111 protein-coding genes, 1 other RNA gene and 3 pseudogenes (1 of these 115 cut by a window edge) are annotated in these 110,821 nt (G+C 66.1%); 55 read left to right on the top strand and 60 right to left on the bottom strand.

The features are described from left to right. The 4 genes in view from F7D01_RS02490 to F7D01_RS02475 are tightly spaced (at most 28 nt apart) and all read left to right on the top strand, a layout consistent with a single transcriptional unit that may run on beyond the window. A protein-coding gene (locus F7D01_RS02490; protein WP_215228689.1) for a TonB-dependent receptor crosses the window boundary here: on the top strand, positions 1-1,328 show its 3' portion. 949 nt of this gene lie to the left of the window's left edge; only the last 1,328 of its 2,277 coding nucleotides appear in the window; its start codon lies beyond the left edge, outside the window; it ends in the stop codon at positions 1,326-1,328. 28 nt (positions 1,329-1,356) lie between these two features. Beyond that, the gene (locus F7D01_RS02485) at positions 1,357-2,379 is read left to right on the top strand and encodes a DUF1611 domain-containing protein (protein ID WP_215229624.1); all 1,023 of its coding nucleotides are present in this window, start codon (positions 1,357-1,359) and stop codon (positions 2,377-2,379) included. Further along, the gene (locus tag F7D01_RS02480) at positions 2,376-3,485 is read left to right on the top strand and encodes a hypothetical protein (RefSeq protein WP_215228688.1); all 1,110 of its coding nucleotides are present in this window, start codon (positions 2,376-2,378) and stop codon (positions 3,483-3,485) included. The genes F7D01_RS02485 and F7D01_RS02480 overlap by 4 nt, the downstream gene beginning before the upstream one ends. Beyond that, positions 3,482-5,050, top strand: a complete 1,569-nt coding sequence (locus F7D01_RS02475; RefSeq protein WP_215228687.1) for a serine hydrolase — start codon at positions 3,482-3,484, stop codon at positions 5,048-5,050. The genes F7D01_RS02480 and F7D01_RS02475 overlap by 4 nt, the downstream gene beginning before the upstream one ends. 43 nt (positions 5,051-5,093) lie before the next feature. On the opposite strand, the gene F7D01_RS02470 is transcribed toward F7D01_RS02475, so the two are convergent. The 12 genes and pseudogenes from F7D01_RS02470 to tsaD all read right to left on the bottom strand — a co-directional run bounded on the left by F7D01_RS02470 (position 5,094) and on the right by tsaD (position 15,243). Next, positions 5,094-6,290 (bottom strand): acetyl-CoA C-acetyltransferase, encoded by a 1,197-nt coding sequence (locus tag F7D01_RS02470; protein WP_215228686.1) that lies wholly within the window; start codon positions 6,288-6,290, stop codon positions 5,094-5,096. Next, positions 6,290-6,481 (bottom strand): annotated as a pseudogene (locus F7D01_RS02465) (acyl-CoA dehydrogenase); the annotation flags it as partial. The pseudogene F7D01_RS02465 and the gene F7D01_RS02470, both read right to left, overlap by 1 nt. A 171-nt stretch (positions 6,482-6,652) precedes the next feature. Then, positions 6,653-7,663: a fumarylacetoacetate hydrolase family protein gene (locus F7D01_RS02460; protein WP_215228685.1), complete on the bottom strand. Its 1,011-nt coding sequence runs from the start codon at positions 7,661-7,663 to the stop codon at positions 6,653-6,655. Continuing rightward, a complete protein-coding gene (gene maiA, locus F7D01_RS02455) occupies positions 7,660-8,316 on the bottom strand; it encodes a maleylacetoacetate isomerase (protein WP_215228684.1) in 657 nt (218 codons plus the stop codon). Before maiA ends, F7D01_RS02460 begins: the two co-directional genes overlap by 4 nt. Before the next feature lie 67 nt (positions 8,317-8,383). Further along, complete coding sequence (locus F7D01_RS02450) at positions 8,384-9,565, bottom strand: acyl-CoA dehydrogenase (protein WP_215228683.1); 1,182 nt, start codon at positions 9,563-9,565, stop codon at positions 8,384-8,386. A 103-nt stretch (positions 9,566-9,668) separates the two neighbouring features. Continuing rightward, the gene (locus F7D01_RS02445) at positions 9,669-10,028 is read right to left on the bottom strand and encodes a response regulator (RefSeq protein WP_215228682.1); all 360 of its coding nucleotides are present in this window, start codon (positions 10,026-10,028) and stop codon (positions 9,669-9,671) included. A gap of 69 nt (positions 10,029-10,097) precedes the next feature. Beyond that, the gene (locus F7D01_RS02440; protein ID WP_251567175.1) at positions 10,098-10,742 is read right to left on the bottom strand and encodes a hypothetical protein; all 645 of its coding nucleotides are present in this window, start codon (positions 10,740-10,742) and stop codon (positions 10,098-10,100) included. Between the two features lie 125 nt (positions 10,743-10,867). Beyond that, positions 10,868-11,605 carry an OmpA family protein gene (locus F7D01_RS02435; protein ID WP_215228680.1) on the bottom strand — a complete coding sequence of 246 codons (738 nt, stop codon included), beginning with the start codon at positions 11,603-11,605 and terminating at the stop codon, positions 10,868-10,870. Positions 11,606-11,663: 58 nt separating this feature from the next. Continuing rightward, entirely contained in the window at positions 11,664-12,539 is an 876-nt protein-coding gene (locus tag F7D01_RS15465; protein WP_371819668.1) for a lipopolysaccharide biosynthesis protein, read from the bottom strand. Then, positions 12,536-13,195, bottom strand: coding sequence for a hypothetical protein (locus tag F7D01_RS15460; protein WP_371819667.1), 660 nt, complete (start codon positions 13,193-13,195; stop codon positions 12,536-12,538). Before F7D01_RS15460 ends, F7D01_RS15465 begins: the two co-directional genes overlap by 4 nt. A gap of 9 nt (positions 13,196-13,204) precedes the next feature. Then, on the bottom strand, positions 13,205-14,212 hold the full coding sequence (locus F7D01_RS02425; RefSeq protein ID WP_215228679.1) for an NAD(P)H-dependent glycerol-3-phosphate dehydrogenase: 1,008 nt from the start codon (positions 14,210-14,212) through the stop codon (positions 13,205-13,207). Further along, on the bottom strand, positions 14,209-15,243 hold the full coding sequence (tsaD, locus tag F7D01_RS02420) for a tRNA (adenosine(37)-N6)-threonylcarbamoyltransferase complex transferase subunit TsaD (protein WP_215228678.1): 1,035 nt from the start codon (positions 15,241-15,243) through the stop codon (positions 14,209-14,211). The genes F7D01_RS02425 and tsaD overlap by 4 nt, the downstream gene beginning before the upstream one ends. Positions 15,244-15,287: 44 nt before the next feature. Here tsaD and hemC point away from each other — a divergent pair, with 44 nt between their 5' ends. The 3 genes from hemC to F7D01_RS02405 are packed head-to-tail and all read left to right on the top strand — an operon-like array spanning position 15,288 to position 17,849. Beyond that, on the top strand, positions 15,288-16,217 hold the full coding sequence (hemC, locus tag F7D01_RS02415; RefSeq protein ID WP_215228677.1) for a hydroxymethylbilane synthase: 930 nt from the start codon (positions 15,288-15,290) through the stop codon (positions 16,215-16,217). Further along, a complete protein-coding gene (locus F7D01_RS02410; protein ID WP_251567000.1) occupies positions 16,214-16,897 on the top strand; it encodes a uroporphyrinogen-III synthase in 684 nt (227 codons plus the stop codon). Before hemC ends, F7D01_RS02410 begins: the two co-directional genes overlap by 4 nt. A 43-nt stretch (positions 16,898-16,940) precedes the next feature. Next, the gene (locus F7D01_RS02405; RefSeq protein WP_215228676.1) at positions 16,941-17,849 is read left to right on the top strand and encodes a hypothetical protein; all 909 of its coding nucleotides are present in this window, start codon (positions 16,941-16,943) and stop codon (positions 17,847-17,849) included. Positions 17,850-17,858: 9 nt separating this feature from the next. Here F7D01_RS02405 and F7D01_RS02400 read toward each other — a convergent pair whose 3' ends face one another. Next, positions 17,859-19,073, bottom strand: coding sequence for an FAD-dependent monooxygenase (locus F7D01_RS02400; protein ID WP_215228675.1), 1,215 nt, complete (start codon positions 19,071-19,073; stop codon positions 17,859-17,861). A 28-nt stretch (positions 19,074-19,101) separates the two neighbouring features. Between F7D01_RS02400 and F7D01_RS02395 the strand changes: the two genes are divergently transcribed. Further along, a complete protein-coding gene (locus F7D01_RS02395) occupies positions 19,102-21,186 on the top strand; it encodes a protein-disulfide reductase DsbD (RefSeq protein WP_215228674.1) in 2,085 nt (694 codons plus the stop codon). Here the strand turns inward: F7D01_RS02395 and F7D01_RS02390 are convergent. The 4 genes from F7D01_RS02390 to uvrB form a co-directional block, all read right to left on the bottom strand. Beyond that, complete coding sequence (locus tag F7D01_RS02390; protein WP_215228673.1) at positions 21,116-21,688, bottom strand: hypothetical protein; 573 nt, start codon at positions 21,686-21,688, stop codon at positions 21,116-21,118. The genes F7D01_RS02395 and F7D01_RS02390 overlap by 71 nt on opposite strands. A 79-nt stretch (positions 21,689-21,767) precedes the next feature. Beyond that, entirely contained in the window at positions 21,768-21,989 is a 222-nt protein-coding gene (locus F7D01_RS02385) for a type II toxin-antitoxin system HicB family antitoxin (protein WP_215228672.1), read from the bottom strand. Further along, positions 21,986-22,240, bottom strand: a complete 255-nt coding sequence (locus F7D01_RS02380) for a type II toxin-antitoxin system HicA family toxin (RefSeq protein ID WP_215228671.1) — start codon at positions 22,238-22,240, stop codon at positions 21,986-21,988. Before F7D01_RS02380 ends, F7D01_RS02385 begins: the two co-directional genes overlap by 4 nt. 561 nt (positions 22,241-22,801) lie before the next feature. After that, complete coding sequence (gene uvrB, locus F7D01_RS02375; RefSeq protein WP_215228670.1) at positions 22,802-24,979, bottom strand: excinuclease ABC subunit UvrB; 2,178 nt, start codon at positions 24,977-24,979, stop codon at positions 22,802-22,804. A gap of 147 nt (positions 24,980-25,126) precedes the next feature. On the opposite strand from uvrB, the gene F7D01_RS02370 reads away from it, so the two are divergent. The 6 genes from F7D01_RS02370 (at position 25,127) to F7D01_RS02345 (ending at position 30,806) form a co-directional block, all read left to right on the top strand. Next, positions 25,127-25,903 (top strand): alpha/beta fold hydrolase, encoded by a 777-nt coding sequence (locus F7D01_RS02370; RefSeq protein WP_215228669.1) that lies wholly within the window; start codon positions 25,127-25,129, stop codon positions 25,901-25,903. Between the two features lie 57 nt (positions 25,904-25,960). Further along, a complete protein-coding gene (locus F7D01_RS02365) occupies positions 25,961-27,388 on the top strand; it encodes a circularly permuted type 2 ATP-grasp protein (RefSeq protein WP_215228668.1) in 1,428 nt (475 codons plus the stop codon). 17 nt (positions 27,389-27,405) lie between these two features. Continuing rightward, positions 27,406-28,350: an alpha-E domain-containing protein gene (locus tag F7D01_RS02360; protein ID WP_215229622.1), complete on the top strand. Its 945-nt coding sequence runs from the start codon at positions 27,406-27,408 to the stop codon at positions 28,348-28,350. Next, complete coding sequence (locus tag F7D01_RS02355) at positions 28,350-29,165, top strand: transglutaminase family protein (protein WP_215228667.1); 816 nt, start codon at positions 28,350-28,352, stop codon at positions 29,163-29,165. Before F7D01_RS02360 ends, F7D01_RS02355 begins: the two co-directional genes overlap by 1 nt. 93 nt (positions 29,166-29,258) lie before the next feature. After that, a complete protein-coding gene (locus tag F7D01_RS02350; protein WP_215228666.1) occupies positions 29,259-29,999 on the top strand; it encodes a proteasome-type protease in 741 nt (246 codons plus the stop codon). A gap of 189 nt (positions 30,000-30,188) precedes the next feature. Then, complete coding sequence (locus F7D01_RS02345; RefSeq protein ID WP_215228665.1) at positions 30,189-30,806, top strand: response regulator transcription factor; 618 nt, start codon at positions 30,189-30,191, stop codon at positions 30,804-30,806. A 21-nt stretch (positions 30,807-30,827) separates the two neighbouring features. Here the strand turns inward: F7D01_RS02345 and F7D01_RS02340 are convergent, their stop codons facing one another. Continuing rightward, positions 30,828-31,511 (bottom strand): extensin family protein, encoded by a 684-nt coding sequence (locus F7D01_RS02340; RefSeq protein ID WP_215228664.1) that lies wholly within the window; start codon positions 31,509-31,511, stop codon positions 30,828-30,830. A 47-nt stretch (positions 31,512-31,558) separates the two neighbouring features. Further along, complete coding sequence (gene putP, locus F7D01_RS02335; protein ID WP_215228663.1) at positions 31,559-33,049, bottom strand: sodium/proline symporter PutP; 1,491 nt, start codon at positions 33,047-33,049, stop codon at positions 31,559-31,561. A gap of 596 nt (positions 33,050-33,645) precedes the next feature. On the opposite strand from putP, the gene F7D01_RS02330 reads away from it, so the two are divergent. The 5 genes from F7D01_RS02330 (at position 33,646) to F7D01_RS02310 (ending at position 37,448) form a co-directional block, all read left to right on the top strand. Further along, positions 33,646-34,431 (top strand): SDR family NAD(P)-dependent oxidoreductase, encoded by a 786-nt coding sequence (locus F7D01_RS02330; protein WP_215228662.1) that lies wholly within the window; start codon positions 33,646-33,648, stop codon positions 34,429-34,431. 46 nt (positions 34,432-34,477) lie between these two features. After that, on the top strand, positions 34,478-34,795 hold the full coding sequence (locus F7D01_RS02325) for a metalloregulator ArsR/SmtB family transcription factor (protein WP_371819666.1): 318 nt from the start codon (positions 34,478-34,480) through the stop codon (positions 34,793-34,795). Next, positions 34,792-35,463: an SdpI family protein gene (locus tag F7D01_RS02320; protein WP_215228661.1), complete on the top strand. Its 672-nt coding sequence runs from the start codon at positions 34,792-34,794 to the stop codon at positions 35,461-35,463. Before F7D01_RS02325 ends, F7D01_RS02320 begins: the two co-directional genes overlap by 4 nt. Then, on the top strand, positions 35,460-36,443 hold the full coding sequence (locus F7D01_RS02315; protein WP_251566999.1) for an alpha/beta hydrolase: 984 nt from the start codon (positions 35,460-35,462) through the stop codon (positions 36,441-36,443). The genes F7D01_RS02320 and F7D01_RS02315 overlap by 4 nt, the downstream gene beginning before the upstream one ends. Positions 36,444-36,596: 153 nt before the next feature. Beyond that, positions 36,597-37,448: an outer membrane protein gene (locus F7D01_RS02310; RefSeq protein ID WP_215228660.1), complete on the top strand. Its 852-nt coding sequence runs from the start codon at positions 36,597-36,599 to the stop codon at positions 37,446-37,448. A gap of 101 nt (positions 37,449-37,549) precedes the next feature. Here F7D01_RS02310 and typA read toward each other — a convergent pair whose 3' ends face one another. Next, positions 37,550-39,370 (bottom strand): translational GTPase TypA, encoded by a 1,821-nt coding sequence (gene typA / locus F7D01_RS02305; protein WP_215228659.1) that lies wholly within the window; start codon positions 39,368-39,370, stop codon positions 37,550-37,552. A 232-nt stretch (positions 39,371-39,602) separates the two neighbouring features. Between typA and F7D01_RS02300 the strand changes: the two genes are divergently transcribed. Continuing rightward, positions 39,603-42,302, top strand: a complete 2,700-nt coding sequence (locus tag F7D01_RS02300; RefSeq protein ID WP_215228658.1) for a TonB-dependent receptor — start codon at positions 39,603-39,605, stop codon at positions 42,300-42,302. A 58-nt stretch (positions 42,303-42,360) separates the two neighbouring features. Here the strand turns inward: F7D01_RS02300 and F7D01_RS02295 are convergent, their stop codons facing one another. Beyond that, positions 42,361-44,868 carry an ABC transporter permease gene (locus F7D01_RS02295; protein ID WP_215228657.1) on the bottom strand — a complete coding sequence of 836 codons (2,508 nt, stop codon included), beginning with the start codon at positions 44,866-44,868 and terminating at the stop codon, positions 42,361-42,363. A 7-nt stretch (positions 44,869-44,875) separates the two neighbouring features. Continuing rightward, positions 44,876-45,573: pseudogene (locus tag F7D01_RS02290) on the bottom strand (ABC transporter ATP-binding protein). 26 nt (positions 45,574-45,599) lie between these two features. Between F7D01_RS02290 and F7D01_RS02285 the strand changes: the two are divergent. Continuing rightward, positions 45,600-46,340, top strand: a complete 741-nt coding sequence (locus F7D01_RS02285) for an arylesterase (RefSeq protein WP_215228656.1) — start codon at positions 45,600-45,602, stop codon at positions 46,338-46,340. A 1-nt stretch (position 46,341) separates the two neighbouring features. Here F7D01_RS02285 and recF read toward each other — a convergent pair whose 3' ends face one another. Next, positions 46,342-47,427, bottom strand: a complete 1,086-nt coding sequence (gene recF / locus F7D01_RS02280; protein WP_215228655.1) for a DNA replication/repair protein RecF — start codon at positions 47,425-47,427, stop codon at positions 46,342-46,344. A gap of 226 nt (positions 47,428-47,653) precedes the next feature. Between recF and F7D01_RS15360 the strand changes: the two genes are divergently transcribed. Continuing rightward, a complete protein-coding gene (locus tag F7D01_RS15360) occupies positions 47,654-47,776 on the top strand; it encodes a hypothetical protein (protein ID WP_255750034.1) in 123 nt (40 codons plus the stop codon). After that, positions 47,773-47,985 (top strand): PspC domain-containing protein, encoded by a 213-nt coding sequence (locus F7D01_RS02275; protein ID WP_215228654.1) that lies wholly within the window; start codon positions 47,773-47,775, stop codon positions 47,983-47,985. The genes F7D01_RS15360 and F7D01_RS02275 overlap by 4 nt, the downstream gene beginning before the upstream one ends. A 22-nt stretch (positions 47,986-48,007) precedes the next feature. Here the strand turns inward: F7D01_RS02275 and F7D01_RS02270 are convergent, their stop codons facing one another. Genes F7D01_RS02270 through F7D01_RS02250 form a run of 5 tightly spaced genes read right to left on the bottom strand, consistent with a single transcriptional unit; the run spans position 48,008 to position 51,559 of the window. After that, complete coding sequence (locus F7D01_RS02270) at positions 48,008-48,790, bottom strand: SDR family oxidoreductase (protein WP_215228653.1); 783 nt, start codon at positions 48,788-48,790, stop codon at positions 48,008-48,010. Further along, on the bottom strand, positions 48,787-49,341 hold the full coding sequence (locus F7D01_RS02265) for an NUDIX hydrolase (RefSeq protein WP_215228652.1): 555 nt from the start codon (positions 49,339-49,341) through the stop codon (positions 48,787-48,789). The genes F7D01_RS02270 and F7D01_RS02265 overlap by 4 nt, the downstream gene beginning before the upstream one ends. After that, the gene (locus tag F7D01_RS02260) at positions 49,338-50,012 is read right to left on the bottom strand and encodes a TPM domain-containing protein (protein WP_215228651.1); all 675 of its coding nucleotides are present in this window, start codon (positions 50,010-50,012) and stop codon (positions 49,338-49,340) included. The genes F7D01_RS02265 and F7D01_RS02260 overlap by 4 nt, the downstream gene beginning before the upstream one ends. Before the next feature lie 3 nt (positions 50,013-50,015). Then, complete coding sequence (locus F7D01_RS02255) at positions 50,016-50,858, bottom strand: YgcG family protein (RefSeq protein ID WP_251566998.1); 843 nt, start codon at positions 50,856-50,858, stop codon at positions 50,016-50,018. A gap of 14 nt (positions 50,859-50,872) precedes the next feature. Beyond that, complete coding sequence (locus F7D01_RS02250) at positions 50,873-51,559, bottom strand: LemA family protein (protein ID WP_215228650.1); 687 nt, start codon at positions 51,557-51,559, stop codon at positions 50,873-50,875. Between the two features lie 117 nt (positions 51,560-51,676). Between F7D01_RS02250 and mscL the strand changes: the two genes are divergently transcribed. Both mscL and ssrA read left to right on the top strand, forming a co-directional pair. Beyond that, complete coding sequence (gene mscL / locus F7D01_RS02245; RefSeq protein ID WP_215228649.1) at positions 51,677-52,192, top strand: large conductance mechanosensitive channel protein MscL; 516 nt, start codon at positions 51,677-51,679, stop codon at positions 52,190-52,192. Continuing rightward, positions 52,179-52,523: a transfer-messenger RNA gene (ssrA, locus tag F7D01_RS02240) on the top strand. Before mscL ends, ssrA begins: the two co-directional genes overlap by 14 nt. Positions 52,524-52,603: 80 nt before the next feature. Here ssrA and F7D01_RS02235 read toward each other — a convergent pair. The 8 genes from F7D01_RS02235 to F7D01_RS02200 all read right to left on the bottom strand — a co-directional run bounded on the left by F7D01_RS02235 (position 52,604) and on the right by F7D01_RS02200 (position 62,467). Next, positions 52,604-52,864, bottom strand: a complete 261-nt coding sequence (locus tag F7D01_RS02235; protein WP_215228648.1) for a hypothetical protein — start codon at positions 52,862-52,864, stop codon at positions 52,604-52,606. Positions 52,865-52,984: 120 nt separating this feature from the next. Continuing rightward, a complete protein-coding gene (locus F7D01_RS02230; protein WP_251566997.1) occupies positions 52,985-54,277 on the bottom strand; it encodes an N-succinylarginine dihydrolase in 1,293 nt (430 codons plus the stop codon). A gap of 97 nt (positions 54,278-54,374) precedes the next feature. Then, positions 54,375-55,388, bottom strand: a complete 1,014-nt coding sequence (locus F7D01_RS02225; RefSeq protein WP_215228647.1) for an arginine N-succinyltransferase — start codon at positions 55,386-55,388, stop codon at positions 54,375-54,377. Further along, positions 55,385-56,596 (bottom strand): hydrolase, encoded by a 1,212-nt coding sequence (locus F7D01_RS02220; protein WP_215228646.1) that lies wholly within the window; start codon positions 56,594-56,596, stop codon positions 55,385-55,387. Before F7D01_RS02220 ends, F7D01_RS02225 begins: the two co-directional genes overlap by 4 nt. A 41-nt stretch (positions 56,597-56,637) precedes the next feature. After that, positions 56,638-57,471 (bottom strand): 16S rRNA (adenine(1518)-N(6)/adenine(1519)-N(6))-dimethyltransferase RsmA, encoded by an 834-nt coding sequence (gene rsmA, locus F7D01_RS02215; protein WP_215228645.1) that lies wholly within the window; start codon positions 57,469-57,471, stop codon positions 56,638-56,640. Between the two features lie 91 nt (positions 57,472-57,562). Continuing rightward, positions 57,563-58,549 carry a 4-hydroxythreonine-4-phosphate dehydrogenase PdxA gene (gene pdxA, locus F7D01_RS02210; protein ID WP_215228644.1) on the bottom strand — a complete coding sequence of 329 codons (987 nt, stop codon included), beginning with the start codon at positions 58,547-58,549 and terminating at the stop codon, positions 57,563-57,565. Positions 58,550-58,556: 7 nt separating this feature from the next. Then, entirely contained in the window at positions 58,557-59,909 is a 1,353-nt protein-coding gene (locus F7D01_RS02205) for a peptidylprolyl isomerase (RefSeq protein ID WP_215229617.1), read from the bottom strand. Positions 59,910-60,091: 182 nt separating this feature from the next. Then, on the bottom strand, positions 60,092-62,467 hold the full coding sequence (locus tag F7D01_RS02200) for an LPS-assembly protein LptD (protein WP_251566995.1): 2,376 nt from the start codon (positions 62,465-62,467) through the stop codon (positions 60,092-60,094). A gap of 117 nt (positions 62,468-62,584) precedes the next feature. On the opposite strand from F7D01_RS02200, the gene F7D01_RS02195 reads away from it, so the two are divergent. The 5 genes from F7D01_RS02195 (at position 62,585) to F7D01_RS02175 (ending at position 66,064) form a co-directional block, all read left to right on the top strand. Then, positions 62,585-64,045: a leucyl aminopeptidase gene (locus F7D01_RS02195; protein ID WP_215228643.1), complete on the top strand. Its 1,461-nt coding sequence runs from the start codon at positions 62,585-62,587 to the stop codon at positions 64,043-64,045. A 49-nt stretch (positions 64,046-64,094) separates the two neighbouring features. After that, on the top strand, positions 64,095-64,529 hold the full coding sequence (locus F7D01_RS02190) for a DNA polymerase III subunit chi (protein WP_215228642.1): 435 nt from the start codon (positions 64,095-64,097) through the stop codon (positions 64,527-64,529). Beyond that, entirely contained in the window at positions 64,511-65,005 is a 495-nt protein-coding gene (locus F7D01_RS02185) for a hypothetical protein (protein WP_215228641.1), read from the top strand. Before F7D01_RS02190 ends, F7D01_RS02185 begins: the two co-directional genes overlap by 19 nt. An 85-nt stretch (positions 65,006-65,090) precedes the next feature. Continuing rightward, a complete protein-coding gene (ndk, locus tag F7D01_RS02180; RefSeq protein WP_215228640.1) occupies positions 65,091-65,513 on the top strand; it encodes a nucleoside-diphosphate kinase in 423 nt (140 codons plus the stop codon). 107 nt (positions 65,514-65,620) lie between these two features. Further along, positions 65,621-66,064 carry a nuclear transport factor 2 family protein gene (locus tag F7D01_RS02175; protein WP_215228639.1) on the top strand — a complete coding sequence of 148 codons (444 nt, stop codon included), beginning with the start codon at positions 65,621-65,623 and terminating at the stop codon, positions 66,062-66,064. Positions 66,065-66,102: 38 nt separating this feature from the next. Here F7D01_RS02175 and purN read toward each other — a convergent pair. Further along, positions 66,103-66,684: pseudogene (purN, locus tag F7D01_RS02170) on the bottom strand (phosphoribosylglycinamide formyltransferase); the annotation flags it as partial. A 28-nt stretch (positions 66,685-66,712) separates the two neighbouring features. Further along, positions 66,713-67,810, bottom strand: a complete 1,098-nt coding sequence (gene purM / locus F7D01_RS02165) for a phosphoribosylformylglycinamidine cyclo-ligase (protein WP_215229615.1) — start codon at positions 67,808-67,810, stop codon at positions 66,713-66,715. A 70-nt stretch (positions 67,811-67,880) separates the two neighbouring features. Between purM and F7D01_RS02160 the strand changes: the two genes are divergently transcribed. Genes F7D01_RS02160 through F7D01_RS02145 form a run of 4 tightly spaced genes read left to right on the top strand, consistent with a single transcriptional unit; the run spans position 67,881 to position 70,885 of the window. Then, the gene (locus tag F7D01_RS02160) at positions 67,881-69,149 is read left to right on the top strand and encodes a heavy-metal-associated domain-containing protein (RefSeq protein WP_215228637.1); all 1,269 of its coding nucleotides are present in this window, start codon (positions 67,881-67,883) and stop codon (positions 69,147-69,149) included. A gap of 11 nt (positions 69,150-69,160) precedes the next feature. Beyond that, positions 69,161-69,772, top strand: coding sequence for an ATPase (locus F7D01_RS02155; RefSeq protein ID WP_215228636.1), 612 nt, complete (start codon positions 69,161-69,163; stop codon positions 69,770-69,772). Positions 69,773-69,803: 31 nt separating this feature from the next. Further along, a complete protein-coding gene (gene epsC, locus F7D01_RS02150) occupies positions 69,804-70,532 on the top strand; it encodes a serine O-acetyltransferase EpsC (protein ID WP_215229614.1) in 729 nt (242 codons plus the stop codon). Beyond that, positions 70,532-70,885, top strand: coding sequence for a DUF2794 domain-containing protein (locus tag F7D01_RS02145; RefSeq protein WP_215228635.1), 354 nt, complete (start codon positions 70,532-70,534; stop codon positions 70,883-70,885). Before epsC ends, F7D01_RS02145 begins: the two co-directional genes overlap by 1 nt. A gap of 36 nt (positions 70,886-70,921) precedes the next feature. Here F7D01_RS02145 and F7D01_RS02140 read toward each other — a convergent pair whose 3' ends face one another. The 3 genes from F7D01_RS02140 to F7D01_RS02130 form a co-directional block, all read right to left on the bottom strand. Beyond that, complete coding sequence (locus F7D01_RS02140; protein ID WP_215228634.1) at positions 70,922-72,097, bottom strand: LPXTG cell wall anchor domain-containing protein; 1,176 nt, start codon at positions 72,095-72,097, stop codon at positions 70,922-70,924. A 67-nt stretch (positions 72,098-72,164) separates the two neighbouring features. Continuing rightward, positions 72,165-73,094 (bottom strand): SDR family NAD(P)-dependent oxidoreductase, encoded by a 930-nt coding sequence (locus tag F7D01_RS02135; protein ID WP_215228633.1) that lies wholly within the window; start codon positions 73,092-73,094, stop codon positions 72,165-72,167. Positions 73,095-73,215: 121 nt separating this feature from the next. Beyond that, positions 73,216-73,920, bottom strand: a complete 705-nt coding sequence (locus F7D01_RS02130) for an HAD hydrolase-like protein (RefSeq protein WP_215228632.1) — start codon at positions 73,918-73,920, stop codon at positions 73,216-73,218. 61 nt (positions 73,921-73,981) lie between these two features. Here F7D01_RS02130 and glmU point away from each other — a divergent pair, with 61 nt between their 5' ends. From glmU to F7D01_RS15455, 3 genes are read left to right on the top strand one after another with little or no spacing between them, the layout of a single operon-like run. Next, positions 73,982-75,343, top strand: coding sequence for a bifunctional UDP-N-acetylglucosamine diphosphorylase/glucosamine-1-phosphate N-acetyltransferase GlmU (gene glmU, locus F7D01_RS02125; protein ID WP_215228631.1), 1,362 nt, complete (start codon positions 73,982-73,984; stop codon positions 75,341-75,343). Further along, positions 75,340-75,948, top strand: coding sequence for a hypothetical protein (locus tag F7D01_RS02120; RefSeq protein ID WP_215228630.1), 609 nt, complete (start codon positions 75,340-75,342; stop codon positions 75,946-75,948). Before glmU ends, F7D01_RS02120 begins: the two co-directional genes overlap by 4 nt. Further along, positions 75,926-76,108, top strand: a complete 183-nt coding sequence (locus F7D01_RS15455) for a hypothetical protein (protein WP_371819665.1) — start codon at positions 75,926-75,928, stop codon at positions 76,106-76,108. The genes F7D01_RS02120 and F7D01_RS15455 overlap by 23 nt, the downstream gene beginning before the upstream one ends. Positions 76,109-76,342: 234 nt before the next feature. On the opposite strand, the gene F7D01_RS02110 is transcribed toward F7D01_RS15455, so the two are convergent. From F7D01_RS02110 to F7D01_RS02070, 10 genes are all read right to left on the bottom strand, one after another. Next, a complete protein-coding gene (locus F7D01_RS02110; RefSeq protein WP_251566993.1) occupies positions 76,343-78,049 on the bottom strand; it encodes a prolyl oligopeptidase family protein in 1,707 nt (568 codons plus the stop codon). Continuing rightward, the gene (locus F7D01_RS15115; protein ID WP_251566991.1) at positions 78,046-78,531 is read right to left on the bottom strand and encodes a hypothetical protein; all 486 of its coding nucleotides are present in this window, start codon (positions 78,529-78,531) and stop codon (positions 78,046-78,048) included. Before F7D01_RS15115 ends, F7D01_RS02110 begins: the two co-directional genes overlap by 4 nt. Before the next feature lie 64 nt (positions 78,532-78,595). Continuing rightward, positions 78,596-79,057 carry a hypothetical protein gene (locus F7D01_RS02105; protein WP_215228629.1) on the bottom strand — a complete coding sequence of 154 codons (462 nt, stop codon included), beginning with the start codon at positions 79,055-79,057 and terminating at the stop codon, positions 78,596-78,598. Continuing rightward, positions 79,041-79,301 carry an ATP synthase F1 subunit epsilon gene (locus tag F7D01_RS02100; RefSeq protein ID WP_215228628.1) on the bottom strand — a complete coding sequence of 87 codons (261 nt, stop codon included), beginning with the start codon at positions 79,299-79,301 and terminating at the stop codon, positions 79,041-79,043. Before F7D01_RS02100 ends, F7D01_RS02105 begins: the two co-directional genes overlap by 17 nt. Before the next feature lie 44 nt (positions 79,302-79,345). Next, positions 79,346-80,818, bottom strand: a complete 1,473-nt coding sequence (atpD, locus tag F7D01_RS02095) for a F0F1 ATP synthase subunit beta (RefSeq protein WP_215228627.1) — start codon at positions 80,816-80,818, stop codon at positions 79,346-79,348. A gap of 34 nt (positions 80,819-80,852) precedes the next feature. After that, the gene (locus tag F7D01_RS02090) at positions 80,853-81,200 is read right to left on the bottom strand and encodes a hypothetical protein (RefSeq protein WP_251566989.1); all 348 of its coding nucleotides are present in this window, start codon (positions 81,198-81,200) and stop codon (positions 80,853-80,855) included. Between the two features lie 25 nt (positions 81,201-81,225). Beyond that, entirely contained in the window at positions 81,226-82,107 is an 882-nt protein-coding gene (locus F7D01_RS02085) for a F0F1 ATP synthase subunit gamma (RefSeq protein WP_215228626.1), read from the bottom strand. A 118-nt stretch (positions 82,108-82,225) separates the two neighbouring features. After that, entirely contained in the window at positions 82,226-83,755 is a 1,530-nt protein-coding gene (atpA, locus tag F7D01_RS02080) for a F0F1 ATP synthase subunit alpha (protein WP_215228625.1), read from the bottom strand. A gap of 21 nt (positions 83,756-83,776) precedes the next feature. Further along, positions 83,777-84,334 (bottom strand): F0F1 ATP synthase subunit delta, encoded by a 558-nt coding sequence (locus F7D01_RS02075; RefSeq protein ID WP_215228624.1) that lies wholly within the window; start codon positions 84,332-84,334, stop codon positions 83,777-83,779. A 152-nt stretch (positions 84,335-84,486) separates the two neighbouring features. Continuing rightward, the gene (locus F7D01_RS02070; RefSeq protein WP_215228623.1) at positions 84,487-86,148 is read right to left on the bottom strand and encodes a serine protease; all 1,662 of its coding nucleotides are present in this window, start codon (positions 86,146-86,148) and stop codon (positions 84,487-84,489) included. Between the two features lie 82 nt (positions 86,149-86,230). Between F7D01_RS02070 and F7D01_RS02065 the strand changes: the two genes are divergently transcribed. Both F7D01_RS02065 and F7D01_RS02060 read left to right on the top strand, forming a co-directional pair. Beyond that, complete coding sequence (locus F7D01_RS02065) at positions 86,231-87,262, top strand: bifunctional transcriptional activator/DNA repair enzyme AdaA (protein WP_215228622.1); 1,032 nt, start codon at positions 86,231-86,233, stop codon at positions 87,260-87,262. A gap of 70 nt (positions 87,263-87,332) precedes the next feature. Beyond that, positions 87,333-88,259, top strand: coding sequence for a CPBP family intramembrane glutamic endopeptidase (locus F7D01_RS02060; protein WP_215228621.1), 927 nt, complete (start codon positions 87,333-87,335; stop codon positions 88,257-88,259). Positions 88,260-88,518: 259 nt separating this feature from the next. Here the strand turns inward: F7D01_RS02060 and F7D01_RS02055 are convergent, their stop codons facing one another. The 5 genes from F7D01_RS02055 to F7D01_RS02035 form a co-directional block, all read right to left on the bottom strand. Next, a complete protein-coding gene (locus F7D01_RS02055; RefSeq protein WP_215228620.1) occupies positions 88,519-90,078 on the bottom strand; it encodes a cryptochrome/photolyase family protein in 1,560 nt (519 codons plus the stop codon). Between the two features lie 65 nt (positions 90,079-90,143). Then, complete coding sequence (locus F7D01_RS02050; RefSeq protein WP_215228619.1) at positions 90,144-91,691, bottom strand: hypothetical protein; 1,548 nt, start codon at positions 91,689-91,691, stop codon at positions 90,144-90,146. A 171-nt stretch (positions 91,692-91,862) separates the two neighbouring features. Beyond that, positions 91,863-93,230, bottom strand: a complete 1,368-nt coding sequence (locus tag F7D01_RS02045; protein ID WP_215228618.1) for a sorbosone dehydrogenase family protein — start codon at positions 93,228-93,230, stop codon at positions 91,863-91,865. Further along, positions 93,227-93,670 carry a DUF2231 domain-containing protein gene (locus F7D01_RS02040; protein ID WP_215228617.1) on the bottom strand — a complete coding sequence of 148 codons (444 nt, stop codon included), beginning with the start codon at positions 93,668-93,670 and terminating at the stop codon, positions 93,227-93,229. Before F7D01_RS02040 ends, F7D01_RS02045 begins: the two co-directional genes overlap by 4 nt. A gap of 104 nt (positions 93,671-93,774) precedes the next feature. After that, positions 93,775-95,940 carry a primosomal protein N' gene (locus F7D01_RS02035; protein WP_215228616.1) on the bottom strand — a complete coding sequence of 722 codons (2,166 nt, stop codon included), beginning with the start codon at positions 95,938-95,940 and terminating at the stop codon, positions 93,775-93,777. A 56-nt stretch (positions 95,941-95,996) separates the two neighbouring features. On the opposite strand from F7D01_RS02035, the gene F7D01_RS02030 reads away from it, so the two are divergent. The 8 genes from F7D01_RS02030 to F7D01_RS01995 all read left to right on the top strand — a co-directional run bounded on the left by F7D01_RS02030 (position 95,997) and on the right by F7D01_RS01995 (position 103,131). Beyond that, positions 95,997-96,698 (top strand): DUF4197 domain-containing protein, encoded by a 702-nt coding sequence (locus F7D01_RS02030; protein ID WP_215228615.1) that lies wholly within the window; start codon positions 95,997-95,999, stop codon positions 96,696-96,698. Between the two features lie 69 nt (positions 96,699-96,767). After that, positions 96,768-97,421: a fructose-6-phosphate aldolase gene (gene fsa / locus F7D01_RS02025; protein WP_215228614.1), complete on the top strand. Its 654-nt coding sequence runs from the start codon at positions 96,768-96,770 to the stop codon at positions 97,419-97,421. Positions 97,422-97,431: 10 nt separating this feature from the next. Further along, positions 97,432-99,258, top strand: a complete 1,827-nt coding sequence (gene cobT, locus F7D01_RS02020) for a cobaltochelatase subunit CobT (RefSeq protein WP_215228613.1) — start codon at positions 97,432-97,434, stop codon at positions 99,256-99,258. A 2-nt stretch (positions 99,259-99,260) separates the two neighbouring features. After that, the gene (locus F7D01_RS02015) at positions 99,261-99,533 is read left to right on the top strand and encodes a hypothetical protein (RefSeq protein ID WP_215228612.1); all 273 of its coding nucleotides are present in this window, start codon (positions 99,261-99,263) and stop codon (positions 99,531-99,533) included. Continuing rightward, positions 99,530-100,189 carry a nitroreductase gene (locus F7D01_RS02010; protein ID WP_215228611.1) on the top strand — a complete coding sequence of 220 codons (660 nt, stop codon included), beginning with the start codon at positions 99,530-99,532 and terminating at the stop codon, positions 100,187-100,189. Before F7D01_RS02015 ends, F7D01_RS02010 begins: the two co-directional genes overlap by 4 nt. A 59-nt stretch (positions 100,190-100,248) precedes the next feature. Further along, positions 100,249-100,695, top strand: coding sequence for a hypothetical protein (locus F7D01_RS02005; protein WP_215228610.1), 447 nt, complete (start codon positions 100,249-100,251; stop codon positions 100,693-100,695). A 42-nt stretch (positions 100,696-100,737) separates the two neighbouring features. After that, the gene (cysS, locus tag F7D01_RS02000; protein ID WP_215228609.1) at positions 100,738-102,180 is read left to right on the top strand and encodes a cysteine--tRNA ligase; all 1,443 of its coding nucleotides are present in this window, start codon (positions 100,738-100,740) and stop codon (positions 102,178-102,180) included. A gap of 12 nt (positions 102,181-102,192) precedes the next feature. Then, a complete protein-coding gene (locus F7D01_RS01995; protein WP_215228608.1) occupies positions 102,193-103,131 on the top strand; it encodes a D-2-hydroxyacid dehydrogenase in 939 nt (312 codons plus the stop codon). A 3-nt stretch (positions 103,132-103,134) separates the two neighbouring features. On the opposite strand, the gene F7D01_RS01990 is transcribed toward F7D01_RS01995, so the two are convergent. Together F7D01_RS01990 and F7D01_RS01985 are read right to left on the bottom strand one after the other, a co-directional pair. Further along, positions 103,135-103,488 (bottom strand): hypothetical protein, encoded by a 354-nt coding sequence (locus tag F7D01_RS01990; RefSeq protein ID WP_215228607.1) that lies wholly within the window; start codon positions 103,486-103,488, stop codon positions 103,135-103,137. Then, the gene (locus F7D01_RS01985; RefSeq protein ID WP_215228606.1) at positions 103,481-103,666 is read right to left on the bottom strand and encodes a hypothetical protein; all 186 of its coding nucleotides are present in this window, start codon (positions 103,664-103,666) and stop codon (positions 103,481-103,483) included. The genes F7D01_RS01990 and F7D01_RS01985 overlap by 8 nt, the downstream gene beginning before the upstream one ends. A 110-nt stretch (positions 103,667-103,776) precedes the next feature. On the opposite strand from F7D01_RS01985, the gene F7D01_RS01980 reads away from it, so the two are divergent. From F7D01_RS01980 to F7D01_RS01945, 8 genes are all read left to right on the top strand, one after another. After that, positions 103,777-104,433, top strand: a complete 657-nt coding sequence (locus F7D01_RS01980; protein ID WP_215228605.1) for a S24 family peptidase — start codon at positions 103,777-103,779, stop codon at positions 104,431-104,433. 58 nt (positions 104,434-104,491) lie between these two features. Beyond that, entirely contained in the window at positions 104,492-105,097 is a 606-nt protein-coding gene (locus tag F7D01_RS01975; RefSeq protein ID WP_215228604.1) for a cation diffusion facilitator family transporter, read from the top strand. 65 nt (positions 105,098-105,162) lie between these two features. Beyond that, the gene (locus tag F7D01_RS01970; RefSeq protein WP_215229612.1) at positions 105,163-105,807 is read left to right on the top strand and encodes an MBL fold metallo-hydrolase; all 645 of its coding nucleotides are present in this window, start codon (positions 105,163-105,165) and stop codon (positions 105,805-105,807) included. Positions 105,808-105,972: 165 nt separating this feature from the next. Beyond that, positions 105,973-106,152: a 50S ribosomal protein L32 gene (gene rpmF, locus F7D01_RS01965; RefSeq protein WP_215228603.1), complete on the top strand. Its 180-nt coding sequence runs from the start codon at positions 105,973-105,975 to the stop codon at positions 106,150-106,152. 37 nt (positions 106,153-106,189) lie between these two features. Continuing rightward, positions 106,190-107,245, top strand: coding sequence for a phosphate acyltransferase PlsX (gene plsX / locus F7D01_RS01960; protein ID WP_215228602.1), 1,056 nt, complete (start codon positions 106,190-106,192; stop codon positions 107,243-107,245). Continuing rightward, entirely contained in the window at positions 107,242-108,213 is a 972-nt protein-coding gene (locus tag F7D01_RS01955; RefSeq protein WP_215228601.1) for a beta-ketoacyl-ACP synthase III, read from the top strand. Before plsX ends, F7D01_RS01955 begins: the two co-directional genes overlap by 4 nt. A gap of 135 nt (positions 108,214-108,348) precedes the next feature. Further along, positions 108,349-108,648 carry an integration host factor subunit alpha gene (locus tag F7D01_RS01950; RefSeq protein WP_215228600.1) on the top strand — a complete coding sequence of 100 codons (300 nt, stop codon included), beginning with the start codon at positions 108,349-108,351 and terminating at the stop codon, positions 108,646-108,648. Between the two features lie 4 nt (positions 108,649-108,652). Then, complete coding sequence (locus F7D01_RS01945; protein ID WP_215228599.1) at positions 108,653-109,069, top strand: MerR family transcriptional regulator; 417 nt, start codon at positions 108,653-108,655, stop codon at positions 109,067-109,069. A gap of 83 nt (positions 109,070-109,152) precedes the next feature. Here F7D01_RS01945 and F7D01_RS01940 read toward each other — a convergent pair whose 3' ends face one another. After that, positions 109,153-109,503 carry a response regulator gene (locus tag F7D01_RS01940; RefSeq protein ID WP_215228598.1) on the bottom strand — a complete coding sequence of 117 codons (351 nt, stop codon included), beginning with the start codon at positions 109,501-109,503 and terminating at the stop codon, positions 109,153-109,155. Next, positions 109,500-110,819, bottom strand: a complete 1,320-nt coding sequence (locus F7D01_RS01935; RefSeq protein ID WP_251566986.1) for a sensor histidine kinase — start codon at positions 110,817-110,819, stop codon at positions 109,500-109,502. Before F7D01_RS01935 ends, F7D01_RS01940 begins: the two co-directional genes overlap by 4 nt. Positions 110,820-110,821: the final 2 nt, after the last annotated feature.

Below are 110,821 nucleotides of genomic sequence, written 5' to 3'. Positions count from 1 at the left end.
ACGGCACCATCAACGCCGATCTGGGGTTCGCCACGCTGACCAGTTCGACCAGCTATTCGACCCAGCGGCAGCGGTTGCGCGACGATGCCACCTTCAACCTAAGCGGGCTGGTGCAGGCGGCGCTGGGCGCACCCGCCAACGAATTCGTACTCGACCAGCGAACCAACACCCGCAAGTTCACCCAGGAACTGCGCCTCGCAGGCAGCTTGGGTGACAGCTTCGACTGGCTGATCGGCGGCTATTACAATGACGAGAAGGGTGCGTTGCTGCAGGATTACGCAGCCTACAGCCCCGGAACGACGACGCTGCTGACGTTCCCGTTCGTGCTCGGCCAAGTCGACCTGTCTTCGAAGTATCAGGAGTATGCGGGCTTCGCGAACGGCACGCTCCGTCTCGGCAGAATGTTCGAGATCGATCTGGGCGGGCGGTACAGCCACAACAAGCAAACCGCCGCGCAGGATGCGGGCGGCGTTCTGGCGGGCAACGTCCCGGTAAACACCGATCTGAGTTCCGACGACGACGTGTTCACCTATTCGGTCGCGCCCAAGCTCATCCTGAACGACCACGCCACCGTCTACGGCCGGGTCGCCAAGGGGTACCGGCCCGGCGGCCCGAACGTGATCGCGCCGAACGCACCGGCAGGCACGCCCTCCAGCTTCGATCCGGACACCACGCTCAGCTACGAGGTCGGCTTCAAGGGTGAGACCGCTGACCGTAGCTTCGCACTCGACCTCGCCCTGTTCCATATCGACTGGAAGAACATCCAGCTGCTGACGGTTATCAACGGGTTCGGCGTAAACACCAACGGCTCCAGCGCGACCAGTGAGGGCCTCGAGTTCACCGCGACGATGCGGCCGACCGATGGTTTGGCGGTGTCGGTCAACGGTGCCTATACCGACGCCCGGCTGGACGAAGACGCCCCGGCGCTCGTGGGCGGCCTGAAGGGTGACCGTCTGCCGTTCACGCCGAAATACGCGGTTTCGGTGAACGGCGATTACGACTGGGCGATCGGCGCAGAGAGCGAGGCCTTTCTTGGCGGATCGCTGCGTTTCCTGTCGAAGCAGGCAGGCGATTTCGATGCCGACTATCGCGCGGCGAACGGCCGGCAGCGGCAAATCCCCTCCTATGTCACACTGGATCTGCGCGCCGGGATCGATTTCGGGCGGTTCGGGATCGAGGCCTATGTCCACAACCTCACCGATGCCGATGGTAGAACGTCGACCGGCGTGTTGACCGCCAACGGCCTGCCGCTCAATCCTAACGGAGCGATCACCACCGGGGTCATCCGCCCACGAACCATAGGGCTGTCGCTCAGTGCCGAAGACTGAAGCCGCCTTGTTACGCGAACGATCGAAGATGGAGCCCTCGGCCCCGGCGCTGCCCGGCCCGTATCTTATCTTCCTGGGCGACACGACCGAACCCGGCTTCGCGAAGACCGCGTTCGGATTGCGGGACTGGGCGCGGGACCGCTGCATCGGCGAATACGCGCTGGCAGAAGCGACCGTAACGGCCGGTTTGCCCCGGCTCACGCCTGAGCAGGCGGTGGGCAAAGGCGCGCGGGCGCTGGTGATCGGTGTTGCCAATCCGGGCGGCTTCATTCCGGACGCGTGGGTGCCCCCACTGATCGAGGCGATGGCGGCAGGACTGGACCTGATCGGCGGTATGCACAGCCGCCTGGCCGACCTGTCCCCGATCCGCGAGGCCGCGCGCCGCCATGGTCGCGAGCTGTTCGACATTCGCACTCCGCCACCGGACATACCGGTGGCCAGCGGACGCAAGCGAACGGGGCGCCGACTGCTGACGGTCGGCACTGATTGCGCCCTGGGCAAGAAATACACCGCGCTCTCGATCGCGCGCGGACTTGCCGCGCGCGGGCTCGATGCAACGTTCCGGGCCAGCGGACAGACCGGTATCCTGATCGCGGGCGAGGGGATTGCCATCGATTCGGTGGTGTCGGATTTCGCCAGCGGCGCGGCGGAATTGCTCAGCCCGGACGCGGCACCCGACCACATCGACGTGATCGAGGGGCAGGGCTCGCTGTTCCACCCTTCCTATGCCTCGGTCTCGCTTGCCCTTCTTCATGGTAGCCAGCCCGATCTCTTCGTGGTCTGTCACAAGCCGGGCCGAGAGCGCATTCTGGGGCATCCCGGATACATGTTGCCTTCCATCGAAGAGGTGATCGATCTTACCGTTCGTAACGGGCGGCTGACGAACCCCGCGATCCGCTGTGCCGGTGTCAGTCTCGCGACCAACGAATTGGCGGACGGGGAGGCCGCCCGCCTGATCGAGGAAACGGAGGAGCGCCTTTCGCTCCCGGTGGCGGACCCCATCCGCGGCGGCCCCGCCTTCGAACGGCTCCTGGACGCCTGCACCTCGTGAGCGTTGCTGCCGATCGCTTCCGCCGCTTCCTCCTGCCGGGGTTGGCGTTCAAGGCGGTGGTGATCGGCGGCGGCTATGCGACGGGGCGGGAACTGGCGGAATTCTTCCTCCCGTTCGGACCATGGGGCGGCGTGGCGGCGATGGCTTTCGCCATGCTGATCTGGTCCCTCGTCGCCGCTGCGACCTTCGCCGTCGCCTTCCGCACCGGCGCACGCGATTATCGCCACTTCTTCGAAACGCTGCTGGGGCGGGGGTGGTTCGTTTTCGAGATCGCCTATGCGGTCTTTGTCGTCCTCATCCTCGCCGTGTTCGGCGCCGCGGCGGGTGCCATCGCGCACGCGACCCTCGGGCTTCCCACGATGGTGGGCACCATTGCGCTCATGGTCGCGATCATGGGGTGCGTCGCATTCGGCAATGCGGGGGTGGAGCGCTCCTTCATGGCGCTCTCGGTCCTGCTCTACGCGACCTATGCGATATTCCTGGTCCTCTCTCTGACCGGGGTCGGGAGCGAGATCGAGCGCGCGTTCGCCTCCGCTCCCCCACCCGCCGGCGAATGGCCGCTGGGCGGTCTGACCTATGCAGGCTACAACATAATCGGCGCGGTGATGATCCTGCCGGTCACCCGGCATTTCCGCAGCCGCCGCGATGCCATTACCGCCGGGCTCGTGGCAGGTCCGCTGGCCATGCTGCCCGCGCTCCTGTTCTTCGTGAGCATGGTGGCCTTCCTGCCCGACATCGCCGACGCGGTGCTGCCCTCGGACTACATCCTGGGCCGCCTTGGACTTCCTGCCTTCAACCTCGTATTTCAGCTGATGATCTTCGCCGCCTTGCTCGAGAGCGGAATCGGTGCGGTTCACGCGGTTAACGAGCGGATCGACAAGACGCGCGAGGTCGCGATGACGCCTCCGATGCGCGTAGCGCTGGCCTTCGCGATCCTGTTTCCGTGCATGCTGGTGGCCGACCGCGTCGGCCTCGTGGACCTCGTAGCGTCCGGATACCGTGCGCTCGCCTGGGTCATCATCGCCGTCTACGTCCTGCCGCTCTTCGCATACGTCGCCTGGCGACGGGTGAAGCGCACTCCCGTTCCAGCCCCGGAGGCAACATGAGACATCTGTTCGCGTTCTTCACGCTCTGCTCGCTCGTCATAGGTAGCCCCGCTCTTGCCGAGCCGCCCGCCGATATCGACGCACGAATCGAGACCTTGCGGAACCAGTCGGAAACGCCGGGGATGGCGGTCGCTATCGTGGAAGATGGCAAGGTTGTGCTGGCGAAGGGCTACGGCGTCCGCGCGCTCGACGCGCCGCGCAAGGTCGATGCCGATACGCTATTCATGATCGCATCGACGGGGAAGGCGTTCACCAGCGCGGCGCTGGCGACGCTGGTCGACGCGGGGAAGATCTCCTGGGACGACAGGGTGATAGACCATCTGCCCGGCTTCCAGATGTACGATGCCTGGGTCACGCGCGAGATGACGATCCGCGACCTGTTGGTCCACCGCAGCGGATTGGGTCTGGGCGCGGGCGACCTTCTCATCGTTCCACGCGGAAGCCTGTCGCGGCAGGAAATCGTGGAGCGGCTGCGCTACATCGAACCGGCGACAAGCTTCCGCAGTGGCTATGCCTACGACAACATCCTCTACATCGTCGCCGGGAGGCTGATCGAGGTCGTCAGCGGACAGCGCTGGGAAGATTACATGCGCGATCATGTGTTCAAGCCCGCAGGCATGCCCAATGCGACGGCCGACAAAAGCCGCCAGTTGAGCGCTCCCGACCGGGCGAAGCCGCACGGGCGCGTTGGCGGGCCGGTACGCGGCACCGGACCGGTCACGCTGCTGGATGAGACCGACAGGCTGGGACAGGCATCCGCGCCGGCCGGTCTGATCGCCGCAAGCGCGAACGACCTGGCACGGTGGTTGCAGATCCAGCTCGCGCACGGAAAGGTCCCCGGCGACGGGCGGCTGTTCAGCGAGGACGCATCGAAGGAGATGTGGACGCCTGTCACCCCCATTCCGATCAGTGCGTGGCCGGGGGTGCTTGCCGAGACGACACCGACCTATGCGGCCTACGCTCTGGGTTGGGAGGTGCAGGATTACCAAGGGCACCAGATCATCTGGCACGCTGGCGGGTTGTTCGGATTTACCACTGTGGTTGTGATGATCCCGGAGAAGGACGTGGGTTTCGCGATCACGCTCAACAGCGAGGAGATCGAACCGCGCTACGGGCTGATGTACGAATTGCTGGACCATTATCTCGGATTGCCGAAACGCGATTGGGCCACGCCGTTCGGCGCTTTCAAGCGCGATCGGATCGCCGCTGCGGAAGATGCGGTTGCCAGCGCGCAGGCCACACCTGCGCAGGTGGGCCCCTCTCTACCTCTAGAGCGCTATGCGGGGAGGTACCGCGATCGCTGGTACGGAGACATGACGGTGGAGAGCGACGGAGACGGTCTGCGCGTCGATTTCGAGACGACGCCGAATATGCAGGGGCCGCTGGAGCACTATCAGTACGATACCTTCATCGTACGCTTCACCGATCCGGCGATCGAACCGGCCTATCTGACCTTCGCCCTCGACGCCGATGGCAAGGTGCAGCGGATCACCGCCAAGCCGGCTTCGCCGATCGCTGATTTCAGTTTCGATTATCAGGATCTGCTGTTCACGCCGGTGCCTTAAGCGCGGCGGAGGGTGGCAATGTAACCGCCCTCCGCCATTCTCGTCAGGCGCGTTCGAAGATCGCGGCCATGCCCTGGCCGCCGCCGATGCACATCGTTTCGAGACCGTAGCGGCTGCCTCTTCGCTTCATTTCGTGCAGCAAGGTCACCGCGATCCGCACGCCAGTGGCCCCGATCGGATGGCCGAGCGAGATACCCGAACCGTTGACATTGAGCCGGGCCCGATCGTCCCAGTTCCATGCCTTGAGCACGGACAGCACCTGCGCGGCGAACGCCTCGTTGACCTCGACCAGGTCCATATCTGCGAGCGAAAGGCCGGTCTGCCGCATCACCTTCTCGGTCGCGGGGACCGGACCGATGCCCATGCGCGAGGGGTCGCACCCCGCGGCGCTCCAGCCGACCAGGAAGGCGTCGGGTGTGATACCGAGATCGGCGAGCCGGTCCTCGGCCACCACCAGGCACGCCGCCGCCGCGTCGTTCTGCTGCGAGGCGTTACCTGCGGTAACCACGCCATCCTTCATCAGCGGCCGCAGCTTCGCGAGCTTTTCGGGTGAACTATCGGGCCGAATGCCTTCGTCGCGGTCGAACAGGGTGGGATCGCCCTTGCGCTGGGGCACCTCGACCGGAACGATCTCCTCTGCGAATTTGCCGTTTTCCCACGCCTCTGTCGCGCGGCGGTGGCTCTCGACGGCGAAGGCGTCCGCCTCTTCTCGCGAGATGTCGTTGTCGCGCGCGAGGTTCTCCGCCGTCTCGATCATGCCGGAGATATAGCCGAACCGCTCGACCGGTTGCGAGCGTTCGCGCCCGCGATCGAGACGGTCGTAGAGTTGCGTCGTCCCCGCGCGTTTTCCCCACCGCATGTCGGTGGTGTAGTATTCGATCCGGCTCATGCTCTCGACCCCGCCCGCGAGGATCGCGTCGCACACGCCGGTCTGTACCATCATCGCGGCAGTGGCGATCGATTGCAGCCCGCTGCCGCAACGCCGGTCGAGCTGCATGCCCGGCACCTCTATCGGCAGCCCGGCGGACAGCGCTACCCAGCGGCCCACGCACGGCGTTTCGCTATTGGCGTAGGATTGCGCGAACACCACGTCGCCGATCGCCGCCGGATCGATACCCGCCCGCTCGATAGCGGCATTGGCGACCACGCTCCCGAGCGTTTCGACCGGAACGTCCTTCAGGGCACCGCCAAAGGTGCCAACTGGCGTGCGGACGGGGGCGACGATTGCTGCGCGGCGCATCAGTAACTCCTTGGAAGGCCGAGCACATGCTCGGCAAGATAGGCCAGTATCATATTGGTCGAGATCGGCGCGACCTGGTAGAGGCGCGTCTCGCGAAATTTGCGTTCGATATCATATTCTTCGGCGGAGCCGAACCCGCCGTGGGTCTGGATGCAGACATTGGCGGCCTCATCGAACGCGTCCGCCGCCATGCCGGGAAGGAAGGAGCGCTTCTGTTCGTCCGCTTCTTACCGCAGATTAGTGCCCGTTGTGTACATCTGCGTATGGCAGGCGCCGCCCCTGCCGCCTTCCGCCGGACACCCTCGCGGATTGCGGGGTGGTCGGCGGTGTCGAACGGGCTCAGCTGCATCGGCTCGGCAGGGTCAGGCGGAAACCACTTCCTGCTCGATCGCGCCGAAGATCGAGTGACCCTGCGCATCGTCCATCCAGATCTTTACGGTGTCGCCCGGTTCCATGAAGCGGGTGTTCGCCTCGCCATCCGCAATGGTCTCGATCATGCGGATCTCGGCGATGCAGCTATAGCCCGCGCCCCCTTCCGCCACGGGCTTGCCCGGGCCACCGTCGGCCCCCTTGTTCGAGATCGTGCCCGAGCCGATGATCGCGCCCGCGCCCAGATTGCGCGTCTTCGCCGCATGCGAGATGAGATCGGCGAGGCTGAAGGTCGCATCCTGGCCGACCTCCGCCCGGCCGAAGGGCTGGCCGTTGTAATCGACCTTCAGCGGCAACTGGATGACCGCGTCCCTCCAGCTTTCGCCCAATTCGTCGGGCGTGACCGCGACGGGGGAGAAGGCGGTCGCGGGTTTCGACTGGAAGAACCCGAACCCCTTAGCCAGCTCACCCGGGATCAGGCCGCGCAGGGAAACGTCGTTGACCAGCATCAGCAGCTTGATGTGGGCACTTGCGTCTTCCTTCGACACGCCCATCGGCACGTCGTCGGTGATGCAGGCGATCTCGCCTTCCATGTCGCAGCCCCAGCTGGTGTCGCCCAGCGGGATGTTCGCGCGCGGGGGCAGGAAGTCGTCGCTGCCGCCCTGGTACATCAGCGGGTCGTGGTAGAAGCTTTCCGGAACCTCCGCATCGCGCGCCTTCCGCACCAGCTCGACGTGGTTGATATAGGCGCTGCCATCGGCCCATTGATAGGCGCGGGGGAGGGGGGAGAGAGCCTGCCTCTCGTGGAAGCGTTCGCACGGCACCGCCTCGTGCTCCACGTCGCGATAGAGTGCCTCCAGTTTCGGCGCGCAATTCTCCCAGTCGTCGAGCGCCGCCTGCAGCGTGGGTGCGATGTTGTCCGCGGCGCAATAACGGGTGATATCGCGGGAGACGACGACCAGCTGACCGTCGCGCGTCCCGTTGTCGATCGTTGCGAGCTTCATGGCATCTCTTCCTTCTTGTTTTCTGGATTGTCGGGTTGCGCGTCGGGATGGGCGCGCCGGAATTCGGGCAGGGCGAGGCAGGAGCGTTCGATCCGGCGGATGCGGGGCATCTCGCTGAGATCGAACGCGAAGCGCCGCGCGTTGTAGATTTGCGGCACGAGCACGACCTCGAAGAAACCGGGCCGGTCGAAGAGGAAGTCTCCCGTGCCCAGCTGATCGAGTCTGCGCTCGATCGGGCGCAGCGTGCGGCCCAGCCAGTGGCGATACCAGGTGTCGACCGCGTCCTGATCGTGGCCGAGCGGATCCTTCAGATAGTTCAGCACCGGCATGTTCAGCGGAGCGTGCAGCTCCGTCGCGATGGCATAGGCGAGCTCGCGCGCGGTGAAGCGGTCCTCCATCGCGGCTGGCAGCAGCGGGCGCTCGCGATAGGCCTCGTCCAGCCACTCCAGCTGGGCCATGGACTGCGCCCGGTCGCGCCCGTCGGCCACCAGCATGGGTACGCCGGCGAAAGGATTGCGGGAGGAGAAGGCCTCCCCCTTCTGCTCGCCTTCGAGCAGGTTCACCGGTCGGTATTCGTAGTCGATGCCTTTCAGCGCCAGCGCGCACCGCAGGCGATAGCTCGTCGAGCTGCGATAGAACCCGTAGAGTATCATGGGCGCCTCTCCCTGCCGCTCCGGCTGCAGCTGTATCGGTAAACCGGGGCGGAGGGCAGAGGTTTCGTCAGAACGCTGGAATGCCGGTGATCGCGCGCCCCAGGATGAGCGCGTGGACATCGTGCGTGCCCTCGTAGGTGTTGACCGTTTCCAGGTTCACCATGTGGCGGATCACCTGGTATTCCTCGGAAATGCCGTTGCCGCCATGCATGTCGCGCGCTTTGCGTGCGATATCGAGCGCCTTGCCGACATTGTTGCGCTTCACGATCGAGATCATCTCCGGCGCGAACTTGCCTTCGTCCATCAGGCGACCCACCCGCAGCGACGCCTGCAGACCGAGTGCGATCTCGGTCATCATGTCGGCAAGCTTGAGCTGATAGAGCTGCTTACCCGCGAGCGGACCGAACTGCTGGCGGTCGAGCCCGTATTGCCGCGCGGCGTGGAAGCAGAACTCGGCCGCGCCCATCGATCCCCACGAGATGCCGTAGCGCGCGCGGTTGAGGCAGCCGAACGGCCCCTTCAGCCCTTCCACCTCGGGCAGCAGGGCGTCTGCGGGCAGCTTCACCTCGTCCATCATCACCATGCCGGTGGTGCTGGCACGCAGCGAGATCTTACCCTCGATCTTCGGGGCGGACAGGCCCTCCATCCCCTTTTCCAGAACGAAGCCGCGAATCTTGTCGTCATGCGCCTCGCTCTTGGCCCAGATCACGAAGACGTCGGCGAAGGGCGAGTTGGAAATCCAAGTCTTGCTGCCCGAGATCGAGTAGCCGTCCCCGTCCTTTTTGGCATAGGTGCGCATGGAGCCGGGGTCGGAGCCCGCGTCGGGCTCGGTCAGGCCGAAGCACCCGATCAGTTCGCCGCTGGCGAGGCCCGGAAGGTATTTCTTGCGCTGCTCTTCGGAGCCGTAGGCCTGGATGGGATACATCACGAGGCTCGACTGCACGCTCGCCATGGAGCGGTAGCCGGAATCGACCCGTTCGATTTCCCGCGCGATCAGGCCGTAGGAAACGTAGTTCGCACCCGCGCCGCCATATTCCTCCGGCACCGTCGCGCCCAGCAGACCGGCCTGCCCCATCATGGGGAACAGTTCGGGCGCGTCCACTTCGCGGCTGAAGGCATCGATGACGCGCGGTTGGAGCTCGTTCTGCGCGAAGGCGTGCGCGGTATCGCGGATCATCCGCTCTTCTTCGGTCAGCTGTTCGTCGATCCGGAACGGATCGTCCCAGTCGAATTTCACCATTCCGGCCATGTTTTCTCCTGCGTTCTGCAGGTCGCCTTCGCACTCCAGCGCGTCACGGGCAAGTGCCGCTTCCGTTGGGTGCCGCACCCCCCCACTGGAGGTAGCAGCTCGCCTACTTGTGGATCAGGGCCTGCTGCACTCGCTCCAGCATCTGGTCCGGCGGGCAGGGCTTCTCGATCGTGTATTCGCCGGGGAAACGCTCCGCGATCTCATCATGTGTAAACGCGCCCGAATGGAAGATGACCGGCACGTTCTCCGCGATCAACTGCTCCGCGAAGTTGAACACCAGGCCATCGCCCAACTGCACATCGAGAATGGCGACATCGGGCTTTCGCTTCTGGTACGACAACATGGCGGACGACACGTCGTGCATCGGGCCGTCGACCTCGAACCCCGCTTCCTTCACGGTTTCGACCAGATCGCATCCGATGATGTGTTCGTCTTCGGCCACGAGGACATAGGCTCGGTCCATGACTTGCTCCATTTCTGCCGCCCGGAAGAATGATACGCGCAGACAGGAGGAGTCGTTCCGGACGGTGGCCTAGAGCTTCCCGAAGCGATCCTCGTAGGTAGCCATGTCGCCTTCAACCAGCAGGCGCGCCTGCTCACGCCAGTCGTCGCGTTCGATCCGCCCCGCGAACCGGCCGAGCTGCGCGTCGATGCGGGCCACGTCGGTGTCGCTCCAGTTCGCGATCTCGGAGAGGGTGGTGATGCCCATTTCGTGTAACTGCGCGGAAAGCTTCGGCCCCAATCCCTTGATACGGGTGAGGTCGTCTTGCTGCGCAGGCGCTGGGGGAGGTGCAGTAACCGGGGCCGAAGGCGGGGTCGAAACAGGGGCTGGAGCGGCTGGCGGCGGAGGCGCAGCAGGCTCTTCGCTGTTCACTTCTTCTTCGCGGGCAATCTGATCGGCCTCCACCGCGGCGGCAACCGCTGTTCCCGCGCCCGCGACGCCCATCGGCGTGACCGGGGGAATGGGCGGATTGGCTGGGGAATTCCCCGCAGACGCCGCGGGAGGCGCATCGATCAGCGCCTGGTTGCGCTTCGCCCCACCGGCTTCGGTCTCCGTGCCATCGTCGTCCGGCGCGATCCGGGTCTTGCGGTTGCCCGCGAAGATCAGCCATGCCACGGCCAGCCCGATCAGCAGAGCGGCCAGCAACCATGGCCAGTTGGCCTGCACCAGTTCCATCACGCGTCCATTCTCCTTGTCAGTCCCGGTCCGGGCCGGGACGTGCCCATATCGCCCATCCGAGCGCCAAGCCCACGATATAGGTGAAGAGCATCGCTGCCATCAACTCGGCCCAGATCGGCATGTCAGCGCGCGCTCGGCCTGTCGATGGGGGTGGGCCGCAGCGGCACTTTCGCGACCACCGCGAATTCGATCCGGCGATTGGCCGGGTCCGTCGGCTCGAGCCCCTGCACGGGCTGGCGGGAGCCAAGCCCCTCGGTCATCAGGCCCTGACGCGGTATCCCGCGCTCCACCAGCGCTTCGCGCACGGCGATGGCGCGGGCCAGCGACAGCGCGCGATTGACGTCGGGCGGGCCGGAACTGTCGGTATGGCCGGTGATCGCGATTATCGCCCCGACACAGGGCCGCAGGGCAGTCGCGACCTCGTCCAGCAGCTCGGCGGATTCGGGCGATATGGATGCACTCGATTCCTCGAACCGGATCGTCCGCGCCTGCAGCAGCGCCTCGACGTCGTCCTGGCAATGAAGCGGGGCGACGGGGGCCTCTCCGCTTTCGGCGATCATCGTCCCGTCGGTCCAGAACACGCCGCCGACGCCGGGTACCGCCGCCAACGCCTTCGCGATGCGCACCCGCCGCCCCTCGCCGGGGTTGCCCACCGGGGTCAGTATGGCATGCCGGCTGGGGCTGCCCGCGCGGGTCGCAAAGGTCAGGCGCACTTCTTTCATGCCTTTCTCATCCAGCATGACCTGCGCCCGGTCCTGGATCGTCTGCGCGAGCGGTGCCGCGGTGAATCCGGCCGCCAGCAGGGCGAGCCCGGCCGTGGCGACCGCTCCGGCGGCGATGACGAGAGAGGGGTGGCGCATGATCCCGTCCTACCCGTTCACGGGCGCGGTGCAAGGCGTGGGCTGGGATGAACCGGCGCTATCGCATGCGCGTGCTCTCCGGCCCCGGTTCCGGAGGCAGCGGTTCGGTGTCGGAAGCGAGGTTGCGCCGGAACAGCAAGCGGTCCTCCGGGCCGAAGCCGCGCGTCCAGATGATGATGCCGTAGACGAACAGGATCAGGGGGATGCCGAACAACAGCTGCGCCCACTCGACCACATATTGCATCGTTATCCCCACCGCGGTGGCGGGAACGGCTGCCCAGACCAGAACCCAGCGCCAGGTCCTGATGGGCTGGCCCAGGATATGGCCCAGGAGCTTCGCCTTGATCAGCGCTGCCAGGCCGAGGGAAAGCATCAGCGCGATCGCGGCCCCCGCGGCCTTGTACCCGCCAGCCAGCCCCATCCGCTCGACCCCCAACATCGCGCCCACGGTCAGCACCGCCTGCAGACCGATGGTGGCGAGCGAGATCCACAGGTTCTTTATCCGAGCGACGTAGACCAGCGCGGCTTCCGAAACGACGGCCGTCGCAGCCACCACTTCCGCCAGGAGGAGGAAGCCGAGCGCTCCGGTGCCGCCGACGAACTCGCTCCCGACCAGGCCCATCACCCCTTCGCCGGGCAGGCCGAGTGCGAGGCCGATGCCCGCCTGCGCCGCGATGATCCAGAACCCCACTTGCGAAAGCTGGTCGGCGATCGCCGCGTTGTCGCCCTTCTTCAGGTTCTTGGTGATCACCGGGCCGAGGATCGGCTCGAAGCTGGTTTTCATCTTCTGCGGCAGGCTCGCGACCTGCTGCGCCACGTAGTAGATGCCGACCGCATAGGGGGCCGCGAACAGGCCCAGAATGAAGATGTCGAGCCGGCGCGAGCCCCACTCCACCGCGTCGGCCCCGGCGAGCGGCAAGGCGCGCAGCGTCATCGAACCGATATTGCCGGCCGGGGGCGCCAGCCTTGCGGTCTCCCGAACGTCTTGAGGAACGGCCACAGCGCCACAATCAGGGCGGCGTAGATGGACGCGAGATAGGCGAGGGCGAGGCCCGAGGCTGGGGCGACGAAATACAGCACCCCGGCCGCGATGGAGATCGTCCACGGTTCGGCCAGCGAGCGGGCGCGCACGGTCGTCGCGATGTCGAAGCGGTAGGCCTGCGCCGCCAGCGCGACCTCCGTCATGGCGAACCCGGGAATGGCGAAGACCAGCAGCTTGTCGAGCGGGCCGTTCATCCCGTTGGGGAACATCGGATCCGGCACGAACCACAGGAACGTGCCTGCGATCACCGACAGCAGCAGGGCCAGCAGCAGCCCGTCGAGCACGAGGTTCGATTCGGGTTCGTCGCTGTTGGCGAGCCGCTGCGCCAGCCCGCGCTTCTCGCCCATCGAACAGACCAGCGCGAGGAGTTCGACCACGACCAGCGCCGACGCGAAGCGTCCCAGGGCCTGCGCGCCGTAAAGCTGTCCGGCGATGAAGAGGAACGGGATGCGCGCCACCAGCCGCAGCAGGAAGCCGATGAAATTGGTCCGCCCGCCCTTGGCGAGCGCGGCCATGTCGCCGTCCTGCTGCTGCGGGGTTTCGACCATGACGAAACGTCAGTCCTGCGCGCCGGGATGGCGTTCGGAGCGCAGGGGCCGTGCAAGCAGGCGTTCTACCACGCCCGCAGGGGGCGATCCGTTCAGCAGGCTGTGGACCGCGTCGACGATCGGCATGGAGATGGCATGGCGGCTGGCAATCTCCACCAGCACGGGCGCGGTGAAAGCGCCTTCCGCAACGGTGCGCCGGTCAGCCATCAGCGTATCGGCCGATTGCCCTTCGCCCAGCGCTTTGCCGAGCGAATAGTTGCGGCTGGATGTCGAACTGCAAGTCAGCACCAGATCGCCCAGGCCGCACAGGCCCGCCAGAGTTTCCGCCCGCGCACCCATCGCCTCGCCGAACCGCAGCATTTCGGCATAGCCGCGCGCGATCAGCGATGCGCGGGCGTTCTGGCCCAGCGCCATGCCGTCGACCACGCCGCATGCGATCGCGAGCACGTTCTTGACCGCCCCGCCGATCTCCGCCCCGGTGACGTCGTCGCTGTAATAGGGGCGGAACTGGGGACGGCCGATCGCGGGCGCAAGGCGCTCCCACTGTTCCTCCCCACCCGAACAGGCGAGGGTGACGGCGGTGGGCAATCCCGCTGCGACCTCGTGCGCAAAGGTCGGTCCGGACAGCACGGCGACGTTCGAATCGGGGCAGGCCGCACGCGCGACGTGGTTCATCAGATGCCCGGTGCCCTGCTCGATCCCCTTGGAACAAAGCACCAGATCGCGGGGCGTGTGCTCCAGCCCCTTCAGAACCGCGCCCAGATGCTGCGCGGGCGTGACCGCCAGCACGATCTCGCACGCGGTAAGTTCACCAAGGTCCGTGGTCGCGGAAATGCTCGGCGAGAGGGGCGATTCGGGCAGGAACCGATCATTGTGGTGATAGGCGTTGATGTCGGCGACGACCTCTTCCTCGCGCGCCCAGATGAGGACCGGCGCGCCGTCCGCCGCCAGCATCTGCGCCAGCGCCGTGCCCCACGCACCGGCCCCGACCACCGCGATTTCCGCCGCACCGTTCATGCCTTCACCCCCGCGCCGCGCACCGGCTTCGCCTCCGGATCGAGCGGCCACCGCGGCCGCGCGCGAAAATCGAGCGGATCGCTGGTACCCAGCGGCAGGCGCTCGCAGCCGGCCCACGCAATCATGGCCGCATTATCGGTACAAAGGGCCAGCGGGGGAGCCACGAACCGCATCCGGCGATCCGCCGCCAATGTCTCCAACGCGCCGCGCATCGCCTGATTGGCGGCAACGCCTCCAGCCACGACGAGGGCAGGGGCGGGATCGAGCGTGTCGAGGGCGCGCGTGAGCCGGTCGAGCGCACAATCGATCGCCGCTTGCTGAAAGCTCGCGGCGATATCGGCAGGGGAATACTGGCCGGATTCATGCGCGCGCAAAACCGCGCTTTTGAGTCCGGCGAAGCTGAAATGCGGTTCCGCGCTGCCCTTCAGCGGGCGGGGCAGGGGGACAGCCTGCGCATCGCCTTCGCGCGCCAGCCGCTCCACCGCAGGCCCTCCGGGATAGCCGAGGCCAAGGATTTTCGCGGTCTTGTCGAACGCTTCGCCCAGCGCATCGTCGATGGTGGTCGCGTGCCGGCGAAAGCGACCCACACCCTCCACGCGCAGGATTTGGCAGTGCCCTCCTGAGACAAGCAGCAGGATATAGGGGAAGGCGAGGTCGGGATCGGCGAGGCGCGGGCTCAGCGCATGCCCCTCCAGATGGTTGATCGCCAGCAGCGGCACGTCGCTCGCCATGGCCAGCGCCTTGCCGGTGACGAGGCCGACCATGACCCCGCCGATGAGCCCCGGTCCGGCGGTAGCGGCGATGGCATCGAGGTCGCGCAACTCCACGCCGCCTTCGCTCAGAACCGCATCGATCATCGGCGCGAGCCGTTCCGCATGGGCGCGCGCGGCGATTTCGGGCACGACCCCGCCATAGGGCGCATGCTCCGCCTCCTGCGAGGCGATGCGTTGCGCCACGATGCGTCTGTCGGTGGTGACCAACGCCGCTGCCGTTTCGTCGCAGCTCGATTCTATGCCCAGAACGAGGCCCATCCGGCTTCCCCTTAGCCGATGCCCCCGTTAGGGCAAACCTGCCCATGTCCGATAAGCCCATCCTTCGTCTCGGAACCCGCCGCTCGCCACTCGCCATGGCGCAGGCGGAGGAAACCCGATCGCGCCTGTGCGCCGCCCATGGCTGGGCAGAGGACGCGGTCGAACTGGTCCCGGTCGTCGCGAGCGGGGACAAGGTGCAGGACCGCCCGCTGGCCGAGATTGGCGGCAAGGCGCTCTGGACCAAGGAACTCGACGCCTGGCTGGCGGAGGGGCGGATCGACGCCGCGGTCCATTCCATGAAGGATGTGGAGACGATCCGACCCGCGGAAATTTCGATCGCCGCCATCCTGCCGCGCGCCGACCGCCGCGATGCGCTGGTCGGGGCGAGCGATGTCTCGGCCATCCCGCAAGGTGCGACGCTGGGCACCAGTGCGCCGCGCCGCGTCGCGCAGATGCTGCACCTGCGGCCCGATCTCAAGCCGGTGACATTCCGCGGAAACGTGGCCACGCGGCTGTCGAAGCTCGCGGCGGGGGAGGCCGATGTCACGCTGCTCGCCCGTGCCGGGCTCGACCGGCTGGGCGAAACGGGCGTGGGCCATCCACTGCCGCTCGACACGTTCCTGCCCGCGGTCGCGCAAGGGGCGATCGGGATTGAGTGTCGCACCGGTGACGACCGGGCGAAGACCTTGCTGCGTGCGATCGACGACGCATCGAGCCATGCCGAAGTTTTCGCGGAGCGCGCGCTGCTCGCCGGGCTGGGTGGGACATGCCACAGCCCGATCGCCGTGCTCGCGCAGTTCCGTGATGGGGCGATCGAGATGCGTGCGGCGATATTCAGCACGGACGGCGCGGAACGGATCGCGGCCGAGGCACGCTTCGATGCGGATGACGGGCGTACGCCGGGGGACCTCGCGCGCCGGATGCTCGCCGATGCGCCCACGCTGGTGCGCAACCTGTTCGACGGCGCTCGTTGACCCGCCGGATCGTCGCCATTCGGCCCGAACCGGGACTGACAGAAACGCTGGCGCGCGCGCATCGCATGGGGCTGCGGGTCACCGGACTGCCCCTGTCGCAAGCCGAACCGGTGGAGTGGACGGCCCCTGCGGTCGCCTATGACGGCTTGCTGGTGGGGAGTGCCAATGTCTTCCGCCACGGCGGCGCCGAACTCGACAAGCTACGCGATGTGCCGGTGCTGGCGGTCGGCGAACGAACTGCGGACGCCGCGCGCCGGGCCGGTTGGCGGGTGGAGGCAGCCGGCCAAGGCGGCCTGCAGGCGTTGCTCGACGCTTTGTCCCCGCAGCCGCGCCGACTGTTGCGCTTGGCGGGAGAGCAACGTGTCGAACTCGCCGCGCCGGATTCGGTAGAGATCGACACGGTCACGCTCTATCGCGTGCGGCATCACCGGCTCACGCCTGCGCAAGCCGCGCTGTTCAGCCGCGGTTCGGTCGTGCTGCTCCATTCGGGCGAGGCTGCGGCGCATTTTGCGCGCGAATGCGACCGGAGCGGGATTGACCGGAGTGCGCTGTCCGTCGCCGCGCTGGCACCGCGCATAGCCGAAGCGGCTGGACCGGGATGGGGCACGGTAGAGGTGGCGCCTGCGCCGAACGACGCTGCGCTATTGGCTATCGCGGGCGAACTGTGCGAGAGCCCCTGATAAGGCGTGTCGACGGTGGGGTCGGCCTGCGGGACGGGACGGAATGAACGAAACGAGCGTGCAAGGCCCGCGGGGCGTATCTTGGCGGTCCCTGCTGGGGATCGTCCTTCTCCTGCTGCTGATTGCGGCGGCGGTGGCGATCTTCATGTGGTGGCGGCCCGATATCGCCGATCTTCGCCGCGAAGAGGTAGCGCAGGCGGCAAGCGAGAAGGTCATTGCGCCCAGCGCGAGCACCCCTTCGCCCACCGGCGTGACCCAGGCGGCAATGGCGCCACCTTCCAAATCGGCGGCCAGCGTGGCGCGCCAGCAGGGCGGCATCGAACAGCGGCTGGCCGCGGCGGAGCAGCGGCTCAACCAGCTCGACATTCAGGCGCAAGCGGCGGCGGGGAATGCCGCGCGCGCGGAAGGGCTGCTGATCGCTTTCGCTGTGCGTCGCTCGATCGAGCGCGGGGCGCAGCTCGGCTATCTGGCCGACCAGCTGCGCCTGCGGTTCGGCGATGCCTTGCCCAATGCGGTATCGACCATCGTCGAAAACTCGCGCGATCCAGTGACGCTCGACCAGCTATCGGCGCGGCTGGAGCAGTTGGGACCGAAGCTGGAAGCCCGCGATGCCGGACCCAGCCTGAGCATGCTGAAGCGTGAATTGAACCAGCTTTTCATCATCCGGCGCGAAAGCTCGCCCTCTCCCACGCCCGAGCGGCGGCTGGAACGCGCGCGTCTGTTCCTGGAAAGCGGACGCTACGAGGCGGCGATCGACGAGGTAGGGCGGATGCCGGGGGCCGACAAGGCGGAGCGATGGATGGCGGATACGCGGCGCTATGCCGCGGTGCAGCGCGCGCTCGACTTGGTCGAAACTGCGGCGATCTTGGAGCCGCGGCGTTTGCGGGATGGATCGGGCAATCCGGTCAGCCGTTCCAGCGTGGTGACGATGCAGGGCCAGTCCCAGCAGTAGCGGCCAGGCTCAGGCCTCCAGCATGGCGGGACGATCGCCGGAGACACCGCGCGCTTCGTCCATGAACCAGTCCTTCAGCACAGGCAGGCGCTGGACCGCGCCCATGCCGAGACGACGGATGGCCGAAGCGGTACGCCCCGGGACGCCGAACAGCCGCGTGAGGCCGTCCGTGGCGAGGGCAACGGAAAAGGCGTCGAGCCCGCGCCAGGTCTCGTAGCGGGCGAGCAATTGCGTATCGCCGGGATCGAGTCCCAGCCGCCGCCCGTCCTCCAGCACCTGTACCAACGCACCGACGTCGCGCAGGCCCAGATTGAGCCCCTGCCCGGCGATCGGGTGGATGCCGTGCCCGCTATCGCCCACCAGCGCGAGCCGCTGCGCCGTGATCTTCGCGGTGTGATGAAAGCCGAGCGGGAAAGAAGCGCGGGGCCCGGATACGGCGAGCGCCCCGAACAGGCCGCCCATGCGCTTTTCCACCTCGGCCAGGAAGGCGCGGTCGCCCAGTTTCACGACCCCCGCGCCATCGCGCTGCGACACGGTCCAGACCAGCGCGCTGCGATGACGACCCTGTTGATCGTCGAGCAGGGGCAGCAGCGCGAAGGGCCCGGCGGGGTAAAAGATTTCCCACGCCACGTTGCCGTGCGGCTTCTCGTGGAGCAGGCCGGCGATAATCGCGCTATGATCGTATTGCCACTTGGCGACCGGAATCCCGGCTTGCTCGCGGGTGGGCGAACCGCGACCGTCGGCCGCTATCATCAGGCTGGCACCGAGCCGTGTTCCGTCGGCGAGGCGCACCGAGGCTCCGAACTCGTCGCGGGTGCGTTCGACCACCTCCGCGCTGGAATGCCACGCAATGCGCTTTTCCCCACGCGCGGCTTCGAACAGAGAGAGGCGCAACTGCCGGTTGGCGAACATTCGGCCCAGCGAACCCTCGTGCGGTTCGGGGCGGAAATCGATGCGGCCGGGCCGCAGCTGATCGGACACCGCGATGGTGTCGATCGGGCAGCCATGCGGCTCCAACGCTTCGGTCATCCCGATATGGCGGAACAGATTCCAGCTGGCGGTCGAAATTGCCGAAGCGCGTCCGTCGAACCCTTCCGCCGTCAGATCGGCGGGATCGGCGCGATCCACGACATGGCTGGTGAAGCCACGGCTTGCCGCGGTGAGGGCCAGCGTCATGCCCACCAGGCCGCCGCCGAGGATCAGGAGGTCGCGCTTGTCGTCCATGGCCCCCGCTCCTAGAGGGCGAGACACCATGCGCGCAAGTTCGTTGCCCCGCATCGCGGTGCTTTTCCTCGCTGTCCTCGCCTCTCTCCTGGCGCAACCCGTGCAGGCGCAGCGGGCCGAGCCGCCGCATCTGCGGCCCCAATTGCTGCTGGTCGACAGCGCCGATGGCGGGCGAGAGCGCACCTATGCGCTGGTGTTCGATCCAGAGCCCGGCTGGCACGGTTACTGGCGCAACCCGGGCGATGCCGGCCTGCCGATGCATCTGGAATGGAACTGGCCGAGCGACTGGATCGGCGAGCTGCAATATCCCGTCCCGCAACAGCTCGTGATCGGCGGGCTGATGAACCATGTGTACGAGCACGAGTATGCGGTGCTGGTGCCGGTGGAGATGCCGAGAGGGGCGCAGGCCGGGGGCCGTGAGCCGCTGTCGGTGAAAGCCCGCTGGCTCGCCTGCACCGACCGGATCTGCGTTCCCGAAAGCGCGACCTTGGTCGCGCGTGACGCGCGGGGAAGCGGGGCGCGTTTCGCTAGATGGCAGGCCGCGATTCCCCCGCTGCTCGATCGCGCCGCCCGCTTCGATGCGCAGGGCGACGCCCTCGCCCTCGCGATTCCGGTGCCCGCTAGTTTCGATCTCGCCGATCCGCATGTCTTCATCGGTGAGCACGGGGTCGTCGATTACGCCGCCCCGCAAACGTTCTCGCGCGCTGGCGACACACTGGTCGCGCGCTTGCCGCGAACGGAAGACGGACAAACGCCAGAAAAAATCACGGGCATCCTCGCCTATGGCGATGGGCAGGGCTTTCGTTTCGAAGCCGTGCCGGGGTCCGTCCCGGCAACCGGTGAAGCTCTTGGCGCAAGCGGAACAGGCTCGTCGCTCGCCCTCTTGGTGCTCGGCGCGATCCTGGGCGGGCTGATCCTGAACGTAATGCCGTGCGTGTTCCCGATCCTGAGCCTCAAGGCGCTGGCTCTCGCGAAGGCGGGCGGAACGGAGAGCGCGGCGCGGCGCGATGCGCTGGCCTACACCGCGGGCGCGCTGGTCGCTTCCCTCGCGCTCGGTGGCCTGCTGCTGGGCTTGCGCGGTGCCGGGGTACAGGTGGGCTGGGCGTTCCAGTTGCAGCAACCGGTTGTGCTGATCGCGCTGTTCCTGCTCGGCTGCGCGATAACCGCCAATTTCCTGGGCCTGTTCGAGATTCCCGGCATCGCGATTCGCGGCGGCGCTCCCAGCAGCGGCACGGGGGGTTCATTCGCCACCGGTCTGCTCGCGGCGTTCGTCGCGACGCCTTGCACGGGGCCGTTCATGGCGGCGGCGCTGGGCGCGGCGCTGGTCTTGCCGCCGATCGCCGCGCTCGCTCTGTTCGCGGGATTGGGACTGGGGCTCGCGCTTCCGTTCCTTCTTCTCGGTTTCGTGCCCGCACTGCGGTCGCGCCTGCCACGTCCCGGCCCGTGGATGGAGCGGTTTCGCCGCTGGATGGCGCTGCCGATGGGGCTAACCGTCTGCGCACTCGGCTGGCTGCTCTGGCGTGTTGGCGGCACCGGCTGGGCGCTGTCGGTCGGGGCAATCGCGATCGTGATGGTGAGCCTGCTGGTCCAGCTTGGGCGGAGCCAGCGCCGGCTGGACGGGCAGGGCCTGCTGCCTGCCATCGGGGCCTGTGCGGCGGTCGCCTTCGCGCTGGTCGCGCTTCCCGCGCCACCGGCCACGGCGAACGCGGGCGGGGACAGCCTGCTGGCACCGCAGCCCTTCAGCGCCGCAGCGCTGGCCAATGCACGCGCCAGCGGCCAGCCCGTCTTCGTCTGGTTCACCGCCGACTGGTGCCTGACCTGCAAGGTGAACGAGGAGGTCGCGATCGAGCGCGACGCAACCGCCGACGCCTTCGAGCGCGCAGGGGTAAAGACCTTGCGCGGCGACTGGACGCGTCCCGATCCGCAGATCACGCAATTCCTTGCCGAACAGGGCGTGGCGGGCGTGCCGCTCTATCTGTGGTACGATCCCGGCGCAGGCGATCCCGAGCAACTGCCCCAGGTCCTGACCCCGGATATGCTGGTCAGCCGGGCGGAGAGGTCGACGCCTCGGGGCTCTGCACGATCTGGGTCAGATCCGAGCACGCGTCGATAAGCTTTCCCGGCAGCGGGCTGGGGTGCAGCATCAGGCTTCCGGCGCCGGGAATCGTCAGCTCGACATCGTGCGAGCCGGTCAGCACGTCGAGAGCGGCGTTATCGGCGGCTTCTCCGCCCTCCCACAGCCACGCGCGCCCATTGTTGCGCGCGGTGACCTGGATACGTTCGATATGGCCGTTGCCGATCAGCGCCATGATTGCCCGCGCATCGCGATCGGCGGGGGAGAATCGGGTGAAGTCGATCCGTGGCACTTCTGTGGAGGTGTCGCACTGCATGGCCAGGAACGGCATCTTGCCCGGAACCCCGTAGAGGATCCGCAGCGGTTGCGCCCCCGCGGCCCAAACCGCGTCCTTCGCATCGGGCGATGGCAACGGGTCCGAAGCGAAGCGTTCCGCCTCGCTGGTCAATGTCAGGCGCGAGACGTAATCGTCCGATGCCGGCGGCTTGCAGGCGGTACAGACCAGCAGGAAGGCGAGGGCAAGCGGACGGGAGGGCGACATCTAGCGGCGGCTTTAGGCGTGCGGGCGGGGCATCCGCAATAGGGTGGTGTATCGAGACGCCAGATTTCTTGGCGGTTTATTAACTAGCGTAGATAGCCGGGCGGTAGCGAGCCTGCGGAATAGGAAATCCGCGATCACGAGCTGTAGCCAACCAGCCATCGATCGCATCGTTCACATTCGAGATGGCTTCTCTGCGCGTGTCGCCGTGCGCCGAGCAGGGCTTGAGATCGGGAACGTCCGCGATCCAGCACTCGTCTTCGGCGGACCAGAACAGGTTGATATGATAGTGGGGCTCGTTCACGGCTCGACATATAGGCCGTGTTCCTCGACCAGTTCAAGAAATTCGCGGACCTGATAGCGTTTCGCATCCTTGCCGCTTGGCTGGACGGGGAAGGGGCGAGAGAGCTTTGGATGCACATATTGCCGATGGCTGCCGACCGTGCGGGCGTTCTCGAAGCCGAAGGCGGTGAGAAGCTTCTCGAAGTCGCGGAAGCTGATCGCGCCGCGAGGATTGGCCAGCAATTTGGCGTAGAGCTTGTCCGGGCGGGTCATGCGGTCCTTCTGCCAACAATCTTTGGCGTTTTGAATCGCTGCGCAATTTCGCCTATTCGGGCGACCGACCTTGCACAGGCGAGTCTCGGATTACTACCGCAACCCGTCACCCCGGACTTGATCCGGGGTCCAGCTTTCTTCTGGAACGATCGCATCACGTGGAGGGCTGGATGCCGGAAGCGAAGCTGACCGAAGGTCTACCAAGTTCGGCATGACGGTGGAGGGAGGGAGAATCACTTCTTCTCGCCAAGCGACTTGCCGATCTGGATGCCCGCAAAGGTAAAACCGCCAGCGAGCATGATGATGGCGACGATCAGGGAGACGATTTCGAAGGGGGTCATGGCTGCCTCGTTTGAATGCAGCCTCCTACTGATGACTCAATCACGAGCTTTGCAAGATGTCGAAAAGCTTACGCCGAGCTGAAATCAAACGATTATTCTATCAAATTTGGCTGAAATGTTTCCAACGAGGTTCACGCTTCGGAATGGAAACGGCAAGAGAATCATAGCGGTAGGAAGACCAGATCCTTCCAACTTGAGAAATTAAACTTTTCCACATCCGTCACTTCCCCCACTTCTTCTGCGTCCGCCCGTACCGCAGCTTCCGCGTCCCCGGCTTGCCCTCGTTGCTCCGGCCCACGCGCGGCGCTTTCTGTTCGCCCTCGGGCAAGCCAAGCTCGTCATTCTCGAGCTGGCGGATTTCGTCACGCAGGCGACCGGCTTCCTCGAATTCGAGGTTGGCGGCGGCGTCGCGCATCTTCTTTTCGAGGTCCTCGATATAGGCGCGCAGGTTGTGGCCGACGAGGTTCTGCGGTTCCTCCTCGGCCGCGCCGTCCTCGCCCTTGTTCGCATGGGCGACGATATCGGCGATGGCGCGGCGGATGGTGGTCGGGGTGATCCCGTGTTCCTCGTTATACGCGCGCTGTTTCTCGCGGCGGCGCTCGGTCTCCGCCATCGCGCGTTCCATGCTGCCGGTGATGCGGTCGGCGTAGAGGATCACACGGCCATCCACGTTACGCGCGGCACGGCCGATGGTCTGGATTAGCGAAGTCTCCGACCGCAGGAAGCCTTCCTTGTCCGCGTCGAGGATGCACACCAGCCCGCATTCGGGAATGTCGAGCCCCTCGCGTAGTAGATTGATGCCGACCAGCACATCGTACACGCCCAGCCGCAGGTCGCGGATCAGCTCGATACGTTCGAGGGTTTCGACGTCGGAGTGCATGTAGCGCACCTTTACCCCGGCCTCGTGCATGAATTCAGTGAGGTCTTCGGCCATGCGCTTGGTGAATGTCGTGACCAGCGTGCGATAGCCCTTCTTGGCGGTCTCCTTGCACTCGTTGATGCAATCCTGAACCTGGTCCTCGACCGGACGGATATCGACCGGAGGGTCGATGAGGCCGGTGGGGCGGATGACCTGCTCGGCGAAGACGCCGCCGGTCTGCTCCATCTCCCAGCTGCCCGGCGTCGCGCTGACACAAAAGGTCTGCGGGCGCATCGCGTCCCATTCGTTGAAGCGCAACGGACGGTTGTCGATGCAGCTCGGCAGGCGGAAACCGTATTCGGCCAGCGTCAGCTTGCGCCGATGGTCGCCGCGCGCCATCGCGCCGATCTGCGGCACCGTTTGGTGGCTTTCGTCCACGAACAGCAGCGCGTTTTCGGGCAGGTATTCGAACAGCGTCGGCGGCGGTTCGCCTGGCAGGCGGCCGGTGAGGAAGCGGCTGTAGTTCTCGATCCCGTTGCAGCTGCCAGTCGCGGCGATCATCTCGAGGTCGAAATTGGTCCGCTGTTCCAGCCGCTGCGCCTCCAGCAGCATGCCTTCCGCGTGCAGCTCCTTGAGCCGCTCCTCCAGCTCGAACTTGATCGCCTGGGCGGCCTGTTTCATCGTCGGGCCGGGGGTGACGTAGTGCGAATTCGCATAGACGCGCACCTTGTCGAGCCGGGTGCCGGGCTTGCCGGTCAGCGGATCGAATTCCGCGATCTCCTCGATCTCGTCGCCGAAGAAGCTGATCCGCCACGCGGTGTCTTCGTAGTGGCTGGGGAAGATTTCCAGATTGTCGCCGCGCACGCGGAAATTGCCGCGCGCGAAGGCCGCGTCGTTGCGCTTGTATTGCAGCGCCACCAGCTTGCGGATCAGCTCGCGCTGGTCGACGCTCTCGCCCTGCTTGATGTCGAAGATCATAGCCGAGTACGTCTCGACCGAGCCGATACCGTAGAGGCAGGATACCGAAGCCACGATCAGCACGTCGTCGCGCTCCAGCAGCGCGCGCGTGGCAGAGTGGCGCATCCGGTCGATCGCCTCGTTCACCGAGCTTTCCTTCTCGATGTAGGTGTCGCTGCGCGGCACATAGGCCTCGGGCTGGTAATAGTCGTAATAGCTGACGAAATACTCGACCGCGTTGTTGGGGAAGAAGCTGCGGAATTCGCCGTAGAGCTGCGCGGCGAGGATCTTGTTGGGCGCCAGGATCAGCGCCGGCCGCTGCAATTCCTCGATCACCTTGGCCATGGTGAAGGTCTTGCCCGACCCGGTGACCCCGAGCAGGCACTGCGTCTGTTCGCCATCCCGCGCGGCCCCGACCAGTTCGGCGATCGCGGTCGGCTGGTCGCCTGCGGGCTCGTAGTCCGACACCAGTTCGAACCTCTTGCCCGGCATCGACTTCTCGGGCCGGTTCGGCTTGTGCGGGGTGAAGCTGCCGGAGGTATCGGGCTCTTCCAGCCCGCGACGGATAACGAGTTCGGCCATGTCCCGCGATATGGGGCATCGCAGCTGGCGCCGCAATGACAGGTGGCGCACTGGTGCACACACGCGGCACCCGACCTTCGCGACAGCGATCTGACATGGTCCACGCGATACTTGGAACCGCGGAGCATTCCCTTATGTTACGGTTTCATGGCATCGCTCGCTCCTCCGATCGGCTGGACCGCGTCCGCGCAGACGGTGCGCCGACGCGTGTCGCTGGCGCTGGAGAAGGAGGCGCGCAAGGCGCGCCGCCCCTCGCTACGGTTGCTGGTGGCGGAGCTGTCTTATGTCGCCGAACCCGTGTTGCAGCGCGTGCGCGATTTGGCCGATCCCTACGTCCTGCCGAAAACGCACGAACCGCAGACGGTGATGCTGGTGCCCGGCTTCCTCTCGCACCCGGTCCGCATGCGGCGCATGGCGCATAAACTGGAGCAGGCGGGGCACAAGGTGAAGCGCTGGGGGCAGGGCATGAATACCGGCGTTTCGGAAGACCGCCTGCGCCTGGCCGAACAGCGCCTGGTCGATCTCCATCGTCGCTACGGCCGCAAGGTGTGGCTCGTTGGCTGGAGCCTGGGCGGGCTGTACGCGCGCGAGATCGCCAAGTTGCAGCCAGACCTCGTAGCGGGGGTCATCACCATGGGCAGTCCGTTCTCTGGCGATCTGCGCGCGAACAACGCCTGGCGGGTCTATCAGCTGGTCGCCGGGCACCGCGTCGATCAGGTCCCGGTAGAGGCGCGACTGGCCGAGAAGCCCCCGGTCCCCACAATCGCTTTGTGGAGCCCGCGCGACGGGGTGATCGACCCGCGCTGCGCCGCGGGGCGGCCCGGCGAACGCGACCGAGCGGTCGCCTTGCGCTGCTCGCATATGGATTTCGCATTCTCGCGTACCGCCATTCGCGCGGTGGCCCGGGAACTCGATCGCTCCTGAACCTTTCTAGCATGTGAGAGGAGGTGGCGGGCCTTGAGGGTCTAACGAGGGGGATTCATGTCCGAGGGCGACGCCCAATTCGATGAAATGCAGATTGCAGATGGCGGGGTGCGCGAAGCCTATTCGGAATATTCCGAATGGTTCGAAGAGCAGGATATGGCCCTGCTTCGCCGCAAGCATTTCGAGGCGGAAGGACAGTTCCGCCGCACCGGCATAACGTTCAACGTCTATGGCGAGGATGAGGCGGAAGAGCGCCTGATCCCGTTCGACATGGTGCCGCGCATCATCAGCGCAGCCGAGTGGCGCAAGCTGACCCGCGGGATCGAGCAGCGGGTGAGCGCGCTTAATGCGTTCATGCATGATCTCTATCACCGGCAGGAAATCATCCGCGCCGGGCGCATACCGGAACGGCTCTTCCGCCAGAATGAGGCGTGGTTGCCTAATATGGTGGGCTTCACCCCGCCGGGCGGGGTCTATACTCACATTGTCGGGATCGACCTGGTTCGAACGGGGCCGGACGAGTTCTTCGTGCTGGAGGACAACGCGCGCACGCCTAGCGGCGTCTCCTACATGCTGGAAAATCGCGAGACCATGATGGCGATGTTCCCCGATCTGTTCACCCGGATCGGCGTCGAAGCGGTGTCGAACTATCCCCGCCGCCTCGCGCGCAGTCTCGCCGCCTGTGCCCCCGCTTCCACGGTGGGGAAGCCGACAGTGGCGGTGCTCACGCCCGGCATCTACAACAGCGCCTATTTCGAGCACGCCTTCCTCGCCGATCAGATGGGCGCGGAACTGGTCGAGGGGTCCGACCTGCGCGTCATTGATGGGCATGTCCAGATGCGCACGACCCAGGGCTATCAGACGGTCGATGTCCTCTATCGCCGGGTCGACGACGAATTCCTCGATCCGCTGACCTTCAATCCCGACAGCGTGCTGGGCGTGCCGGGCATCATGGACGTCTATCGCGCGGGCAACATTACCATTGCCAATGCGCCGGGCACCGGGGTCGCCGACGACAAGGCGATCTATTCGTTCATGCCCGACATCGTCGAGTTCTACACCGGCGAGAAGCCGCTATTGCCCAATGTCGAGACATGGCGCTGCGCCGACCCCGACAGCCTCAAATACGTTCTCGACAACCTGGCGGAACTGGTGGTGAAGGAGGTTCACGGTTCGGGGGGCTACGGCATGCTGGTCGGCCCTGCCTCGACGCGCAAGCAGATCGCGGAATTCCGGCAGAAGATCGAAGCGCGCCCGGACAATTACATCGCGCAACCGACCCTGTCGCTGTCGACCTGCCCGATCTTCACCCGCAAGGGGCTTGCCCCGCGGCATGTCGACTTGCGTCCCTTCGTGCTCATGTCTCCCAACGGTGTGGACATCACCCCGGGTGGGCTGACCCGGGTGGCGCTGAAGAAGGGCTCGCTGGTGGTTAATTCCAGCCAGGGTGGCGGGACCAAGGATACCTGGGTGCTCAAGGACTGATGGGGGGGACGACACGCATGCTGGGCCGCACCGCCAATGGCCTGTTCTGGATGTTCCGCTATCTCGAGCGGGCGGAGAACACCGCGCGCCTGCTCGATGCCGGGCTGCGCATGGCGCTGACCCGCGACATGGTGACCGCGGAGGAGGAATGGCGCTCCGTCATCCAGACCGCCGGGCGGCGCGAGGCCTACGAGGCGCATCACGCGACCTATACCGGCGTGCAGGCGTGGAATTTCATCCTGCGTGACAAGGCCAATCCGAGCAGTGTCATGGACATGGTCGATGGCGTACGCACCAATGCCCGAGCCGCGCGCAATGCGATCAGCGGCGAGCTGTGGGAAGCGGTCAACGAAATCTGGATGCAGATGAACGACATGCTGGCACGTCCTGTGGGGCAGGGCTCGGTCGGCAATGTCATCACCGCCATTCGCCACGGCGGCACGCTGGCGCACGGGGCGCTGGCCGGCTCGATGTTGCGGGACGAGGGCTATCATTTCGCGCGTGCCGGGACGTTTGTGGAGCGCGGCGACAGCACCGCCCGCATCCTCGACATCAAATATTATCTGCTGTTGCCCTCGCTGTCCTATGTCGGGTCGAGCCTCGATACCGGGCAGTGGGACACGGTCCTGCGTTCCGTATCGGGCGACCGCGCCTATCGCTGGCTGAACGCCGCCAACATCGACGCGCGCGGTATCGTCCAATTCCTCGCGCTCGACGACCGCTTCCCCCGGAGTCTCGCCTTCTGTCACAGCCAGTTGCGCGAGGAACTGGCCGCGTTGGCCCGGCTGCACGGCGTGGAAGGCCAGAGCAACGCGCTGATGCGCGAGGCCGATACGCGGCTCGCCAACCTCTCGGTCGAGGATATCTTCGACCGGGGGCTGCATGAATTCCTGACCGAGTTCATGCAGTCCAACGCCGCCATCGCTCAGGCGATCGGCGAAGATTACAGGTTTCACCTCTGATGCGCCTCTCCGTCCGCCACACCTCCCGTTATCGTTTTTCCGAGCCCGTCGTGCACGCGCTGCAACGCCTGCGGCTTACCCCCAAGAGCACGCAGGGTCAGGAAATCGTCGAATGGTCGATGCATTACGACGGCGCCGAGGAGGAGCTGGAATATGACGACCAGCATCACAACACCACGACGCTGGTCGCTGTCGAACCGGGTGCGCAAGAGGTCGTCATCACTTGCTCCGGAACGGTCGATACTCACGATCATGCGGGAGTGATCGGCAGCCATGCGGGGCATCTGCCCCTGTGGAGTTTCCTGTCGCAGACCAAATTGACGCGACCGGGGCCGAGTGTGCGCAGCCTGATGAAAAAGCTCGATAACAGTCTCGGCCCGCTAGATTATCTTCACGCCTTGTCACAGACAATCCGTGACGAGGTCGAGTATCGCACCGGGGAGACGGGTGTCACCACGACTGCCGAACAGGCTGCCGAGCAGGGCCGCGGGGTGTGTCAGGACCATGCGCACATCTTTATCGGTGTGGCACGGCAGCATGGCATTCCAGCACGCTACGTCAGCGGATATCTGATGATGAACGACCGCATCGATCAGGAGGCCACGCATGCGTGGGCCGAAACGCATGTGGAAGGTCTGGGCTGGGTCGGTTTCGACATCTCCAACGGCATCAGTCCCGACCAGCGCTATATTCGTGTCGCGACCGGCCGCGACTATCGCGACGCCGCACCGATCACGGGCATCAGTTTCGGGACGACGACGGAGGACCTTCGTGTCGACGTCGCAGTCGAGCAGCAGCAGGTCGACCAGCAGTAGATACCTTGCCGTTGGGGTTGATCGCCCCGGCGCGCAATGCCAGCGAGGTGGCGGATCGGCGAGGCCCCGTTCGCGTCCGCCAGGGAGACGAAGATGACTTATTGCGTTGGCATGGTGCTGGAGAAAGGCCTCGTTCTAATGAGCGACACCCGAACCAATTCGGGCGTCGACAACATTTCGACGTTCCGCAAGATGCACCACTGGCGCGTGCCCGGCGAACGCATCATCACCCTGATGACGGCGGGCAATCTGGCAACGACCCAGGCGGTCGTCAGCCAGTTGGAGGAGCGGACCAAGCTGCCCGAGAACCGGGCGAATTCGGTCCTGGAAAGCGCGACGATGTTCAATGTTGCCACCGAGGTGGGGCGACTGCTCCACGAGATCATCGAGGAACGCCAGAAGGCCAATGGCGACCGGGGGAAGGGGCGTTTCACCGCCTCCATCATCCTCGCCGGGCAGATCACGGGCATGGAGCCGCGCCTGTTCCTGATCTATCCGGAAGGCAATTTCATTGAGGCCAGCTTCGACACGCCTTTCTTCCAGATCGGCGAGACCAAGTACGGTCGCCCGATCCTGATCCGTGGTTACGATCCGCAGATGAGTTTCGAAGATGCGGTGAAGCTGTTGATGGTGAGCTTCGATTCGACGCTCAAGGCGAACCTGTCGGTCGGCCTGCCCCTGGACATGATGGTGATCGAGAAGGACGGCTTCGCGCCCGCCCATGCGCGGCGGATCGAGGGCGACGATCCCTACTTCCAGGAGATCTCGTCCAGCTGGAGCGACGCGCTGCGCCACGCCTTCTACTCGCTGCCCGACTACACTTTTCAGACCTAGGGCTTTTACCTAATAGTAAACCTTTGATCAGCGCGGTGCACCGTACAAACGCGGGTGCCGACTACATCCATAATTGACCAAATATTACGGGTACGGGGCGGCTACGGTGCGTCCTTGGTCACGCTACTTGGTCCATATCCGCATTACCCCTGATTGTGTCGTTCACTAGCCAACCGCATCGTTGCTTGCATGGAAGCCACGGTCCTGCATTGCGTCGACGCGGATAGCCGGACACGGGCGGAACTTGCGCGGGCGGCGTTCGCGCTGGGCTATCATGCCGAGGTTTACGGCTCGATCGAAGAGCTCGCCCAGCATGCGCCCGAGGACGGTATCGTAATCGCACGGGACGATCCGAGCAGAGGCGGAATATCCGAAGCGCTGGACGTTCTCGAAAGAAGCGGTGTCTGGCTGTCGGTGATAGCCATGGGGGACGCGCCTTCCGCCGCGCGTATCGTCGCCGCGGTGAAGGCGGGTGCACTCGACTACCTCTCCCTGCCGCTCGATCGGCAACGCTTCGCCGCCACCTTGCGCCGGGTGGGGGAGGAGGCGCGGCGCGCGGCCCAATTGCGCCGACGGATGATCGAAGCGCGCGCGAGGATCGCGGACCTGACGACCCGTGAACGGGAGGTGCTGGACCAGCTGACCGAAGGCGCGAGCAACAAAGCGATCGCGCGCGCGCTGGCGATCAGCCCGCGCACCGTCGAAATCCACCGGGCGAACATGATGGGCAAGCTGGGGGCGCGCCATCCCGCGGACGCGGTGCGGCTGCGGATCGAGGCGCGGCTGGAGCCGCCGATCGCGGGATAGAGCCGCTGTCCGCTCGCAACGCTAACGGCAGAAGCTTCCGTCCCCGCTTTCCAGGTGGAAGTGATCGTGATGCGCGGCATTGTAATCCGGGCCGAGAACCGTCCCGAACCGTTTGCAGGCGCTCGCGTGAACGATGCGCAGGAAGTCTCGCTTCGCCCCGTCCCCGCTGTTCCAGTCGCCGGATACGCTGACGCGGCGCCCGTCCGACAGCACGAAGGCGGCGATATCGACCGCCTCGGCGCGCGAATGGGCCGAGCGGCGCGAGCTGCCCGCGACGTTGCGGCACGAATAGCTGCCGAACGTCTCGATCCGCGCGAGGGGCGCCCCCAGATAGCGGCGCGCGGCGCGATCGACGCCATAGCGCGCCCAACCCTCCAGCGTACTGGCGAGCGGGCACGTGACCGGCCCGATATTGCCCAGCTCCACCGTTCCCACATCCGCCGCGAGGCCAGAGAGTTGCACGGTGCCCAGCGTATGGCAGCCGTCCCCGAAATAGCGATCGGGGAGGGCGGAGAAAGTCGCCCCCTGATCCGCCAGGCGCGCCAGACAGAGCTTGTTGGCAGGGCTGCGCGAGACGGGTTGCGCCACCGCCGGTGCGGGGCGTGCCGTATCACGGCCGCCGCCTTTGTCGCCGGGAAGCAGCGAGCACGCCGACAGGGACACGGCAGCAGTCAGAACCGCGAGAGAGGCGAGACCTCGAGCCATTCGGCCATTCTCGCGCCTCGCGGTTAACGCGATCCGAATAAGGTCGGTCAGGTCGGCACGCTCTGCGAGGCGGCGCGGGTCGCTTCCCCTCGGCGGGTGGCGCCCGACACCAGCCAGATGGCGAGGCAGGCGGCGACGAAGCCCGGGATGATCTCGTAAACCCCCGGGCCGCCCAGAAAGGCGTCGTTCCAGCCAAGCGCAATCCAGCCGACCACCACCGCCGCCCCGGTGACGAGGCCCGCCACCGCGCCCGCGCCCGTCATCCGCTTCCACGTCAGGGCGAACAGGATCAGCGGGCCGAAGGCGGCGCCGAAGCCGGCCCAGGCGTTGGAGACGAGGCCCAGCACCTCGCTGTCCGGGTCCGCAGCGATGGCGATCGCGGCCAGCGCGACCAGCAGCACCGCCAGCCGCCCGACATTCACCGCCTCGCGTTCGCTCGCTTCCTTGCGGAAGAACAGGCGATAGAAATCCTCGACCAGCGAGCTCGAGCTGACCAGCAGCTGCGAGCTGATCGTGCTCATGATCGCGGCCAGCAGCGCGGCCAGCAGGAAGCCGGTGATCAGCGGCTGGAACAGCAGGTCGGCAAGGACGATGAAGATCGTTTCGGGATCCTCGATCGGAATGCCGTTGCGCGACAGATAGGCGCGGCCGGCAAGGCCGATGCCGAGCGAGCCGAGCAGGCAGATCGCCATCCAGCCGAGGCCGATATTGCGGGCGGTGGGCATCGCCTCCACGCTGCGCACCGCCATGAAGCGCACGATGATGTGCGGCTGGCCGAAATAGCCCAGGCCCCACGTTACTGCCGACAGGAAGCCGACGAAGGTCAACCCGTTGGTGATGTCGAGGAAGCCCGGCTGGACATTGGTGAGCGATTCGCCCGCGCTGCCGCCCGGTCCGAACATGATGACCAGCGGCATGATGACCAGTGCCAGCATCATGATGACGCCCTGCACGAAATCGGTCAGGCTGACCGCCAGGAAGCCGCCGACCATGGTGTAGGCGAGCACCACGCCGCAGGTGATCCAGATGCCCAGCATGTAATCGCTCATCGCGACATCGGGCAGCAGCCCGGCGAAACTGGTCGCGAACAGCTTCCCCCCGCCGACGAGGCCGGCGGCGGTATAGACGGTGAAGAACAGCACCACGATGATGGCGGAGATTACGCGCAGCGCCACCGCCTTGTCCGGGAAGCGATTGGCGAGGAATTCTGGAATCGTCAGCGCGTTGCCCAGCTCTTCCGTCTGTTGCCGCAGGCGCGGCGCGACGATCACCCAGTTGGCGATGGCGCCCAGGAACAGGCCGATGCCGATCCACGCTTCCACGAGGCCCGAGGCGTAGAGCGCGCCGGGCAGCCCGAGGAGCAGCCAGCCGGACATATCCGAGGCACCGGCGGGCAGCGCAGCGACCGAGGGGGGCAGGTTGCGCCCGGCGAGGAGATAGCCTTCGCTGGTGTCGGTCGATTTGCGCCACGCATAAAGCCCGATGCCGAGCATCAGGATGAAATAGGCGGCGAGCGAAATGAGTGTTCCCGTCTGCATGCAGCACCTAGTAACAAATGAAACCGGTTTTGGCCACCGAGGGCCGCGAACATCCCCATACCGCGATAAAGCGTAAAGCCCGGAAGGGCAGGAATGCGCCGGGCGAGCGAGTGCCCGAATTGACAAGGAACATGCGGGGGACGCGGATCATTGCAAGGATTAATTTGGAAGTCCGTGTGGTTCCTGCGTGCGCAACTTCGAGCAACCTCCTGTAATTCATCCCGCTTTGCGCTCTACGACCGGCAAGCAAGATTTTTGTTCGGCGGCACCCCCGCGAGGCTCTCTCCCAGCATAGTTCCTCCCCGGCGCGGGTGACGAAGGTGACACCCCGTCACTTTCGCCAGCGATGTGTAAGTCCTGGAATATGAAGCATTTTGCTGGTCCTCGTGTGACCGGACGGACAGGTGCATGGCGAGCGGAGGCCGGTCCTCCTCCTCGTCGGCGATGAAAGTCGGGGGGGAGATACACAGCTTCGAACAGGTAGGAAAATTACCCCCGCTCGTCGGACCCCGGCCCAGTCCCACCCGTTCGACAGGAGAAACGTGGCCTCGCGCCTCATGAAGTGCCTCAGGAAATCCAGACAGCAGGAGATATACATGACCGCCGCATCCGACCGTTTTTCAGGAAAGACCGTCATCGTCACCGGATCCTCGTCCGGCATCGGCCGCGGGATCGCGGAACGGTTCGCGGCGGAGGGGGCGAATGTGGTGCTCAATTCGCGCAGTCGTGAGGATATCGAGAAGGTCGCCGAAGGGCTGGACGAGAAACGCACGCTGCTGGTGGAAGGCGACGTCTCGAAACCCGAATTCGCGAAGGATATCGTCGCCAAGACGGTGGAGCGCTTCGCCGGGCTCGACGTGCTTTGCAACAATGCCGGCGTCGGCGGCAACGGTCCGCTGGCAGAAGCGAGCGACGACGATATCGACCAGATGATCGACATCAACGTGAAGGGCGTCCTCTATCTATGCCGCGCTGCGATCCCCGAACTGGCGAAGAGCGGGGGCAGCATCGTCAACACCTCCAGCGTCTCGGGCACCGGCGGCGACTGGACGATGCCGATCTATTGCGCTTCGAAGGGTGCGGTGACCAATCTGACCCGCGCACTGGCGATGCAGTTGGGCGAGCAGGGCGTGCGGGTGAACGCCGTGTGCCCCAGCTTCACCCGGTCCGAGATGAGCAGCGGGATCGAGGAGAACGATGCGCTGATGACCGCCTTCATGCGCCGCATGCCGCTGGGCCGCCCCGGTGAGCCGGAGGATGTCGCGGCAGTGGTCGCCTTCCTCGCATCGGACGACGCGCGCCATGTGACGGGTGTGAACCTGCCGGTGGACGGCGGCGTCAGCGCATCCAATGGCCAGCCGAATTTCGGGGCGTTCCAGTAGGGCGCGTGGGACGCCCTTGACGTTCGCCGTTTAGCCTATTAGCTAAATGGCTATGACCGGTGTGTTCGATGCTCTGTCCCATCCCATTCGGCGCGAGGTGCTGGAGCTGCTGAAAGGCGGGGGGATGAGCGCCGGCGACCTTGCCGATAATTTCGCGGTCAGCAAGCCGACCATGTCGGGCCATTTCGCGAAGCTGAAGGCAGCGGGGCTGATCCTGGGCGAGAACCGCGGCGGACAAGTGATCTATACGCTCAACATGTCGACGCTGGAGGAGGCGCTGATGGGCTTCATGGGCCGGATGGGGATGGAGCGCCCGGCGAACGGGGCGGCTCTCCCTGCCCCAGCGCAAGGAACCACGCGATGAATACCCGCACGCCGCTGATCGTGTCGCTTGCCCTCGCGGTCGCAATGGCGATGTTCGCGCTCTACGCCGCGTCGCTGTTACCCGACGGCGCGCAATTGCCCACGCACTGGAACGCGGCGGGCGAGGTGGACGATACCAGCCCGGCGCTGTTCGCCCTGCTCATGCCAACGGGTGTGGTTATCTTCCTTGCCGCCCTGTTCGCGATCATCCCCCGGATCGAGCCGCTGCAGAACCAGCTGGAGGCTTCGGGCGACCTGCTGAAGGCGGTGTGGTACGCGATGCTGGCGCTGATGGTGCTGGTGCAGGGCATGATCGCCATGCCGGCATTCGGACGGGAGCCTTCCGCCGATCTCGTGATCGTCGGGGTGGGGGTGCTGTTCATCGTGATCGGCAACATGCTGCCCAAGAGCCGACCCGGTTTCTTCGTCGGCATACGCACGCCCTGGACGCTGACCGATACCGACAACTGGATCGCCACCCACCGGCTGGGCGGCAAGCTGTTCATGGCAGCGGGTGCGGCCATCCTGTTGACGGTGATCCTTCCATTCGCCCCATCGACCCGCGCGGGGATCATGATCGGCGCGACTGTCGCGGCGGCGCTGTTGCCCGCGATATACAGCTGGTTTTTCTGGCACCGGAGCAGGAAAGAAGGGGAGACGGGCCGATGAGCATGGCAATCGGTTTGGCGCTTGCGCTGGGCGGCGTGGCAGCGGCCCCGGCCGCGACAGCACCGGATACGCCTATGGAGCGAGCCATTACCGCGCCGGGGCCGAAGGGCGACCTTGCGGGGACGCTGCGCGAAGCTGCGGGGGATGGCGATGCGCCCGTGGTGCTGATCCTGCCCGGCTCCGGCCCGACGGATCGTGACGGCAACAACCCGATGGGCCTGAAGGCGGAGACTTATCGCTATCTGGCGGACGATCTCGCCGCGCGGGGGATCGCCAGCGTGCGGATCGACAAGCGCGGGATGTTCGGCAGCAGCGCGGCGGGCAGTCCGGAAGATGTGACGATCGGTGCCTACGCCGCGGACACACGCAGCTGGATCGACGCGATCCGCGAGGAGACGGGGGCCGGGTGCGTTTGGCTGCTCGGCCACAGCGAGGGCGGACTGATCGCGCTCTCCAGCGCGGCGCAGAGCGGGGAGGGGGTGTGCGGCCTCATCCTCGTCGCCGCTCCCGGCCGGCCGTTGCAGGACATCATCCGCGAGCAGTTGCGCGCCAATCCGGCCAACGCGTTCCTGCTGAAGGATGCGGACCGGATCATCGACGCGCTGGTCGCGGGCGAAACCGTGCCCGACAGCGAGATACCCGCGCCGCTGCTCCCACTGTTCCGCGAGAGTATCCAGGGTTTCGTGCGCAGCGAATTCGCGCTCGATCCGGCGGAACTGGCGAAGGCGACCGACCTGCCGCTGTTGCTGATCTATGGCGGACGGGACATTCAGGTGGCGCCGACGGACGGAGAGCGGCTGGCCGCCGCGCGTCCTGATGCGACCCTCGCCACGTTTCCCGACATGAGCCATGTGCTCAAGAGCGTGGCGGGCGACGGGATGCAGGCAAACCTGGCCACTTACGCCGATCCCGACCTCCCTCTGACCGACGGTGTGGGAGAGGCGATCGCGGCGTTCGTAAAGGTCGCGCCGAAGCGCTAATCTTTCGCCTCGATGAACGAACCGTTCACCATAATGTCGGGTGTTGCAACATTGCATCTGTTCCCGGCAACAAATGTTCACCTCCTATGGAACGCCCGCGCAACCCGTCCGTTCGGCCCCCACAACAGGGAAATGAATGGATAAGGATTCTACATGTCTAAGCTTCTGACACTCTCGGCGGCCGCGCTTGCGACGGGCGCTTTCGCGGTTCCGGCCATGGCGCAGGAAACCACCCCCGAAGACAATTTCAACGGACCGTATGTTGCCGGCGCAATCAGCCTCGACCAGATCAATTCCGGCCGCGGCGACGGGCTCGCGTTCGATACCGATGGCGATGGCAGCTTCGACAACAATGTGCTGACCACGACCGGCGCCAACGCGTTCTCGCCCGGCTTCTGCAACGGCGGCGCGAACGGCGCGACCACCGGGGCGGGTTGCATGGATGACAAGAACGACCTCGGCTATGCCGGCCGGATCGGTTTCGACAAGCGGCTCAACGGCGGCTCGTTCGTCGTCGGTGCGCTGGTCGAGGGCGCGGGCTCGCAGGCGCGCGACTACTCCACCGGCTTCAGCACGACCCCGGCGAGCTACACCGCCAGCCGCAGCCTCGATTATTCGGCCGCCGCGCGTCTGCGTGCGGGTTGGTCGCCGGGTGACGGCCGTGGCCTGTTCTACGCCACCGGCGGCGTCGCCTACGGCAAGATCGACCACGATTTCACCACTACCAACACGGCCAACAGCTTCACCGAGAACAACGATGGCGACTGGCAGTTCGGCTGGCAGGCCGGCGGCGGCGCGGAGCTGATGGTGACGCGCAACATCAGCATCGGTGCCGAGTACCTGTATTCGCACTACAACGACGGCGACTACAGCGTCGGCGTGACGCAGGGCAGCGCGCCTGCGACCAACCCGTTCCTGCTCGATTCCGGCCAGACCAACCTGCGCCCGAGCGACGACAATCTCAGCTTCCACTCCTTCCGCGCGACGGTCGGCTTCCACTTCTAAAGCCGAGCCGCGAGGCTGCTACGAGAAAGGGCACCGCGAGCGATCGCGGTGCCCTTTTTCATGTGCCCGATCGCCGGCAGCGGCGGCGCGGCGGCAGCGTATCAGTCGGCCGCCTTGCGCTTCGCCTTCTTGCGCTCGTGCGGATCGAGGATCGCCTTGCGCAGGCGGATCGATTCCGGCGTGACCTCCACCATCTCGTCATTGTCGATATAGGCGATCGACTGTTCCAGCGTCATCACGCGCGGCGGCGTCAGCCGGATCGCGTCGTCCTTGCCGGTCGAGCGGAAGTTGGTCAGCTGCTTCGACTTCATCGGATTGACTTCGAGATCGTCGGGCTTGGCGTTCTCGCCGATGATCATGCCTTCGTAGATCTTCGCGCCCGAACCGATGAACAGCTCGCCGCGCTCCTCCAGCGCGTTGAGCGCGTAGCCGACCGCTTCGCCCGAAACCATCGAGATCAGCACGCCGTTCTGGCGACCCTCGATCGGGCCCTTGTAGGCGTCGTACTTCTCGAACAGGCGGTTCATGATTCCCGTGCCGCGCGTGTCGGACAGGAATTCGCCGTGATAGCCGATCAGTCCGCGGCTGGGGGCGGAGAAGGTGATGCGCGTCTTGCCCTGGCCCGATGGGCGCATTTCGGTCAGCTCCGCCTTGCGGCGCTGCATCTTCTCCACAACCGTGCCCGAATGTTCGTCGTCGACGTCGATGACGACCGTTTCGAACGGCTCCTGCCGCTGGCCGTCCTCTTCGCGGAACAGCACGCGGGGGCGGCTGATGCCCAGTTCGAAGCCTTCGCGCCGCATCGTCTCGATGAGCACGCCGAGCTGCAATTCGCCGCGGCCCGCGACTTCGAAGCTATCCTTGTCCTCGCTTTCCGTGATCCGGATCGCGACGTTGGTTTCCGCCTCGCGGTACAACCGGTCGCGGATCATGCGGCTCGTCACCTTGCTGCCCTCGCGGCCCGCGAGCGGGCTGTCGTTGACGGCGAAGCGCATGGCGAGCGTGGGCGGGTCGATCGGCTGCGCCTGGATCGGCTCCGACACGCTCGGATCGGCGATGGTGTTGGCGACGGTCGCCTTCTCCAGGCCCGCCAGCGCGATGATGTCGCCCGCCCGCGCGCTATCGACCGGCACGCGGTCGAGCCCGTCGAAGCTGAGCAACTTGGTCGCGCGACCGACTTCGATCACCTTGCCGTCGGCGTCGATGGCGTGGATCGGATCGTTGACCTTGATGGTACCCGACTGGACCCGTCCGGTCAGCACGCGGCCCATGAAATTGTCGCGGTCGAGCAGCGTCGCGAGAAAGCTGAACGGGCCGCTATCGTCCAGGCCCGGCGCGGGGACGTGGTTGGTGATCAGCTCGAACAGCGGGTTCAGGTCGCCCTCGCGCGCGGTCTCGTCGCTGCTGGCATAGCCGTCTCGACCCGAGGCCCAGAGCGACGGGAAATCGAGCTGCTCGTCGTTCGCGTCGAGGCTGGCGAACAGGTCGAACACCTCGTCCAGCACCTCTTGCGGGCGCGCGTCGGACCGGTCGATCTTGTTCACCACGACGATCGGCCGCAGGCCCAGCGCCAGCGCTTTGCCGGTCACGAACTTGGTCTGCGGCATCGGCCCTTCTGCCGAATCGACCAGCAGGATGACCCCGTCGACCATGCTGAGAATGCGTTCCACCTCGGCACCGAAATCGGCGTGGCCCGGCGTGTCGACGATGTTGATGCGCGTGCCGTTCCATTCGACGCTGGTGCATTTCGCGAGGATGGTGATCCCGCGTTCCTTTTCCAGGTCGTTCGAATCCATCGCGCGTTCCTCGATGCGCTGGTTCTCGCGATAGGTGCCGGATTGGCGGAAAAGCTGGTCGACGAGCGTGGTCTTGCCATGGTCGACGTGGGCGATGATCGCCACGTTGCGTAAGCGGTCTGACATAGGTTTTCTCTGATGAATGGCAGGGGCGGGGCTAGGCCCGACATATTCGGGCGCGCCCCTAGATCAGCCGTGCCCCTACGACAAGTGTGGCACAGGTGCAACGATAAGCCGACTCGCGAATTTCGGGGCAGCGGCGGCGCTTGTGAGGGGGATTCGCGACCGCTAAGTCTGATTTCATAACGGGAGGGGGCATGGTGACTTCACTTCCGAGCAGAGAGGAAGCCAGTCGATCATGAAACAGCGTCCGTCTTTTAACTCGTCGCGCCTGGGTTTGTTCGCCGGTGCCGCGCTGGTCTCCCTGCTTCCCGCCGCCGCGATGGCGCAGGCGATCCCGGACCCGCGCACCAACGATAACGACGCGGAACTGACCGACGACGAGCCGGACGTCTCCCCGCCGACCGACAGCGCGACGATCATCGTCACCGCGACGAAGCGGGCGCAAACCCTGCAGGAGGCCCCCGTTTCCGTCAGCGTGACAACGGGCGAGACGCTGGAACGGGCGGAAATCCGCGACCTGCTCGACCTGCAGACGGTCACCCCATCGCTCCGCGTCAGCCAGCTGCAAAGCTCCGCCAACACCACCTTCATCATTCGCGGCTTCGGCAACGGGGCTAACAATGTCGGTGTAGAGCCCTCCGTCGCGGTCTTCATCGACGGCGTCTTCCGCTCCCGCTCGGCGGCGCAGATCAACGATATCGCCAATGTCGAGCGGGTCGAGGTCCTGCGCGGTCCGCAATCGACGCTGTTCGGGAAGAACGCGAGCGCAGGCGTGATCAACGTCGTGACGCGCGAGCCGCAATTCGATTTCGGCGGCTCGATCAGCGCGACCTACGGCAATTACGATCAGATCGTGGTGAAGGGGGACATCACCGGCCCGCTGACGCAGTCGGTCGCCTTCTCGCTGGAAGGCAATTACAACAAGCGCGACGGTTACGTCGACGTCGTCAATCTGGACGAGAAGATCAACGATCGCGACCGCTGGATGGTGCGCGGCCAGCTGCTGTTCGACAATGGCGGCCCGCTGCGCCTGCGCGCCATCGGCGATTATTCGAAGATCGACGAGCTGTGCTGTTACGCCGGAAACGTACGGGCAGGGCCGACCACCCCGCTCCTGTTCGCGCTGGGTGGCGCGATCGAGCCCGAGAACCTCTATTCCGACCGCACCTATCTCAACAAGCTGCCGGTCAACAAGATCGAGGCTTATGGCGGATCGCTGCAGGGCGACCTCGAGCTGGGACAGCTCACGCTGACCTCGATCACCTCCTATCGCGAGCTGCGCGCCTTCAGCGATCAGGATGTCGATTTCACCAGCGTCGATTTCATCAACGAGTTCCGCGATCAGGCGGTTGATACCTTCACTCAGGAACTGCGGCTGGCGTCCGACTTCGATGGTCCGCTGAACTTCCTGCTCGGCGGTTTCTACTTCAAGGAAAATGTCGAGCAGACCAGCGGGATCACCAACGGCACGCAGACGCGGCCGTTCTTCGACCTGCTGGCGGGCAATGGCGTGCCCGGCACGCTTGCCAATCTAGAGGCGCAGCTGGGCGTCCCCGCCGGGGCGATCTTTGCGCAGGGGCCCTCTACGCGCGAGGCGTTTTCGCTCGACGACGAATCCTATTCGATCTTCGGGACGGTCGATTTCCAGCCGATCGACCGGCTGACCATCACCGGCGGTTTCAACTACACCCACGATGCGAAGGATTTCACGGCGGAGCAGACGTCGTTCGATCCGCTGGCCAACATCAACCTGGCCGATGCCTTCATTACCGCCGCGACCGGCGGTGCGGTTCGCACGCGCGCGCAGTTCCAGGCCCTGCCGGCCGCGGCGCAGGCGCAGCTGGGCGCGCTGGCCCTGCGCCCATGCGGCACCAACGGTGCCCCGCCGCAGTCCCCGGCTTGCAACCCGCTGCTGCCGCTGGCCGCGCTGCAGTTCCTGCCCCCGTTCCTGGCCGTGCCGAACGCGGTCGAGCCCGGGCGGACGCGCGATGGCGACTGGAGCTACACCGGCCGCGTCGCCTTCGACGTCAGCGACCAAATCAATACCTATTTCACCTACGCGACCGGGTTCAAGGCGTCGTCCGTCAACCTGTCGCGCGATTCCCGCCCGGTTCTGGGCGATTTCATGCCGGCGACCCTGCCCAGCGGCGTCAGGCCGATCGTCGGCGGCAGCAATTTCCTCGCCCCGTCCTCCCCGATCCTCGACGCGGGCCTGCCGATCACCAACCTGACGGCGGGCACGCGCTTCGCCGGACCGGAGGAATCGGAGGTTTACGAGTTGGGCATCAAGGCGGCGTTCCCGGGGCTCGCCGTCAACCTCGCGATCTTCGACCAGACACTGAAGGGCTTCCAGTCCAACGCCTTTACCGGCACCGGCTTCGCCCTCGTCAATGCGGGCAAGCAATCGACCCGCGGGTTCGAGCTCGACAGCACGATCACACCGAGCGATCCGCTGGTCTTCACCTTCTCGCTGACCTATCTCGATCCGAAATACGACAGCTTCACCGGATCGGCGGTGGGCGACCTCACCGGCTTCCGCCCGGCGGACATCCCCGCGTGGACGATCGCCACCTCGGCGTCCTATACCCACGAGTTCGGCAATAGCGGCAATCTGCTGATCGGGCGGATCGACTATTATCACGAAAGCAACACGCAGATCGTCGACGGCCTGCCCGATTTCGCCGATTTCAGCGCGCCGGACCCCTATGCCGCCGCGCGCGCGATCGCGGCGAATTACCGGCGCGAGATCAACCAGGTGAACGCTTCGCTGACACTGGCGCTCGAAAACGGGTTCGAGCTGACGGGCTATGTCCGCAACCTGACCAACGATCGCTACACCACGCAGATCTTCCCCTCGGTCGCGCAGCAGGGCTCGATCTCCGGCTATCCCAACGCGCCGCGTACCTACGGCGTGACGGGCCGCTTCCGCTTCTGAGCGGCGAGCCATCGCGAAACGGAGGAGGGGGCCCGTGTGGCCCCCTTTTTCGTAAGGGCTATAGCGTGCGCAAGACCTGGGCGGGGCGGGCGCGGAGCAGCGGCAGCGACCCCGCCACGGCGAAGCCCAGCACGACCGCCAGCCCCGCGCCGAGCACCGCGAATATCGTCGGCCAGTCGGGCAGCCAGTCGAACTCGAACAGTTGCGTCACGATCAGCCAGGCGAGCCCGCTGCCCAGCACCAGCGCCAGCACGGCAAGGACCAGCGCGAGCAGCGAATATTCCGCCAGTTGGGTCAGCAGCACTTGCCGCCGGCTGGCGCCCAGCACCCGCAGGATCACCGTGTCGTAGGTGCGCGCCGCCCGCGCGGCGGCGATCGCGCCCAGCAGCACCGCGAGCCCCGCAAGCACCGCCACCGATGCCGCGGCAAGCGTCGCCAGCCCGACTTGTCGCAACAGATCGCGTGCCTGGGTAAGGATCGGCCCGACCTCGATCACGCTGGTGGAAGGGAAGCTGCGTACCAGGTCGCGCAGCAGCGGCCCCGTGGGGCGACCAGGCGTCAGGTCGATCGTCGCGGCGAGGTTGTGCGGCGCATCCTCCAACGCGTTGGGCGAGAAGACGAGCACGTAGTTGAAGCCCAGGCTTTCCCAGTCGATCCGCCGCAGGTTCGCCACCCGCGCGGTGCGCTCCACGCCCAGCAGCGAGATCGAGAGGTAATCGCCGGGGCTCAGGCCGATGGCCTGCGCGAAATCCTCGTCGACCGAAACCAGCGGTTCGCCCCCGTAATCCTTCGGCCACCATTGCCCGTCGGTGACGACATTGCCCGGCGGCACGGCCTCGGCATAGGTCAGCCCGCGTTCGCCGCGCAGGGGCCAGCCGCCCTCGGGAATTTCCTTCATCTCGGCGACCTGCGTCATCGCGTCCTTCGGGCCGAAAGCGGTGATTGCGCCGCGCAGCGCGGGCAGGGTGCGGATCGCGGCCTGCGGGTCGTAGCGTTGCACGGTCTGCCGGAACTGCTCCTCTTGCGGCGGCGGCACGTCGAGCACGAAATAGTCGGGCGCGCGCTCCGGCACCCGTTTCGCTACATTCCCGTCGATCGCGGTCTGCACCGCGGCGAGCAGTACGAAGGCGGTCAGCCCGAAGCCGAGCGCGGTGACGAGGGCGGGGGTGCCCGAGCCGGGCCGGTGCAGGTTGGCGATCGCCGTGCGCAGCAGCGGGTTGCCGGTCCGCGGCGCGCGTGTCGCCAGCCATTGCGCCACCCAGCCAAGCCCGGCGAGCAACACGATCATCGCCGCCGCCCCGCCCAGGAAACCGGCTGTCAGCCAGGTCGACCGCGCCGTCAGAAGCGCGAGCGCGATGATTGCGACCAGCCCTCCGCCGACCCACAGCCATGCGCCCCGGTCCCGTGCCAAGGGAGCGACGCGCGCGCGCATCAGCGCCATCGCCGGATAGCGGCGCGCGCGCAGCAGGGGCGTGGCAGCGAAGACGAACGCCACCAGCAGGCCGTAGGCCGCTGCGAGGAGCAAGGCCCCCGGCGCGAAGACGAAGCCGCTCTCCACCGGCAGCAGCCCTTGCAGCGCCTGCGCCAGCAGCGGCACGATAGCTACGCCTGCGAGCAATCCCGCCGCACTGCCCGTAAGGGCCGCCGCGCCGATCTGCAGCGCGTAGATACGGGCGATGTCCCGGCTGTCCGCACCCAGTATCTTGAGTGTCGCGATGCTGGCGCGCCGCGCCTCGAGATAGGACGAGACGCCGCCACCGATGCCGATGCCAGCGATCACCAGCGCGGCGAGACCGACCAGCGTCAGGAATTGCCCCATCTGCCCGATGAAGCGATCCGCTCCCGGGCTCGCGCGGTCGCGGGTGCGAAATTCGAAGCCCGCCAGCGGAAACTGCTTGTCCAGCGTGTCGCGCACCGCGCCCGGATCGCGTTCCCGGTCGAAGGCGACGCGCACCTTGGTGCGGTACATCGATCCGGGCGCGAGTAGCCCTGCGCGCTGCGGCTCGCCTTCGTCGACGATCACGGTCGGGCCGAGTTGGAAGCCTTCGCCCAACCGGTCGGGCTCTCGGGCGATGACGCCCGCCGCGCGCAAGCTGCGCGTGCCCACCGTGAAGCTTTGCCCGACCTGAAGACCCAGTCGATCCATCGCCCCCTGCGCCAGCCAGGCCGAACCCGGCGGCGGTGCGCGCGCGGTCCGGCCGTCCTCCAGCTCCAGCGTACCGTAGAGGGGGTAGGCCCCATCCACCGATTTCAGTTCGACCGGCGCGGTGTTCTCGCCATGCTGCGCCACCGCCTGCAACCGCGTGCCGCCCGACAGCCGCCCGTAGCGGGCCAGCGCGGCGCTTTCCTCCTCCGTCAGCCCGCGCTGCCACACCTCGACCTCCAGATCGCCGCCGAGGATCTGGCGTCCGTTCTGTTCGAGCTCCTGCTCGATCGCCGTGGTCAGCGTCCCGATCGCGGCGAGCGCGCCGGTGCCGAGGAACAGGCAGACGAGCAGCAGCCGCAATCCGCGGAAGCGCCAGCCGAGCTCGCGCCGGGCGATGGTCCACGCGGTGCGCCAGCTCATCGGCCGCTCACGGAGCGATATCGCTCGCAATGCGCCCGTCGGCCAGGGTCAGGACACGGTTGCAGCGCCGGGCCAGCGCCTCGTCATGCGTGATCACGATCAGCGTCGCGCCCGTTTCCTCGCGCCGCGCGAACAGCAGGTTCGCGATTTCGTCGCCGGTCGCGGTGTCGAGATTGCCGGTCGGCTCGTCGGCGAAGATCAGGTCGGGGCGCGGCGCGATGGCGCGGGCGATGGCGACGCGCTGCTGCTCGCCGCCGGAAAGCTGGGCGGGATAGTGGTCGATCCGATGGCCGAGCCCGACCGCTTCCAATTCGGCGGCGGCGCGGTCGCGCGCATCGGATGCGCCCGCGAGTTCCATCGGCGTCGCGACATTCTCCAGCGCGGTCATGGTCGGGAGGAGGTGGAAGGCCTGCAGCACGATGCCGATCCGGCCCCGCCGGGCGCGGCCAGCGCGTCCTCGTCCATCCCGGTGAAATCCGCGCCTGCGACCTCCAGCCTGCCCGAAGTCGCGCGCTCCAGCCCCGACAGCACTGCCATTAGCGAGCTTTTGCCCGAGCCAGAAGGGCCGAGCAGGGCAAGCACCTCGCCCCGCGCCACCGTCAGGTCGACGCCATCGAGAATGCGCACCGGGCGGCGCGGATCGCCGAGGGTGAGCGTCAGGTTTTCGGCAAGGATCGCTGGCGGCGTATGGGTACTGGCTGTCACCCCCTTCCACTGGCATAGGGTGAGGGATGGAACAAGCACGACCGGCGCTGCGACGCACTCTGACCTTCATCGCCGCTCTGTCGCTGGCCGCCTGCGGCAGCGAGCAGCCGATCCCCGGCGGCGCGACACAGGCGGCGGCGGATCACGCCGCGGGGCAAGGGGCGGGTCAGGGGGAGGCGACGACGCCCCCCGCCGCGCCGACCGGCCCGGTGCGCCGCATCCTCGCCTTCGGGGACAGCCTGTTCGCCGGGTACAACGTGCCGAAGGATCAGTCCTACCCCGCGGAGCTGGAGCGGGCGTTGCGCGCGGACGGGATAGATGCGCAGGTCACTAATGCGGGCGTTTCCGGCGACACCAGCGCGGCGGGTCGCCAGCGCTTCGCCTTCACGCTGAAGAGCATGGAGCACAAGCCCGACCTCCTGATCCTGGAGCTGGGAGGCAACGATCTGCTGCGCGGTCTTTCGCCGGAGCAGACGCGCGCCAATCTCGCCGCCATCATAGAGGCGGCGCAGGCGCAGGACATTCCGGTGCTGCTGATGGGGCTCGCCGCTCCGGCGAATTTTGGCGGCGAGTATGTGAGCGCCTTCGACGCGGTCTATCCCTCCCTGGCGAAGCAATACGACATCCCGCTGATCGCGAACTGGGTATCGTCGGTGGAGGCGCGGCCGGAGCTACGCCAGCAGGATCGGATTCATCCGACGGAGGAAGGTATCGACCTGCTCGTCGCCTCGACCAGCGAACGGGTCGAGGCCGCGCTGGCGCGCTAGGTCAGAGTCGCTCCAGCGCGCCGCCCGCGACGCGCCAGACCGCCGCTTCGCTCCGGATAGGCTCGAAAGGGGCCAGTTCGGTACCCGTCATCCAGCTTTGCGCGCCGGTGGCCGCCAGCCGCTCGAACAGCGCCGCGCGGCGCCGCGGATCGAGATGGGCCGCGACCTCGTCCAGCAGCAGCACCCCGGCCCGGCCGCGCGCGGCGAGTGTCCCGTGGGCGAGGGTGATCGCGATCAGCATCGCCTTCTGCTCCCCGGTGGAACAACGCGCGGCGGGCGCGTCCTTGCCCGCCATTGTCACGATCAGGTCGGCGCGGTGCGGGCCGGTCAGGGTGCGGCCTGCCTGCCGGTCGCGACCGCGCCCCGCGCGCAGCAGCTCGGCCAGTTTCGCCTCATCCGCCGGGCCACCCGGTTCGAGCGCCAGCAGGGGATGCGCGAAGGGCGCATTGTCCTGCCGCGCTAGCTCGTCGCGCAGCGCCGCCACGACCCGTTCGCGCCCCATCGCCAGCGCGCTGCCATGCGTCGCCATCTGCGCCTCGATCGCGTCGAGCCATTGCGGTTCGGGCGCGCGATCGTCAGAGATCAGCCGGTTACGCTCGCGCAGCGCCGCTTCGTAGCGGGTTGCGTGATGCGCGTGGGTGGGCGCGACGGCCAGCGCCATCCGGTCGACGAAGCGGCGCCGTTCCCCCTTAGGCCCGGTGAAGAGCCCGTCCATCGCCGGGGTCAGCCAACCGACTGCCAACCACTCGCCTAGCGCCACCGCGCTGCCTTGCGCGCCGTTGATCCGCACCAGCCGCCGCCCTGGTCGCTCTGGTTCGACATGGGTGCCGAGCCGCACGGGCTCGCCGCCATCGCGCGGGTGGAGCGTCGCCCCGATGGCGAAGCCCGCCGGTCCGCCCTCGCGCGCCATCTCGGCCAGCGGCGCGCGGCGCAGGCCACGGCCGGGCGCGAGCAGCGACAGCGCCTCCAGCACGTTGGTCTTGCCCGCACCGTTCTCGCCCACCAGCAGGTTGAAACGCGCCGCCCCGTCGAGGGTCGATTCCGAGTGATTTCGGAAGTTGGAAAGGGAGATGCGATCGAGCGCCATGGGTCCGATGGCGGTTAGCGTGTGCGCCGCCTCAGCGCCAAGCAAAAGGCCGCCGCCGAGATATGGGAAAAATCCCCAACAGGTGGGATCGGGTCATATGGGGTTCATCTTCGGTTGAGGGCGAAATGGCGGAATTCTGCGGGTGGCGCAGTTTGGCACGGCCCATGCAATGTATGGGATGTGGCCATGAGGGTCACATCAAAACGCACACAAGGAAGGAAATATCATGTTCGTAAAGAAGTATGGCCAGCAGCTCTTCGCCGCCGTTTTCGCTCTCGCCGGTACCGCTTTCGTTCTCACCATGGCCTATGCGCCCGCCACGATGACCGTTACCCAGGCGGTGGCATGAGCGATCCGATCGACACACGCGGCCCCGGAAACCCCCGCAAATTCCACCTGGATAAGCGCAATGCGAAGCTGGGTGGGGTTTGCGCCGGGATCGCAGATTACTTCGATGTCGACGCGACGATGGTCCGCATCCTCTTCGTCGTCGGCACCCTGATCGGGTTCGGCTCCCTGCTCCTGATCTACCTGGTGATCTGGGCGGTCGCGAATTGACCGCCCCGATCCACTCCTTCGCTCACATTGCGGAGATACCGCCGTCCAGTTTCAGTTCGGCACCGGTCATGAAGCGGCTCTCGTCGCTGGCGAGGTAGAGCACGCCGTTGGCGATTTCCTCTGCCTGGCCGATCCGGCCCAACGGAATCTGGCGCGACAGCTTACCCAGCACCACCTCTTTCTCGATCCCCGCATTCTTCCCGATTCCGTCCAGGATCGGGGTGTCGACGAAGGTCGGATGGATCGAGTTGCAGCGGATGTCCCAGCCGCGCTTCGCACAATAGAGCGCGATCGATTTCGACAGCATCCACACCGCCGCCTTGCTGGCGTTGTAGCCGGGCATGGTATCGCTCGCGATCAGGCCCGCGATGGAGCTGATATTGACGATCGAGCCGGGCTGGTGATCCTTCATCAGCGGCAGCGCCTTCTGGCAGCCGATGAACACGCTATCAACATTGATGGCGAAGCCGCGCCGCCATTCCTCCATGGTGCACGTCTCGATATCGCCGCGCACGCCGACGCCCGCATTGTTGACCAGCACGCTGAGGCCGCCCAGCTTTTCGCGCGCCGTCGCGATCGCCGCGTCCCAGTCTTCCGGACTGGTGACGTCGTGGCGCAGGGCGAAGGCGGTGTCCGCACCGAAATGGTGGTTCACCGATTCGGCGGTCCGCTGCGCCCCTTCCTCATTGATGTCGGTGCACAGGACCCGCGCGCCTTCCTCCGCCAGTCGCTGGCAATGCGCCGCGCCCAGGCCCTGCGCTGCGCCCGTCACCAGAGCCAGTTTGCCCGCCATCCGTCCCGTCATTCTCTCTCTCCCAGCCAATGCGGCATCAGCAGCATGGTGATTCGCGAATCGATCCCGATGCCTTTTGCGCGGCATTCCTCGACGAAGCGCCCCAGGCCGTCCAGCGCCACGCGGTGGACAGTTATGTTCTCATCGTCGGTTCCGCCGCCATCGCCGACCTTCTCCAGCTGCGTGGCCCGGACCAGCGTGTAGCTTTCGCTGACCATGCCGGGGCTCGAATAGAACGTGCCGAGATCCTCCAGCCGACCGGCGCGATAGCCGGTTTCCTCCTCCAGCTCGCGTCCTGCGGCGGCAAGGGGTTCCTCGTCCTCTCCGCCATCATCGTCCCCGATCAGTCCTGCGGGAAATTCGATGCAGGGTCGGCCGAGCGGCACGCGAAACTGCTCGACCAGGATGACGTGCCCGTCCTCGATCGGCAGGATCACCGCCGCGCGAATGCCGCGCGCGCGGCCGACATATTCCCATTTGCCGCGTTTCTTGGCCGCGATGAACTTGCCCTGCCAGACGGTTTCCTCGGGCTCCCGCTCGTCCTGCCCGTGTCCCGGGCTCACAGCTCCACCAGCCGGTCGGGCAATTCGTTCTTGTCATCCTCGGCCCGGGGGAAGTGCTGGGACAGGATCGCGCCCACATCGGCCACCCCGGCGATGATGCCATCGGCCATCCGACCTTCGGCGATCTCGTCGAGCATGTCGGTCATCGCTTCGCCCCAGGTTTCGGGCGGCACCATCTCGTTGATCGCGGCATCGGCGACGATTTCCGCGCGCCGCTCACGCAGGGAAAGATAGATCACCACGCCGGTGCGCCCCACCGTCCGCCGGTCCGCGCCGACCTTGAACAGGTCGACCGCCCGCTCGCGCACACGCGCTGTCTTCACCTTGCCGGGGACCAGCGCGAATTTCACCGGCGACCACAATTGCACCAACCAGACGAGCAGGAAGATCGCGATGGTGAGCGCGGTGAACAGGGCGAGGATGCCGGGGGTGGTCCATTCATGGTTCCACCCGCCCGCGAGCGCATCGAACAGGTCCAGCATCCAGTCCCCGAACCATGCCAGGATCGTCATAACGAGGAAAGCGAGGGCCGCCGCCCAGGCGAGCGCGATGTCGGAATAGCCGTCCGACCGGTCCGCCAGCACGGTCACGATCTCTCCGCTGGTGGTTTCCTCCGCCGCGGCGACCGCGTCGCTGATCCGCCGGTGATCGGCTTCGCTGAGATAGGCCATGCGCTACCAGCCCCCGCTCGCGCCGCCGCCGCCGGAGATACCGCCGCCGAAACCGCCGAAGCCACCGCCACCGCCGCCGCCTCCACCGAAGCCGCCTCCACCGAAACCGCCGCCGTCGTGGCGACCGCCGGACATGTGGCTGAGCGCGGACCAGAGCACCACATCGCGCGCGATTGCACCGGCGGTTCCGCCCCGGCGATAGCGCCGCCCGCGGCCCCCGCGCCCGAACATGAAGACGAAGACCAGGATCATGACGATCCAGAAGATCGCGCTGACGAAGGCGCCGCCCTTGCCACTCTCGCGCTCCTGCGCCTGGGCCTGCTCGGCTGCCTGCGCCACCGCCCTCGCATCTTCCGGCGCACGGCTCAGCTGCGTTATCAGGGCATCGACCCCGGCATTGATACCACCCACGAAGTCACCGGCCTTGAACCGGGGCGATATGTCGTTGCGGATGATCCGACCCGAGAGAATGTCTGTAATGTACGGCGTCAGGCCATAGCCGACCTCGATCCGCATCTTGCGATCGTTCTTCGCGACGAGCAGCAGCACGCCCTGGTCGGTATCGGCCGGACCGATGCCCCATTTCTCGTACAGATTGGCGGCGTACATCTCGATCGTCTCGTCGCCGGTGGTCGGAACCGTGGCCACGACGATCGGACGCCCCGACCTCTCGGTCCAGCTCCGCAACTTCTGGTCGAGCGCGGTCTCGTCCGCGGGTGAGAGAATATCCGCCCCGTCATAGACCGGCCCCGCGGGCCGCGGCGGCAGCTCCTGCGCCGCCGCAGGCAGCGCCAGCGCGGTGAGCGCCAGGCCCAGCAGCGCAAGCAGCGCCGCCGGGCTCAGCAAGCGAGCGAGAGGTCTCAATTCCCGGTGCCGGTCTGTGCCGTGCCCGTTTCCGTGTTGTCGTTTGCGGGCGGCGTGGCTGCGGGATTCTGTGCGCCCGGCTCACCCATGGTGCCGAAATCGACCGTCGGGGCGGACTGCGCGGCCTGGGTCGCCTCGAACGGCTGCATCGGCTTCGCGCCGTGGACGATCTTTGCGCCGATCACGTCAGGGAAGGTGCGGATGGTGGTGTTATAGTCCTGCACTGCCTCGTTGTAGCGCACGCGAGCGACGTTGATCTGGTTCTCGGTGCCTTCCAGCGCGGTCATCAGGTCGGCGAAGCGGCCCTGGCTCTGCAGCTGGGGATAATTCTCCACCACGGTGCGCAGCTGGCCGAGCGCCTGCGTCAGCTGGTTCTGCGCTTCGTTGAAGCGGCGGAAGGTATCGGGATCGGACAGATCGTCGGTGGTGACGTTGATCGAGGTCGCGCGGGCGCGTGCCTCGGTCACGTTCGTGAGGATCTGCGTCTCGGAGCCAGCGGCGGCCTTCACCGTGGCGACGAGGTTGGGGACCAGATCGGCACGGCGCTGCAGCGCGCTCTGCACGTTGCCCCATGCGGCCTTCGCGGCCTCTTCCTTGGTCGGCACCGAATTGATCCCGCAGGCGGTCAGCGAAACGAGGCCGAGCGCCAGGAATAGCGGGCGAAGAAGACGGGCAAGGGTCATTAAATCCTCCGAGGATAACTGTGTTGCTGGTATAGCACACGTACGCGGCCCCGCAAGCGTTTGCCTCGCAAAAGCGGCTGTGCCATCTGGCCCCAGAGACAGCAGGAGCAGAGACGGATGGGCTTTTTCGCCGAGTTCAAGAAATTCATCGCGCGCGGCAATGTGCTGGACCTGGCGGTCGGCGTGGTCATCGGCGCGGCGTTCGGGAAAATCACCACGTCTCTGACCGAAAGCATCCTGATGCCGCTGATCGGCTGGATTTTCGGCGATGTCGATTTCTCGAACTGGTTCATCCGGCTGGGCGCGATTCCCGAAGGTTACACCGGCGCGCGCGACAACTATGCGCAACTGAAGGAAGCGGGAGTCGCCATGGTGGGGTATGGCGATTTCCTGACCCAGGTGGTCAATTTCCTGATCCTCGCCTTCGCGCTGTTCCTGCTGGTGCGCAGCGTGAACAAGGTGCTCGAGGAGATCGAGAACAAGCAGGTCGAAGCGGAGGACACCGCCAAGACGCCCGAGGTGCCGACTGACCCGCAACTCGACGTGCTGAAGAAGATTCTCGCCGAATTGAAGGCGGAGCGGAAGGGCGTCGTGCCGGGCGAGACCGAAAGTGGCCCGTCCACTTCACATTAAGGGGCGCATCGCTATATGGGGTTTGCCGGTTTCGACCGGCTATGGCGATAAAGTGCGGCGTGCAATAGACACAACGGACCCGGGGGCAGTACCCGGCGGCTCCACCAAAAATCGCGGGAAACCGCGCTTTCTGACGGGGCCGAACCAGGATCGACGTGTGTTGAAAGACGCAGTTTTCGCTCGGGCTGAGTATCCCGTAAAAATGTTCACAACACACAAGTGCCAACGACAACGAAGCACTCGCACTCGCTGCGTAATTTGATGGCCTAACGGCCTGAATTTACAAAGCTAAAGCGCGGTTGGGCCCACCGGGCAACAGAAGCGGATTCCGGGCGTCCGGAGGGCACGTAGCAACAGAAGCCCTCCACCTTTCTCTTTCATCGATGAGCGCGCGTAGCTGGAGCCGGGTTTTCACTGCGGTGAAGAGGTAGAAGAAGCAGCCGCCTCTAGCTCCCGCGCCGCTTTCTCGTGCTTCAGGCAGTCGAGGATCTTTGCGCCGGCCATGAACACCGAACCGGTGCAGGCGAGGAACAGCAGCTTGCCACCCCAGCCGGGATATTGCCCGAGATAGACGATCCCGCGCTGACATGCGCCGAGTGCCAGCGCGTAGATGATCAGGAACGCTTCCCAGCGGGTCTTGATGACGAACAGGCGGCTGATCTTCTTGAGCATAAATCCCCGAAATCCTTAACCGTTCGAACAACAAGAGCCGTGCCAGCGGCGGTGCGCCGGGGCTCCGGTGGTTAACATGGTGGGGAGTGTAAGCGCGCGCGACAGCCAGCGGCAAGCGCGTTAACCAAGCTCGCCGAGATCGAGCGTATCGAGCAGCGCGGCGCGCGCTTCCGTCACCTGTTCCGCCAGCGCGGAATCGCCCAAGGCGCCCGGCGCGATCTCGTGCGGCCAGTGCTGTTCGATCACCCGCGCAATCCGCTCAGCCTTGTCGGCATCGAGCAGGAAGCGCGGATCGACCGTCGCCGGGTCCGCGACCACGCGCAGCCGCAGACAGGCGGGGCCGCCGCCATTGGCCATCGACTGGCGCACGTCGACCGGGATCATGCGGCGGATCGGTCCGGCCTTCTGCAGCAGCGAATCGAGATAGGTGCGCACCGCCTCGCTCTCCTGGCATTCGGAGGGGACGATCAGCGCCATTTCCTTGTCGCCGAGCGTCACCAGTTGGGCGTTGAAGAGATAGGTCGCGATCGCCTCGGTCAGCGGGACGTCGTCCTCCGCCACCTCGACCACTTCGAGCGCGGGGAAGGCTTCGCGGATCGCGCGATAAGCGCCCCGTTGGTCGGCGAAGGCGCGGGCGTGGGTGAACAGCACCCGCTCGTTCGCGACCGCGACCACGTCGTTGTGAAACGCGCCCGCCTCGATCGCCTCGGGGTTCTGCTCAACGAAAACGCATTTCTCGGGATCGAGCCCGTGACGGCGCGCAATGGCGCGGCTCGCCTGCTCGTGCTGGCGCGCGGGGAACTTGCCGCCCGGCCGACCATAGACGAATACCTCGACGCCCGGCGCGCCGTGACTGTCGCAAAAGCGCATGTGGTTGGCCGCACCCTCGTCGCCGAAGCTGCCGGGGATGGCGTCGTGGACAGCGAAATTCGCCTCGTCGGCAAAGGCGAGGGCAAGCTGCGCCTTGGTGTCGGGCCATTCCTGGGCGCGGTGCAGCATGGTCGCAAGGTTCGCCGGGGTCAGGTGGCAAAGCCCGTCATTCGTATCGGGGGCCGGGCTGACGGTCGCGGCGTTGGCGGTCCACATGCTGGAGGCGGACCACGCCGCGGCGAGCAGCGCGCGGTCGGCGCTGCGATCGACCGCCAGCGCCTCCAGCAAAGCGGAGTTGGGACGGGGCAGGGGCAGCAGGAAGCCCTGCGGCAAGCCCAGTTCCATGTTCGCGCGCATCTTGGCGAGCCCCTGCAACGCCGCCGCGCGCGGGTAGGACGGGTCGCCGCCATGGCTGGCGCTGGCGATATTGCCTAGGCTGAGCCCTGCGTAATTGTGGCTCGGTCCGACGATCCCGTCGAAATTGATCTCGCGCAGCATTTCCAACCTTTCCCGCTCGTCCCGAGCTTGTCGAAGTCCGCTCATCCTGAGCTTGTCGAAGGATCGTCCTTCACTTGAGGTGAAGCGCTAGATCAGAGAACCGGACTTCGACAAGCTCAGTCCGAGTGGGGTGGGAAATGGGCTACCGCACCACGCTCCACACGGTGTCGCCTTCGCCGACGCCCAGCGTGTGCGCGGCCTCCGCGTCGATCGCCACTCCATCGCCATCGACCGCGCGCCTGCCGTAGCATGAGCGGAAATCGGTCAGCGTGCCCGCCGCCAGCAGCGCGCGTTCACCGTCGGACGCATCGGTCGCCGACACGCTCCCACTATGCGCGCCCGCGACGCTCTTCACCTGGTCGGTCTTCGCCAGCATGGTCGGGCCGCCGTCGAAGATGTCGACATAGCCTTCGTAGGCGAAGCCTTCCTTCTCCAGCATGCGCATCGCCGCGCGCCCGGTGGGGTGCGGCAGGCCGATCACATCGCGCGCATCGTCGTCCAACATGGCGATATAGACCGGGTGCTTGGGCATCAGGTCGGCGATGAACTGGTTGCCGTTGATAGCGTTGAAATAATCCGCCTCCTGAAAGCTCATCCCGAAGAAGCGGCCTGCGACGCCGTCCCAGAACGGCGAGCCACCGCGATCGTCGATAATGCCGCGCAGTTCGGCAAGCACGCGCTCGGCAAACCGCGCGCGGTGCATGGCGATGAACAAATAGCGGCTGCGCGCCAGCAGCAGGCCGAGCCCGCCCGCGCGCTCGTTCGGGTGCAGGAACAGCCCGCCGACTTCGCTGCAACCCTCCAGATCGGTGACGAGGCTCAGCAGTTCTGCCCGCACCGTGCGGTCCAGTTCCTGGCTGTGCTGGGTCAGCGTGGTCAGGCGGTAGGAGTAGAACGGCCATTGCTGCCCGACCTGCGAGAACAGCTGGCACGTCCCGCGCACCGCGCCGGTCTCCGTATTCTCCAGCACCAGCACGAACTGGTCGTCGCCCAGCGTATCCTGCGTGCGCGAGAACGCGTCGCGCGACCGCTCCAGCTTCGCGCCCAGCGCATCGCGATCGGCGGGCAGGTTGGTGAAGCCCCCGCCGGTCAGCTTGGCCATTTCGTAAAGCGGTTCGATATCGTCGGGGCGCGAGGCGCGCAGGCGGAAACTCACAACACGTTCTCCGTCGCCAGTTGATGCAGGACCATGGCCGCGAGCGCGGCACGCTCTTTCAGGCTGGGGGCGATCATGAATTCGTCGGGCGAGTGGATCTTGCCCCCGCGCACCCCCATGGTGTCGACCACCGGCACGCCGGTCGCCGCGATATTGTTGCCGTCGCACACCCCGCCGGTCGGCTGCCAGTCGATCTCCTGGCCCAGCTCCGCACCGCAATCGCGCACCAGGTCGAACAGCTTCTGCGCCTGCCGGTCGACCGGCTTGGGCGGGCGCGAGATGCCGCCATGCACCGCGATATCGACCTCCTGAGCCTGTTTCACCTCGGCGATCAAAGCGTTCATCTCCGCTTCGAAGCGTTCCGCCGCGGCAGGCTCCTTGGGCCGGATGTTGAAGCGCAGCACGGCGTGGTCGGGAACGACGTTGTTGGCGGCGCCGCCGTCGATCTTCGCCGGATTCACGCTGATATCGTCGCGCTGAAGCTCTTTCAGCCGCACCGCGAGGGTGGATGCGGCGACGATGGCATTGCGTCCGTCCTGAGGATTGCGCCCGGCATGGGCGGACTTGCCGGTGACGGTGAGGCTGTAATTGCCGCTGCCGCCGCGCGCGTGGGCGAGCCGCCCCTCCGACGTCGCGGCGGGTTCGAAGGTGAGCGCGGCGTATTTGCCCTGCGCGGTCCGCTCGATCAGCGGGGCGGAGGAGAGCGAGCCGGTTTCCTCGTCCGCATTGATCAGCACGTCGTAGCCGACCTGCTGCCATGCCTCGGTGCCTTCCAGGGCGCGAAGCGAGGCGAGGATGATCGCGAGTCCGCCCTTCATGTCGGCGGTGCCGGGGCCGTTCAGGGTTTCCTCGTCGAGCCAGGTCAGCTGCTGGAATGGGTGATCGGCGGGAAACACGGTGTCCATGTGCCCGGTCAGGATGAAGCGCCGCTCAGCCTCCGGCCGGACCCGCAACAGGAAATGCTTGCCGTTCTCAACCGCCGTCTCCTTGCCAGCGGCATCGACAGCGGTGACGGGGGCGGGCTCCTCCAGCGTGATCTCGCCGGGGAGGACGGAGAAAGCGTCGGACAGTTCCTGTGCCATACGGGCGAGGCCCTCGTGGTTCGACGTGCCGCTGTTGATCTGCGCCCAGCGCTCGACATGGGAAAGCATCTGCGCGCCGTCGATGGTTTCGATCGCGTCTTTCAAGGTTCCGGTAAGTCTGGTCATACCCACCGCCTAGCGACAGGGGCGGCGCGGGCCAAGTGCGCTTACTGGCCCAGCAGGCGTGCGAGCGTGACGAAGTCGGCCACCGAGAGCGTCTCGGCGCGGCGTGTCGGCTCGATCCCGAGCGATTCGAGCGCCGCGACCGCGCCCGGCACGCCCTTCAGGCTCTGGCGCAGCATCTTGCGCCGCTGCCCGAACGCCGCCTCGGTCAGCCGCGAGAGGAGGGCGGGGTCAACGCCCTCGGGCATGGCTGCGGGCTCGACGTGGACGACCGCGCTCATAACCTTGGGCGGGGGGGTGAACGCGCTGCGGTGGACCTTCATCGCCAGCTTCGCCGTGCTGCGCCATTGGGAGAGGACCGCAAGCCGCCCGAAGGCCGAGCCACCCGAGGCGGCAACGATGCGCTGCGCGACCTCCTGCTGGAACATCAGCGTCAGCGAAGTCCAAAGCGGCGGCCAGGCCGGCGCAGACAGCCAGCGCGTGAACAGCGCGGTGCCGACATTGTAGGGCAGGTTTGAGAGGATCGCGTAGGGTTCGCCCATGATCGCATCGTGATCGAGCTTCAGCGCGTCACCCTCTATCACCCGCAACCGGCCCGGAAAGGCGTCGGCCAATTCGGCCAGCGCGGGGAGGCAGCGGCGATCCATCTCGATCGCGGTGACGCGCGCCCCGGCGCGCAGCGCGGCGCGCGTCAGGCCGCCGGGGCCGGGGCCAATCTCCAGCACTGCGCGGCCTTCCAGCGAGCCGGGCAGGGCGGCGATCCGGTCGAGCAGCTGTTCGTCGAACAGGAAGTTCTGGCCCAGCGCCTTGCTGGCTGACAGGCCATGGCGGGCGATGACTTCGCGTAAGGGGGGAAGCTGGGGGGCAAGATCGGTCATTGTCCCACCCCCTACCCTTCACGCAAGCGGGAGGGGAGCGAGACTTGCCGCGCCGTAGGCGCTGCTAGTCGCAGCGGGGCGGGCCGTCCGCTCAGGTTGCACTCCGTCGCGCAGCGATCTCGCCCGCCATGCGGATCGCGGCAATGGTCGCCCCCGGATCGGCCAACCCCTTGCCCGCGATATCGAAAGCGGTACCGTGATCGGGACTGGTGCGCACCACCGGCAGGCCGAGCGTGACGTTGACGCCCTGATCGAAATCGAGCGTTTTGAGCGGGATCAGCGCCTGGTCGTGATACATGCACAGCGCCGCGTCGTAGCCTGCGCGAGCGCGCGGCGCGAACAGCGCGTCGGCGGGGTGCGGGCCGCTGGCGACGACGCCTTCGCTCCGAAGCGCCGCGATGGCAGGGGTGATGATGCGCGCCTCTTCGTCGCCGAAGCGGCCGTCCTCTCCCGCATGCGGATTGAGGCCGGTGATCGCCAGTCGGGGGCGATCGATCCCAAAATCCCCATGCAGCGCGCGGGCGACCACCCGGCCACGGGCGACGATCAGATCGATGGAGAGGCGTTCGGGCACCTCGGCCAGCGCGCAATGGACGGTAACCGGCACCGTGCGAAGCTGCGGCCCGGCCAGCATCATCACGCCATCGTCCGGATCGGCCCCGGCCGCCGCGGCAACGAATTCTGTCTGGCCCGGATGCGCGAAACCGACCTCGGCCAAGCGACCCTTCGCGATGGGCGCGGTGACGACGGCGCTGGCGGTTCCATCGACGGCGAGGGCGACCGCGCCCTCCAGCGACGCCAGCGCGAGCCGGGCACCAGCCACGTCGGGCGATCCCGGGCGATAGGGACCGTCGTGATCGGTAAGAACGGGCAGCGCCCGATCGAACGCCGCGCATGGCTCCCCCGGTGCGGCGATACGCTCAACCGGCAGGCCGGGAACGGCCTCGCGCAGCACGCCCGCGCCGCCGACCACGAAGAAGGGCGGCAGGTCGTTTTCCACCCGCCGTGCCCAAGCCGCCGCGATCAGCTCCGGACCGATCCCGGCCGGATCGCCCAGAGAGACCGCGATCGGCGCCATTACCGGGTCAGTTGTACTCGACGTAGGCGTCGTTGCGCAGGTCGCGCAGGTAACGCTGCGCGCGCTTGTCGATGCGGTCGTCCTCGAGCTGGCTGCGCATTTCCTCCATCGTCGGCTCGTTCGCCTCCTCCGGATCGTCGCGCCCACACAGCAACAGGACGCGAACGCCCTCTTCCAGCGAGCCGAAGGGCGGCGTTGCCTGCCCGACCTGCAATTGCAGGATGCTCGACTGGAGCTGTTCCGGAAGCGAGCGGACGGTCAGCTGATCGTTGGAGACGACCTGCGCCCCCACGGTCTGCGCGGCGCGGTCCGCATCGCCGCAGCCGCGGATCGATTCGACGGCCTTGGCGAAGGCGACCGTCTTGGCCTCCGCTTCCTTCTGCGAGATTCCCTTGGGGAAGTTGATCGAAATCTGCTTCAAGCTGAGCACGGCGTCGCGGGGGTCGGCCGCCAGGATTTTGCGCCGGTCGATCAGGTACAGGATGGAAAAGCCGCCGGGCACGGCGACGGGGCCGACCAGCTGTCCGGGCTGCATCTCGCTCACGACGCTCGCCATTTCGGGCGGCAGGGTCGCGAGCCGGACATAGCCGAGATCGCCGCCGGTCGCGGCGGTCGAGGCTTCCGAATATTGCCGGGCATAGCCCACGAAGCTGCCCCCGGCCTTCAACTGCTCGACGATGCGGCGTGCGTTCGCCTCCACGGTCGCGGCGGTCTCGGGCGTAGCGGAGAGATAGATTTCGCCCACGCGGAACTGGTCGGTGCCGCGCGATGCCTGCATGCGGTCCATCATGTCCTTTACCTCTTCGGTGGAGACATTGACGAACGGAGCCACGTTGCGGCTGAGCAGATTGCGCCAGTCCAGCTCGCCCTCGATCTGGCGCTTGAGCGACGCGGGGGAGGAGCCGATCGATTTGAGATAGGCGTCCATCTTCGACGGATCCTGCCCGAAATTCTGCTGCGCCAGGCGGGCGTAGGTCTGCTCCACCTGCGCCGGTTCGGCGGACACTTCCTGCAGCTTCGCTTCCTGAATCTGGAGCGTCTCGTCGATCAGGTTGCGCAGGACCTGCATCCGCAGCTGGTCGAGATCCTCGTCGGCGATCTTGCCCTGGGAGGCCGAGACGACCAGGGCCACGCGCTGATCGATATCGGTCCCGGTGATGACCTGGCCGTTGACGACCGCGCGCGCCTTGCGATTGTTGGGATCCTGCTTGCCGAACACCTCGACGTCGTCGGGGATGCCGAAGGCGTTACCCGCCGGCTGGGCGTCGGTGGCGGGCGTCTGCGCGTCGCTGGTCGCAGCCGGCGGCGTCGCTTGCGCGAGCACCGGCCCGGCGACCAGTCCGGTCAGCGCACCGGCCATGGCGAGGGGAGGAATAAGGGAAGCGAGGCGTTTGATCACTTGTCCTACCTGTAAGGCGACCCGCCCAAGCGGGCCTTTCACGAGATTTGGCGAATGCTAAGTGTGCCGCCCGGCGGCTGAATGCATGATGAGCGCGGCGGGATAGCGGTTTTGGCGGGCGCTGCCAATCCGCCGCTATTGTCCTAGCGAAAGCCGAGGTTGCGCAGGCGGAAATAGACCTGGAACGTGTCGCCGCGCTGCGCATCGCCAAGATCCTGATAATTGCGCTTCCAGGTCAGGCCCATCTCCAGGCAATCGTCCTGATAGGCGACGCCCAGCCGGGTGACGATGGGATCGAACCCGTCGGAGTTGAACGTCGCGTCCTCCTGCCGGTCGGTCAGGTTGATCACGCCCGATCCGAAGACCGACCAGTAGCGGGCGAATGCGACCCGGGCGGCGACCCGCGCTTCTTCCCGGTCGCGCAAATCCTCTAGCGAGGGGTCGATATTGCGGTTGAGCCGGAGATAGCCGATCTCGGCATAGGTCCGCCGGTTGCCGATCGTGGCGTCGATCTCGTTGCGCCGGACGGCGAAATTGTCCTTGTCGATCCGGTATCGATGGGTGAACGAGATGAAGTCCTTGTACCGCACCTGCGTCCGGCCGACGAAGTCGGACAGCTGTTCGGCGAGACCGGTCCCGTCGGGCAGGATCGTGCGATCCGCGTCGAAGCGATAGGATTGGCCCAGGGTCGCCTCCACCCGCCAGTCCGGCCGCGTCAGCTGCCAGTCCACGCCGTAGGTGATACGCGCGCCGTCCTCCACCCGGTCGTAGCCGGGGAAGCGATTGAGCGAGAAGAGGTTCGAATCCTCCAGGTCGATCGCGCGCGAATCCTCGTTCGGGACGGCGAGGTTGCGGATGTCGGGCGTCGCCACGAACTGGACGCGCGGGGTCAGCACCTGCGTGCCGCCCAGCAGCGACCCGACAAACGGCCACTTGATGTCCGCCGCCAGCGTGCCGACACCGCGCGCCTGCCAGCCGGGATTGCCGCGATAGATCGCGGTCTCCGTCAGATAGTTCTGATCCGAGTGATACACGTCCGCCCGGGCGAGGGCGGTCAGCTGCACAATCTGCCCCATCCCGGTGTAGCTGCGCAGGTCCCAGCGCGCGCTGGCGAAGGCGCGTTGCGTGTCCTGCCCTTCCGACCGCTGGATCGCCAGCGTATTGGCCTGCAGCTCCACCTGCCCGCCCAGCAATGGATCGGCCAGGCGCCGCCTGTAATCGATCAGCGGCAAGGCGATCGGCACCTGCCCCTGCGGCTGCAACAAGCGCAGCGTCTGGGTGGCGTATCCCGCGACCAGCAGGTAGGAATCGCGGTCGATCCGCTCCAGCTCGACCAGCGAGCGCAGGCGATCGTCGCGGCTGAGATCGTAGCGGCGCAGGAAGGTCTTGTCGGTGGTCCGGCGAATGGAGGCCGTCAGGCTCCAATTGGGGTCGAACTGCAGCTTCCCGTTCGCGAAGATGTACCCGCGAAAATCCTTTTCCGTGTTGGGAACGCCGGTGAAATTGGAAATGCGGCTGCTGTACGTGCCGTATCCGGTGATCTGGTACGCCCCCACGTCGGTCAGATGGCGGAACGAGCCGGATAGCATTGGCGCGACTTTGGAATAGACGCTGGCCCCCACCGTCGCGTCCATGTTGTTCGCCAGACGGTAGTAATAGCTTCCGCTCAGTTCGAGGCCGTTGGAACGCGAGAATCGCACGTCCGGTACCAGGAAGCCGGAGGTCGCGCTCCCGTCCGTACGCAGCGAGAGGCCGGGCAGCGGAATCAGTTTCGCCCCGAACAGCTCCAGATAGGCGCTGCGGAACCGGATGCTGTTCGTTTGCGAATCGTAGACGACCCGTTCCGCGGTGATCCGCCAGCTGGGGCGCTTCGGGCACCCGTCGGAGGTTTCGACATCGCACGCGGTATAGGCGGCGCGGGTCAACGTCACTGTCCCGTCGACCTCGCGCGTACCACGCTCGGCGGCCAGTCGTCCGCCCTCACGCAGCACCAACAACAGGTTTTCCAGCGAACCGACGTCGAATTCGTCGGTCAGCTCGACCCGGTCGGTATAGAGCTGATTGCCGTCCGGATCGACGAAACGGACATTGCCGGTCGCCACGATCTGGCCGCTCTCCCTGTTCCAGGTGACGCTGTCGGCGCGGACCGAGCGGCCTTGATTGCGCAGGATGACGTTGCCGCTGGCGGTGACGGCTCCGTCGTCCGAATCGTATTCGAGCGTATTCGCCTCGAAATCGATCTTGCGCTCGCCCGAAGGATCGGCGGGTTGGCCGGCCGTCTCGCCGGGCAATGCTCCCTCGGTTACCGGGAGCCCGGCATCGTCGCGATCCTGCGCGTCGCTCTCTTCGAGGTCGGGAAGCTGCAGCGGCTCGCGCGCGGTTTCGATACCCGGCGGCGCGCCACTCTGCCCGAAGGCCGGCGTGGCCAGCAGGCCTGCCAGCATGCCAATCGTCACCGCCCCTTGGCGGGACGCGCGGCAACGGATCGGGGGCGGCGCGAGACGCGGGGTGGGGCGCATCGCTTGCCTATTGCACTTGCCTCTCCTAATCGCAATCTCACTTCTGAGGGCCTGTCTCCGCCGCCGTATCGCGCCGCGCCGACGCCCCTGCCGTTCACGCGATTATCCGGAGTCTTCATGCAAATCACCTTCGCCGATACCCTTCCCACCGACGCCACCCTGATCGCCCATGTGGTCGATCGCGACAGCCTGCCCGGCACGCTGGAGCGCACGCTGAGCGAAGGCGCGAAGGCGAACCGTTTCCGCGGCACGCCGGGGCAGGTCAGCGAAGGCTATGTCGAACGGGACGGCAAGGTGCGGCGGGTCGCGCTGGCCGGGGCGGGCGCCGCCGATGCGGACGAGCGCGAGGCCAATCTGGAAAAGGCCGGCGCTGCGCTCGCAGCCAAATATCTGTGCTCGGGCGAAACCGCGCTCGCGCTCGACCTGTCGACCGGGGACCTCTCAGCCGAGCACGCGGCCGCCGTGCTGCTGGGCCTGCGGCTGCGCGCCTGGCGCTGGGACGAATATCGTACCACGCAGAAGGACGAGCAAAGGAAGACGCTTACCACCGTCACGGTGGTCGGTGCGCCCGATGGAACGCGCGAGGCCTGGACGACAGCCGCGGCAGTGGCCGAGGGCGTGGAATTCGCGCGCGAACTCGTGACCGAGCCGGCCAACATCCTCTATCCCGAAAGCTTCGTGGATCGGTGCCGCGAACGGCTGGACGGGACCGGCGTGGAAATCGTCGTGCTCGACGATGCGGAGATGGAGAAGCTCGGCATGGGCGCGCTGCTCGGCGTCGGCCAGGGATCAGCCAAGCCCTCGCGCATTCTGGCCATGCGGCTGACAGGCGGGGCACAAGGCGAGAAGCCGGTCGCCTTCGTCGGCAAGGGCGTGACCTTCGATAGCGGCGGCATCTCGATCAAGCCGGGCGCGGGCATGGAGGACATGAAATGGGACATGGGCGGCGCGGCCGTGGTCGCGGGCTCCATGGTGGCCCTGGCGAAGCGCGGGGCGAAGGCCAATGTGGTCGGCATTTGCGGACTGGTCGAGAACATGCCCGACGGCAATGCGCAGCGGCCGGGCGACGTCGTCACCACCATGTCGGGTCAGACGGTCGAGGTGATCAACACCGATGCCGAAGGACGGCTGGTGCTGGCCGATGTGCTGCATTGGTGCCAGAAGACCTATCAGCCGCAGCGGATCGTCGATTTCGCGACGCTCACCGGCGCGATGCTGATCGCGCTGGGTCACGAGCAGGCGGGCCTGTTTTCCAACGACGATGCGCTGGCGGACGATCTGCTGAGCGCCGGACGCCAGACGGGCGACAAGCTGTGGCGCATGCCGATCGGCCCCGCTTACGACAAGCTGATCGACAGCCCGATCGCCGACATGAAGAATGTCGGCCCGCGCGTCGCAGGATCGATCACCGCCGCCCAGTTCCTGCAGCGTTTCATCCTGGACAGCACCCCGTGGGCGCATTGCGACATCGCGGGGATGGCATGGTCGGACAAGCCGGGCCGCACCTGGGACAAGGGCGCGACCGGCTACGGCGTGCGCCTGGTCGATCGCTTCGTGCGCGACACGCTGGAAAGTTGAGCCGCGCGCGGGTGCTCGCCATGGGTCCGACCTCCGGCGGCCGTCCGCGATGAAGGTCGATTTCTGGCAGCTTTCCGCCAGTTCGGTGGAGCAGGTGGTGGCGCTGATCGCGCCGCGCGTGCTTCACGAGGGGAGTCGTCTGCTGGTGGTGCACGAGGACGAGGGTCGGCGCGATGCGCTGTCCGATGCGCTGTGGACGAGCCACCCGGAGGAATTCCTGGCCAATGGTATCGTCGGGGCGGGACACGAGGCAAGCCAGCCGATCCTGATTTCGCGCGAGTGCGAGCCACTCAACAGCGCGGATCATGTCGTCTTCGCCGACGGCAAATGGCGCGCGCCCACGGGCTTTGCCCGCGCATTCCTGCTCTTCGACGATACCACGGTTGAGGCGGCCAGGGGGTGCTGGAGCGCGCTGGGCAAGGAAGCCGGGTTGGAACGCAGCTTCTATCGGCAGGATGGGGGGAAATGGGCCAGGATCGCCTGACCGGCACACGCGCGTTCGCGAGCCTTATTGCCGGGCTGGCGGCGCTGTTGTGTGCCGCGTGCGGCGACGAGGCCCATCATAGCGTCGATCCGGCGAGCGACGAGGTGAAGGTCCAGATCCCCACCAGTGAAGGGCGCGCCACCATGCGCAGCGGTCCGCAAGTCGCCCCGCGTCTCCCGCTCGGCTTCACCATCGTGCCGAACGCGCGTGTAGTCCACGCGACCGATGTGAAGCGCGCCGACCGGAAGGGTTCGCTGGTCGCATTGGAAAGCGGCGACAGTCCGGCCGAACTCGCCCGGTTCTACCGGCAGGAGGCCGAAGCGGCGGGCCTCGCCATATCCTACAGCCTGGGCGACGAGGGGCGACAGACACTGGTCGGAGAGGGGGCGAAGGGGCGCAGCTTCTCCCTGTCCGCCCGCCGGGAAGGCGATCTCACCCGCGCCGAACTGTTCGTCAGCGACGGATTGCAACGATAGCGTCGTTCCGAAGGGTTGCCGAGAGAGCCCCGCGCGGCTAGGGGCTCGCGCAATTTTACGACTATCTCTTGCAAGGATACTACCCATGGCGGCCAACCGCACATTTTCGATCATCAAGCCCGATGCCACTCGCCGCAACCTGACCGGCGCTGTCACCAAGATGCTGGAGGATGCGGGGCTGCGCGTTGTCGCGTCCAAGCGGATCCAGATGACCGAAGACCAGGCGAAGGGCTTCTACGAAGTGCACAAGGATCGCCCGTTCTACGGCGAACTGGTCGATTTCATGACCAGCGGCCCGGTGGTGGTGCAGGTGCTCGAGGGCGAGGATGCGGTGAAGCGCAATCGCGACATCATGGGCGCGACCAACCCCGCCGATGCCGAGGAAGGCACGATCCGCAAGACTTTCGCCGAATCGATCGAAGCGAACACCGTCCACGGTTCCGACTCGGACGAGAATGCGCAGAAGGAAATCGCCTTCTTCTTCGACGATAACGAAATCGTGGGCTGACAAAGCCTACGAAACGGCGAATAATTCGCTGAGATAACTTACTGTTACCCTCCACCGAACAGTGATATACTGGTCGCGTGGGTGGGTCTGTAACTTTCAACCGCTTCTTGCGGGAACGCCGCAACCGGCGCTGCGCGAAATCCTTCCGCAATGCGCTCAATACGCGCGCATTCGAAAGTCTCGAAGCGCTGCTGGCCCCGCACGTGGTGCATATCGACAGCCAGTTCGCCGTGATCGAAGGGCGCGAAGCCATCATTCGCGCTTTTCGCCGCTTGATGGCGATCGTTCCGGACTGGCGACTGGAGCTCGACGAACTGCTGGTGAACGATGGGGCGGTGATGGCGCACGGGCGAATTCATTCGGAATTGCCCGAAATCGCCGGCGAGGGGTTGTGGACGCTGATTTTCGAAGGCGGCAAGGTCGCGGAAATTCAAGAGATGCGCCACCAGCGGCAGGGGGCTTTTACGACCATGGTCGATCCGCGCGATGCCGCTTCGCCGCCGCCGCCCTCCGGCAACACGGACGCCGACGTATTCCACCGCACTCACTGATTGCGGAGGGCGCTCGCACGCATGCCTGCTGCCTACCGCGGGTTGGCGCCGCCGGAGACGTAGTCGGCGACCACGCGCGGATAAAGCTGGTGCTCCGCGAACAGCACCCGGCGGGCCAGCGTATCGGGTGTGTCCTCGGGCAGCACCGCGACCTGCATCTGGCCCAAAACCTCTCCCCCATCGAGCTCGCTGTCGACCAGGTGGACAGAGACGCCCGCCACGCTGTCGCCCGCCGCAATCGCGCGCGCATGGGTATCCAGCCCCTTGTATTTCGGTAGCAACGAGGGGTGGATGTTGAACATCCGGCCCCGCCAGGACGCGACCATCTCTTCCCCCAGCACGCGCATATAGCCGGCGAGCGCGACGTAATCGGCATCGTGCTTGCGGATCGCCGCATCCATTGCCGCATCGTGTTCCGTGCGGTCCATGCCCCTGTGCGAGAGGGAGAAAGTCGCGATTCCCTCCGCCTCGGCCAGCGCGAGGCCCGGCGCATCGGGGTTGTTGCTGGCGACCAGCACGATCTCGTAGGGCGTGCCCGGCAGGCGGCTGGCGTAGAGCAGCGCGGCCATGTTGGTGCCGCTGCCGGAGATCAGCACCGCTAGCCGCGCGGGTCGATGCACCGAAGGCGGGGCCGCAGCGGCGGGCGCGTCAGGCACTGTGCGTTGCTTCCCAGTCCGCACGACCCGACCAGGTCCCCGCACTGCCGCGAACGGTGCAGCCGCGCGTTCCCGCTTCGATCGCGCCTATCCGGTGGACGCTTTCGCCCGCCTCCTCCAGCCGCTCGCGCACCGTGTCGGCATTCTCCGGCGTCACCGCCAGCACCATGCCGATGCCGCAATTGAAGGTCCGCGCCATCTCGCCCGGCTCGATATTGCCTTGCGCCTGCAGGAACGCCATCAGCCCCGATTGCGACCATGTATCGGCGTCGATCACCGCATGCGCGCCCTCCGGCAGCACGCGCGGAATATTCTCCAGCAGACCGCCGCCGGTGATATGCGCCAGTGCGTCGATCAGCCCGCTGCGCACCACTGGCAGCAGGCTCTCGACATAGATTCGCGTGGGTTCGAGCAGCGTTTCGACCAACAGCCGCTCCTGATCGAACAGGGCGGGGCGATCGAGCCGCCAACCCTTGTCCGCAGCCAGCCGTCGGACGAGCGAGAAGCCGTTCGAATGCACGCCCGAACTCGCGAGGCCCAGCAGGACATGCCCCGGTGCCACCCGCTCCCCCGTCAACTGCTCGCCGCGCTCTACCGCGCCGACGCAGAACCCGGCGAGGTCGTAGTCCCCTTCGGCATACATGCCCGGCATTTCCGCGGTCTCGCCACCAATCAGGGCGCAGCCCGCCATCCGGCATCCTTCGGCGATCCCGGCGATGACGCGCTCCGCGATGCCGGTCTCCAGCTTGCCGGTGGCGAAATAGTCGAGGAAGAACAGAGGCTCCGCCCCCTGCACGATCAGATCGTTGACGCACATCGCGACCAGGTCGATCCCGACATGATCGTGCCGCCCGGTCTCGATCGCCAGCTTCAGCTTGGTGCCGACCCCGTCGTTCCCGGCGACCAGCAGCGGGTCTTTATAGCCCGCCGCCTTGGGGTCGAAGAAACCACCGAAACCGCCGATTTCGCCATCCGCGCCGGGCCGCATCGTCGCCTTCACCAGGGGACCGATCGCCTTCACCAGGCGGTTGCCGGCCGCGATCGAAACCCCGGCCTGTTCGTAGGTATAGCGCCGCTCGTCTTCGTTCATGCTGCGTGCCTTACGCATTCGCGCTTGGAATCGCACGGGGCTTTCGGCAAAAGGCGGGCGATTATCCCCCATGCCCGTTTTCCGCTCCCCCGCCATGCGCCCGGCGCTCCTGATCGTCGCCATCGCCGCGTTCGTCGCGCTCGGCGTGCTGTGGGCGCGTGCGCAGGTCGATGGCGACCGCGGAATTCCGCCGGTCATGGCCAGCAACGATATCGACGTGTCGGGCATAGATGTCGACGTCACCGCGAAGAATGCGGAGGAGGCCCGGCTGGAGGGGTGGCATCAGGCGGCCCGCAAGGCATGGGCCAAGCTGGAGGGTCCGAACCTCAGCGACAGCCAGTTGCAGGGTATCGTTTCCGCGATCGTCATCGAGGACGAGCAGATCGGCGATCGCCGGTACAAGGCGCGCCTGGGCGTCATCTTCGACCGGCAGCGGGCGGGCAGCTATCTCGGCGCGGCGGGCCGCGCGGCCCGCTCCGCACCGATGCTGCTGATCCCGGTGACCTTCACCGGCGGGACCGAGACGGTCTATGAACGGCGCAACGAATGGCAGCGCGCCTGGGCGGAGTACCAGCCCGGATCGAGCCGCGTGGACTATGTCCGCCCGGCGGGCTCGGGTGCCGATTCGCTGCTCGTCACTTACGGGCAGAGCGGGCGGCGCAGCCGTACCTGGTGGCGCAATATCCTCGACCAGTTCGGGGCGAGCGACGTCATCGTCGCCATCGCGCGGCTCGACTACGCCTATCCCGGTGGCCCGGTGAAAGGCACGTTTACGGCGCGCTACGGCCCCGACAGCACCTATCTCGCCAGCTTCACGATGGATGCGGGCAATCCGCGCGAGCTGCCGGCGATGCTCGATCGCGCGGTGCTGCGGATGGACAAGATCTTCGAAAGCGCCCTGGCCGACGGTCGGCTGACGCCCGATCCGACGCTCGCCAGCGGCGGAGGCCAGATGGACCCGGCGGTCCGGCAATTGATCGACCGGGGCGAGGCCGCGCAGGCGCAACGCCGGGCGGCGGATGCGGCGGCCCGCGCGGCGCAGCAGGCGGCAGAGACGGACGATCAGCCTACCATCACGCTGCCCCCCACCCAGAGCGCGACCGTGGCGACCTATGTCGTCCAGTTCGCCACCCCCGATGCGGGCGCGGTCGATGCCACCCTCTCGGCGGTCAATGCGACGCCAGGCGTGCGTTCGGCCGCGACGAGTTCGCTCGCGATCGGCGGAACCTCCGTGATGCGCGTAACCTACGCCGGATCGCTGAACGATCTGGCACAGGCGCTGGCCGGGCGCGGCTTCTCCGTGACGCAGGGCGGCAGCGCGCTTTCGATCCGGCGCTAGGCGAGCGGCGCATGTCGCAAATCGCGCTTCCCCTGTCTCGCGGTCTCCCGACCGATCCGGCCAGCATCGTGCTGGGGGAGGCGAATGCCCATGTGGCCGAAGCGCTGGCGAATCCTGGGCGCTGGCCGTTCGGCACGGCCATTCTGTTCGGCCCGCCGCGGTCCGGCAAATCGCTGTTCGCGCGCTGGTTCGCCGCGTCGGGCAAGGGTACGGCGATCGACCGCGCCGCCTCGCTCGACGAAACGGAGCTGTTCCACCGCTGGAATCGCGCGCAGGAAAGCGGCGAGCCGCTGCTGCTGGTCGCGGATAGAGAGGGGTGGGACATCGCGCTGCCCGACCTCGCTTCGCGCCTGGGTGCGGCGTTGCACCTGCGGATCGGCCCGCCCGACGATGCGATGGTGGGGGCGCTGATCGAAAGCCATGCCGCGCGGCTGGGCCTTGCGCTGGGGGATGGGGCGATTACCTACCTCGTACCGCGCACGGCGCGCGATTTCGCCGGAATCGAGCGGCTGGTCGAAACGATCGACCGGCTGACACTGGAGCGCAAGGCCCCCGCGACGCTCGGCATCTGGCGCGATGCGCTGGACGCGGTGCAGGGGCCGGAACAGGCGCGCTTGCTTTGACCCCCGCTTGAGGGGTAGATTCGAGAGGATGATGTTCAAAGGCCTCGTCGATTATCTGGACTCGATCCAGAAACGGGACCCGGCGCCGCGTTCGCGGTGGGAAATCCTGCTCTATCCCGGTGTGCTCGCGCTCGGTCTTCACCGCGTCGCGCACTGGCTGTTCGAAGCGCGAATGTATTTCTGCGCGCGCTTCGTGAACCATTTTTCGCGCGTGCTGACCGGGATCGACATCCATCCGGGCGCGAAGATCGGGCGTCATTTCTTCATCGACCATGGCTTTACCGTGGTCGGGGAAACCGCGGTGATCGGCGACAACGTCACGATCTATCAATGCGTCACGCTGGGCGGCACCAACCCGGCGAACGGGATTGGTGGCAAGCGTCACCCGACGATAGAAGACAACGTGATCATCGGTTCGGGCGCGCAGGTCATCGGCCCGATCGTGGTCGGCGAACGCGCGCGCATCGGTGCGAATGCGGTGGTCACCGACGATGTGCCCGCCGGTGCGACGATGATCGGGATGAAGGCGCGCTCCACGCTGGTCCCGGCGGAAGAATGGCTGCGCGAGTTCATCCCCTACGGCACCCCGTGCGACGAGCCCTGCGAGGAACTGGCGAGCAGCAACGGTCGCCGCCGGCTCGAAGGACTGGAGGTGCAATTGCGCACGCTGGAGGGCGAGATTGCCCGGCTGCGCGCCCAGAGCGAAGCGGCGCGGGGCGACGACCCGACCGATGATCGGCGCAGCGGGGCCGGGCGCTGATGGCCAGCGTTCCCGGTGGCACCGTGGTCGCCTTTCCCGGTCGCAAGCCCAGCCAGGTCGGCTTCGACCGCGACGAGCTGATGCGTATCCTGGACCTTTACGGGCGCATGGTCGCGGCGGGCGAGTGGCGCGACTACGCGATGGATTTCACGAAGGATTACGCCGCCTTCGCCGCGTTCCGGCGGACCGCCGAGCGCCCGCAGGCGCGGGTGGAGAAGCGCCCCGCCTTGCGCAACCGGCAGGGCATGTGGACGCTGTTCGGCGAGCACGGCCAGATACTGAAGCGCGGGCACGAGCTCGCCGGGGTCCTCGCCCCGATGGAGCGCAAGCTGGTGAAGGCGATCGACGACTGACGCCCCGGCGGGTGGCCGGTGCGCCAGTCGCTGCGATCAGGCGGAGGCCGTCGCGGGCAGCGCGCCGATCTCCGGCAGGCGGTCGCGCCATTCGGTCGGCAGCATCCGCACCACCTTGCCGCGGATCGGCGTCCAGAAGGCGGAGAGCGTCAGCAGCGCCGATCCGATGATCAACGCGGTCAGCGCGAAGTTCAGCTCCACCGCCCCGAACCGGTCGAACAGGAAGGTCAGCGCCGCCAGCACGTAGGCGAGGGCGGAGACCAGCAGCGCGCGCCGGTCGACCGCCAGAGCGACCACGCCGAACAGTATGTAGACCGCGATCACGCCCAGCGCGCCGCCTACGCCGACCGCATCGCCCCCGTCCATCACGCCGAGCGAATAGAACAGCGGATGGGCCAGCATCGGGGCGGCGAGCAGGTGGAGCCAGAAGGCGACGTCGCTGCGCCGCGTGGTGCGCGCCGGATCGCTCATGTCCCAGCGCATCGCGAAGGCGAATATCGCCAGACCGGCGGCGAAGATGAACCACAGAACCGCATCGAATGGCCGATCCATTCCGGCAGCATCGAGAAGGGTGAAGACGAACGAAAGGACGGTAACGGCGATCGCGCCTGCTCCGGCAGCGACCGTGATCGGCACCATGAAACGGCGCCAGTGGACCCAGGCGGCTCCCGCTGCGAAGAGCCCGGCGACGCTGGCAATAATGCCGCCCGCCTCGCCCGTTTGCGGTTCGCCGCCCAACGCTAGGCCTATGCCCAGGAAAGTCGCGAATACGGCGCATACATAGGCCAGCAACAGGATGATGCTGGGGAGCGCCATACGCCGCCTCCGGGTGAAGAACTCGGCCAGGCCCCATGCCGTCGCGGCGACCAGGATACCGCCGAATATCAGGTTCATCGCGGTGCGCAGGCCCTGCGCGGCCTGCCACGCGTTCCACTGCGCCTCGCTGAGGTCCTGCCCGGTCATGCCCGGATATGTCGGGACGGGGGCGAAGATCCCCGCAATCTGCTGCCCGATCGCGCTTGCCGCGAGCAGCATGATGATCGCGCCGATGGCAACGAAGATGTCGTTGAAGCTGTTGATCAGGCGGAAGTTCTCTTCGTCGCCGCGCGGCATTTCGCGCACCTGCGTCATATGCGCCCGAAAAGAAGCGGCCGCCTCGGGAGTCAATGCCCCCGCGGCGACCGCCGAATTGATATCTTCCTCGCTATACATGCCCGGTCCCCTGAAAATTCAGGGACGGACTTACCGCGAGTGTATTATTTGGTCAATACAGCTCGGCTCAGCCTCGTGCGGAGGAGGGGCCCTGGCCCGTCACCTTCTGCATCGCGGCGAGGATCTGGCCCGACTGCTCGGCGCCCGATTCCGGGGCCTTCAGATTGCTGAATTCGCTGATCTTGTCCCAGTGCCTGGCGAAATCCTCGACCGAGCGCTCGCCCTCGGGCAGCCACACGGGTTCGTTCATCACGGTCCACGCGCTGTGATAGCCGCCTGCGCCCGCGCCGACGATGGCGTTGCTGGGCGCATCCTCGCTGACCAGGAACAGCGCGGCGGGAACCACGTTCTCCGGCGCGAACAGTTCGAACGCCTGTTCCGGGAACAGGTCCTCGGTCATACGCGTGCCCGCCACGGGGCTGAGCGTGTTGACCTTGATGTTGTACTTCGCGCCTTCGAGATGAAGCGTCTTGGTCAGCCCCGCGAGGCCGAGCTTGGCCGCGCCGTAATTTGCCTGGCCGAAATTGCCGAACAGGCCGGTGGAGGACGCGGTCATCAGCACGCGGCCATAGGACTGCTCACGGAAGGTTTCCCACGCGGCCTTGGTCGCATAGGCGCTGCCGAGCAGGTGGACCTTCACCACGAACTCGAAATCCTCCGGGCTCATCTTGGCGAAGCTCTTGTCGCGCAGGACGCCGGCATTGTTGATCAGGATATGGACGCCGCCCCATTGCTGCTTCGCATCGGCGATCATCTTTTCCATCTGGTCGTATTCGGTCACCGAAGCGCCGTTCGAAACTGCGGTGCCACCCGCCTTCTCGATCTCCTCGACGACTTCCAGCGCCATGTCCGAATGGCCGGTGCCGTCGCGCGATCCGCCCAGATCGTTGACCACGACCTTCGCGCCGCGCCGCGCCAGCTCGAGCGCATATTGCTTGCCGAGCCCGCCGCCCGCGCCGGTGACGATGGCGACCTTGTCCTTGAAATCGATGCTCATGCCTGATGTCTCCCGTTGAAGTTTACGTGCACGTAAAACGTGGGCGCGGAGTGGCAGGTTCCGAGACTGGGCGCAACCGGGCGTGGGCCGTGTCGCCGTGCCGTAACGGCAGGCGGAGGGTTTAGCCGCCCAGCCGCGCCAATGCCGCAGGAATATCGGCGAATCGTTCCACCACCGCGTCGCCGCCGAGTTCGGCAGGCGCGCGATCGCAATAGCCGTACCCGGCGACGATCACGGGCACGCCCGCCGCGCGCGCCGCGCCGACATCGTAGCTAGAATCGCCGACGAAGGCGAAGCGCCCGCCGCCGCAGCGCCGCCGTGCCTCGACCAGCGGATCGGGCATGGGCTTGGCGCGGTAATTCCCGTCCTCGTCGCGCCCGAGACTGTCGCCGCCGATGATCGTTTCGAACCGGTCGGCAAGGCCGAGCGTCGTGAGGATGTTCGTAGCGAAACCTTCGAACTTGTTGGTCACGACCGCCATCGCGATGCCGCGCGCGGCCAGATCGTCCAGCACGGCCTCCACGCCCGGATAGGGCCGGGTGTGGACCGTATTGTGCGCCTCGTAATAGGCAAGCAGGCTCTTGTAGAGCGGGCGGAACGCCTCGCGCGCCATGTCGCCGCCCTGCCGCTCGATCGCGCGGGCCAGCATCCGCTTGGCCCCGCCGCCGATCAGCCCCTCGATCTCCTCGACGGGCACGGCGCGATAGCCGCCTTCGCGCAGCGCGTGGTTCACCGCTTCGCCCAGGTCGCGATGGGTGTCGAGCAGCGTACCGTCGAGGTCGAAGCCGACGATATCGAAGGGGATGTTCGAAGTAATTTCACTCATGGTGGCGCGGGGTGACGGATGGTTCTTCAAACCGCAAGCGAATGCTGGCATTGCGCGGGACATGGTTACGCAACGCGCCTTCGCCGCGATCGTCCTTGCCGCGGGCAAGGGTACGCGCATGAAATCCGACCTGCACAAGGTGCTGCATCCCATCGCGGGGCGGCCGATGCTGGAGCATCTGCTGGCTTCGGTGGCCGAACTGGCACCGCAACATACGGTCGTCGTCACCGGCCACGGGCGCGAGCAGATCGAGACCCAACTGGGCGATCGCGCCACCATCGCGCACCAGGAACCGCAACTGGGCACCGGGCACGCGGTGCAGCAGGCCGAGAGCGCGCTGGCGGGCTTCGAGGGCGACGTGCTGATCCTCTATGGCGATGTGCCCTTCGTCACCGCCGACACCATGCGGCGCATGGTCGCGCGCCTGCACGAGGAAGATGCGCCGCCCTGTGTCGTTCTGGCCTTCCGCGCGGCCGATCCGGGCGCCTACGGGCGCATCGTCAGCGAGGACGAGCGCACCATCGGCAAGATGGTGGAGTTCAAGGACGCCGATGCCGCCGAGCGTCAGCTCGACCTGTGCAATTCGGGCATGATGGCGGTGCGCAGCGAAGATCTGTTCGGCCTGCTGGCCCGCGTGACCAACGACAATGCCGCGGGTGAATACTACCTGCCCGACATCGTGATGGTCGCTCAAAAGGATGGCCGGGTCAGCGCGCTGGTCGAAACGGACGAGGCGGAGGTGCAGGGCATCAACAGCCGCGCCGAGCTCGCCCGCGCGGAGGCGCAATGGCAGGCGGAGCAGCGCGAGCACTGGATGGCCGAAGGCGCCACCCTGCGCGCGCCCGAGACGGTCTTCTTCAGCTACGACACCATGCTGGGCCGCGATGTGACGGTGGAGCCGAACGTTGTCTTCGGACCGGGTGTCTCCGTCGCCGACGGCGCGCGGATCCGGGCCTTCAGCCATCTGGAGGGCGCGCGCGTGGGCGAGGGCTGCGAGGTCGGCCCCTATGCCCGCCTGCGCCCCGGCGCGGTGCTGGAGCGAAATGCCAAGGTGGGCAATTTCGTGGAGGTGAAGAAGGCGACGCTGGGCGAAGGGGCCAAGGCGAACCATCTGAGCTATCTCGGCGATGCGGAGGTCGGCGCGGGCGCGAATATCGGCGCGGGCACAATCACCTGCAATTACGATGGCTATTTCAAGTACAAGACCACCATCGGCCCGCGCGCCTTCATCGGATCGAACAGCGCGCTGGTCGCCCCCGTCCGCATCGGTGCCGACGCGATCATTGGGGCGGGCAGCACGGTGACGCGCGATGTCGGCGATGGCGAACTGCGCCTCGTGCGCGCGGACCAGAACGTGAAACCCGGCTGGGCCGATCGCTTCCACGACACGATGAAGCGCAAGAAGGCGGCGGAGACGAAATGAGGGGGGCAGTGCTTGGGACGCTAGCTGCCCTGCTCGTCGCAGGCTGCGGGCAGGGTGCGGCCCAGGCGGCAAAGGATGAGCCGGTCAGCCCTGCGTCCGAGGAAGGCGCGGTCGAACCGGTAGCAACGCCGGATGACTCGGCATCGAGCGCTGGAAAGGCCTCTGCGACTGAAGTCACGTCTGTCGCCTGTGCGCAGGATGAGCAGGAATTGTTCTCCTGCACCGCCGGTACCAAGAAGATCGCGGTGTGCGGCGTCAACAATGCGCAGGGCCGGAAGACCGCGCAGTATCGCTTCGGCACCGCTAAGAAGGTGGAGCTCGTGCTCGATGGCGGGCGGTTCGCCAATACGGCCTATTCGGGTGGCGGCGAATCGCAAATCCAGTTCGCCAATGGCGACGTGCGTTACATCGTTTACAGCCGCACCATTCGCACAGGCTTCGATGAAGATGGCAACAAGCCCGAATTTACCGACGGGGTATGGGTCGTGCGCGGAGACGAGAATCTGGCCGACCGGCAATGTACGGGGGAGGTAGTCTCGGTCGCTGTGCTGGCCGGCGACGCATATGGCGGGGTCGGCAAGGATGTCTATTACGGCCTCGACTAGCGGGGAGGACGGCCCGCTCGCCTGCTGGCTGTGCGCGCGCCCGATCGCGCGGCGGCTGCAATGGCATCACACCGTGCCCAAGGCGAAGAAGGGGCTCGAAACCGTGCCCCTCCACCCCATCTGCCACCGCGCGATCCACGCCAATTTCACCAATGCGTAGCTGGCGCGGTTCGGTGCCGACCGCGCGCGCCTGCTCGAAAACGAACATGTCGCGAAGTTCGTCGCCTGGGTGAAGGACAAGGCCCCCGATTTCCACGCCCCGACGCGGTAGGCGCGTAAGTCTCACCTTCGTCGTCCCGGACTTGATCCGGGACCGGGCTTGTTGGTGGCGCAGGACAACGCGACCGTGCCCCGGCATGAGGGCCGGGGCGACGAGCGAGAAAGGGCGGGGAAACTACTCTTCCGTGTAGCCGCCGCCTTCGTCCATCAGCTGCTGCATCAGATAGACGTTCTGCAGCGCCAGCAGCTTCGCGCGCTGGTCGTTGTCGACGCCGCCCGAATGGCCGCCGGTCATGTCCTCGTAATAGTAATAGGCCTGCCCGTTCTTCGACATGCGCGCCGCCGCCTTGCGCCCGTGGGCGGGGTGCGTGCGGTCGTCCGCGGTGCTGGTGATGAAGAACGGGGTCGGGAAATCGGTGTCCGACGCCAGCTTCTGATAGGGGGAATAGGGCTCGATCCAGGCGCGCTGTTCGGGAATGCGCGGGTCGCCATATTCGCCGATCCAGCTCGCGCCGCGCCCGATCTCGAAATAGCGCAGCATGTCGAACAGCGGAATCTGCACGATCGCCGCGTTGTAGAGGTCGGGGCGCTGGGTGAATGCGGTGCCGACCAGCAGGCCGCCCTGGCTGCCGCCCTGGATCCCGAGATGCTTCGGGCTGGTGATCTTGCGCGCGACCAGATCGTCGGCGATCGCTTCGAAATCGTCCCAGGTGCGCTGTTTGTTCTCGCGGATCGCGGTCTGGTGCCATTGCGGGCCGAACTCGCCGCCGCCGCGCATATTGCCCAGCACGTATGCGCCGCCGCGCGACAGCCACAGCTTGCCCGTCGTGCCGAGATAGCTGGGCAGGCGCGGAATCTGGAAGCCGCCATAGCCGCTCAGCAGCGTCGGAGTGGTGCCGTCCATCACCATCCCCTTCGGCTTGACGAGGAAGTAGGGGATTTTCGTCCCGTCCTTGCTCGTCGCCTCGAACTGTTCGACCTCCATCCCGTCGGTGTCGAAGCGCGCCGGGCTGGTCTTGATCACCGCTGGCGCGTCGGTGCCGTCGGAGAAATAGAGGGTGGAGGGGGTGAGGAAATCGGTGACCGAATACATGATCCGGTCGCTGTTGTCGTCCGCCGCCGCGACGCCCACCGTGGCGTTGTCGGGCAGGGGCACGCGCTCGCTGACCCACGATCCGTCGACGTAATCGAATTTGAGGACCTGCCCGCGCACATTGTCGAGCAGGTTCACGAACATCGAATTGGCGGTGATCGCCGCGCCCTGCTTGGTCTGGCGATCGCCCGGAGCCCAGACCAGTTCCTTCGCCGCGCCGTTGGGATCGGCCTTCCACGCGTCGAGCTTCGCCGCGACGATGGAATCGGCGGGGAAGGTGGTTCCGCCCACCGTCCAGTCGACATCGGTGCTGAACAGGATGTGGTCGTCGACGATGCCGAACAGGCCGGATTTCTCCGGCATGTCGAGCTTCACCCAGTCGCCATCGACCATCAGGAAATACGCGCGATCGTGGAAGTCGAGCCCGCGATAGGCGTAGCGCCCCTGGATCGCACCGGTCGAATCGCGCACCAGCGCGGCCCCGGCAGACACGTCCTTCGGTTCGCCGCGAAAGATCTCGGGCGCGGCGGCCAGATCGGTGCCGCGTTTCCATTCGCGGGTGGTGAAGGGATAATGGCTTTCGGTCGTGGTCCCCTCGCCGAAATCGCGGCTGACCAGCAGCGTGTCCGCGTCGACCCAGCTCGCGCTGCCCTGGCTCTCGGGCAGGAAGAAGCCGCCGTCGACGAAGCTGCGGGTGGGAAAATCGAACTCGCGCATCTCGTCGGCATCCTTGCCGCCGTCCGACAGCGCGACCATGCATTTGTCCGAAGCGGGCGGCAGGCAGCTCATGCCGTGGAACACCCATTCGCGCCTTCGGCCTTGGCCAGCGCGTCTATGTCGAGGATGGTTTCCCATTCCGGCTTCTCGCTGCGATAGCTCTCCAGCGTCGTCAGCCGCAGGATACCGCGCGGGTTCTTCGCGTCCTGCCAGAAATTGACGAGGCCGTGGGGCGTGAAGCTGACGCCCGGAATGCGGTCTTCACTGTCGAGGATCGCCAGCGCTTCGGCTTTCAGTTCGGCGAAGCGCGGGTCCGCGCCCAGCGTCTGGTCGACGCGCTCGTTCTCGGAGCGGACCCAGGTGAGGGCCGGCACGCTGCGCGTTTCCTCCAACCAGATGAAGGGGTCGTTCTCGGCCTCGAACTTGGCGTCGGTATCGGTATCGGCCATTGCGGCAGCGTTCTCCGTCTCGGTGTTCTGCGCCGCGAGCGGCGCGGCGGCGAGCGTCGCCACCGCCAGCGCAGTCGCGATGGCGCGATTGGATACGAATTTCATCGATTCAGTCCCCGTCGTGATTCCCTGTCGCGCGATCATGGCGAGGGGGCGCGAGAACGCAAGGTCAGTCTCGGTCGGACGGGCTCGTTTCCACCAGCCCAAAGGCCAGGATTGCGGCAATGGCACCGCCGATGCCGTAACCGACGAAGCTGAGGATATCGGGCCAGATCATGCGATAGATCACGCCCTGCCAGCCGAACAGGGGCATGATCGCGATGGCCAGCGCGCTGCCGACGAAGGGTTTCAGGATGCCGCGCCTTTGGCCGCGCAGGATCTGCACATGGCATCCGAAATTCACGGCCACGATTGGGAAGGCGAGGGCGTAGAGCCACACCGGCTCGGGCGGGATGCCGAAAACATGCCCTTTCAGGAAAGCGAAGGCGGCATCGAATTCCTGCCACCGCTCGACCCGCCAGCGATGAATGTCGAACGCGCTGATCAGCAGGAAGGTGGCGATGCCGCTCCATGCCAGGCGGCGCAGCCAACGCTCCGCATCGGGAGCGGCAGGATCAGGCTTCCTCGACATGCTCCGCAAGGACGGTGAGGCCCTTGTCGCCGACTTCGGCGAAACCGCCGCGCACTTCGATGCTTTCCGGCGTGCCGCCCTGGGTCTTGTACACCTGCACCGCACCGTCGCGGATGGTCGACATGAAGGGCGCATGGCCTTCCAGCACGCCGAATTCACCCTCCGCGCCGGGGACGACCACCATGTGGACGTCTTCGGAGCGGACCAGCTTGGCCGGGGTCACGAGTTCGAAATGCAGTGCCATGTTCTCTTTCCTGTTCCCTCCCGCAGGCGGGAGGGGAGTGGTTCTTACGCTTCGTCGGCCAGCTTCTTGGCCTTTGCGACCGCCTGGTCGATGCCGCCGACCATGTAGAACGCGGCCTCGGGCAGGTGATCGTATTCGCCCTCGACCACCGCCTTGAACGACTTGATCGTGTCCTCGATCTGCACGAACTCGCCCGGGATGTTGGTGAACACCTCGGCCACGTGGAACGGCTGGCTGAGGAAGCGCTGGATCTTGCGCGCGCGGGCGACGGTCAGCTTATCCTCTTCCGACAGTTCGTCCATGCCGAGAATGGCGATGATGTCCTGCAGGCTCTTGTACTTCTGCAGCGTTTCCTGAACGCGGCGGGCGGTGTTGTAGTGCTCCTCGCCCACGACGCGCGGCTCGAGCACGCGGCTGGTGGAGTCGAGCGGATCGACCGCCGGGTAGATGCCCAGCTCCGAGATCGCGCGGCTCAGCGTGGTGGTCGCATCCAGGTGGGCGAAGGAGGTCGCCGGCGCCGGGTCGGTAAGGTCGTCCGCGGGCACGTAGATCGCCTGCACCGAGGTGATCGACCCCTTGTTGGTGGAGGTAATGCGTTCCTGCAGATTGCCCATGTCGGTGGCGAGCGTCGGCTGATAGCCCACCGCCGAGGGAATACGGCCGAGCAGCGCGGACACTTCCGAACCCGCCTGGGTGAAGCGGAAGATGTTGTCGACGAAGAACAGCACATCCTGGCCTTCCTCGTCGCGGAAATATTCCGCCATGGTCAGGCCTGACAGGGCAACGCGGGCACGCGCGCCCGGCGGCTCGTTCATCTGGCCGAACACCAGTGCCACCTTCGAACCCTCGGAGATCGCTTCGCCGGCCTCGTTCTTGGCGATGACGCCCGCGTCGAGGAACTCATGATAGAGGTCGTTGCCTTCGCGGGTGCGCTCACCCACGCCGGCGAACACGGACACGCCGCCGTGACCCTTCGCGATGTTGTTGATCAGTTCCTGGATCAGCACGGTCTTGCCGACGCCCGCACCGCCGAACAGGCCGATCTTGCCGCCGCGCGCATAGGGCGCGAGAAGGTCGATCACCTTGATGCCGGTGACGAGGATCGCGGCCTCGGTCGACTGGTCGATGAATTCGGGGGCCCCGGCGTGGATCGGGGCGGTCTTCTCCGCGCCGATCGGGCCGCGCTCGTCGATCGCCTGGCCGATCACGTTCATGATGCGGCCCAGCGTCTTGGGACCGACCGGAACGGAAATCTGCGCGCCGGTGTTCACGACTTCCTGCCCGCGGGTCAGGCCGTCGGTGCCGTCCATCGCGATGGTGCGAACGGTGTTCTCGCCCAGGTGCTGCGCGACCTCGAGAACCAGCGTGGTGTCGCCGTTCTTGGTTTCGAGCGCGGTCAGGATCGGCGGCAGTTCGCCTTCGAACTGCACGTCGACGACGGCGCCGATGACCTGGCTGATGGTGCCGTTACCCGACAGGTTCGGCTTGGTGGTGGAAAGATCGGGTGCGGTGGCCATGATAGGTGTCCTGTTCTCGCAGCTGTTTCGCGCCTTACTGGGCGCAGACTTTCTCGGGATCGGCGATGACCCAGGCATCGTCCTGCTGGGTCAGCGTGGCTTCGTTGCGCAGATATTCGTCGTCGCCCAGACCGTAATCGCAGATGAAATCGATCGAGCCCATGCCGGCCGATTTGCAGACCGCCTTGTTGACCGGCCTTGCTTCCGGGCATGCCTTGCCGAAGGCGTCGGCGAAATCGTCGCGCTTGGGCGGGGCGAGGCTTTCGCGCACCGGCGTGGTGGCGGTCTGGGTCGGGGCCGGGGCGGGTGCCTCCTGCTGGCCGCACGCGGCGAGCGATGCCGACAGCGTGGTGAGGGCGAGGAGGGGGAGGAGAGTCTTCACTTTGGTTCGGGTCCTTGGTGGCGGATCAGAGCGCTTCCGCGCCCGCAATGATCTCGATCAGTTCGGTGGTGATCGCGGCCTGGCGGCTGCGGTTGTACTGGATGGTCAGCTTCTGGATCAGGTCGCCCGCATTGCGCGTGGCATTGTCCATAGCGGTCATCGAAGCACCCTGTTCCGAGGCTTCGCGCTCCAGCAGCGCGCCGAACAGCTGCGTCTTCACGTAGCGCGGCAAAAGCTCCTCGAGGATCTCCTCCTCGCCGGGCTCGTATTCGACCACCGCGCCGGAGGCCGCACCGCCGCCCGTACCGGCCTCATCGGCCGGAACGGGAATGAGCTGGTCGACCGTGGGATCCTGCGCCAGCGCGGATTTGAAGATCGGGTAAACCAGATGCGCGACGTCGAACTTGCCCGCCTCGAACATCTCGATCAGCTCGGTGGCGATTTCCTCGGCCTGTTCGAAGCCGGGGGTGCGGACCTCGCTGGTGTCGAACCACTTCTCGATCCGTTCCGCATAATCGCGCTTGATCGGGGCGCGGCCCTTCTTGCCGACGAGGTAGAATTCGACCTGCTTGCCTTCGGCGATCAGCGCGCGCGCCTTCGCCTTGGCCGCTTTCACGATATTGGCATTGAGACCGCCGCACAGGCCCTTGTCGGTATTGACCACGACCAGCAGGTTGCGCTGGGTCGATCCGGCCCCGGCGAGCAGCCTGGGCGCGCCGTCGCCACTCACCTTGCCCGCGAGCGAGGTCATCACCGCGGAAAGTCGCTCGGCATAGGGGCGCGCGGCCTCGGCCGCCGCCTGCGCCTTGCGCAGTTTCGCGGCCGCGACCATCTGCTTGGCCTTGGTGATCTTCTGGGTCGACTTGACCGAGTTGATCCGGCCCTTGAGTTCCTTGAGTGACGCCACTCTCGTTTCCTTCCTATTTCGTCATTCCCGCGTAGGCGGGAATCCAGCCTGGCTTGGTTCTACCTCGCTCTGGATCCCCGCCTGCGCGGGGATGACGAAGTTGGATGTCCTCCCGGTCTTACGCGAACTGCTTGGCGAACGCGTCGAGCGCCGCTTTGGTCTTGTCCGCCGTCTCGCCCTCGAACTTCTTGCTCTCGCGAATTTCGTTGAGGATGTCGGCATGTTCGGAGCGCATGAAGCTCAGCATCTGGGCCTCGTACTCGGTCACGCGGTTGGTCGCGACATTGTCGAGATAGCCATTGGTGCCGGCGAAGATCGAGACGGTCTGCTCCTCGAACGGCATGGGCGAAAACTGCGGCTGCTTGAGCAGCTCGGTCAGCCGCGCGCCGCGGTTGAGAAGGCGCTGCGTCGCCGGATCGAGGTCAGAGCCGAACTGCGCGAAGGCCGCCATTTCGCGGTACTGCGCCAGCTCCAGCTTGATCGAGCCCGAGACCTTCTTCATCGCCTTGGTCTGCGCGGCACCGCCGACGCGGCTGACCGACAGGCCGACGTTGATGGCCGGACGCACGCCCTGGTAGAACAGGTCGGTTTCGAGGAAGATCTGGCCGTCGGTGATCGAGATCACGTTGGTCGGGATGTAGGCCGACACGTCGCCCGCCTGCGTCTCGATGATCGGCAGCGCGGTCAGCGAACCGCCGCCTTCGCTGTCGTTCATCTTCGCCGCGCGCTCGAGCAGGCGGCTGTGGAGATAGAACACGTCGCCCGGATAGGCTTCCCGGCCCGGCGGGCGGCGCAGCAGCAGCGACATCTGGCGATAGGCCACGGCCTGCTTCGAAAGATCGTCGTACACGATCACGGCGTGCATGCCGTTGTCGCGGAAGAATTCGCCCATCGCGCAGCCGGTGTAGGGCGCGAGGTACTGCAGCGGGGCCGGTTCCGACGCGGTCGCGGCGACGACGATGGAGTAATCCATCGCGCCGTTTTCTTCGAGCTGGCGCACGATCTGCGCGACGGTGGAGCGCTTCTGCCCGACCGCGACGTAGATGCAGTAGAGCTTGTCCTTCTCGTTATCGCCGGCGTGCGCGTCCTTCTGGTTGATGAAGGTGTCGATCGCGACGGCGGACTTGCCGGTCTGGCGGTCGCCGATGATCAGCTCGCGCTGGCCGCGGCCGACGGGGACCAGCGCGTCGATCGCCTTCAGGCCCGACTGCACCGGCTCGTCCACCGACTGGCGCGGGATGATGCCCGGCGCCTTCACCTCGACGCGGCGGCGCTCGGTCGATTCGATCGGGCCCTTGCCGTCGATCGGGTTGCCCAGCGCATCGACCACGCGGCCCAGCAGGCCCTTGCCGACGGGAACGTCGACGATGGTCTCGGTCCGCTTGACGCTGTCGCCTTCCTTGATGTTGGCGTCCGAGCCGAAGATCACGACGCCGACATTGTCGGCTTCCAGGTTCAGCGCCATGCCCTGAACGCCGTTGGAGAATTCCACCATCTCGCCGGCCTGCACCTTGTCGAGGCCGTGGATGCGGGCGATGCCGTCACCCACCGAGAGGACGGAGCCGACTTCGCTGACTTCGGCCTCGGTGCCGAAGCTGGCGATCTGGTCCTTGATGACCTTGCTGATTTCTGCGGCGCGGATATCCATTTGCTAGCCTTTCTGGGCCTATCAGGCGGTTTTCATCGCGTGGGCGAGGGAGTTGAGACGGGTGCGGATCGAGCCGTCGATGCGCTTCGATCCGATAGTTACGACGAGGCCGCCGAGCAGGTCGGGATCGACCTCGGTGTGCAGCTTCACGGTGCGACCCTCGCGCGCGGTCAGTTTCTGCCGCAGCGTTTCGAGCTGGCTGTCGGTCAGGGCGTGCGCGCTCTTTACCTCGGCGGTGACTTCGCCGCGCTGGGCGGCGGCGATCTGGCGAAAGGCGCGGATCATCTCGGGCAGGGCGGACAGGCGGCGGTTTTCCGCCAGCACGCCCAGGAAGTTCTGCGTCAGTTCGGTCAGGCCGAGCAGCGCCGCGACCCCCCACACCGCCTTGCCCGCGGCCTTGCGCGAGATTTCGGGGTTGGTGGTCAGCGTCCTGAACTCGGCCGATTCGCCGAGGGCCGCCCACAGCTTGTCGAGATCGCTCTCGACCGCCGTGACGGTGCCTGCCTCTGATGCCAACTCGAACAGGGCCGCTGCATAGCGGCCTGCCAGGCTAGCCTGAATACCGGCGGAAATCTCCACGCGTCTCTCGTCCTCTAGGGTCCGGAATTACGATGCTGCGCCTGTGCCGGAAACGGGCAGCCCTAAGGCACCCCGGCAAGGCTGGCGCGCGCCTAGCATCGGGTGCCCGGCAGCGCAAGTCGGGGCGCGGTTCGCGCGGTCGTATCCACCGCTCACTTTTCCTCCCCGCCGGGCGCGCAGCGATAGACCAGCCGCTCGTTGGGCTGGGCCGGGAGGCCGGACAGCACCGCGCCCTGGAGATCGCCCAGCTTCGCCGCCGCATTCTGGGCCCCGCATTTCGGCGCGGAATACTGCCCGCGCAGCGCCCGCGCCTTTTGCATCGCATCGCGCGCAAGGAGGTAGCGATCGCTGACATAGGTGCGCGATTCGGGGTCGAAACGATTGACCGAAACCGCCTCCTCCTGATTGGGGACGAACACCCGCGACCATTCGCCCGCGCGCAAGCCGTATTGCGTGCGTTCGTTGACGCAGCCGCTCGCCTGCCAGTCGAACGCGACCGATTCGGCCGGTGCCCCGGTGATACGGCTGCGCTCCGGAACCAGCGTACACAGCAGCGCCTGGTGCCCACTGCCAGCGTCAGCGCCCGCCTTGCCGGAAGTGGAAGGCGATCCGGTGGTCAGCGCCCCGGCCACCCGCCGGTCGAAATCGTCCATCCCGGGCCGCGTGGCATAGAGCGCGACCGCGCCGATCGCCGCCAGTGCCGCCGCGACCAGTAGCACGCGGGCGACACCGTCCGTTGGTGGAGGCGCAGCGAATACTCCCGCAGTATCGTCGTCTTCCTCCCCAAGATATTCGGGTTCGTCCGGATCGTCGCGATCCCGCCGTTCGGCAAGGCGCGCATCGCCGGATCGCGGATGGCGCAGCCGATCGTAGGCGACCAGTCCCATGGCGAGGCTCGCCATCAACAGCACCATCGCCAGGGCGAGCCGGTCCTCGCGATCGCCCTGCAACCCGACCAGCGCCTCCATCTGCGCCCGCGCGCGGCGATCGCGCTCCACCTGCGTCTGCGCGGCAAGCTGTTCACGATTGAGCTCCGCCTCGCGCGCCCGGCGCTGCGATTCGGCATCGGCCAGCTCGGCCATGCTGCGGCATTCGGACGAATTGACGCGCGGCTCCACGCCGTTCGCGCGCAGGAAGGGGAGCAGCTCCCGGTCCGACACCGCGAAATAGAACTCCGCATCCGCCCCTTCGGAATCGGAGCCGAAGCTGTTCACCCCCAGGACCCGCCCGCAATTGTCGAGCAGCGGCCCGCCCGAATTGCCGCGCGCGATCGGCGCGGTATGCAGGATGGTGTCGAACTGGCGGCTGGGGCGCTCGCCCGAGATATAGCCGTGGCTCTTCACCGGGGGTTGCGAGCGGAAGATATCGCGCATGGTCAGCCCCTGCGCCCGATCGACATTCATCGGATAGCCGACCGAGGTCACCTCGCCGCTGCCGCGCGGGGGCGTGCCGCTGAGTGTCAGCGGGGGCAAGCGCAGCGGGCCGACGATCTTTAGGAGGGCGAGGTCGGCGCGCGTATCGCGGGCGACCACCTGGGCATAGCTGGCATCCTCGCCATCGCTCGGCACGATGCCGATCCGCAATCCGCTGTCGCCGATCGCCTCGCGCACGACATGCGCGTTGGTCACGATCATGTCGGAGGAGACGGCGAAGCCGGTTCCGTGGATCACCGGCAGCATCTCGTCGCCGCTCTGTTCCACCAGCACCACGCGCACCACGCCTCGGGCCGCCGCGTCGATATCGGCCGGTTCGGCCTGTGCCGCCATGGGCAGGGCGAGCAGCAGACAGGCGAGGAAGGCGAGAAGCGCGCGCATGATCGCGGCGCTTTTGGCAATAGCGGGCTTTGATCGCAAGCCACGGGATGCAGTGTCCTGCGCCCCGCGCTACACACTGTGCATGAACGACGGCCCGATCACCGATGACAACGCATGGGATGCGGTCCTGCGGCGCGACCGTGCGTTCGACGGGCGTTTCGTCACCGGCGTCCTGTCCACCGGTATCTACTGCCGCCCGTCCTGCGCGGCGCGGCATCCGGCGCGCGCCAATGTCCGCTTCTTCGCAAGCGGAGAGGAAGCGCGCGCGGCGGGGCTGCGCGCCTGCAAGCGCTGCCGGCCCGACGATGTCGCGCGCGACGAGGCCGCGGTGCACGCGGCAATCGACGCCATACGGAGCGGGAAGGACCCAAGCCTTGCCGCGCTGGGCGCGCTGACCGGCTATTCGCCGACACATTTCCAGCGCGTGTTCAAGCGCGCGATCGGCCTTTCCCCCGCAGCCTACCAGCGCGCCTTGCGGCAGGAATGGGCGGGAGAGGCGCTGGCGGCAAGCGCCAACGTGACCGATGCGATCTACGCGGCGGGCTATTCCGGCCCCTCGCGGTTCTACGAGGAAACGAAAGGCAGGCTGGGCATGGCACCGAGCGCATGGGCGAGAGGAGGCGAGGGCGTGACGATCCACTGGGCGGTGGTGCCGACCAGCATGGGCGACATGCTGGTCGCGGCGACCGACAAGGGGGTGTGCCGCCTCTCCTTCAATGAGGATGAGAGCGAACTGCGCAGCCGCTTCCCTCGCGCCGAGCTGGTCGAAGGCGGGGCGGAGTTCGCCAAGCTGCTCGAACAGGTGGTGGCCGCCGTCGAGACGCCCCGCGATTGCGCCCACATCCCGCTCGACGTGAAAGGCACCGCCTTTCAGGAGGCGTGCTGGCGGGCCTTGCGCGAAATCCCGGCGGGCGAGACGCGCACCTATGCCCAGATCGCCGCGGCGGTGGGCAATCCGCAGGCGGTGCGCGCCGCGGGCAGCGCAAATGCGCGCAACAATGTCGCGGTGCTGATCCCCTGCCACCGCGTGATCCGCACCGGCGGCGAGTTGGGCGGTTATGCCTACGGCCCCGAGATCAAGCGCGAACTGCTGCGCAGAGAAGCGGACGGCTGACTTGCCGATCCCTGCGCGCCCGTCCACAGACCGGAGCGCGCACCGAAGCTATGTGGGGAAGGGATCGGGCATGACGGATCGAATAGAGGAAGACTTGGGACCGAACGCGCCGGCGGAGCCGCGCAAATCGCTTGGGGTTCGGATTTTCGAATTTCCGCTGGTGGCAATGCTGGTCGCCATCGTCGTCGTGGTCATCGTGACGGGTATCGCGGGCGCGGTCATGCTCCAGTTCGGAAAGGTGGACAGCGAACTGGTTGCCAACGCCGTGCCGGTCGTCATCGAAACCATCCTGCTGTTCGCCGCTTACAAGCTGATTGTCGCCCGGCTGGGGGAGCGGCCGCGCGACGACCTGCCGCTGGACCGCAGGGCGAACGATCTGTGGCGCGGGGCGCTGTGGGCCGGGGCGCTGATGAGCGCGATCGTCGGCGTCGCCGCGCTGCTGGGCGGCTATCGCCTGCTCGGCTGGGGCACGGGCGACAGCTGGGAGATGATCTTCTTCTTCGCGGGCGTTCACGCCGCCTTCTTCGAGGAAATCCTGTTTCGCGGGATCATCTTCCGCTTCCTGGAGGAATTCGGCGGGAGCTGGTTCGCCCTGGCGATCAGCGCCGCGCTGTTCGGCCTGGTCCATCTCGCGAACGACAATGCATCCATGCTGGCGGCGATCGCCATCGCGGTGGAGGCGGGGGTGCTGCTGGGCGGCGCCTATATGCTCACCCGCAATTTGTGGCTCGCCATGGGCATTCATTTCGGCTGGAACGTCGTCCAGGGCTATGTCTGGGACGTGCCCGTCTCGGGCAAGGCGGTGGAGGGCCTGGTCGAAGCGCAGCCGGTCGGGTCGCCCCTGATCTCCGGCGGCATGTTCGGGCTGGAGGCGTCGGTGGTCGCGCTGGTCCTCGCCACCGCGGCGGGGGTATGGCTGGTCGCGCTCGCCGTGCGCCGGGGCCATGTGGTGCGCCCGTGGTGGACCCGCCGGCGGGAGCGCGCGGTCGCCGGCTGAAGCGAGGGCGGGCGGCGTTTCCTACTCGGGGCGGGGGCGCTACTCCGCGCGATGCTCTTTCAAACGTTTACCGGTTCGATTACGCCCGACCAGCCGCCGCGTGTCGGAGGGCGCTGGCGTTGGAACACGCCCCCAGCGGAAAGTCACACTTTGCCGCTGCTGTGAGGGTGCTAAACCTATGGGGTTACGGAGAAATCCCGGAAGGTCACAGTTTTCAAAATCGATTTTCGCGTTCCACCGGTGCGGCGCGTCAACCTGCTCACTCGCTCCGCGCCCAGCCGCGATCGGCGGGGGTCAGCGTGTCCAGGAACGCCTCGGCGCTCTTAAGATATTCGCGCTGCCGTTCCTCCTTCATCCGGTCCCAGTTCTGATAGACCCGCGCTACGCGATGGTTGTTTTTCAGCCGCTCCCGGTGCCGGTCCATGAAATGCCAGTACAGCGCATTGAACGGGCAGGCCCCTTCGCCGGTCTTCTTCGATACGCTGTAGGTGCATTTCCGGCAGTAATCGGACATCTTGTTGATGTAATTGCCGCTCGCCGCATAGGGCTTGCTCGCCAGCTTTCCGCCATCGGCGTAAAGGATCATGGCCGCGACATTGGGTAGCTCGACCCATTCGTACGCGTCGGCATAGACGACCAGGTACCAGTCCTGCACCTCGCGCGGATCGACGCCCGCCAGCAGCGCGAAATTGCCCAGCACCATCAGCCGCTGGATATGATGCGCATGGGCGTTGTCGCGGGTCGAGCGCACGCAATCGGCCATGCAGCGCATGTCGGTCTCGCCGGTCCAGTAGAATTCGGGCAGGCCGCGCTGGGCATTGAGCGCGTTGGCCCGCTCCAGATGCGGCATGTGGTACCAGTAGAAGCCGCGGACATATTCGCGCCAGCCGATGATCTGGCGGATGAAGCCCTCGACTGAATTGATCGGCGCCTCGCCATCTGCGTAAGCCTTCGCCGCGCGCTCGCACAGCTCCAGCGGATCGAGCAGACCGAGATTGAGGCTGGTCGACAGCATCGAGTGGTAGAGATCGTCCTGCCCGTGGACCATCGCGTCCTGATAGGGACCGAACTTGGTCAGCCGTTCGGCGAAGAACGCGTCGGCGGCCTTCTCCGCCTGGTCACGGGTGACCGGCCATCGGAAGCTTTCGAGCGAACCGAAATGGTCGCCGAACTTGTCCTCGACCAGTTCGATGCAATCGCGTGTGATTTCGTCCGGTTCGAACTTCGGCCGCTCCGGCGGGTCCATGTCCTCGCGCGGGCTCTCGCGGTTGTCGTGGTCGAAGTTCCACGCATCGCCCACAGGTTTTCCACCGTCCATCAACAGTCCGGTCTTCCGGCGCATCTCGCGGTAGAAGTTCTCCATCCGCAGCGTGTCGCGATCCTCCGCCCACTTGCGGAAATTCCCGATCGAACACAGGAAGCGGTCGTCTTCCAGGATCTCGACCGTGCAGTCGAACCGGCCCGCCCATTCCTCGATCTGCTGCTGCACGCGCCATTCGCCCGCCTCGACCACATGGATCGCGCTGGGATCGTGCCGCTCCACCGCCCGCGCGACTTCGCCGGTGAAGCTGCCCGAATTGTCTGCGTCGGTCAGGCGCACATAGTCGACCGTCCAGCCCGCATCCCTGAGCTCCGCCGCGAAATGGCGCATGGCGGAAAAGATCAGGACGATCTTCTGCTTGTGATGCCTGACATAGGTCGCCTCGTCCCACACCTCCATCATCAGGATGACGGTGTTATCCTTCGTCCGACCGCGAAGGCTCGCGAGCGTGCGGGTCAGCTGATCGCCGAGGATGGGGACGAGGACGGGGCCGGACATTTGTCAATGAACGAACGCAACCCTAGATCGCTCCGTCTTATGTAATCCGTTCCGAAGCGACGATCTTACTCATCCTCGGAAAAGCTGGGCTTAAGCTCCTTAATGAGTGGATCGCGGTTTCCGTCCGAAAATTGCACCGCAAGTTCACGAAGCTTTTTGACATCTTTGCTTTCATGAGCGGAGTTCAGTATCGGTCCCAGGATTGTCATAGCCTCTGCCGCACGATCTTCTGTAATCAGCTGGTAGGCGAGCATCTTCCTAATATCATTGTCGAAGGGAGCGCGCGAATAGGCTCCTTCGAGTGCTATGATAGCATCTTCAGGCGGAGCTACGTCCGCCAGCACGAAAGTCCTGTAATACCCTGCAAGGGCGTTCGGCTCGTCGTGCTCGATCTGGTTAACCCGAATGAAGGACTGCCGAGCGAGATGGAGCCACGCGTGATCAGTTTCCGCAAATTGCATCTCCAGTCGCGCTAGCCCGAGGTTCGCGTCGATCGAGTCCGGTTCGATCGACGCGACCTTCTTATATATTTCATATCCGCTTGCCAGATTTCCCGCATCGGTTTGGACTTCGGCGGCTTCGAGCATGACCGGCACACTCTTGGGATATTGCTCGACCAGTTTCATCGCATCCCCGACCTGCCGTGATGCCTGCTGCTTGGTAACTCCCGCTTGGGACCTGATAAGCAACTCCATCCGGGCCGCCTCATCGCGCGTCAACCGGTGCATTGTGACTTGAGGATCGCTGTCAGGAGGAAATGGAACCGACATGCCGCGGGCGCGCTGCTTGCGATAGGCATTCAGTTCGTCGGAAAGTTGGTCGAGGTCGCCAAAAGCTTGGCGGGCAGCTTCTAGGCTGTCGGTACCTGCGTTGATAAGCTTGAGGTACTTGGCCAGTTGGCCCTTCCTTGCTGGCTCGAAGGCAAGGTAGCTCGATAAGAGCCACCCATGACCGTAGTGGGGGTAATTGACGTAATTTTTTACGGGCTTGAACATCTCTTCCGCGTCTACGTCAAAATACGCGATCTCGTTCATACGATGTGGTGGCGGATCGCCGAGGAAAAACCGGTTATCTTCTATACGAAGCATCCCAAATACTTCAGCCAGTCCTTCACTGTACCAGATGGGATATGCAAGAGGCGCATGCTGATACATGAAGTAATGGGTGTATTCATGCTGGATCACAGATAAAGCTTCGAGAGGGTAGTCGTTGAATTCGGTATAGTTACGGGTTCCAGGACTCCCGTTGCGGCGCTTGTTGTTTTCGGTGGTGAGCGGCATAAATGCGACGGAATCGCCAGCTCTTGGGATGAAAAACCCGTAGACCGAGTCTACTCCGATAAGCCCACCGATATCCTTGTTGTCTCCAAACTGATAGAGGGTCGGCTTCGCGACTTCAGGGGTGGAGCCATGTTTGTCGGGAGAAATGCCGGTATATATGCGCATGGCCATATCCAGCTTTTCGAGCCTAATCGCGAGGTCGCGCGCGGTATCTTCGCCCCCGGCAGAATAGACGCGAAAGCGATTGCTCTCGGCAAGCCACCAATCTTCGTCCGCTGCGCTGGCCGGCACGGCAAGCGACAGAGCGAGACACGCACACATGAACCTCAACATATTCCCTCCTGCTAATCCCCATCCGCGACTATCTAAATATCGCGAAAACTCGTGTGGGTTAGCAGAGAAACGCTATGTTCGCCAACCGGCAAGGTCGGATGCGGTACAGCCTTTAGCATTGTTCATAATCATGGCGCGGCGATCGCGAGCCACGCTCGCTAACCTGCGTAATCACCCGGCTCGTTTTTCGACAGCATGCGACGCGGCGGACTGTCGCCCGCCGCCAGTCGGTGCGTTCGGGGCGATGCGCCAGACTATATTGCCCACGTCGTCTGCGACATACAGTGCGTTGTCCGGTCCGAACGCGACGCCCACCGGTCGTCCGTGCGTCTTGCCGTCCGGTGTGATGAAGCCGGTCACGAAGTCGCGCGCCTTGCCCGCAGGTCTGCCCTCGGCAAAGGGCACGAAGCTGACGCGGTAGCCATTGAAGATCTTGCGATCCCAGCTGCCATGCTCGCCCACGAACGCACCACCGGCATAGCCGCCGGGCAATCCGGCGGGACCGAACGCCATGCCGAGCGGCGCAACGTGGCTCGACAGGGAATAGTCGGGCACCACCGCCTTCGCCACCAGATCGGGGCGCTGCGGGCGCACGCGCGGGTCCACGTGCTGGCCGTAATAGCTGTAGGGCCAGCCATAGAAAGCGCCCTCGCGCACCGAGGTCATGTAGTCGGGGACCAGATTGTTACCCAGCTCGTCGCGCTCGTTGACTACGGCCCACAACTGGCCGCTCGTTGGGTTGAAGGTAAGGCCGTTGGGATTGCGCAGGCCGGTCGCGTAAGGACGTTTGGCCCCGCTGGGGAGATTAACCTCCCAGATGAGCGCCCGGTTCTGCTCCGCCTCCATGCCGCGTTCCACGATATTGCTGTTCGACCCGGTGCCTGCATAGAGCGTGCTCCCATCGGGACTGAGCACGATCGATTTGGTCCAGTGGTGGTCGTAGGGCGGGCCGGGCAGATCGGTCAGCTTGGTCGGAGGGCCTGCCAGCGCGGTCTGGCCCGGGGTGAAATCCCAGGTAAGAACCGCATCGGTGTCGGCGACGTAAAGCTTCCCCCCACCGTAGGCGAGACCGAAGGGTGAATTCAGGTTTTTCGCCAGCACTGTCCTTTGTTCGGCGACGCCATCGCCGTTCGCATCGCGCAACAGCACCACGTCCATGCCAGGCTTCTTCGAACTGTGCGCCTTGCCTTTGACGATGCCGTAGATCAGGTCCTTCGGGCGCAGCACCGGCTCGGTACCCGGTCCACCCGCTTCCGCCACCAGCACGTCGCCGTTGGGTAGCGGCAGGACATTGCGCGGCTGCGCCATGTCGTCTCCGAAGCGGGTAACCGTAAAGCCGTCCGGTGCCGTCGGCTTCTGCCCCTTCTCCCAACCCACCGGTGTAGAGATGTTCATCGGCGGAAACAGATATTGCTCTGCCGCGGGGAGCTTAACCGCGCTGGCGTCGCCGACCTGATCGGAGGCGGGGAATTCGACCTGAGAGCACGCGCCGAGCGCTAACAAGGGAAGGGCACCGATTGCGATGAGCGAGCGGATCATGCGACCTCTCCGATATGGCGATAGGCCATGCGATGGCCCAGAAATCCGCCGACGATCATGACCGCGACAGTAATGGCGGATAGCGTCAGCCCGGTTGGCACCACGCCGGTCCAGCCGTCGCGCGCATGGACGAAGTTGTTGAACGCGGCCAGGATCAGCACCACCGCCATCAGCGCGAAGTGAAACCAGCCGCTCGTCGGGCGGGTCCGCCCTGCGGCGAGCAAATCGATCAACCCGAACAGGCCCGCGATCGCGCCGACGATCGCGCCGAACGCGAGAAACCACTGCGAGAAATTGGTCCACTGGACCTGCGCGGTCTGGGCATAGACGATATCGGTCATCAGCGCGCCGGTGAAGCAGGCGATGGGAAACGGCACCAGCATGGCGTGGAGGGGCACCCCCAGCACGCGCAGTGTAGGGCGAAAGACGGAACGGTTCATGTGATTTCCTTCGGCTCGGCATCGTCGAACGGCGCACCGGATGTTAGCGTTAACCAACCGTATTGCCTCGCGTTCCCGGCAGACGAGAAGCGGGGGGGCGGAGCCTACACGAAGCTGTACGGATCGATGTCCACGCTGACCCGCACCCCGCGCGGCAGATCGAGCGGACCGAGCCAGGCGCGGATCGCGTCCTGTACCCTTGCCGACCTGCGCGCGTTGATGAGAAGCCGGTAGCGGTAGCGACCGCGCAGCAGCGCGAGCGGCGCGGGGGCGGGGCCGAGCACGGCGATATCCTCAAGCCGTGGGGCGGTTCCGCCGATGGCGCGGGCGGCGTCGCGCGCCTCGGCCTCGTCCTCGCTGGAAACGATGATCGCGGCCCAGCGACCGAAGGGCGGGGCACCGGCATGGCGGCGCGCCTCGGTTTCGGCCTCGTAGAATGCGTCGCGGTCGCCCGCTGCCAGTGCGGCGATCACCGGCGCATCGGGATGGCGGGTCTGGATCAGCACCTCGCCCGGTTTGGAGCCGCGACCCGCGCGACCTGCGACCTGCGCCACTTGCTGATAGGTGCGCTCCGCCGCGCGCAGATCGCCGCCCTCGAGGCCGAGATCGGCGTCGACCACCCCGACCAGCGTCAGTTCGGGAAAGTGAAAGCCTTTGGTAACGAGCTGTGTGCCCACGATCACGTCGATCGCACCGCTCTCTGCCATCTCGAGGAACTCCGCCGCGCGCTCCGGGCTGCCCAGCGTGTCGCTGGTGACGACCGCGACGCGCGCGTCGGGCATGATATCGGAGACCTCGTCGGCGATCCGCTCAACCCCGGGCCCGCAGGCGACGAGGCAGTCGGGTTCTCCGCAATCGGGACAGGTCGCTGGTGGCTCGGTTTCGTGACCGCAATGGTGGCAGGCGAGGCGCTGGCTGAAACGATGCTCGACCAGCCACGCGCTGCAATTGGGGCACTGGAAGCGAAAGCCGCAATTGCGGCACAGCGTCAGCGGGGCGTAGCCGCGCCTATTGAGGAACAGCAGCGACTGTTCGCCGCGTTCGAGCCTGGCGAACAGCTCGTGCGCCAGCCGGGGCGCGAGCCAGCGACCGCGTTCGGGCTTCTCCTCGGTCAGGTCGATCAGCTCGATGGCGGGCAACTCGGCCCCGCCGAAGCGGCTGGGCAGATCGAGCTTCCGATAGACGCCGCTTTCCGCCATTTGCAGGCTCTCGAGCGCGGGGGTGGCGCTGGCGAGGACGACCGGCACTTTCTCGAAGTGGCCACGCATGACGGCAACGTCGCGGGCGTTGTAGCGCACCCCGTCGTCCTGCTTGAAACTGATCTCGTGTGCCTCGTCGACGACGATCAGGCCGAGCTTCGCATAAGGCAGGAACAGCGCCGAGCGCGCGCCGACCACGACTTGCGCCTCGCCGCTGGCGATCGCCCGCCAGGCCCGGCGGCGTTCGGTCGATTTGAGGCTGGAGTGCCAGACGATCGGCGCGGCTCCGAACCGTTCCTCGAACCGACGCAGGAAATTCTCGGTCAGCGCGATCTCGGGCAGCAGGACCAGCACCTGTCGCCTCGCGCGCAGCGCGGCGGCGAGGGGCTCGAAATAGGTTTCCGTCTTGCCCGAGCCGGTCACGCCGTCGAGCAGGATCGGGGCGAATTCGCGCGCCTCGACCGCCGCGACGAGTTCGTCGGCGACCTCCCGCTGCTCCGCCGAAAGCACCGGCTCCGCGAAGTCGGCGTGCGCCTGAGGGTAAGGTCGGTCGATATCCACCTCGACCGGTTCCAGCGCGCCCTGGTTGACGAGCCCGCGCAAGACACCCTCGGACACGCCGGCAATGCCCGCCAGCTCACGGATCGTCGCCTGTTCGCCCTCCAGCGCGGCGAGTGCCAGCTCGCGCTGCGGCGTCATCCGCTCTGGCAGGCCGCCCGACAGACGGTATTCGGTCATGGTCGCCGGACCCTTCAGCGCGCCGCCGCTCGCCAGCACCATGCGCGCGACCGCGCTCATCGGGGCGCAGTAATAGTCGGCGGTCCATTCGATCAGGCGGCGAAGGGCGGGGCGCAGCGGCGGGACCGGCAGCAGCTCGGCCAGCGGACGCAGCTTCGCATCGGGAACCGGCGCACCGGGCAGCACGTCTTCGTCCCACACCACGCCGGTAATCCGGCGCGGTCCCAACGGTGCGAGCACGACGCTGCCCGGTTCGACCGCCATGCCATCGGGCACGCGGTAGTCCAGCGCGCCAAGCGCGGCGTTGAAGACGAGGACGCGAACTCTGTTCATTCGCCCGTCAATATGAGGGCCGCAGGGTGGGTGAGACAAGAAGCGGAGCGAGCATAATGACCGGACTTCTGACCAAGGCCACGCAACGCCGCGCTTTCATGGGCGGCGCGATGACGGCCACCGGCGGGCTGCTACTGGCCGGTTGCGCGACAAGCCCCTTCGGACGCTACGGGCTGACGGATGCGGTCAGGGAGTTGCTGTTCCTGTCGAGCGACCGCGCCTTCGCCCGGCTTACCGCGCCCGGTGGATTCTGGGACAAGCAAGTGGCGACCGTTGGGCTTGACCGCCTGCTTGGCGCGCGGGGTAACGTTCTGGCGAGCATTCTGACCTCCGCCCTGTTCAAGGCACGGCTGCAGGATGCCTTCGCCCAGTTCGCGCTCGACGCCAGCGCACGGGCTGCGCCGGTGGTGACCGACGCGGTGCGCGTGATCGGCATTCGGGGTGCAGTCGATCTCATCACCGGCGGCCCGACCGCCGCGACCAGCTTCCTGCGCGCCGATCTCGGCAATGGGCTGATCGAGGCGATGGTGCCCGAACTGGCGCAGGCCATGCGCGTCTCGCGCGAGCCGCTGGTCGATCGGGCGCTGTCGAGCCTCACCGGTGTCGATGTCGCTGGCGTGGCCAACCGCGTGGCGGGCAGCGTAAACGACGCGATCTGGACCGAGATCGGGCGCGAAGAGGCCGCGATCCGTGCCGATCCCGCATCCACGCGCAACCCGGCGATCATTGCCGTGTTCGGCGGCGCGCAGGCGCTCTAGCGGGGTGGCGGGTGCGCGCCGGCTCGGTTAGAGCGGGCGTGACTCGTATCAACCGGAGCCCAGCTACCCATGAAATTCTTCGCCGACACCGCCGAAATCGCCGAGATTCGCGAGCTTGCCGAAACCGGCCTGCTCGACGGCGTCACCACCAATCCCAGCCTGATCGCCAAGTCGGGCCGCGACTTCATGGAAGTGACGAAGGAGATCTGCGATCTGGTGGATGGACCCGTCAGCGCGGAGGTGGTCGCGCTCGACCACGCCACCATGATGAAAGAGGCGGAAAAGCTGCGCAAGATCGCGGACAATGTCTGCATCAAGGTGCCGCTGACGATGGACGGGCTGAAAACCTGCAAGGCGCTGACCGAGGACGGCACGATGGTGAACGTCACGCTGTGCTTCTCCGCCAACCAGGCGCTGCTCGCCGCAAAGGCCGGCGCGACCTTCGTCTCGCCGTTCCTTGGCCGTCACGACGACAATGGGGCGAACGGGTTGGAACTGATCCGCGACATCCGCACGATCTACGACAATTATGCCTATGAAACCGAGATCCTCGCCGCCAGCATCCGCCACGCGACGCATGTCCTGGAATGCGCGCTGATCGGCGCCGACGTGATGACCGCGCCGCCCAAGGTGATCCATGGCCTGGTGAAGCACGTGCTGACCGACAAGGGGATCGAGGGCTTCCTGGCCGATTGGGAAAAGACCGGCCAGTCAATCCTGTAAGCCGCACGAATTGTCCGAAGAAACCCCTCTCGACCGCTTCAAGCGTGCCCTGACCGGCGGCGCCCGCGCCCTGTCGCGCGAGCGAGAGGTCGACGTCGCGTGGAGCGCGGACAGCCCGGCGGCGAGCGGCAACAATTTCCGCGTGCCGCTGCCCGGGCGCAACCTGCCCGCCGGACAGGTGCAGGAGGCGCGCGGCTTCGCCGACAGCTTCGCGCTCAGAAAGCGCCACCATAACGAGGCGTTGCACGGCAGGGGCGCACCGTCCGAGCCGGTCGCGCGCGCGGTCTACGACGCTATCGAGCAGGTTCGTTACGAGGCGCTCGGCACGAACAATTACAGTGGGATAGGCGCGAACCTCGACGCAGCGACCGAGCTGCGTGTCGCCAGCGATCCGATCGTGCGCGCGCAGAACGAAAGCGAAGTGCCGCTCCAGACCGCCATCTCGCTGATGCTGCGCGAGGAGCTAACCGGTCAGCCGGTTCCCGAGCGCGCCCGCGCCGGCGTCGATATGGTGCGTGAATTCGTGGAGGCGCGGACGGGCGGCGATTTCGAGGGGCTGGCCGAGCGGCTATCCGACCAGTCCGCCTTTCAGTCGCTCGCACTGGACATGCTGCGCCATCTCGAACTGACACTGCCCGAGGAGGCGCCCGACGACGGCGGCGAGGGGGGCGACGAAGACGAGGGCGAAACCCCCGAGGACGACGGCGAGGACGAGGCCGAAGGCGGCGACAGGAACGAGCCTAACAGCGCCGAAATGGCGGGCGAGGCCGGGGAGGAGGGCGAAAGCGAGGACGGCGAGAGCGAGCTTTCCGGCGAAGAGGAGATGGCCGAAGGCGATCCGGGCGACGATGGGGAGGAGGGCATGATGCCCGTGCGCCCCAACCGCCCGTGGACCGACGAGCCCGAGAATTTCGACTACCGCGCCTATACCACCGCCTTCGACGAGGTGGTCGAGGCACCCGAACTGTGCGACGCCGCCGAGCTCGACCGGCTGCGGCAATATCTCGACAGCCAGCTTACCGGGCTGCAATCGATCGTCACGCGGCTCGCCAACCGGCTCCAGCGCCGCCTGATGGCGCAGCAGAGCCGCAGCTGGGATTTCGACCAGGAAGAGGGGCTGCTCGATGCCGCGCGCCTTGCCCGCGTGGTCATCAGCCCCGGCCATTCGCTCAGCTACAAGCGCGAGCGCGATACCGAGTTCAAGGACACCGTCGTCAGCCTGCTGATCGACAATTCGGGGTCCATGCGCGGCCGCCCGATCTCGATCGCCGCGATCAGCGCGGATATCCTTGCCCGCACGCTGGAACGTTGCGGGGTGAAGGTGGAAATCCTTGGCTTCACCACCCGTGCGTGGAAGGGCGGTCAGGCGCGCGAGAAATGGCTCGCCGACGGCAAGCCGGCGCAGCCGGGCCGCCTGAACGATCTGCGCCACATCATCTACAAGAAGGCGGACGAGCCGTGGCGCCGCGCGCACCGCAATCTCGGCCTGATGATGCGCGAGGGGCTGCTGAAGGAGAACATCGACGGCGAGGCGCTGTTATGGGCGCACACCCGCCTGCTCGCCCGGCCCGAGGACCGGCGCATCATGATGGTCATCTCCGACGGCGCGCCGGTGGACGATTCGACGCTCAGCGTGAACAGTGCGGGCTATCTCGAAAGCCATCTGCGCCGCGTGATCGACTGGATTGAGAAGCAGAGCCCGGTCCAGCTCGTTGCCATCGGCATTGGTCACGATGTGACGCGGTATTACAAGCGCGCGGTGACGATCATGGACGTCGAACAGCTCGGCGGCACGATCATCGAGCAGCTGGCGGACTTGTTCGAGGTGGAGGGGTAGCGATGGATTGGTCGCTCCTGATGTTTGGAGTCGCCTTGGTCGCGATTTCCTACTCAGGGTATCGAAGACCCGAAAGAGATGTGAAAGGTGTTGTCGGCTGGCAGAAGCGGCTTTCTGAATTGAAGGCTGGAGCGGATGAAAAATATTTCGAGGAAAGACGGCAACTTGAGGCGTATCCGCCCCCGAAACATATGACCGCAAACAAACTGAAACGGGTCAGCATGTTGGGTATGAGTCTTGGTCTCGCCTTCATTCTGGCGGCTATCTTTCGATGAACGTTGCCGACGCTGTCCGCACGCGCCGCTCCGTCCGCGCGTTTCTCGATAGGCCGGTACCGTACGAGGTGCTTCATCGCGTTCTAGACACCGCCCGTTGGGCGCCCTCGGGGTGCAACTATCAACCATGGGAAGCGACGGTGCTGACCGGCGCGCCGCTGGAGGCTTTGCGCGAGAAACTGCGCGCCGCGCAGATGGCGCCGCCCGAATACGATTGGGACGCGCCCAAGGGGGATGAGCGCTACAGGACGCGCCTCTACGAGCTGTCTGCGGCGATGTTCGAATCGCTCGACATCGCGCGCGAGGACAAGGCGGGGCGCGCCGCGGCGATGGCGCGCAATACCGAGAGCTTCGGCGCGCCCGCGTTGCTGCTGTGCTATTTCCCGCGCCTGATGAAGGAGGCGCAGTGGTCCGATGTCGGCATGTGGCTGCAGACGATCATGCTGCTGCTGCGCGGCGAGGGGCTCGACAGCTGCCCGCAGGAATACATGGCCTATTTCGCCCGTCCGATCATGGAGCATCTGGGCGTGGATCGCGAGACGCACATGCTCTTCTGCGGTCTGGCCATCGGCTATCGCGATCCGGACGCAGCGGTGAATTCCTTCGAGCGCTGCCGCGTGCCGCTGGATGAGCATGTGCGGTTCGAGGGGTTTTAGCGCCTGAGCTGGAACCCCTGAAGCACATGCTCGCTTAACCGCGAAAAGGAGGTTCCCCCATGCGCCGTACCGTTCCGATGTTCACTTTTGCGTCCCTGGCGCTGGGTCTGGCGGCGTGTGGATCGCAGGAACGGGGCGATGCGCAACCTTTGGCCCAGCCTACCGAACTTGCCACGCCCGCCGAGGTGACGACGACCAGCTTCGAGTCGAGTGACACCGCCGAGCCTGCACCCACCGCCTCGCCGACTACCGAAGAATACAACGTCGCCAGCAGGGAGCTGAACAACGCGGACGCGAAGCCGGTCGCTGGCTCGTGCCTTGCGGAGATCGGTCGCGAGAAGGCGGAGGCGCTGTCCGGGCAATGCAACCAGATTTCCACCGCGACACGACCGCCGTGCAATATCCAGAATTCGTGCGAACGGATCCGGGCCGAGATCAAGCGCGGCTGTGCGTTCGGCGATGGTGCGGACAATCCGGCGTTCTGCAGCGAGCAGGCGGCGCGCTAGAGCCGCCTTGACCCGCACCGAACGGCGCTCCATCGCACGCGCATGAGCGACCTGCGCCTATTCAACTCGCTGACCCGCCAGATCGAGACGTTCACGCCCGTTCATCCGGGCGAGGCGCGGGTCTATACTTGCGGACCGACGGTCTACAATTATCCGCATATCGGCAATATGCGCGCCTATGTATTTGCCGACGTGCTGGGGCGCACGCTGAGCTGGAAGGGGTACAAGCTCACCCACATCATCAATATCACCGATGTCGGCCACCTGACCGACGATGCCGATGCGGGCGAGGACAAGCTGGAGAAGGCGGCGGCGGCGAATGCGCAGTCGATCTGGGACATTGCGCGCCATTTTACCGAAGCATTCTGGGCCGATGTGAAAGCGCTCAATATCCGGCAGCCCGCGGAATGGTCGGTGGCGACGGACTATATCGGCGAGATGCTCGATTTCGCGCGAAGTATCGCCGACAAGCACTGCTATCAGCTCGATTCCGGTCTTTATTTCGATGTGTCGACGGTGGCGGATTACGGCAAGCTGGCGCGGGCCGTGACGGAGGAGGGAGAAGGACGGATCGACGCGGTCGAGGGCAAGCGCAATGCCGCCGACTTCGCGATCTGGCGCACCACGCCGCCGGGCGAGACGCGGCAGATGGAGTGGGATTCGCCCTGGGGCCGCGGCGCGCCGGGATGGCATCTGGAATGCTCGGTCATGGGCGGCAAGCTGCTCGGCTTCCCGTTCGATATCCATACCGGCGGGATCGACCACCGCGAGATCCATCACCCGAACGAGATCGCGCAGAACCAGGCCTATTGCGGCTGCGGCGGGCTCGATGTGGCCTCACATTCGGGTGCCAACATCTGGATGCACAACAACTTTCTCGTCGACCGGACGGGCAAGATGAGCAAGTCGTCGGGAGAGTTCCTGCGCCTGCAACTGCTGCTCGACAAGGGCTATCACCCACTCGCCTACCGGCTGATGTGCTTGCAGGCGCACTACCGCAGCGAGCTGGAATTCTCCTGGGAAGGACTGGGCGCGGCGCTGACGCGGTTGAAGCGAATGGTGCTGCTGGCGGCCCCATTGCACGGTGCCGACAAGGTCGACGAAATGCACCCGAAGTTCGAACCCGCGCTGTCGAAGTTCGAAGATGCGGTGACGGACGACCTCAATACTCCGATCGCGCTGACCGCTCTCGAGGAAGCGCTCGCGATGAAGAAAGTCGATGCCGGTGCCAAGCGCGCGGCGATCGAGAAAATGGATGCCGTGCTCGGCCTTGGCCTGCTCGACCTTGCGCGCTCCGATCTGCGCATCCGGCCGAAGGATGCGCAACTGAGCGAGGACGAGATCGAGGACGCGCTCACCCGCCGCAAGGCCGCGCGCGCGGAGAAGGACTTCGCCGCCTCCGACGCCATCCGTGACGAGCTGATCGCGAAGGGGGTCGAGGTTATGGACGGTGACCCGCTCGGCTGGGAATGGAAGCTGGGCTGACCAGTAAAGAAAATGACCATCGCCGTCCTGTCCGCGCTCGTGCGCCCGCTGGTGGAGCCGCAGCTCCCCCCTGAGATAGAACCGCGCTGGTTCACCTCGGTCGAGGAAATGCACGCGCTGGCACCAGAGGCGCAGATCGGCTGGTTCGATCATAACGAGCCTGCGATCATGCTGGAGGCGGTGCGGCGCGCGGAGCGACTGGAATGGCTGAGCTCGATCTATGCGGGGCTCGATTTCCTGCCGCTCGACCTGCTGCGGACACGCGGCGTCACCGTCACCAACGGGGCGGGGATCAACGCCGTGACCATCGCCGAATATGTCGTGATGGGGATGCTGGTCCATGCGAAGGGCTATGACGACGTGGTCCGCGCGCGCGACGCGCGCGAATGGCTGTCCGATTCGCCGGGCAAGATGGAGCTGGAAGGCGGGCGGGTCCTGCTGCTCGGCTACGGCGCGATCGGGCGGCTGATCGAACCGCGGCTGCGGGCGTTCGGGATGGAGGTCACGGTCGTCCGGCGCTCCGGCGGCGAAAACGCGCTGGGGCCGGACGAATGGCGCGACCGGCTGGGCGCGTTCGACTGGATCGTCCTCGCCGTGCCCGCGACACCGGAGACCGAGGGCATGATCGGCGCGCCCGAACTCGCCGCGATGAAGGACACCGCCGTCCTGGTGAACATCGCGCGCGGCAGCGTGATCGACCAGCCCGCGCTGATCGACGCGCTGGAGGCAAAGCGGCTGGGCGGGGCGTTTCTCGACGTGATGACGCCCGAGCCGCTGCCCGCCGATCACCCGCTATGGGATGTCGAGCGCGCGCATCTGAGCATGCACCTGTCGGGCCGCGCGCAGACCAGGATGTTTCAACGCGCCGCGACCCGTTTTGTCGAGAACTGCCATCGCTGGGTAAAGGGCGAACCGCTCGAGCCGCGCTTCGACCTGTCGCTTGGGTATTAGCGGCTAGACATCTTCGAGCAGCAGTAGCTCGGCGGTCACGGTCAGGCGCGGCTGGGGCAGCAGCACATGGTCCACCTCTACAACGGTGGCATCGGCGACCAGCTGGCCGGGGATCGTGAACTCGTGTTCGGGCAGGTCGGCGCTGAATTGCTCGCCTGCCGCGATGGCTTCCGCGCCTTCGAAACACAACACCACACGGTGCCGCGCCCCGGCGAAGGTGATGCTGGCCCAAGGGGTTTCTCGATGCGCGCGAACGATCCCGTGACCATCGGCCAGGGCGAGAAGCGCGGCGCGCAGGCGGTCGGCGGGGGTACGACGGGCGCGCGGGCGGCGGGGGAGGGGGCGTTCCTCATGCATGGCGCGCGCTCCGCCAGTCGGTCATGAACCGGTCGATCCGGGACACGGTGCCGCTGCGCGGTTCGCGCCCGTTCCTGAGGTCGAGCACGAAGCGCGGATCGTGCGCGGCGAGGCGACCGAACTTGGTCGCGGGCATGTCGAATTCCCTGAGGAATCGCTCGATACGGCGTATCAGCATGGAAGGATCTCCGAAGGCTGCGAATCTGTGTTCCTGTTCTGTTCTGATTCGTTCCACTCGAAATCCTACTTGTCTAGGATTTTTCCTACTGATAGGGAGGGTGGACGATCATGACGTCCGATCCATCATCCGAACCGCGCGAGCGCCTGCTCGCCTTGGCGCAGGAAAAGCGCGCCAGCCTTGCCGCGCTATCGGAAATGATCGGGCGCAATCCCAGCTATCTGCAGCAGTTCGTGCGCAAGGGCAGTCCCCGCAAGCTGGAGGAAGGCGACCGGCGGCGGCTGGCCGAATTCTTTGGCGTGGCGGAAAGCGAGCTGGGCGGTCGGGAGGAAAATTCCTATGCGGGCGGCGGAAAGGCGGATAAATCCTTCGTCGCCATCCCGCGTTTGGGGATCGCCGCGTCGGCAGGACCAGGCCAATTCGCGCAGGGCGAGAAACCGTTCGACCATTTCGGCTTCTCCGCCCGCTGGCTGCGCGACAATGGCTTCGACCCCAGGATGCTGTCGGTGCTGACGGTGGAAGGCGATTCGATGGAGCCGCTGCTCCGCAAGGGCGACGAAATTCTGGTCGATCGCACCCCGCGCCCGCTGCGCGATGCGATCCATATCGTGCGGATGGACGACAGCTTGCTGGTCAAGCGGGTGGCGCTGGCGGGGCAGGGGCGGATAACTCTGCTGAGCGAGAACCGTGCCTATCCCGCGCTGGAGGTAGATCTGAGCGAGGTCGAGGTGGTCGGCCGTGTGGTCTGGAAAGGCGGGCGGCTATGATCCGCGCCCACTTCCTCCTCGGCCGCGGCGCGCCGCCAGCAATGCAAGGTCCTTACGCATGAGCGATTGCGGATGCGAGCCCCCCGCGCTGGAAACGGCTGCGCAGAAGCATGCGCTGCGTATCGCGCTGGCGCTGAACGCGGTAATGTTCGTCGTCGAACTGGCGAGCGGCCTGCGCGCCGGGTCGACCGGGCTCATCGCCGACGGGCTCGACATGCTTTCGGACGCTGCCGTCTACGCAATCGCGCTGGTGGCGATCGGCGCATCGTCCCGCTTCAAGGCTAATGCGGCATTGGGCAGCGGCATCGCGCTGTTCGCACTTGGCCTAGGGCTGCTGGCGGAGGTGGCGCGGCGCTTCTTTGCGGGGGCCGCGCCAGAGGGGCCCTGGATGATCGCGGTCGCCTCGATTGCGCTGGTGGTGAACGTAATCGTGCTGCGTCTGCTGGCAACGCATCGCCGGGGAGAGGTGCATCTGCGCGCAGCGTGGATATTCACCCGGGCGGACGTGGTGGCGAATGCCGCGGTCATCGCCAGCGGCCTGGCCGTGCTCGCGACCGGAATCGGCTATTTCGACCTGATCGTAGGTGCGGCGATCGGGCTGTATGTCTTGCGCGAAGCGGTCGAGATCGTGTCGGAGGTCCGCCAAGCTCGACGGACCGTCTGAGCTTGCATCGCGGCGGACCTGCGGCCACATCGTTGCCCATGCCCGATAGCCAGACCCAGCCGCCGATGAAGGCCGCGATCATCCCCGTCACCCCGTTGCAGCAGAACTGCTCGCTGATCTGGTGTACGAAGACCATGCGCGGTGCGCTGGTCGATCCCGGCGGTGATCTGGACCGGTTGAAGGCGGGCGTGGAGCGCGCCGGAGTGACGCTCGAGAAGATCCTGATTACGCACGGTCATCTCGACCATTGCGGGCAGGCGGGTGTGCTGGCGAAGGAGCTGGGCCTGCCGATCGAGGGGCCGCAGGAGGCGGACCGGTTCTGGATCGCCCGCCTCGCGGACGATGCGGCGCGCTTCGGCACGCCGGGCGAGCCCTTCGAACCCGACCGCTGGCTCGAAAACGGCGATCAGGTGACCGTGGGCGAACTGACGCTCGATGTGTTCCATTGCCCCGGTCACACGCCGGGCCATGTCGTCTTCGTCCATCGGCCCAGCAGTTTTGCGATCGTGGGCGACGTGCTGTTCCAGGGTAGCATCGGGCGCACCGACTTTCCGATGAGCAATCACCAGGATCTGATCGACGCCATCACGGGCAAGCTGTGGCCGCTGGGCGACGATATCACCTTCATTCCCGGCCATGGCCCGACCAGCACCTTCGGCCGCGAACGGCAGAGCAATCCCTTCGTGGGCGACGCTGCGCTGGCAGGTTAGGGCTCGAACCGGTTGCATTGCGCCGGAATCACGCTATAGGGCGCTGCTTCCCCGCTCGGCTGGGCTTCTAAGGGCGTCCGACCCCATGGGTTGTGCGCGCTCCGGCCTTCGCCTAAGCGGTCCAAGACATAGATTTAGACGTATTTCGCAGGAACAGGTGCCGCCATGGCTGTCCCAAAAAGAAAAGTATCGCCGCATCGTCGCGGCAATCGCCGCTCCCACGATTCGCTGAAGGTCGAGGCCTTCCACGAATGCAGCAATTGCGGCGAGCTCAAGCGCCCGCACAATCTGTGCCCGCATTGCGGCTTCTACAACGGTCGCGAAGTTCTCGCGCCGAGCCTCTGACGATCCGGGGCCCCGGCCCCATAATCAGGAGAGCGCCATGACTTTGCCGCGTATCGCTGTCGACGCGATGGGCGGTGACGAAGGCGTGCGCGTGATGATCGACGGCGCGGCTCTCGCCCGCCGGGATCACGACCGCTTCCAGTTCCTGCTGGTCGGCGACCGCGCGCGCATCGAAGCGGCGCTGGAACATCACCCCAATCTGCGTGCGGCGTCCGAAATCCTGCATTGCGAGGATGTCGTCGGCGGCGACGAGAAGCCGTCCCGCGCACTGCGCCGGGCCAAATCCACCAGCATGGGTCTGGCCGTCAACGCGGTGAAGGAAGGCAAGGCGGGGGCCGCGGTCAGCGCCGGCAATACCGGCGCGCTGATGGCGATGAGCAAGCTGGCGCTGCGCACGATGCCGGGGATCGACCGCCCGGCGCTCGCCGCGCTGCTGCCGACCCTGGCCGAACACGATGCCGTCATGCTGGACCTGGGCGCCAACACGGAAGCCGATGCGCGCAACCTCGTCCAGTTTGCGATCATGGGCGCGGCCTATTCGCGCATCGTCAACGGCTTCACCGCGCCGCGCGTGCGCCTGCTGAACATCGGGACCGAGGAGCAGAAGGGTACGCCGGAACTGCGCGATGCGGCGGCGACCCTGCAGGCTGCAAAGAACCTGCCGCTGACTTTCGACGGCTTCATCGAAAGCGACAAGATCAATCGCGGCGAAGTGGACGTCGTGGTGTCGGACGGGTTTTCGGGCAATATTGCGCTCAAGGCGATCGAGGGTGCGGCGCGCTTCGTGACCGACTTGCTGCGCAACGCCTTCACCAGCTCGCTGCGTTCCAAGATCGGCTTCCTCGTCTCGCGTCCGGCGACCGAGCTGCTGCGCCACCATCTCGACCCGAACAACCACAATGGCGCGGTCTTCCTGGGCCTCAACGGCGTGGTTGTGAAAAGCCATGGCAGCGCCAGCGCGAAGGGCGTGGCGCATGCCGTCGCCGTCGCCGCCCGGCTGCTGGAGGAAGACCTGACCAAACGCGTGGCCGACGATCTCGCCCAGCTCAACCGGAGCGGCTGGGCGCATGGCGGCGAAGCGGAGGCGAAATGATCCGTTCCGTTATCCGGGGCTCCGGCTCCGCCCTGCCGGCGCGCTGCGTCAGCAATGCCGAGCTGGCCGAGCGCGTCGATACTACCGACGAATGGATCGTGGAGCGCACGGGCATCCGCCAGCGCTATCTCGCGGGCGAGGGGGAGACCACCGCCAGCCTCGCGACCGACGCGGCTCGTGCCGCGCTGGACGATGCGGGCTTCGACGCGGATTCGATCGGGCTGATCATCCTGGCGACTTCTACCCCCGACAATACCTTTCCTGCCTCGGCGACGAAGGTGCAGGCCGCGCTGGGCACGCCCGGCGGCATCGCCTTCGACGTGCAGGCGGTATGCTCCGGCTTCCTTTACGCGCTCACCACCGCCGATGCGATGCTGCGCACAGGAATGGCGAAGCGCGCGCTGGTGATCGGCGCGGAAACCTTCAGCCGCATCCTCGACTGGGAAGACCGCACCACCTGCGTGCTGTTCGGCGACGGCGCGGGTGCGCTGGTGCTGGAAGCCGAGGAGGTCGGGGACGAGGCGGGCGCACCGGGCATCATCGCCTCGGCGCTCCATGCCGACGGGGCGCAGCACGATCTCCTCTATGTCGATGGCGGTCCCTCGACGACGCAGACCGTCGGCCATCTGCGGATGAAGGGGCGCGAGGTATTCCGCCACGCGGTCGTCAATCTCGCCCAGGTGCTGGGCGAGGTGCTGGACGGTGCGGGGCTGACGGCGGAGGAAATCGACTGGGTCGTGCCGCATCAGGCGAATGCCCGCATCCTGGACGCCACGGCGCGCAAGCTGGGCCTGCCGCCGGAGAAGGTGATCGTCACCGTGGACCAGCACGCTAACACCTCGGCCGCGTCGGTGCCGCTGGCGTTCGATCACGGCGTGCGTTCGGGCAAGATCGCCCGCGGCGATCTCGTGATGTTCGAGGCGATGGGCGGCGGCTTCACTTGGGGTGCCAGCCTCGCGCGGTACTGATCCGGCAGGGGTTGGCGAAGCTGTGTCATTAGGGGATTGCCCCGAGGTACGGTTTGCGGTCTAGGGTCTAATTGTTTAATCTATGTTGGATTTTACCGCGGGTCCGCACCGAAAGAGCAGGAGATTTGACCGAATATGTCCCGTTCCCAAGGCACGTTGACCCGCGCCGATCTGGCCGAGACCATCAACCGCAAGATGGGCTTTAGCCGCGCGGAGTCGCTGAACCTGGTCGAATCGATCCTCGCCCACATGTGCGAAGCCATGAAAAGCGGCGAGAATGTGAAAATATCCGGCTTCGGCACCTTCGTGCTGCGCGACAAGCGCGAGCGCATCGGTCGCAATCCCAAGACGGGCAAGGAAGTGCCGATCACCCCGCGCCGGGTGATGACGTTCCGCGCCAGCCAGATCCTGCGGGATCGCATCTCGGGGCTCTAAGGCGGTGGCGGCGCGGTTCGAGGACGGCAAGGACGAAGGGGCGCTGCGCACCATCGGCGAAGTCAGTGCCGCGCTGAACATCCGCCCGCATGTCCTGCGATATTGGGAAGAACAGTTTCCCATGCTCCAGCCGCTCAAGCGCAGCGGCAACCGGCGGTATTATCGAACCTCCGACGTCGCACTGGTCGAAGCGATCGACCGGCTGGTCAATGTCGAGGGCTACACCATCAAGGGTGCGCGCCAGGCCATTGCGGATGGCCGCTCCGATGTCGCGGGTAGGACCGAAAGCGCGCCGCAAACAGACACGGCAGAGGCTGCGCCGGACCAAGGGCGCGACGCGAAAAACGCCACGATCGCTAGCGACTTGCTGTCGGAACTGACGGATATCCGCGACGGTCTAGCGAAAGCACTGAACGCATAGAACGGCCTTCCCGGTTTTTTTGCGGATGCGGAAGCTGGCCGGGCTTTGCCACCTTCTCGATGCCGGTGCTATCGCGTCGGAAGCTACAAAACCCCTGTCGTGGCCTGCATGATCGTCGCCAGATTATACGGCTTGCCGACCGTGGGTACTTTCGCGAACCGGTCGGGGTGGGTGACGTTGCCGTAACCGGTGGCGAAGATGAACGGACAACCTTTTTCCGTCAGGACATCGGCCAGCGGATAGCTGAGGTCGCCGTTCAGATTCACGTCGATGATTGCGAGGTCGTAATCCGTTTCGGCGAGCGCCCGCTCCGCATCGGCGCGTGATGCGACGAGCGTGGTTTGCGCGCCTTCATCCGAAATCATGTCGTCGAGCGCGAACCCGATGATGACCTCGTCTTCCACCAATAGCACGCGCTTTCCCGCCAGATTCATGCCGCTTCCAGCTCCGCCCGCATCGAGAAGCGCAACCCATCCGGCTCGTAAGCGACCTCGGCCGAACCGGTGGCACGATCGGAGACGCCGCGCGAGATAAGCCGCGTGCCGAAACCCGGCCTTTCGGGGGGCGTTACGGCGGGCCCGCCCTGTTCCTTCCATTCGAACACCAAGGCCTTCGCTCCGTTCTCGACGACGTGCCACCGTATCGCGATGGAGCCGCTTTCATTGGATAGAGCACCGTATTTCATGGCGTTGGTACACAATTCGTGGATGATCATCGCAAGGGAAACGGCCGTTTGCGGGGGCAATCGCACCAGATCGCCCGAGAAATCGATCCGTGCCAGCGCATCTCTCGCCGTGGTCTCGGCGGACTGCCGCACGACATCTGCAACCTCGGCCGCACCCCAGAACCCCTCGGTCAAGAGATTGTGTGCCGTCGCCAACGTCCGCAACCGGGCCTCGAACACCGCGCGCCCACGCTCCGTTTCGGCGGTGCGAAAGGATTGCATGGCGAGCCCCTGCACGATCGCCAGCGTGTTCTTGACCCGGTGATTAAGCTCGTTGACCAGCGATTGCTGCCGCTCCAGCGAGAGCACCTCGTCGGTTACGTCGTTGCCCTGGATGATTATTCCGCGAACGAGATCGTCGTCATCGAGAACCGGCTGGAAGACGAAATTGAGGAAGCGCGACCGCGGTTCGCTCTCGCCCTCCGGCACCAGGAAGACTTCCTCGCGGCGACCGAAATAGGGTTCGCCGGTGCGATAGACGTTATCGAGCACTTCGATGAAACCCTGGTCGGCAACCTCTGGTAGCGCCTCTTCCACCGTGCGCCCCACGACGTCGGCTCTGCCCACGAGTTCGCGATATGCCTCGTTCGCCATGGCGAAGCGATGCTCGGTTCCCATCAATACCGCCGTGAATCCCGGTGCCTGATGGAATAACGCGAGCAGCCTTCGCGTCTCGTCCCGCAATGTGCGGTTTTCGTCCTGCACACTCTTGGCGCGCCGAAAGATGCCCATGGCATCCTTGTGTTGTCGCAGCTTCTCGACCTCGGTCACATCGACCGTATGTTGCAGGATATAGCGCAACTGCCCGCCTTCGTGGATCGGGGTGTGCGTGGCGCTCCAGTAACGGGCATCGGTCGATCCGTCGGGGTTTTCGATATCGTAGCGAATCAAGGCGAGTTCGTCCGGCTCGCCCGTTTTCAGTACGCGATCGAGAGACGATTTGAGCAGCTGGTGGCTCTCGCTCCCCTCTTCGCTGGGGAACGCGTCGAACATCTTTTGCCCTGCGAGATCGCCACGCCCACGCATGG

This window comes from Erythrobacter sp. 3-20A1M, from assembly GCF_018636735.1.
GTDB lineage: Bacteria > Pseudomonadota > Alphaproteobacteria > Sphingomonadales > Sphingomonadaceae > Alteriqipengyuania.
Note: the sequence above shows the minus strand (reverse complement) of the source record. Positions and strands in the feature narration are given on the sequence as shown.

Excerpts from the sequence above, each read along its gene's own strand:
- F7D01_RS02485 (WP_215229624.1), top strand. The coding sequence starts at position 1,357 with ATGGAGCCCTCGGCCCCGGCGCTGCCCGGCCCGTATCTTATCTTCCTG.
- F7D01_RS02475 (WP_215228687.1), top strand. The coding sequence starts at position 3,482 with ATGAGACATCTGTTCGCGTTCTTCACGCTCTGCTCGCTCGTCATAGGT.
- F7D01_RS02470 (WP_215228686.1), bottom strand. The coding sequence starts at position 6,290 with ATGCGCCGCGCAGCAATCGTCGCCCCCGTCCGCACGCCAGTTGGCACC.
- F7D01_RS02460 (WP_215228685.1), bottom strand. The coding sequence starts at position 7,663 with ATGAAGCTCGCAACGATCGACAACGGGACGCGCGACGGTCAGCTGGTC.
- maiA (WP_215228684.1), bottom strand. The coding sequence starts at position 8,316 with ATGATACTCTACGGGTTCTATCGCAGCTCGACGAGCTATCGCCTGCGG.
- F7D01_RS02450 (WP_215228683.1), bottom strand. The coding sequence starts at position 9,565 with ATGGCCGGAATGGTGAAATTCGACTGGGACGATCCGTTCCGGATCGAC.
- F7D01_RS02445 (WP_215228682.1), bottom strand. The coding sequence starts at position 10,028 with ATGGACCGAGCCTATGTCCTCGTGGCCGAAGACGAACACATCATCGGA.
- F7D01_RS02440 (WP_251567175.1), bottom strand. The coding sequence starts at position 10,742 with ATGGAACTGGTGCAGGCCAACTGGCCATGGTTGCTGGCCGCTCTGCTG.
- F7D01_RS02435 (WP_215228680.1), bottom strand. The coding sequence starts at position 11,605 with ATGCGCCACCCCTCTCTCGTCATCGCCGCCGGAGCGGTCGCCACGGCC.
- F7D01_RS15465 (WP_371819668.1), bottom strand. The coding sequence starts at position 12,539 with ATGACGCTGCGCGCCTTGCCGCTCGCCGGGGCCGACGCGGTGGAGTGG.
- F7D01_RS15460 (WP_371819667.1), bottom strand. The coding sequence starts at position 13,195 with ATGGTCGAAACCCCGCAGCAGCAGGACGGCGACATGGCCGCGCTCGCC.
- F7D01_RS02425 (WP_215228679.1), bottom strand. The coding sequence starts at position 14,212 with ATGAACGGTGCGGCGGAAATCGCGGTGGTCGGGGCCGGTGCGTGGGGC.
- tsaD (WP_215228678.1), bottom strand. The coding sequence starts at position 15,243 with ATGGGCCTCGTTCTGGGCATAGAATCGAGCTGCGACGAAACGGCAGCG.
- hemC (WP_215228677.1), top strand. The coding sequence starts at position 15,288 with ATGTCCGATAAGCCCATCCTTCGTCTCGGAACCCGCCGCTCGCCACTC.
- F7D01_RS02405 (WP_215228676.1), top strand. The coding sequence starts at position 16,941 with ATGAACGAAACGAGCGTGCAAGGCCCGCGGGGCGTATCTTGGCGGTCC.
- F7D01_RS02400 (WP_215228675.1), bottom strand. The coding sequence starts at position 19,073 with ATGGACGACAAGCGCGACCTCCTGATCCTCGGCGGCGGCCTGGTGGGC.
- F7D01_RS02395 (WP_215228674.1), top strand. The coding sequence starts at position 19,102 with ATGCGCGCAAGTTCGTTGCCCCGCATCGCGGTGCTTTTCCTCGCTGTC.
- F7D01_RS02390 (WP_215228673.1), bottom strand. The coding sequence starts at position 21,688 with ATGTCGCCCTCCCGTCCGCTTGCCCTCGCCTTCCTGCTGGTCTGTACC.
- F7D01_RS02380 (WP_215228671.1), bottom strand. The coding sequence starts at position 22,240 with ATGACCCGCCCGGACAAGCTCTACGCCAAATTGCTGGCCAATCCTCGC.
- uvrB (WP_215228670.1), bottom strand. The coding sequence starts at position 24,979 with ATGGCCGAACTCGTTATCCGTCGCGGGCTGGAAGAGCCCGATACCTCC.
- F7D01_RS02370 (WP_215228669.1), top strand. The coding sequence starts at position 25,127 with ATGGCATCGCTCGCTCCTCCGATCGGCTGGACCGCGTCCGCGCAGACG.
- F7D01_RS02365 (WP_215228668.1), top strand. The coding sequence starts at position 25,961 with ATGTCCGAGGGCGACGCCCAATTCGATGAAATGCAGATTGCAGATGGC.
- F7D01_RS02360 (WP_215229622.1), top strand. The coding sequence starts at position 27,406 with ATGCTGGGCCGCACCGCCAATGGCCTGTTCTGGATGTTCCGCTATCTC.
- F7D01_RS02355 (WP_215228667.1), top strand. The coding sequence starts at position 28,350 with ATGCGCCTCTCCGTCCGCCACACCTCCCGTTATCGTTTTTCCGAGCCC.
- F7D01_RS02350 (WP_215228666.1), top strand. The coding sequence starts at position 29,259 with ATGACTTATTGCGTTGGCATGGTGCTGGAGAAAGGCCTCGTTCTAATG.
- F7D01_RS02345 (WP_215228665.1), top strand. The coding sequence starts at position 30,189 with ATGGAAGCCACGGTCCTGCATTGCGTCGACGCGGATAGCCGGACACGG.
- F7D01_RS02340 (WP_215228664.1), bottom strand. The coding sequence starts at position 31,511 with ATGGCTCGAGGTCTCGCCTCTCTCGCGGTTCTGACTGCTGCCGTGTCC.
- putP (WP_215228663.1), bottom strand. The coding sequence starts at position 33,049 with ATGCAGACGGGAACACTCATTTCGCTCGCCGCCTATTTCATCCTGATG.
- F7D01_RS02330 (WP_215228662.1), top strand. The coding sequence starts at position 33,646 with ATGACCGCCGCATCCGACCGTTTTTCAGGAAAGACCGTCATCGTCACC.
- F7D01_RS02325 (WP_371819666.1), top strand. The coding sequence starts at position 34,478 with ATGGCTATGACCGGTGTGTTCGATGCTCTGTCCCATCCCATTCGGCGC.
- F7D01_RS02320 (WP_215228661.1), top strand. The coding sequence starts at position 34,792 with ATGAATACCCGCACGCCGCTGATCGTGTCGCTTGCCCTCGCGGTCGCA.
- F7D01_RS02315 (WP_251566999.1), top strand. The coding sequence starts at position 35,460 with ATGAGCATGGCAATCGGTTTGGCGCTTGCGCTGGGCGGCGTGGCAGCG.
- F7D01_RS02310 (WP_215228660.1), top strand. The coding sequence starts at position 36,597 with ATGTCTAAGCTTCTGACACTCTCGGCGGCCGCGCTTGCGACGGGCGCT.
- typA (WP_215228659.1), bottom strand. The coding sequence starts at position 39,370 with ATGTCAGACCGCTTACGCAACGTGGCGATCATCGCCCACGTCGACCAT.
- F7D01_RS02300 (WP_215228658.1), top strand. The coding sequence starts at position 39,603 with ATGAAACAGCGTCCGTCTTTTAACTCGTCGCGCCTGGGTTTGTTCGCC.
- F7D01_RS02295 (WP_215228657.1), bottom strand. The coding sequence starts at position 44,868 with ATGAGCTGGCGCACCGCGTGGACCATCGCCCGGCGCGAGCTCGGCTGG.
- F7D01_RS02285 (WP_215228656.1), top strand. The coding sequence starts at position 45,600 with ATGGAACAAGCACGACCGGCGCTGCGACGCACTCTGACCTTCATCGCC.
- recF (WP_215228655.1), bottom strand. The coding sequence starts at position 47,427 with ATGGCGCTCGATCGCATCTCCCTTTCCAACTTCCGAAATCACTCGGAA.
- F7D01_RS15360 (WP_255750034.1), top strand. The coding sequence starts at position 47,654 with ATGTTCGTAAAGAAGTATGGCCAGCAGCTCTTCGCCGCCGTTTTCGCT.
- F7D01_RS02275 (WP_215228654.1), top strand. The coding sequence starts at position 47,773 with ATGAGCGATCCGATCGACACACGCGGCCCCGGAAACCCCCGCAAATTC.
- F7D01_RS02270 (WP_215228653.1), bottom strand. The coding sequence starts at position 48,790 with ATGACGGGACGGATGGCGGGCAAACTGGCTCTGGTGACGGGCGCAGCG.
- F7D01_RS02260 (WP_215228651.1), bottom strand. The coding sequence starts at position 50,012 with ATGGCCTATCTCAGCGAAGCCGATCACCGGCGGATCAGCGACGCGGTC.
- F7D01_RS02250 (WP_215228650.1), bottom strand. The coding sequence starts at position 51,559 with ATGACCCTTGCCCGTCTTCTTCGCCCGCTATTCCTGGCGCTCGGCCTC.
- mscL (WP_215228649.1), top strand. The coding sequence starts at position 51,677 with ATGGGCTTTTTCGCCGAGTTCAAGAAATTCATCGCGCGCGGCAATGTG.
- F7D01_RS02235 (WP_215228648.1), bottom strand. The coding sequence starts at position 52,864 with ATGCTCAAGAAGATCAGCCGCCTGTTCGTCATCAAGACCCGCTGGGAA.
- F7D01_RS02230 (WP_251566997.1), bottom strand. The coding sequence starts at position 54,277 with ATGAGCGGACTTCGACAAGCTCGGGACGAGCGGGAAAGGTTGGAAATG.
- F7D01_RS02220 (WP_215228646.1), bottom strand. The coding sequence starts at position 56,596 with ATGACCAGACTTACCGGAACCTTGAAAGACGCGATCGAAACCATCGAC.
- rsmA (WP_215228645.1), bottom strand. The coding sequence starts at position 57,471 with ATGACCGATCTTGCCCCCCAGCTTCCCCCCTTACGCGAAGTCATCGCC.
- pdxA (WP_215228644.1), bottom strand. The coding sequence starts at position 58,549 with ATGGCGCCGATCGCGGTCTCTCTGGGCGATCCGGCCGGGATCGGTCCG.
- F7D01_RS02205 (WP_215229617.1), bottom strand. The coding sequence starts at position 59,909 with ATGGCCGGTGCGCTGACCGGACTGGTCGCCGGGCCGGTGCTCGCGCAA.
- F7D01_RS02200 (WP_251566995.1), bottom strand. The coding sequence starts at position 62,467 with ATGCGCCCCACCCCGCGTCTCGCGCCGCCCCCGATCCGTTGCCGCGCG.
- F7D01_RS02195 (WP_215228643.1), top strand. The coding sequence starts at position 62,585 with ATGCAAATCACCTTCGCCGATACCCTTCCCACCGACGCCACCCTGATC.
- F7D01_RS02190 (WP_215228642.1), top strand. The coding sequence starts at position 64,095 with ATGAAGGTCGATTTCTGGCAGCTTTCCGCCAGTTCGGTGGAGCAGGTG.
- F7D01_RS02185 (WP_215228641.1), top strand. The coding sequence starts at position 64,511 with ATGGGCCAGGATCGCCTGACCGGCACACGCGCGTTCGCGAGCCTTATT.
- ndk (WP_215228640.1), top strand. The coding sequence starts at position 65,091 with ATGGCGGCCAACCGCACATTTTCGATCATCAAGCCCGATGCCACTCGC.
- purM (WP_215229615.1), bottom strand. The coding sequence starts at position 67,810 with ATGAACGAAGACGAGCGGCGCTATACCTACGAACAGGCCGGGGTTTCG.
- F7D01_RS02160 (WP_215228637.1), top strand. The coding sequence starts at position 67,881 with ATGCCCGTTTTCCGCTCCCCCGCCATGCGCCCGGCGCTCCTGATCGTC.
- F7D01_RS02155 (WP_215228636.1), top strand. The coding sequence starts at position 69,161 with ATGTCGCAAATCGCGCTTCCCCTGTCTCGCGGTCTCCCGACCGATCCG.
- epsC (WP_215229614.1), top strand. The coding sequence starts at position 69,804 with ATGTTCAAAGGCCTCGTCGATTATCTGGACTCGATCCAGAAACGGGAC.
- F7D01_RS02145 (WP_215228635.1), top strand. The coding sequence starts at position 70,532 with ATGGCCAGCGTTCCCGGTGGCACCGTGGTCGCCTTTCCCGGTCGCAAG.
- F7D01_RS02140 (WP_215228634.1), bottom strand. The coding sequence starts at position 72,097 with ATGTATAGCGAGGAAGATATCAATTCGGCGGTCGCCGCGGGGGCATTG.
- F7D01_RS02135 (WP_215228633.1), bottom strand. The coding sequence starts at position 73,094 with ATGAGCATCGATTTCAAGGACAAGGTCGCCATCGTCACCGGCGCGGGC.
- F7D01_RS02130 (WP_215228632.1), bottom strand. The coding sequence starts at position 73,920 with ATGAGTGAAATTACTTCGAACATCCCCTTCGATATCGTCGGCTTCGAC.
- glmU (WP_215228631.1), top strand. The coding sequence starts at position 73,982 with ATGGTTACGCAACGCGCCTTCGCCGCGATCGTCCTTGCCGCGGGCAAG.
- F7D01_RS02120 (WP_215228630.1), top strand. The coding sequence starts at position 75,340 with ATGAGGGGGGCAGTGCTTGGGACGCTAGCTGCCCTGCTCGTCGCAGGC.
- F7D01_RS15455 (WP_371819665.1), top strand. The coding sequence starts at position 75,926 with ATGTCTATTACGGCCTCGACTAGCGGGGAGGACGGCCCGCTCGCCTGC.
- F7D01_RS02110 (WP_251566993.1), bottom strand. The coding sequence starts at position 78,049 with ATGAGCTGCCTGCCGCCCGCTTCGGACAAATGCATGGTCGCGCTGTCG.
- F7D01_RS15115 (WP_251566991.1), bottom strand. The coding sequence starts at position 78,531 with ATGAAATTCGTATCCAATCGCGCCATCGCGACTGCGCTGGCGGTGGCG.
- F7D01_RS02105 (WP_215228629.1), bottom strand. The coding sequence starts at position 79,057 with ATGTCGAGGAAGCCTGATCCTGCCGCTCCCGATGCGGAGCGTTGGCTG.
- F7D01_RS02100 (WP_215228628.1), bottom strand. The coding sequence starts at position 79,301 with ATGGCACTGCATTTCGAACTCGTGACCCCGGCCAAGCTGGTCCGCTCC.
- atpD (WP_215228627.1), bottom strand. The coding sequence starts at position 80,818 with ATGGCCACCGCACCCGATCTTTCCACCACCAAGCCGAACCTGTCGGGT.
- atpA (WP_215228625.1), bottom strand. The coding sequence starts at position 83,755 with ATGGATATCCGCGCCGCAGAAATCAGCAAGGTCATCAAGGACCAGATC.
- F7D01_RS02070 (WP_215228623.1), bottom strand. The coding sequence starts at position 86,148 with ATGCGCGCGCTTCTCGCCTTCCTCGCCTGTCTGCTGCTCGCCCTGCCC.
- F7D01_RS02065 (WP_215228622.1), top strand. The coding sequence starts at position 86,231 with ATGAACGACGGCCCGATCACCGATGACAACGCATGGGATGCGGTCCTG.
- F7D01_RS02060 (WP_215228621.1), top strand. The coding sequence starts at position 87,333 with ATGACGGATCGAATAGAGGAAGACTTGGGACCGAACGCGCCGGCGGAG.
- F7D01_RS02055 (WP_215228620.1), bottom strand. The coding sequence starts at position 90,078 with ATGTCCGGCCCCGTCCTCGTCCCCATCCTCGGCGATCAGCTGACCCGC.
- F7D01_RS02050 (WP_215228619.1), bottom strand. The coding sequence starts at position 91,691 with ATGTTGAGGTTCATGTGTGCGTGTCTCGCTCTGTCGCTTGCCGTGCCG.
- F7D01_RS02045 (WP_215228618.1), bottom strand. The coding sequence starts at position 93,230 with ATGATCCGCTCGCTCATCGCAATCGGTGCCCTTCCCTTGTTAGCGCTC.
- F7D01_RS02040 (WP_215228617.1), bottom strand. The coding sequence starts at position 93,670 with ATGAACCGTTCCGTCTTTCGCCCTACACTGCGCGTGCTGGGGGTGCCC.
- F7D01_RS02035 (WP_215228616.1), bottom strand. The coding sequence starts at position 95,940 with ATGAACAGAGTTCGCGTCCTCGTCTTCAACGCCGCGCTTGGCGCGCTG.
- F7D01_RS02030 (WP_215228615.1), top strand. The coding sequence starts at position 95,997 with ATGACCGGACTTCTGACCAAGGCCACGCAACGCCGCGCTTTCATGGGC.
- fsa (WP_215228614.1), top strand. The coding sequence starts at position 96,768 with ATGAAATTCTTCGCCGACACCGCCGAAATCGCCGAGATTCGCGAGCTT.
- F7D01_RS02015 (WP_215228612.1), top strand. The coding sequence starts at position 99,261 with ATGGATTGGTCGCTCCTGATGTTTGGAGTCGCCTTGGTCGCGATTTCC.
- F7D01_RS02010 (WP_215228611.1), top strand. The coding sequence starts at position 99,530 with ATGAACGTTGCCGACGCTGTCCGCACGCGCCGCTCCGTCCGCGCGTTT.
- F7D01_RS02005 (WP_215228610.1), top strand. The coding sequence starts at position 100,249 with ATGCGCCGTACCGTTCCGATGTTCACTTTTGCGTCCCTGGCGCTGGGT.
- cysS (WP_215228609.1), top strand. The coding sequence starts at position 100,738 with ATGAGCGACCTGCGCCTATTCAACTCGCTGACCCGCCAGATCGAGACG.
- F7D01_RS01995 (WP_215228608.1), top strand. The coding sequence starts at position 102,193 with ATGACCATCGCCGTCCTGTCCGCGCTCGTGCGCCCGCTGGTGGAGCCG.
- F7D01_RS01990 (WP_215228607.1), bottom strand. The coding sequence starts at position 103,488 with ATGCATGAGGAACGCCCCCTCCCCCGCCGCCCGCGCGCCCGTCGTACC.
- F7D01_RS01985 (WP_215228606.1), bottom strand. The coding sequence starts at position 103,666 with ATGCTGATACGCCGTATCGAGCGATTCCTCAGGGAATTCGACATGCCC.
- F7D01_RS01980 (WP_215228605.1), top strand. The coding sequence starts at position 103,777 with ATGACGTCCGATCCATCATCCGAACCGCGCGAGCGCCTGCTCGCCTTG.
- F7D01_RS01975 (WP_215228604.1), top strand. The coding sequence starts at position 104,492 with ATGAGCGATTGCGGATGCGAGCCCCCCGCGCTGGAAACGGCTGCGCAG.
- F7D01_RS01970 (WP_215229612.1), top strand. The coding sequence starts at position 105,163 with ATGAAGGCCGCGATCATCCCCGTCACCCCGTTGCAGCAGAACTGCTCG.
- rpmF (WP_215228603.1), top strand. The coding sequence starts at position 105,973 with ATGGCTGTCCCAAAAAGAAAAGTATCGCCGCATCGTCGCGGCAATCGC.
- plsX (WP_215228602.1), top strand. The coding sequence starts at position 106,190 with ATGACTTTGCCGCGTATCGCTGTCGACGCGATGGGCGGTGACGAAGGC.
- F7D01_RS01955 (WP_215228601.1), top strand. The coding sequence starts at position 107,242 with ATGATCCGTTCCGTTATCCGGGGCTCCGGCTCCGCCCTGCCGGCGCGC.
- F7D01_RS01950 (WP_215228600.1), top strand. The coding sequence starts at position 108,349 with ATGTCCCGTTCCCAAGGCACGTTGACCCGCGCCGATCTGGCCGAGACC.
- F7D01_RS01940 (WP_215228598.1), bottom strand. The coding sequence starts at position 109,503 with ATGAATCTGGCGGGAAAGCGCGTGCTATTGGTGGAAGACGAGGTCATC.
- F7D01_RS01935 (WP_251566986.1), bottom strand. The coding sequence starts at position 110,819 with ATGCGTGGGCGTGGCGATCTCGCAGGGCAAAAGATGTTCGACGCGTTC.